Annotated in this window: 70 protein-coding genes and 1 pseudogene (1 of these 71 only partly in view); 34 read left to right on the forward strand and 37 right to left on the reverse strand. The window is 49.2% G+C overall.

Annotated features, from left to right (window positions below):
• From M2404_RS04975 to lptD, 7 genes are all read right to left on the reverse strand, one after another.
• Positions 1–361: the start of a methyl-accepting chemotaxis protein gene (locus M2404_RS04975; protein WP_259238615.1), read on the reverse strand. It extends 1652 nt beyond the left edge of the window; only the first 361 of its 2013 coding nucleotides appear in the window; its start codon is at positions 359–361; the stop codon falls past the left edge of the window.
• A 73-nt stretch (positions 362–434) separates the two neighbouring features.
• Complete coding sequence (locus M2404_RS04980; RefSeq protein ID WP_259238616.1) at positions 435–1253, reverse strand: symmetrical bis(5'-nucleosyl)-tetraphosphatase; 819 nt, start codon at positions 1251–1253, stop codon at positions 435–437.
• A complete protein-coding gene (gene apaG, locus M2404_RS04985; protein WP_259238617.1) occupies positions 1253–1630 on the reverse strand; it encodes a Co2+/Mg2+ efflux protein ApaG in 378 nt (125 codons plus the stop codon). Before apaG ends, M2404_RS04980 begins: the two co-directional genes overlap by 1 nt.
• A complete protein-coding gene (gene rsmA, locus M2404_RS04990; protein WP_259238618.1) occupies positions 1627–2439 on the reverse strand; it encodes a 16S rRNA (adenine(1518)-N(6)/adenine(1519)-N(6))-dimethyltransferase RsmA in 813 nt (270 codons plus the stop codon). The genes apaG and rsmA overlap by 4 nt, the downstream gene beginning before the upstream one ends.
• The gene (gene pdxA / locus M2404_RS04995) at positions 2432–3427 is read right to left on the reverse strand and encodes a 4-hydroxythreonine-4-phosphate dehydrogenase PdxA (protein WP_259238619.1); all 996 of its coding nucleotides are present in this window, start codon (positions 3425–3427) and stop codon (positions 2432–2434) included. The genes rsmA and pdxA overlap by 8 nt, the downstream gene beginning before the upstream one ends.
• Positions 3427–4716 (reverse strand): peptidylprolyl isomerase SurA, encoded by a 1290-nt coding sequence (gene surA / locus M2404_RS05000; protein ID WP_259238620.1) that lies wholly within the window; start codon positions 4714–4716, stop codon positions 3427–3429. The genes pdxA and surA overlap by 1 nt, the downstream gene beginning before the upstream one ends.
• A gap of 11 nt (positions 4717–4727) precedes the next feature.
• Positions 4728–7001 carry an LPS assembly protein LptD gene (gene lptD / locus M2404_RS05005; protein WP_259238621.1) on the reverse strand — a complete coding sequence of 758 codons (2274 nt, stop codon included), beginning with the start codon at positions 6999–7001 and terminating at the stop codon, positions 4728–4730.
• A 139-nt stretch (positions 7002–7140) separates the two neighbouring features.
• On the opposite strand from lptD, the gene djlA reads away from it, so the two are divergent.
• Positions 7141–7950 carry a co-chaperone DjlA gene (gene djlA / locus M2404_RS05010; protein WP_259238622.1) on the forward strand — a complete coding sequence of 270 codons (810 nt, stop codon included), beginning with the start codon at positions 7141–7143 and terminating at the stop codon, positions 7948–7950.
• On the opposite strand, the gene M2404_RS05015 is transcribed toward djlA, so the two are convergent.
• The 5 genes from M2404_RS05015 to rapA form a co-directional block, all read right to left on the reverse strand.
• The gene (locus tag M2404_RS05015; protein ID WP_259238623.1) at positions 7945–8679 is read right to left on the reverse strand and encodes an alpha/beta hydrolase family protein; all 735 of its coding nucleotides are present in this window, start codon (positions 8677–8679) and stop codon (positions 7945–7947) included. The genes djlA and M2404_RS05015 overlap by 6 nt on opposite strands.
• Positions 8680–8793: 114 nt before the next feature.
• Positions 8794–9153 carry a hypothetical protein gene (locus M2404_RS05020; protein WP_259238624.1) on the reverse strand — a complete coding sequence of 120 codons (360 nt, stop codon included), beginning with the start codon at positions 9151–9153 and terminating at the stop codon, positions 8794–8796.
• Positions 9154–9365: 212 nt separating this feature from the next.
• Positions 9366–10445, reverse strand: a complete 1080-nt coding sequence (locus tag M2404_RS05025; RefSeq protein ID WP_259238625.1) for an OmpA family protein — start codon at positions 10443–10445, stop codon at positions 9366–9368.
• A 170-nt stretch (positions 10446–10615) separates the two neighbouring features.
• Positions 10616–11254, reverse strand: coding sequence for an RluA family pseudouridine synthase (locus tag M2404_RS05030; protein WP_405047773.1), 639 nt, complete (start codon positions 11252–11254; stop codon positions 10616–10618).
• A gap of 2 nt (positions 11255–11256) precedes the next feature.
• On the reverse strand, positions 11257–14169 hold the full coding sequence (gene rapA, locus M2404_RS05035; RefSeq protein WP_259238626.1) for an RNA polymerase-associated protein RapA: 2913 nt from the start codon (positions 14167–14169) through the stop codon (positions 11257–11259).
• 240 nt (positions 14170–14409) lie between these two features.
• On the opposite strand from rapA, the gene M2404_RS05040 reads away from it, so the two are divergent.
• Both M2404_RS05040 and M2404_RS05045 read left to right on the forward strand, forming a co-directional pair.
• Positions 14410–15801 (forward strand): PhoH family protein, encoded by a 1392-nt coding sequence (locus M2404_RS05040; protein ID WP_259238627.1) that lies wholly within the window; start codon positions 14410–14412, stop codon positions 15799–15801.
• A 108-nt stretch (positions 15802–15909) separates the two neighbouring features.
• Complete coding sequence (locus M2404_RS05045) at positions 15910–16980, forward strand: hypothetical protein (RefSeq protein ID WP_259238628.1); 1071 nt, start codon at positions 15910–15912, stop codon at positions 16978–16980.
• Here the strand turns inward: M2404_RS05045 and M2404_RS05050 are convergent.
• Positions 16972–17895, reverse strand: coding sequence for a hypothetical protein (locus tag M2404_RS05050; RefSeq protein WP_259238629.1), 924 nt, complete (start codon positions 17893–17895; stop codon positions 16972–16974). The genes M2404_RS05045 and M2404_RS05050 overlap by 9 nt on opposite strands.
• Positions 17896–18552: a choice-of-anchor H family protein gene (locus tag M2404_RS05055; RefSeq protein WP_259238630.1), complete on the reverse strand. Its 657-nt coding sequence runs from the start codon at positions 18550–18552 to the stop codon at positions 17896–17898.
• Between the two features lie 85 nt (positions 18553–18637).
• Here M2404_RS05055 and M2404_RS05060 point away from each other — a divergent pair, with 85 nt between their 5' ends.
• Complete coding sequence (locus M2404_RS05060) at positions 18638–19483, forward strand: RluA family pseudouridine synthase (RefSeq protein WP_259238631.1); 846 nt, start codon at positions 18638–18640, stop codon at positions 19481–19483.
• A gap of 12 nt (positions 19484–19495) precedes the next feature.
• On the opposite strand, the gene M2404_RS05065 is transcribed toward M2404_RS05060, so the two are convergent.
• Together M2404_RS05065 and M2404_RS05070 are read right to left on the reverse strand one after the other, a co-directional pair.
• Positions 19496–21550: a tetratricopeptide repeat protein gene (locus M2404_RS05065; RefSeq protein ID WP_259238632.1), complete on the reverse strand. Its 2055-nt coding sequence runs from the start codon at positions 21548–21550 to the stop codon at positions 19496–19498.
• A gap of 53 nt (positions 21551–21603) precedes the next feature.
• Positions 21604–22554 carry a D-2-hydroxyacid dehydrogenase gene (locus tag M2404_RS05070; RefSeq protein WP_259238633.1) on the reverse strand — a complete coding sequence of 317 codons (951 nt, stop codon included), beginning with the start codon at positions 22552–22554 and terminating at the stop codon, positions 21604–21606.
• Between the two features lie 144 nt (positions 22555–22698).
• On the opposite strand from M2404_RS05070, the gene M2404_RS05075 reads away from it, so the two are divergent.
• Positions 22699–22938, forward strand: coding sequence for a DUF2798 domain-containing protein (locus tag M2404_RS05075; RefSeq protein WP_259238634.1), 240 nt, complete (start codon positions 22699–22701; stop codon positions 22936–22938).
• 12 nt (positions 22939–22950) lie between these two features.
• Here M2404_RS05075 and M2404_RS05080 read toward each other — a convergent pair whose 3' ends face one another.
• Positions 22951–25284, reverse strand: a complete 2334-nt coding sequence (locus tag M2404_RS05080) for a bifunctional diguanylate cyclase/phosphodiesterase (RefSeq protein ID WP_259238635.1) — start codon at positions 25282–25284, stop codon at positions 22951–22953.
• Positions 25285–25478: 194 nt separating this feature from the next.
• Here M2404_RS05080 and M2404_RS05085 point away from each other — a divergent pair, with 194 nt between their 5' ends.
• From M2404_RS05085 to M2404_RS05095, 3 genes are all read left to right on the forward strand, one after another.
• A complete protein-coding gene (locus M2404_RS05085; RefSeq protein ID WP_259238636.1) occupies positions 25479–27755 on the forward strand; it encodes a patatin-like phospholipase family protein in 2277 nt (758 codons plus the stop codon).
• 105 nt (positions 27756–27860) lie between these two features.
• Positions 27861–28790, forward strand: coding sequence for an ABC transporter ATP-binding protein (locus M2404_RS05090; protein WP_259238637.1), 930 nt, complete (start codon positions 27861–27863; stop codon positions 28788–28790).
• On the forward strand, positions 28787–29965 hold the full coding sequence (locus M2404_RS05095) for an ABC transporter permease (RefSeq protein ID WP_259238638.1): 1179 nt from the start codon (positions 28787–28789) through the stop codon (positions 29963–29965). The genes M2404_RS05090 and M2404_RS05095 overlap by 4 nt, the downstream gene beginning before the upstream one ends.
• Here M2404_RS05095 and M2404_RS05100 read toward each other — a convergent pair whose 3' ends face one another.
• Entirely contained in the window at positions 29966–31186 is a 1221-nt protein-coding gene (locus tag M2404_RS05100) for a substrate-binding periplasmic protein (RefSeq protein ID WP_259238639.1), read from the reverse strand. It lies immediately after the preceding gene.
• Between the two features lie 84 nt (positions 31187–31270).
• Here M2404_RS05100 and M2404_RS05105 point away from each other — a divergent pair, with 84 nt between their 5' ends.
• Positions 31271–31579 (forward strand): hypothetical protein, encoded by a 309-nt coding sequence (locus M2404_RS05105; RefSeq protein ID WP_259238640.1) that lies wholly within the window; start codon positions 31271–31273, stop codon positions 31577–31579.
• Positions 31580–31716: 137 nt separating this feature from the next.
• Here M2404_RS05105 and M2404_RS05110 read toward each other — a convergent pair whose 3' ends face one another.
• Positions 31717–32175, reverse strand: coding sequence for a tellurite resistance TerB family protein (locus M2404_RS05110; RefSeq protein ID WP_259238641.1), 459 nt, complete (start codon positions 32173–32175; stop codon positions 31717–31719).
• A 182-nt stretch (positions 32176–32357) separates the two neighbouring features.
• Between M2404_RS05110 and M2404_RS05115 the strand changes: the two genes are divergently transcribed.
• The 3 genes from M2404_RS05115 to M2404_RS05125 all read left to right on the forward strand — a co-directional run bounded on the left by M2404_RS05115 (position 32358) and on the right by M2404_RS05125 (position 37536).
• Positions 32358–33179: a M90 family metallopeptidase gene (locus tag M2404_RS05115; RefSeq protein WP_259238642.1), complete on the forward strand. Its 822-nt coding sequence runs from the start codon at positions 32358–32360 to the stop codon at positions 33177–33179.
• 79 nt (positions 33180–33258) lie between these two features.
• Entirely contained in the window at positions 33259–34320 is a 1062-nt protein-coding gene (locus M2404_RS05120) for an efflux RND transporter periplasmic adaptor subunit (RefSeq protein ID WP_259238643.1), read from the forward strand.
• 3 nt (positions 34321–34323) lie between these two features.
• A complete protein-coding gene (locus M2404_RS05125; RefSeq protein ID WP_259238644.1) occupies positions 34324–37536 on the forward strand; it encodes an efflux RND transporter permease subunit in 3213 nt (1070 codons plus the stop codon).
• Here M2404_RS05125 and M2404_RS05130 read toward each other — a convergent pair.
• Positions 37466–37654, reverse strand: a complete 189-nt coding sequence (locus M2404_RS05130) for a hypothetical protein (protein WP_092796178.1) — start codon at positions 37652–37654, stop codon at positions 37466–37468. The genes M2404_RS05125 and M2404_RS05130 overlap by 71 nt on opposite strands.
• A gap of 137 nt (positions 37655–37791) precedes the next feature.
• Between M2404_RS05130 and M2404_RS05135 the strand changes: the two genes are divergently transcribed.
• The 7 genes from M2404_RS05135 (at position 37792) to M2404_RS05165 (ending at position 43893) form a co-directional block, all read left to right on the forward strand.
• Complete coding sequence (locus M2404_RS05135; RefSeq protein ID WP_259238645.1) at positions 37792–38763, forward strand: calcium/sodium antiporter; 972 nt, start codon at positions 37792–37794, stop codon at positions 38761–38763.
• A 32-nt stretch (positions 38764–38795) separates the two neighbouring features.
• The gene (locus M2404_RS05140; protein WP_259238646.1) at positions 38796–41018 is read left to right on the forward strand and encodes an exonuclease domain-containing protein; all 2223 of its coding nucleotides are present in this window, start codon (positions 38796–38798) and stop codon (positions 41016–41018) included.
• Positions 41019–41057: 39 nt separating this feature from the next.
• Complete coding sequence (gene tmpT, locus M2404_RS05145) at positions 41058–41711, forward strand: thiopurine S-methyltransferase (protein WP_259238647.1); 654 nt, start codon at positions 41058–41060, stop codon at positions 41709–41711.
• 55 nt (positions 41712–41766) lie between these two features.
• Positions 41767–42117: a hypothetical protein gene (locus M2404_RS05150; RefSeq protein WP_259238648.1), complete on the forward strand. Its 351-nt coding sequence runs from the start codon at positions 41767–41769 to the stop codon at positions 42115–42117.
• Entirely contained in the window at positions 42084–42461 is a 378-nt protein-coding gene (locus tag M2404_RS05155; protein WP_259238649.1) for a hypothetical protein, read from the forward strand. Before M2404_RS05150 ends, M2404_RS05155 begins: the two co-directional genes overlap by 34 nt.
• Positions 42462–42607: 146 nt before the next feature.
• Complete coding sequence (locus M2404_RS05160; protein WP_259238650.1) at positions 42608–43276, forward strand: hypothetical protein; 669 nt, start codon at positions 42608–42610, stop codon at positions 43274–43276.
• Positions 43277–43455: 179 nt separating this feature from the next.
• The gene (locus M2404_RS05165) at positions 43456–43893 is read left to right on the forward strand and encodes a hypothetical protein (RefSeq protein ID WP_259238651.1); all 438 of its coding nucleotides are present in this window, start codon (positions 43456–43458) and stop codon (positions 43891–43893) included.
• An 85-nt stretch (positions 43894–43978) separates the two neighbouring features.
• Here M2404_RS05165 and bla read toward each other — a convergent pair whose 3' ends face one another.
• Positions 43979–44890 carry a subclass B3 metallo-beta-lactamase gene (gene bla / locus M2404_RS05170; protein WP_259238652.1) on the reverse strand — a complete coding sequence of 304 codons (912 nt, stop codon included), beginning with the start codon at positions 44888–44890 and terminating at the stop codon, positions 43979–43981.
• Positions 44891–45134: 244 nt separating this feature from the next.
• On the opposite strand from bla, the gene M2404_RS05175 reads away from it, so the two are divergent.
• The 7 genes from M2404_RS05175 to M2404_RS05200 all read left to right on the forward strand — a co-directional run bounded on the left by M2404_RS05175 (position 45135) and on the right by M2404_RS05200 (position 51981).
• A complete protein-coding gene (locus M2404_RS05175) occupies positions 45135–46073 on the forward strand; it encodes a YihY/virulence factor BrkB family protein (protein ID WP_259238653.1) in 939 nt (312 codons plus the stop codon).
• Between the two features lie 103 nt (positions 46074–46176).
• A complete protein-coding gene (mtgA, locus tag M2404_RS05180) occupies positions 46177–46866 on the forward strand; it encodes a monofunctional biosynthetic peptidoglycan transglycosylase (RefSeq protein WP_259238654.1) in 690 nt (229 codons plus the stop codon).
• Between the two features lie 79 nt (positions 46867–46945).
• Positions 46946–47932, forward strand: coding sequence for a serine hydrolase domain-containing protein (locus M2404_RS20265; protein ID WP_310503064.1), 987 nt, complete (start codon positions 46946–46948; stop codon positions 47930–47932).
• A 6-nt stretch (positions 47933–47938) separates the two neighbouring features.
• Positions 47939–48175: a hypothetical protein gene (locus M2404_RS20270; protein ID WP_310503065.1), complete on the forward strand. Its 237-nt coding sequence runs from the start codon at positions 47939–47941 to the stop codon at positions 48173–48175.
• Between the two features lie 70 nt (positions 48176–48245).
• Positions 48246–49088, forward strand: coding sequence for a DNA ligase (locus tag M2404_RS05190; RefSeq protein WP_259238655.1), 843 nt, complete (start codon positions 48246–48248; stop codon positions 49086–49088).
• A gap of 280 nt (positions 49089–49368) precedes the next feature.
• On the forward strand, positions 49369–51165 hold the full coding sequence (locus M2404_RS05195) for a hypothetical protein (RefSeq protein ID WP_259238656.1): 1797 nt from the start codon (positions 49369–49371) through the stop codon (positions 51163–51165).
• Between the two features lie 177 nt (positions 51166–51342).
• Entirely contained in the window at positions 51343–51981 is a 639-nt protein-coding gene (locus M2404_RS05200) for an NAD(P)H-dependent oxidoreductase (RefSeq protein WP_259238657.1), read from the forward strand.
• 70 nt (positions 51982–52051) lie between these two features.
• Here M2404_RS05200 and M2404_RS05205 read toward each other — a convergent pair whose 3' ends face one another.
• Both M2404_RS05205 and M2404_RS05210 read right to left on the reverse strand, forming a co-directional pair.
• Positions 52052–52972 carry a DMT family transporter gene (locus M2404_RS05205; RefSeq protein WP_259238658.1) on the reverse strand — a complete coding sequence of 307 codons (921 nt, stop codon included), beginning with the start codon at positions 52970–52972 and terminating at the stop codon, positions 52052–52054.
• 86 nt (positions 52973–53058) lie between these two features.
• Positions 53059–53820, reverse strand: a complete 762-nt coding sequence (locus M2404_RS05210; protein WP_259238659.1) for an SDR family NAD(P)-dependent oxidoreductase — start codon at positions 53818–53820, stop codon at positions 53059–53061.
• A 110-nt stretch (positions 53821–53930) separates the two neighbouring features.
• Between M2404_RS05210 and M2404_RS05215 the strand changes: the two genes are divergently transcribed.
• Positions 53931–54842: a LysR family transcriptional regulator gene (locus tag M2404_RS05215; RefSeq protein WP_259238660.1), complete on the forward strand. Its 912-nt coding sequence runs from the start codon at positions 53931–53933 to the stop codon at positions 54840–54842.
• Positions 54843–54850: 8 nt separating this feature from the next.
• On the opposite strand, the gene M2404_RS05220 is transcribed toward M2404_RS05215, so the two are convergent.
• Positions 54851–55750 (reverse strand): AraC family transcriptional regulator, encoded by a 900-nt coding sequence (locus M2404_RS05220; RefSeq protein WP_259238661.1) that lies wholly within the window; start codon positions 55748–55750, stop codon positions 54851–54853.
• A 122-nt stretch (positions 55751–55872) separates the two neighbouring features.
• Positions 55873–56487, reverse strand: a complete 615-nt coding sequence (locus M2404_RS05225) for a TetR/AcrR family transcriptional regulator (RefSeq protein ID WP_259238662.1) — start codon at positions 56485–56487, stop codon at positions 55873–55875.
• Between the two features lie 465 nt (positions 56488–56952).
• Between M2404_RS05225 and M2404_RS05230 the strand changes: the two genes are divergently transcribed.
• Genes M2404_RS05230 through M2404_RS05240 form a run of 3 tightly spaced genes read left to right on the forward strand, consistent with a single transcriptional unit; the run spans position 56953 to position 62773 of the window.
• A complete protein-coding gene (locus M2404_RS05230; RefSeq protein ID WP_259238663.1) occupies positions 56953–58224 on the forward strand; it encodes an efflux RND transporter periplasmic adaptor subunit in 1272 nt (423 codons plus the stop codon).
• Between the two features lie 6 nt (positions 58225–58230).
• Complete coding sequence (locus M2404_RS05235) at positions 58231–61398, forward strand: efflux RND transporter permease subunit (RefSeq protein WP_259238687.1); 3168 nt, start codon at positions 58231–58233, stop codon at positions 61396–61398.
• Positions 61391–62773 (forward strand): efflux transporter outer membrane subunit, encoded by a 1383-nt coding sequence (locus M2404_RS05240; RefSeq protein ID WP_259238664.1) that lies wholly within the window; start codon positions 61391–61393, stop codon positions 62771–62773. Before M2404_RS05235 ends, M2404_RS05240 begins: the two co-directional genes overlap by 8 nt.
• A gap of 146 nt (positions 62774–62919) precedes the next feature.
• On the opposite strand, the gene M2404_RS05245 is transcribed toward M2404_RS05240, so the two are convergent.
• The 8 genes from M2404_RS05245 to M2404_RS05280 form a co-directional block, all read right to left on the reverse strand.
• Positions 62920–64656 (reverse strand): KAP family NTPase, encoded by a 1737-nt coding sequence (locus tag M2404_RS05245; protein WP_259238665.1) that lies wholly within the window; start codon positions 64654–64656, stop codon positions 62920–62922.
• Between the two features lie 48 nt (positions 64657–64704).
• Positions 64705–64944 carry a hypothetical protein gene (locus M2404_RS05250; protein ID WP_259238666.1) on the reverse strand — a complete coding sequence of 80 codons (240 nt, stop codon included), beginning with the start codon at positions 64942–64944 and terminating at the stop codon, positions 64705–64707.
• Between the two features lie 347 nt (positions 64945–65291).
• On the reverse strand, positions 65292–65717 hold the full coding sequence (locus tag M2404_RS05255) for a DNA-binding protein (RefSeq protein ID WP_259238667.1): 426 nt from the start codon (positions 65715–65717) through the stop codon (positions 65292–65294).
• Positions 65674–66285, reverse strand: a complete 612-nt coding sequence (locus M2404_RS05260; RefSeq protein ID WP_259238668.1) for a nucleotidyltransferase domain-containing protein — start codon at positions 66283–66285, stop codon at positions 65674–65676. The genes M2404_RS05255 and M2404_RS05260 overlap by 44 nt, the downstream gene beginning before the upstream one ends.
• A gap of 321 nt (positions 66286–66606) precedes the next feature.
• Positions 66607–68151 (reverse strand): ATP-binding cassette domain-containing protein, encoded by a 1545-nt coding sequence (locus M2404_RS05265; protein WP_259238669.1) that lies wholly within the window; start codon positions 68149–68151, stop codon positions 66607–66609.
• Between the two features lie 222 nt (positions 68152–68373).
• Entirely contained in the window at positions 68374–69477 is a 1104-nt protein-coding gene (locus tag M2404_RS05270) for a DUF2891 domain-containing protein (RefSeq protein ID WP_259238670.1), read from the reverse strand.
• A gap of 81 nt (positions 69478–69558) precedes the next feature.
• Entirely contained in the window at positions 69559–70158 is a 600-nt protein-coding gene (locus M2404_RS05275; RefSeq protein WP_259238671.1) for a methylamine utilization protein, read from the reverse strand.
• Positions 70148–71008: a DUF4394 domain-containing protein gene (locus M2404_RS05280; RefSeq protein ID WP_259238672.1), complete on the reverse strand. Its 861-nt coding sequence runs from the start codon at positions 71006–71008 to the stop codon at positions 70148–70150. Before M2404_RS05280 ends, M2404_RS05275 begins: the two co-directional genes overlap by 11 nt.
• A 237-nt stretch (positions 71009–71245) precedes the next feature.
• On the opposite strand from M2404_RS05280, the gene M2404_RS05285 reads away from it, so the two are divergent.
• The 3 genes and pseudogenes from M2404_RS05285 to M2404_RS05295 all read left to right on the forward strand — a co-directional run bounded on the left by M2404_RS05285 (position 71246) and on the right by M2404_RS05295 (position 77937).
• The gene (locus M2404_RS05285) at positions 71246–72868 is read left to right on the forward strand and encodes a methyl-accepting chemotaxis protein (protein WP_259238673.1); all 1623 of its coding nucleotides are present in this window, start codon (positions 71246–71248) and stop codon (positions 72866–72868) included.
• A gap of 115 nt (positions 72869–72983) precedes the next feature.
• A pseudogene (locus tag M2404_RS05290) lies at positions 72984–73620 on the forward strand (alternative oxidase).
• A gap of 381 nt (positions 73621–74001) precedes the next feature.
• Entirely contained in the window at positions 74002–77937 is a 3936-nt protein-coding gene (locus M2404_RS05295) for a di-heme oxidoredictase family protein (protein ID WP_259238674.1), read from the forward strand.
• A 28-nt stretch (positions 77938–77965) separates the two neighbouring features.
• On the opposite strand, the gene M2404_RS05300 is transcribed toward M2404_RS05295, so the two are convergent.
• The gene (locus tag M2404_RS05300; RefSeq protein WP_259238675.1) at positions 77966–78652 is read right to left on the reverse strand and encodes a TetR/AcrR family transcriptional regulator; all 687 of its coding nucleotides are present in this window, start codon (positions 78650–78652) and stop codon (positions 77966–77968) included.
• Between the two features lie 36 nt (positions 78653–78688).
• Here M2404_RS05300 and M2404_RS05305 point away from each other — a divergent pair, with 36 nt between their 5' ends.
• Entirely contained in the window at positions 78689–79855 is a 1167-nt protein-coding gene (locus M2404_RS05305; RefSeq protein ID WP_259238676.1) for an MBL fold metallo-hydrolase, read from the forward strand.
• Between the two features lie 48 nt (positions 79856–79903).
• Here M2404_RS05305 and M2404_RS05310 read toward each other — a convergent pair whose 3' ends face one another.
• From M2404_RS05310 to M2404_RS05320, 3 genes are all read right to left on the reverse strand, one after another.
• Complete coding sequence (locus M2404_RS05310; protein WP_259238677.1) at positions 79904–80902, reverse strand: PAS domain-containing protein; 999 nt, start codon at positions 80900–80902, stop codon at positions 79904–79906.
• Positions 80903–80996: 94 nt separating this feature from the next.
• Positions 80997–81347, reverse strand: coding sequence for a hypothetical protein (locus M2404_RS05315; RefSeq protein WP_259238678.1), 351 nt, complete (start codon positions 81345–81347; stop codon positions 80997–80999).
• A 145-nt stretch (positions 81348–81492) separates the two neighbouring features.
• Positions 81493–82233 (reverse strand): hypothetical protein, encoded by a 741-nt coding sequence (locus M2404_RS05320; protein ID WP_259238679.1) that lies wholly within the window; start codon positions 82231–82233, stop codon positions 81493–81495.
• Between the last annotated feature and the right edge of the window lie 242 nt (positions 82234–82475).

The raw sequence follows: 82475 nt of genomic DNA on the forward strand, positions 1-82475 counted from the left end.
TGTAGGCTTCATTTACGGTTTCTGCTGCTTTTTTCAGCGTTGCTTCATGTTGTACGGCAGTGCTCAGACTTTTTGCTGCCTGAGCGTAGCGCTGTTGTTCTTCAGAAAACAATGTTCTTAACGAAGATACTTCCTGCAAAGAAGTCGCATAGAATGCTTGCAGGCTTTGTTTGCTCATTACCACGAAACCACTTTGCATTAACGCGCTTTGTTCCAAAGCAGGTATTGAAACCTGGTTTACTTCTGCAGTTGAGGCACTGATATTGTTCAAACTTACATAAGATGTTGTACCTATGATTAACAGGAGTAGCGAAATGATGCCAAACCCACCAATCACCCGTAATGCTACGGTTAACTTCATAATAACTCCCATTTTTTGTTTTTTTATGCAGCCTGACTCAGGCAGCAAAGCTTAACAATCCCGGACAACGCCGTTAAATATACAGGTTTCGAGTTACCCCTGCTACACTATAACGTTGTTGTGTATCAATACAATATGCAGTTAACGCATTACCCCAGACACAACCGGTGTCAAGTGCATGAATATTTGCTATCGGACTATAACCATTTAATGCAGCCCAGTGACCAAAGAACAGTTCAGGATGTGTTTTTGTGCGCCAGAATTCATACCAGGGCACCAGTTGAGTTTGATTCCTCGGGTGGCCTTTTTCTTTTAGTTCAAGCGAACCATCCTGACGGCAAAACCGCATCCGGGTGCAACTGTTAATCGTGAAACGCCAGCGTTGTTCGTCTGATGTTGCCTCGCGGTAGCGTTCGGGTTTGTTACCGTACATACTGCTTAATAACGTTACCGGGTCGCGTTGCAGTAATTGTTGCACGGCTGTGGTAGCAACAATAGCATCGTCCAGTTGCCATTCCGGCGCCAGGCCGGCATGGACCATCATAAAACGCTGATCAGCACTGAAATGCAGCAATGGTTGCTGGCTTAACCACTGCACCAGTTCTTCCCGCTGCGGGCTGTCGAGCAGTGGTTGCAATTTATCCTGTTGCTTAACAGTGCTCAGGCCATAATGGCAGGCAATAAAGTGCAGATCGTGGTTGCCAAGTACTGTAACGGCCTTGTCACCTAATCCTTTAACAAAAGTAAGGCATTCAAGTGACTGCGGGCCTCTGGCTATCAGATCACCACAAAACCAGAGTTGATCCTGCTGCGGGTTATAATTGATATGTTCAAGCAGGCGTTGCAAAGCATCGTAGCAGCCTTGTAAATCACCAATAACGTAGGTAGCCATTAGTTAAGAATGTTTGGCATAGCCAGACGAAACAGCGGAATAGCGGCATGAAAGCGCTCTTGCTGGGTAGTCATCATTTCATAGTGGCCCTGCATAGTGCCAACCGGCGTTTCCAGTACTGCGCCGCTGGTATAACGATAGCTGCCGCCGGGAGCCAGATGAGGCTGCTCACCGATAACGCCTTCGCCTTCAACTTCAGTTTGTTTACCGTTGGCATCGGTAATTAACCAGTAACGTCTTAACAGTTGTATCGACTCGCTGCTGTGATTGCGAATGGTAATAGTATAAGCAAATACATACCGTTCAGCGGCAGGATCTGACTGTGCAGCAATGTAGTAGGTTTCAACTTCTACCGGGACGTTAAAATGTGATGTCATACTGCTGATTCCTGCTGTTGCAGCCATTGGGCTACGCGCACAAAGTCGGCCACGGCAAGTTGCTCCGGGCGCTGGCCGGGATTAAGCCCTAACTGCTCTAATTGCTCAGCACTGGCAAAATTGCTAAAGCAATTACGAATTGTTTTGCGCCGTTGGTTAAATGCTTCCAGACACACCCGGTTTAGCACTTCTGCAGGCACTGCAGCACGCTCAGCTACGGCGCGTGGCAGTAAGCGTACAACGGCAGAATCAACTTTGGGAGCGGGTTTAAATGCGCCAGGCCCCACTTCTACTACCGGCATGGCTTCACAATAGTATTGTGTCATGACGCTTAAACGGCCAAATGCTTTACTACCGTGAATTGCAGTCATACGCTGCACCACTTCTTTTTGCAGCATAAAATGCATGTTTTCAATCAAGTCTGCGTACTGGAACAGGTGAAATAACAACGGCGTAGAAATGTTATAGGGTAAGTTGCCAAAGATTTTTAGTTTTTTACCTTCCTGTGCCAATGCAGTGAAATCAAATTTCATGGCATCGGCCTGATGTACTGTCAGTTTAGCGGCCAGCGTTGGGTGCTGCACCAAACGCTCAGCCAGATCTCTGTCTAATTCGATAACGGTCAGATGGCCTGCAGCTTCGGCAACGGGTTCCGTCAGCGCACCCAGGCCCGGGCCAATCTCAACCAGTAAATCGTTTGGTTTAGGTGCTATGGCTTTAACAATACGGCCTATTACCTGGGGGTCATGCAGGAAGTTTTGGCCAAAGCGTTTACGGGCGCGGTGGCCTAAATGTACATTATCAGTCATGTAGAGTCGTCGTTTTAGTGGCCAGTGTAATAGCCTGATTAACTGCGTGAAATAAACTGCCAGCATCGGCTTTGCCTGTGCCGGCTAAATCCAGTGCGGTACCGTGATCAACCGACGTTCGGATTAACGGCAAGCCAAGGCTGATATTAACAGAACGGCCAAAGCCCTTATGCTTGAGTACCGGCAAACCCTGATCATGGTACATGGCCAGCACGGCATCGGCATGATCCAGATATTTGCTCTGAAACAATGTATCTGCCGGTAACGGCCCTATCAGCTGCATGCCCTGAGCCCGCAGTTCATTCAGGGTGGGGATAATAATATCCAGCTCTTCTCTGCCAAGGTGGCCATCTTCCCCGGCGTGAGGGTTAAGGCCACATACGTAAATTCTGGGGGCCGCTATAGCAAATTTTTGCTGCAAATCCTGATGCAGTATCGTCAGCACTTTCAGTAAACGTTCTCTGGTAATGGCTTTTGCCACATAGGCTAACGGAATATGTGTGGTGGCCAGAGCAACGCGCAGGCCTTCTGTTGCCAGCATCATAACCACATAAGGGGTATTGGATTGCAACGCAAAGAATTCAGTATGGCCGCTAAAAGGAATGCCAGCCTGATTAATAATGCCTTTGTGCACCGGGCCGGTTACGATGGCGGCAAATTCACTGCTGATACATTTTTCGCCGGCGAATGTCAGGGTATCAACTACATAACGGCCATTGGCAACATTAAGCGTGCCGGCAATAACCGGCTCTGCCAGGGCAAAGTCTGCTACCGTCAGTGTGCCGGCCTGTTGTGGTTGGGGTGTTGCTTGGGCATCGTAGGGGATAATGTTCAGCGCCAGCCCGAGTTGGGCGGCGCGCTCAGTTAACAAGGCGGCATTGGCACATACAACCAGCTCTACCGGCCACGCCTGCTGGGCAAGGGTAATAACTAAATCTGGCCCTATGCCTGCCGGTTCCCCCGGTGTAATGCCAATTCGCAGTGTCATCAGCCTTCTGACCTTACTTCAATATGAGCATCAGCACGCAGTTCGCGTAAAAAGTTAGCAGACTCTTCGTTATAACGGCGGTTGAAAATCATCCGGTATACCTGCTGGCGTTTTTTATCTGCAGTGGCGTCTACCGTACGTTTTTCCAATACCTGGGCAATATGCCAGCCATGTTCTGTTCTGAACGGCTCGCTGATTTCATTAACCTGTAACCGGTTTAACGTATCGCGAAATGCAGGAACAAATACATCTGGTTCGCTCCAGCCCAAATCGCCGCCGTTCAGTTTAGAGCCCGGATCTTCAGAATGTTGTTTGGCCAATTCAGCAAAGTCGGCTTCGCCGGCACGTAGCTTGGCAGCAAACTCAGTTAGCATGGTGCGGGCACGATCTTCACTCAGGATAATTGAAGGTTTAATTAAGATATGCCGTGATTTTACTTCGTTAATTTCGGCGACATTCTCACCGCGTATGTCAAAGATAGTTAGAATATGGAAGCCTGCGCCGGAACGCAGAGGGCCAACAATATCGGTTTTCTTGCGGCCACGAATAGCTTCTGAGAACAACGTGGGCATTTCATTAATGTTCATCCAACCTAAATCACCGCCTTCAAGAGCATTGGCACCTGATGAGGACGCAATAGCGATACGTTTGAAGTCACTGCCGCTGCGCAGCAGTTCCATTACTTTGTCTGCCCGATCTTTAGCATCGTTAATATCGTCTGACGTGGCCTGGCTGGGAATGGAGATTAGGATATGGCCTAAATTGTATTGCTCGTTACTGGCGCCTTGCTCTTCCATCAGTTTAAGCAGGGTGTCTACTTCCTGCGGGCTGATATAAACGCGGCGCTGTACGTTGGCCCTGACCACTTCGCCAGTGATCATTTCTTCACGCAAACGTTCACGAAAGCGCTCGTAGTTGCCTTCTTCTGCAATTACCTGCTGGCGAAAAGCATCAAGCGACAGGTTTTCGCTTTGCGCTATATTTCTGATGGTGTCATCCAACTGAGCATCGCTTATCTGCAAACCCATACGCTGCGCCATTTGCAGTTGCAAATTTGTCATAATCAGACGTTCTGATGCCTGGGTACGTAAAGCGGCATCAGACGGCAAGGTTTGGCCCTGACTGGCGGCATTACGTTTTACCCGTTCAACGATATCGTTAATGTCACTTTCCAGCACTACGCTGTTATCAACAATAACCGCTACCCGGTCTATTTCACGCTCAGCAGCAAGGCTGCTGCAGCTGAAGCCGCATAATAAGGCGGCACAGATAAGTTGTGATAGCTTCATAAATTCCTACATCAATTAGTTAATAAGTATGGCTTGCGGTAGCTGAAAATACCGTTGGACAGCATGTCGGTTACACCGAAACCGGCACTGTCACCAAAGCCTTTAAGGACAAACTGTAATCCAATGCTGCTATCCAGCCCGCTGGCGGTATCAAAAGCATCAACCGGCAGCTCAAGATCAGTCAGTATCTGACGTCTGGCTACCAGGCGTACGGCCCAGCAGCATGATTCGTATTGCACACCAAAGCTGGCATCTATCATACGATGATTCGTCACATCCCGATAGTAAGTACCCACCAGTTGCCAGCTGTCGCTTACCGGCATAGTACCCAGTACGCCCATTTGCTGGATTTCCTGACCTGAGACTGCCCGGCTGTATCTATGGTTCAACTGAAACAGGCTTTTACCGCTGCCGCGGTAGTCCAGTGATGCATTGCTTTTGATTAATTGCTCGCTGTCGATGTCGTACTGCACGGCAGTACTGAAATACCACTTACTGAACCAGTGCCAAATCATCTCAGCAGCCAGCATAGATTCTGCTGACGTCAGATCGTCAGCAATATCTGTTTTGTCTGGTTGTAGCTTGGGATCTGACAGAAAGAAAATCTGCCCGAGGCTGAAACGAAACAACTCGTTATCAATGTTATCGTAGAAACGGGTCGTCCAGCCTACTGTCAGTTGGTTTGCTTGATTAATCCGGTCCAGGCCTGAATAGCGGTTTTCCCGGAACAGGCCGTAGTAATCGTCCTGCAGGCGGGTGGTGTCGTACAAACCAATATTACTCTGATCCCGGTAGGGGATATAAAGGTATTGGATCTGTGGCTCAAATGTATGTAGTGCAGGTTCACCAAACCAGTCGTATTCGCGTTCAAAGTTGATGCGCGAATGTAACCGTACTTTAGGTATGGTACGGGTAACCGAACTACTGATGTAATCGATGCTATTGTCATCAAAGTCTTGCTGATAATAGGTATACATCAGGCTGGCTTGAGCAGTAAGTTCGAGTGCCGGTGTAATAAACGGAATTTCAATACCGGGCTCAATATGCAAACGGTCAGCGTTGGTGATTTGCGCAGTGCTGTTTTCAAAATGAGCGTATTGCGCCTGCCAGTTAAAATTAACATTTGGCAGCAGGCTGTATGGTTTGGCTGAACTCAGGCTAAGCTCGGGTAAGGTGCTGTAAGCATTGTTATAGTTACCTAATACTTCAAAACCCTGTACTTTCAGGTGTGAGTGTACCTGAGTACCGTAATAACTTAATGCCGCCTGACGTAGTAATTGGGTATCGCTCTGGTTGCTGTAGTCTGAACCTAACTCGGTTAAATAGGCGTCATCGCTCACGTCGGTAAAGTCGATGTAACCTCTTATCTCAGAAGTAAAGTCGCTTAAATGGCTGATGTGGCTCAGATAACGGCTGCCAAAATCTGAAGGTTTTTCATCGTCAGAATGCAAATACTCCAGCTGTAAATTACCGCGGTGTTGCTCTGTCAGATAGCGAAACTCAGATTTAAGCTGGGCACCGCGCTTACTCATATAACGCGGCGTCAGCGTCATATCATAGTTTTCTGCCAGATTAAGGTAATAGGGTTGCTCAAGATCCAGGCCTAAACGTTGCGAGTTACTTATTTTGGGCAACAACAGACCACTGCGCCGGTTCTCATTAACCGGAAATGTCAGGTAAGGCAGATAAAATACCGGAATATCTTTAATTTTAAATACCGCATTGCGGGCTTCGCCCCAGCCTTCATTTTCTTCAATACGAATTTCGCTGGCGTGCAGGGCCCAGCTGTTATCGTCAACCGGGCAGGTAGTGAATAAGGCGCTGTCTAATGTCAGCAGTTGTTCTGTAGCAGTAAGCTCCGCTGCATAGCCACGGCCCGCCTGAGCTAAAAACCGGTAGTTGGCATCACTAAGGCTGGCTTTATCATTATTTAGATCAGCGCTGAATTCTGAACCACTAACCTGAATGGCGCTGTTAAAGTATTCGATACCGCCAGCAGCTAACACGGTTTGCTGGCTGCTGCTGAAGTTAGCTTTAGGGGCAATTAACAACGTATCCCGATAGCTTATTTCAACATTACCAGTGAACTCAGCTGTTTGATTACCCGATAAATTAACATTGTCTGAGCTGATACGGATTGCCGGATCTTTTGCATTTAGCTGGTTAAAGGCAGCAGGAGGCTGAACTGGTGCATAACACATAGCTGTTGGCGGAGTTTGAGCATGGCTGTCAAAGCAGACAGCACCAACCGGAACGAAAAAAAATACCGCTAAACCATGCTTCATGCAGCTACTCTTGCCTTAGGTAAAGGTTAACATTATCAGGTGTACAAAGGACTTGCTATGATAAATCAATTTTAGAAATCCTGCTAATCCGATATAGTGCGTGCAGTCGATAATCTCGTTGTGACAAAAGGGTTTGATTGTGTGGGGTAAAATTCTCGGGGCCTTGTTTGGCTTGGCTTTACTGAAACTGCCTGGCCTGTTGATCGGCATACTTATCGGCCATTGGTTTGATCGGGCTTTTAAGCAACAGTTTGAGAAAAATGGCGGTTTTACTGGCCTGTTTAACGATAATCTTGATGAACAGGCGTTATTTCGCTATACCACTTTTGCGACCATGGGCCATGTTGCCAAAGCTACCGGAGTGGTTACCTCGGCTCATATCAGCCAGGCTACGCAGTTTATGAACCAGCTCGGTTTAACGGCGGCCCAGCAAAAAGAAGCTCAGGCGGCATTTCGGGACGGTAAGGCGGTAAGTTTTCCACTTCAGCCGCAGTTAAACAGTTTTTATCAGGCTTACCGGCGGCGGCGCGACGTGTTACAGCTGTTTGTTGAAATTCAGATCAATACCGCTTGTGTTAACGGCCAGATGACTGCAGAGCAATATGCGTTATTGCAGCAGGTGGCCGGGCATTTAAATTTCAGCAGTGTGCAGTTGGATGCGTTAATTATGGCATTTCAGGCGCAGAGTCGCTTTGCCGGGCGTAATCAACCAGCCAACAGCACAAGGCACAGCCTTACAGACGCTTATAAAGTACTTGATGTAGAAGAGTCTGTCAGTGATGCGGTATTAAAGAAAGCGTACCGTAAGTTAATGGCGCAGCATCATCCGGATAAGCTGATGGCGCAAGGTGTACCGGCAGAGATGCTGGAGGTGGCAAAACGCAGAACCCAGGACATTCAGGCTGCTTATGAGCTGATAAAACAACACAGAAACCGTAGTAAATTATAAGCCGACTGAAGTAAGCCAGCCGTATATTTCCTGCAATACCCATTCTTGCTCATCGTAATGGTAACCGGAACCGACAATCTGGCGTTGACGATAAATGGCCTTAAGCTGTTTTTTCGCCAGTTGCTGGCGCAGTTTCAATTGACTGCTGACATATGGATTATCATATTGATGATTAATATCCAGAGTTGGGATCTGATGGGATGCCACAGCTTTGGCCAACTGCCGGTTGAGTTCCTGATCCGGCAGGTAGGCGCCCAGCATAATAAATGCCGCTGGTTCTTGCAGTTGTTTGCTGGCATATAAGCGGTTGAGTACGGCAGCACTGCTGCCCTGTGCAATAACTATACTGACCCCTGATTGTTGCTCTGCAGTGTGTTGTGCGGCTTCCATTCGGGCTTTCAGGCTCAGTTGATACTGCTGCAGAATCTCTTCGCTCAGCGGATGCTCTGGGTAAGAGGGGGGCATAATGGCCAGCGTATGCCAGCCATAGTCATTGAGTTGTTGGCGTAAATGATCAATATGTTTCGGGCTTGCCGCATGTTGAGACCAATCAGGAACCAATATAGCCGTGCCTTTGGTAAAGCTGGTCATATTCTCACGTTGCAGCAGTAAAAACGTACTGCCGTTTACCGTTTGTTCTGTTTGCTCATACGCTGGTAACTGCCGGTTCAGATCTGCAGTTAAGGCTTGCTCAGGAGTTATCTGGCTGGCATAGCTGCCAGCTGCCATGCCAAGTATTGCAATTAGAAGTCCAACAAGTAGGTAAGGCATAAGCTGGCCTTGTTTGCAGCGAATAATCCATTATCGGCTGGCCGGGATAAGTCTTTAACGGGGTTGCTCGTGTTAATGGGTTTTTTCCTGGGCAAGTACCTGGGTTTGCACCTGTACATATTTAGCGAAGGTATAAAGAATTTGCGATTTATAGTCGAACTTTATATAAGCCGCGTGTTGTTCTAATACTTGCACTGAGGCTGCTGAGGGCAGAATAAAACAGAATTTTGTTGCCTTAAACTCTACCAACGCCCGTGCCATTTCCTGTAGTTGTTCATTTTCTGCCAGGCGGGCAGTTTCTGTCTCTGAATTGCAAACGTGAGAATTGTCCATCAGGCTGACAATAACAGGCACCTGCTCTGCAGATGTAGTAAAACAGCAGAGTACGCTGGCATAGCACCACAAACGAAGTGGCCGATAATAATTTGACATAACAGACTCCAGACCTGAAAAGCAGCATTTTCTTCCCTGTTGCAGTTTTTCAGACAATCAAGACAGACTGGCTGTCATATCACTGTGGCATCACCAGCGCACGGCGACATGCTAGCACAGCTTTTTTACAAGGTGCAGCCTGTTTTTTACTAAGCGGACGACAAAATAAGAAAGCCGCTGATTTACAGCGGCTTTTTTCTGGAAAACTTAAATTAACGCAGTACAGGCTCTTTAATTGTCGCTGTTACTTTAGCTTCAATACGCTGGTTAGCGGCGTGAGCTGCAGAAGTATTACCTTCAACGCGTGGACGTGTTACACCGTAACCTACAGCGCTGATACGTGAAGGAGCAATGTTAAACTTGTTCTTCAGGATATCTGCAACAGAGTTAGCACGGCGCTCAGATAAACGCATGTTGTACGTCGGGTTACCGATGTTAGATGCGTGACCTTCAATCATTACCGTTGACTCTGGGAAACGTTGCATAAATGCACCCAGGCCTTCTACGTCAGAAATTTTGTTAGCCGGAATAGCGGCAGAATCGAATGCGAAGCGAACTTCGATATCAACATCGCCAACCGCTGCCATTTTCTCTTCAAAAATAGTACAGCCGGTTGCATCTACTTTATGGTTTGCAGGGGTGTTTGCACACTTATCCATGCTGTCTGGCACGCCATCACCGTCAGAATCTACCGGTGCCGCCTGAACAGGCGCTACCGGGGCTGGTGCAGGTGTTGGTGCCGCTTTTTCAGCAGGAGAACCAAAAGCATAAGTCATACCCAGTTTGATACCTGCGTCACCGTATGATTCGTCAATACCCTGATAGCGGTTAGCTTCAGCATATAACGCGAAATTCTGGTTGAAGAAGTGTTTGTAACCCAAACCCACATTAAACGCTGTGGTATTTTGAGCAGCATCGAAACGTTTTAAACCACCAACCAGATAAACAGAAGATAACTGTGGCAGATGATACATTACATCTAAACCATAGCGGTTACCGTTAACATCTGAACCATCCAGTTTTGATTGTAATTCCATGCGGGCATATTCTGCACGGATGGCCCATTGCTCAGTCAGGTAATAACCTAACTCAACGCCGTAACCCCAATCTTTCTCCATATAATTCCAATCTGGAGATTCAGTTTTCTTTGTATCCGGCATGTAATACTCGCCAAACAAAGAACCAAATACACGCTCTTTCAGATCAGCTGCAGTTACAGTATCTGCATTTGCTGCAAAGCTGAACAATGGTAGAGCTGTTGCTACAGCCAGAAAAGTTTTATTAAGTTTCATCCATATCTCCTTAGACTACACTGACACTTTTAACAATTAAGTTATTATAAGTTGATTTTTGATTTTTTTGTAGATAGAAATTAATTTCTATTAACTAAAAATCTTATTTGTATTTGCATATGATATACCACTTATCTGAACCGTGGGTTAATAAATACAGGAATATCTTATTAAAAAGGACTTTTAGTAATAAAATGTAATCGTTGGCCTGATGTAGGATGGGTAATAACCAGTTTTTCGGCATGTAATTGCAGCCTGCCCTTTGTATTACCATAAAATTTGTCGCCGAGTATGGGGTGTTGCAGCCATTGCATGTGTACCCGTAACTGATGCGAGCGGCCGGTTACCGGTGTTAACTTTAACCGGCTACAATGTTCTTCCCGGTGTAACACCTGATAATGTGTCAGTGATGGCTTACCATATTCAAAGCAGACTTTTTGCTTTGGCCGGTTTGGCCAGTCGCAGATTAATGGCAGGTTTATACTGCCGCTGTCTGCTTCAACCCGTCCACTAACCCGCGCAATATAATATTTCTCTGTTTCACGTTGTTGAAACTGGCGGTTAAGTTCACGCTGGCTGTTGGCCGTCAATGCCATCACGACAATGCCAGACGTTGCCATATCTAACCGGTGTACTATGCGCACACCGGGCCAGACCAACCGCGCGCGATACTCGAGGCTGTCTTTGTGCTCGGGTGCTTTACCAGGTACTGTCAGCAGGCCACTGGGCTTGTTAAATACCACCAGGGCGTCATCCTGATACAAGATATCCAGATAAGGCGACGTTGGTGGCTTGTACTCCAGCAACATAATCAGTCGTGGCTGACAACAATAAGGCGGATGGCATCAAGTTTCAGCCGCGCTTTACTGATGTATCCGGCTAGCTGTTGTTGCTGTGCTGCCAGTGCATCAAGTTCATCCTGTCGTACTGACGGGTTATATTTACGCAGGGCACTGAGGCGTTGCTGTTGTTCGTTCAGTGCTTGCGCTGCACATTGTTGTGCGGCTTGCATAATATCGGCTAACTGTTGTTCTGCCATAGCAGAAGCATTGGCAATTAACGGATGAATTAAGTTTTGTAGCGCACCTGCCAGCTTGCTGCCGGTCTGGCGGCCAACAGGTTTTAACTGCTTATTTAATTGCTCAAAGCTGACTTTAGCCGACAGGTTGTTGGCGTTTTTATCCAGCAGTAAACGTAATGGTGTTGCCGGTAAATAGCGGTTTAGTTGCAATGCGACAGGGGCACTGGCTTCAGCAATAAAGATAAACTCCAGCAAATAGCTACCAACCGGCAGAGCTTTATTCGCCAGTATTGCCACTGAGCTGCTGCCATGTGTTTCGGTAGTCAGAATGTCCAGCGTACCGCGTACCATCGGGTGATCCCAGCTTAGTAACTGGATATCTTCTTCTGCCAGTGCTGTTGCGCGGTCAAAGGTCACGGTAATGCCGTCATCATTTAACATCGGGTAGCTGGCGCAGTGCATATGCTCGGACTGGGTCAGAATAATACTGGTGTCGCTGCGGTCTTCCTGGTTAATACCCAGCATGTCCCAGGCTTTAAACATCAGCATGGGCAGGGCGGTGTCGTTGTCCTGCGCCTCCAGCTCTGCCACCAGTGTTTTGGCTGCCGCACCACCACCGGAGTTTATTTCCAGCAGTTGATCGCGGCCTTGTTCCAGCTGTTGTTTTAACTGTTGATTAAACTGGCTGGTTTGAGCAATAAGCTGTTGCAGGGCATTATCATCAGCATCTTGTGCTGCCAGCAGCGGTTGCAGCTGTGATGCGAATTGTTCAAATACGGTGCGGCCGGTTTGGCAGGTATGCTCCAGCGCGTTTAGCCCCTGCTGATACCAATCGAGCAGTACCTGCTGAGCCTGGCCGGTAAAATACGGCAGGTGGATCTGAATATCTTCACGCTGGCCGATACGGTCCAGACGGCCAATGCGCTGTTCCAGCAAGTCCGGGTTGAGTGGCAAATCAAATAACACCAGATGATGGGCAAACTGGAAGTTACGGCCTTCGCTGCCAATTTCTGAGCACAGCAGCAACTGGGCGCTGTACTCTTCCTGGGCAAAGTAAGCTGCTGCTTTGTCACGCTCGAGTATGCTCATGCCCTCATGAAATACAGCAGCGCGGATGCCTTCACGCACCCGCACGGCTTCTTCCAGTGCAATAGCGGTTTGTGGCCGGGCACAGATCAGTAAAAATTTATCGTGTTTATGTTGTTTCAGCAATTGCAGCAGTTGCTCTACTCTGGGATCAAACTGCCACCAGTTACTTTGGGCATCTAACTGCTGAAAGACTTGCTCGGGAAACAGGTTCGCACTAATACGCTCAGCTTCTGTCAACGCCGGGTTCAGGCTGAAATGCACTTTCAGTGCATTTTGATATTGCTCTGGCAGGCTAAGCGGGTAGAGCCGGGCCTGGCGCTTAGGGAAACCTTTAACACTGGCGCGGCTGTTACGGAATAAAATGCGGCCGGTACCGTGGCGGTCCAGTAACTGGGCCAGTAATTGCTGGCGCGCTGCGTTTTGTTGGTCTGTATCACTGCTGGTATCGGTGAGCGAGGCCAGTTGAGCCGCAATATCGCTTTCATTCAGCCCCTGCTGCAGTGCCTGGGCTTCACTCTGGCTCAGGCTGCGCTGCGCTAACAGTGGTTTGGCGACAGCGGCAATATGCTGATAGCTTTGCTCTTCCTGTAAAAACGCGCTGTAGCTGTGAAAACGTGCCGGGTCGAGTAATTTTAGCCGGGCAAAGTGGCTTTCATGGCCCAGCTGATCCGGGGTGGCGGTAAGCAGAATTAAGCCTGCGGTATTGGCAGCCAGTTCGCTGACACGCTGATACTCTTCGCTTGGCGTCTGTTCATGCCATTGCAGGTGGTGAGCTTCGTCCACCACTAATAAACCCCATTGGCTTTGTGTGGCTAACTGATGCCAGCGTGGCTGGTTTTTCAGAAATGCCAGGCTGCATAGTACCAGTTGTTCTGTATCAAATGGGTTAGGATTATCCAGTAGTGATTGCTCGCAGCGTTCCTGATCAAATACTGCAAAGTGCAGATTAAAGCGGCGCAGCATCTCAACCAGCCACTGATGTTGCAACGAGTCGGGCACCACTATCATGACCCGGCTGGCTAAACCACTGATAATTTGCTGATGAATAATAAAACCGGCTTCAATGGTTTTACCCAGGCCCACTTCGTCGGCCAGCAATACCCGTGGTGCATGGCGCTGAGCCACTTCGTTGGCAATATGTAACTGATGGGCAATTAAGCTGACTCGCGGGCCGGATAAGCCACGTAGCGGGTTCTTTTGTTGTAAATGCAGCTGTTGCCAGGCCTGATAACGCAGAGTAAACCAGTCGAAACGGTCTATCTGGCCGGCGAACAGGCGGTCTTGCGGCTGGTTAAAGCTGATAAAGTGATCCAGAAAAGTTTCACGCAGCTCGGTGTAGCTGCCATCATCCAGCCTGCTGCCGCAATATACCAGAATGTCATGCTGCGTTTTGATAGCACTGATTTGCAGTTTAAACCCGTCTGCGCTTGCTACTTCGTCACCGATATTAAATTGTACCCGGGTTAATGGCGCTTCGGCCTGGGCGTAAAGCCGGGTTTCTCCGCTGGCAGGGAACAGCAATGTGACATTGCGGCCTTCCAGCGCAACTATGGTGCCTAAACCTAAATCGGATTCTGTATCACTAATCCAGCGTTGTCCCAGAGCAAACTTCATCTTGTACCCTATCAGCTAAAACGGGGGCGCTATGGTACTAGGAATCATGTTTTGCTGCATCTGTATTTGCATTAAATAGTGCAGAGTATTTTGTCATCTGTTTGACATACCACAACAGCACAGTATGAGTGGTTGAAGTTACGTTAAATTTTTACATAAGCTGAGGCAAAGTTTATCAGTTGCACTATGCTTGTTTTATGACACGGGTAAAGGCCCGTGTCAGGCGAAGAGGAGCCCCGTATGGCGCGAAGAAAAAGTAAAGATAAGAAAATCTACGTTTTAGACACCAATATTCTGCTACACGAACCTTTTGCCTTCCTTAATTTCCAAGAACATGATGTTGTAATACCGATGACGGTACTGGAAGAGCTCGATCATATAAAAGATCGCAACAAAGATGTCAGCCGTGATGCCAGGGTTGCCATTCGGGCCCTGGAGGATGTACTAAAAGATGCGTCACCGGATCAGATGTTGCAAGGTGTGGCAATGCCGCGCCAGGGCGAACAAAAGCAGGGCGGGCATTTGCTTATTGTTAATGATCATCATATTACGGATGAAATTCCCGGTTTGCCCGGCGGCGAGAATGACCACTTAATCATTAATACTGCACTTTATCTGCAACGGGAAAAAAGCCCGACGAAGGTTATTCTGGTTACCAAAGACATCAATATGCGGTTGAAGGCCAAAGGCGCCGGTTTAAAACTGGTAGAGGACTATCGTACCGACCAGCTGATTGACGATGTGCGCTTTTTATATAAAGGCTATTATAAATTCCCCGGAGATTTTTGGAGCCAGGTTGGTGAGTGCCGCACTGAAAATGAAGGCCGGGAAACCTATCATTATGTCAGCCGCAGTGTGTTACCCAATGCTTATCTTAATGAATATCTGATTGATGAGGTTGAAGGTTTTGCTGGCAAGGTGGTAGCAATAACGGATAAAGAAATCCGTATTCTCGATTTTGGCTATGAACGCCTAATGCACCGCCATGCCTGGGGGATTCATCCGAAGAATATCTATCAGGCGATGGCAATGCAGGCGCTGTTAGATCCGCAGATGGATTTAGTGATCCTGACCGGCCCGGCAGGCTGCGGTAAAACCTTAATTGCCCTGGCTGCAGCGCTGGAGCTGGTAATAGAAAAAGGTATGTATGACAAAGTTATTGTTACGCGCAATACGCCGGAAATTGCTGAGTCTATTGGGTTTTTACCCGGTACAGAGGAAGAAAAAATGGCACCCTGGCTGGCCGCTATTACAGATTCGCTGGAGGTGTTGCACAAAACAGATGAGCATCCGCATGCCAGCGTCAATTACATTATGGAAAAGGCCAATATTCAGTTTAAGTCAGTTAACTTTATGCGTGGGCGCAGTATTCAGAATGCGATAGTTATTTTGGATGAGTGCCAGAATTTAAGCGCGGCGCAATTAAAAACCATAATTACCCGCTGTGGTGAGGGAACCAAGCTGATTTGCTCTGGTAATTTGTCGCAAATTGACAGTAACTATTTAACGGCAGTAACGTCAGGTTTAACCTATATTGTTGAACGATTTAAAAACTTTGAGGGCAGTACCACTATTAACTTAAATGGTGTGGTACGTAGCCGCCTGGCATCTTTTGCGGAGGCTAATTTGTAAGCCGGGTATCTTGTTTATAAAAAGCCTGGTTGACTAATGATATAGTTCAACTAGGCTTTTTTTGTTCTTAATTACCTGAAAGTCCACTCGGATATGCAAAGGAGTTGCATGAAAAACCCTGTATACATTGAATATAAACGCAGTAGCCTGCTTGGCGTGCTGCTGGTGCTTGCTTTGTCGCTATTGGGCGCAACCGTGCACTACCTGCTGACTATTGACAGTAAAGTAGTGCACAGTAAAAGCCAGTTAGATAATGCAGTTAAGCAACTGGACAGCACTTTGCTACCATTGATGGGGTTTGCGGAAGCATTGCGCCGTAATGCACAGATCAAACTACAGTTACCTGCGATACAAAACGATAATAGTTTGCCGGTGTTATCTGTGGTTACAGCCGATAGCGAACAGCTACCGTTGTATAGTGAAAATGCGGCGCTTAATCTGGAGTTGCAAATGTTGTTACGGTTGCAGCCATATTTTGAGCTGGCCGGCGAAACACAACCGCTTGTTAAAGGGCTGTATTATTTTTCTGAGCAGGGTTTTGCATACAATGGTGCGGTTAAATGGCCGGATTATCTGACCGAGCAATTGTTAAAATGGCGGCATAATACCAAGCAAACGTTAAGCTTTGAGCGCGACTTAGTATTTTATTCGCATTTTTCGCCACAGCAGGCTGCAATGATGGTGCCGCTGAGTTATCAGGATAAAAAGCTGGGCAGCTTTTTGTACATACTGGCAACCGACTCTTTGCTGGCACCGGTACACGGCCAGCACCCGCAGCTGGATTTTATGTTGTTGGATCAGTCTGGTGAGCTGGTGGGCGGTGCAGCTAATATCAAAAGGCCGCAGCGTGCCGATGAACATATGCTGCAAGTGCAGCGCTTAAGCAGTACGCCCTGGTCATTGGCGGTACTGGAGCATAAAACCAATGTGTTTGCTGCAGGGTTGCAAACTTTTTTCTGGCACTGGCTGGGGTATTTATTACTGCTGGGTACTCTGCTGATAGCATTGCAATGGCGTTACAGAAAACGCACCTTATCGCCGGTAAGCCGCTTGATTGTGCATATTGACCGGCTGGCTGCCGGCCAGCCACACGGTGTGCGGCATATTCCTCAGGGCTGGGCCGGAGTATTTGACAAGGTTTACCAGTTGGATGACAGAAAAAAACCGGATTCAGAGTAAACGGTAACCAAACTGGCCACTGCGGGTATACATAATATAACGTTGGCTTATCTGACCGGGGGGCAACAGCGCCGGGCCGGTAGGGTCGGCCAACAGATACTCTTTACCCTCAATGATCACTTTTTCGTCTGCGGCGCTGCCCGGTAATTGTACTGCCAGCATGGCATGCTGCGGCAGGTACACTATGGCCAGTTTTACATCAGGTAGCAGCATACGGATAAGCGCTGCAAGTAGTACTGTCTTGCTGTCGCAGTCGCCACGGTTTTCCTGCAACACTCTTAGTGGCGGGTTAAAAGTGCTGCCAGTGGAGTTTTGCCGGTCAGATAAATCCTGATAGGGCAGTTGCTGCAGCCAACTGCTGATATAGACCAGCGTATCCCGTGCGGCGGTGTTCACCAGTTGATCGTGTAAGGCTGTGGCCACCGGCAACAGGTCATTCAGGCTGTCCTGCATCAGCCGCTGGTGGTCGGGTACAATAACAGGCCCGCTCCAGGGCAGGCTCAGTTGATAATAATAAGCCTGCTGCAGGTAGAACTGACTGCGTTCAGCCGTTAGCCGGGTTAATTCCTGTTGCAGTTGTGGTAGCTGAGTTTTATCAGCACTGACTATCTGATAACGCAAGGCATTGCTGTCTGGCTGGCGCTGCAAACGGGCGTTAGGGTACTTCGCCATATGCAGTTGCAGATCCCGCCATAAGTACTGCTGTAAAACGTTAGCCTGAAAACGGCGAAATTGACGGAAATGATTACTTAATGTCGTTTGTGCAACGCTGAAGTTCAGCTGTTGTGGCTGCCCGGCCACACTGAAATTGTAGTGAAAATGTGTCTGGCCATCGTCTTGCTGCCGGGAAAAACGCAACGTATCTGCTGCCAGTAGTGGTGGCAGCAGTAAAAAAAACAGTAAGGTAAATTTCATTCAGCTCCGGTGACGTAATGCCCGATAACGTTGCCCAGACAACAAGCATAATACCAGTAACAGCAAGATACCAGTGGCTCCGCCCGATGCTTCAACCGTTACGCTGCTGCGAATGTAGCTGTCTCTGTTGTAATCCTCCAGTGGAATATAATCAAGGTTGGCATCATCAAAGCCGGATATCTCTGCCAGCAGGTAGCCGGTTGCGGCGTCAAACAGCCTTATCGTCAGCAGATAGTCGTCCGGTGCAAAGCGGCTTTCCAGCACCGTATCAATTGCCAGCCAGTCATCGGGGCTTTGTCTGTATAATTCAAATACACTGCTGGTGTAATATACCCGCTCGTCGCCGTAGGTTGGCAGCAGCGTAAATTCAGCAAATACCTGCTGATAGGGTAATGACGTATCGGCATCAAGTTCAACTTCCAGTCGGTGGTAATAACCGTTAGCGTTAAGATCGCCGCTGATAAACACATCAACGCTATGAAACCAGACATGGCTCTGATAAGCCTGAGTGGTTACTTTGCTATCTTTTACGCTTTTTAACAGTGGTTTATGTTCACTGCGCCGCTCGGTAGTACGGCTATCGGTTGTATTGGCAATTGCTGGCACAGCAAGCCATAACAGCAGGCAACTTAACAGGCTAAAGCTGATATTTTTCATAACGGTATCTCCTTATGCTTTGTTACTATTACAGGCTGGCGGGATGAATTTTGGCTGAACTTCAACGTAAAGGATGTGTAAAGCAATGAGACTGGTTCGTACTGTAGTGGCACAGGGCAGCATAAATGCGATTGACTTGCTTAGCCTGCACGTGCCTGAGCTGTCAAAAGGCCGGTTGAAAGACGCGATGAGTAAAGGCGCTGTGCTGCTAAGCGGCAAACCGCAAAAGCGGCTGCGTCGTGCGCAAACAGCTTTGCAAGCGGGGCAGCAGCTACAACTGCACTATGATGATGACTTATTGCAGCGCAGTTGTGAGCCGGCACAGCTGATAAGTGATCAGCAGCAGTACAGCTTGTGGTTTAAACCGCCAGCTATGTTATCGCAGGGCAACGAGTGGGGCGATCATTTGTCATTGCTGCGTGCGGTTGAGCAGCATTTTGCGGCAAAACGTCAGGTGTTTTTACTGCACCGGCTGGACCGTGAAGCCAGTGGTGTGGTTATTGTTGCTCACAGTAAACATGCGGCAGCAGCATTTAGCAAGCTGATTGCCGGGCATAAGATCAGCAAGCAATATGTTATCCGGGTTATGGGGCAATTATCCGATAGCTTATTGCAGCAGGGTGAAATTAGTTTGCCGCTGGATGACAAAGCCTGCCTTACCCGTTTTAAACTGTTGCAGTTTGATACAGCAACGCAACAAAGCTGGTTGGAAGTTGATCTTATCAGTGGCCGTAAGCATCAGATCCGGCGGCATTTTGCCGCAGTTGGCCACCCGGTAATGGGCGACCCGCAATACGGCCAGGGCAATAAAGATAGCACCGGGCTGGCGTTACAGGCCGTTAAGCTTAGTTTTAGCTGCCCGCTGCGGCATAAAAACCAGAGTTTCAGTGTGCCGCCACAACTCAGGCTATACGGCGCCAACCGGGAATAAGCGGTGAGCTGTTCAGGTTAATTCATCGGCAATGCTGGCGGGCAGTAGCGTGTTATTGCAGCTAAGTTCAATATTGCCCAGCCGGATCGCATTGAGTAAGTCTTGCCGTACCATATTGCTGTGCCATTCACAAGCTCTGGCCGTTTTACCGTGCAATGCAAGTAACCAAAGCTGCTGCTGTGGCGGCAAAGTCGCTGCCAGCGCCCAGCTTAGCCAGAAGGCTTCAGGCAGGCTGTTAAGTTCAGCCAGTTGCCAGGGGGTATCTGATAACTGCTGCAATGCCAGCCGTAAACTGATAAAGGGCTGGCTGGCAAAACGCTCCGGCAGTAACGCCTGTAGCTGTGCTGAAAACTGTTGTTGCAATGTTTTAGCCGTATCGTCATCGGTATGCAAAGCCAGCCATAGTACGTCATCGTTTACATAACTGGCGGTTAGCTGGCTACAATCCAGTTGTTGTATAAAAGTGTGTACTACCTGCTGTAAGCGTTGTTCACCAAATTGTAATTTCAGCTCTGTCACTGCCGCTGGCGCAAAAGCCATAAGGTGTAACGGGGTTTTTGCTGCCTGATGTTGCGCGCGCTGACAAAAGTTATGCCAGCCGGGAGAGGCGGGTTTCACCGTATTTTGCACCACAGGTTTACGCCATTGCCGCCAGATTACAACAAACACCGCTACCAGCAACAACAGCAGTATTACCAGCGCCAGCAGTTGGCTATAGCGTTGGTGCTGCTGTAATTGCTGTTGCAGCTGTGTCCGTTCAGTTTGGTGTTGGCTGGCAGCTGCCACCTGGCTCAGGCCGTTATTAATTAAATCCAGCTGCAGTTTATTTTGTTCGGTAAATTGCTCAAAACGCAGGATACTGGCTTGCTGCATACTGGTGTAAGCCAGTTGCCAGTTACCCTGATGTGCTGCCAGTTTAGCTACCAGCTCGTTGTAGCGGTATTGTAAGTAAGCTGCCGATTGCGGAATATGCGGCAGCAGTTCTGCTATCAGGCTATTGGCATCGGCGAATTGCTGACGGCGGAACAGTAGCTCTGCTAAAGCCAGGCTGCTTTCATGCAGGTAAGTTTGTACGTTTTGCTGGCGGAATAATTGCAAAGCGTTATTAAAATACTGTAGTGCCAGCTCATCATCTTGTTGTAGCACTGCCAGCCGGCCAAGGCCCTGTAGCGCCATGCCTACCCGGAGTATGTCATCCTGCTGCCTGGCCAGTGTCAGCGCTTCGTTCAGATATTGGCTGGCCTGCTCTGCAGTAGCGGTATCTTCCAGGTAGGTTTCGCCGATAAACAGCAGGGTATGGGTATAGTTGGAGTGGCGCTGTAGTTTCTGATAACGCTGTTTTGCCTGCAGCAAGTGAGCCAGAGCATTTGTATGGTCTTCAATTTTGCGGTACGCCATGCCGAGACGAAAGTGAATAGAGGCCAGTGCTTCGTCATCCTCTAACCGGGTGGCCAGTTGCAATGCCAGATTAAGATTTTGATAAGCCTGGTTATAGGCATTGTTTTGCAGTGCCAGCCGACCCAGTGTAATGCGTGCTTTAAGTTCAGCCTCAGGCTGTTCTCCGGTTAATGCCAGTTCCAGACTGCGCTCGGCATAAGGAATGGCTTTTTGCACATGCCCCAACTGATTGTAAGCCTGCGCAAAGTTTTGCAGTATATCGCTGTACAGTTGCAGGCTAAACGGATCGGTATCGTTTTGCAGTACTGATTCAGCCCGTTCTAACTGGGTAATGGCAATGGCGGTATCGCGGTATAAAATACCGTAGATTTGTGCTTTTAATAAGTACGCCTGCGCTTGCATATATGGCATAGCCGGGCTTTGCAGCACGCGCTCAGCGGCATCCATGGCGGCATCTTTATTTCGCATGCGTAACTGCGTTAAACCCAGCACCAGCCAGTCTTCACTGTTAAATGAGGCTGTTGGTTGCGACAGCAACTGGTTGCTGACCTGTTCGGCATTGCTGCTGGCCTCATTCAGACGCAATTGCAAGCGCTCAGAAGCCTGTGCTGTATATGACAACACTATGTATAACAAAGCGATATACAGCAGGGCAGTACGTATTGGCATAATAATAACTATTTTTATTTTTATGGCAGTTTAGCCTTATTTAATTCCGGCAGCTACACCTGATGCCGTGGGTTGCCTTGTAGAAAGGCCTGAATATTATCAGCCAGTTGTATCACCATGCGCTGGCGGGCTTCAGCACTGGCCCAGGCCATATGGGGGCTGATAAGCAGGTTGGGTAAATTGGCGCGGATCAGTATATTGTCCGGTGCTGGTGGCTCCTGTGTTAACACATCCAGCGCCGCGCCGCCCAAAGTACCGTTTTGCAAAGCGTCAAGCAGTGCTTCTTCATCAATCAGGCCACCACGGGCAGTGTTAATAAGCAGAGCGTTAGGTTTTACTGCGGCAAAAACCTCAGCGTTAAACAGCTTGGTAGTGGCTGTTGTCAGCGGGCAGTGCAGTGAGATAACATCGGCTTGTGCCAGGGCGTCGGTAAAGGGCACTCTGCCCGGACGACAGGACGCTGCGCCTGGCTGCTCGGCAATAATCAGTTGCATACCAAATGCCCTTGCCAGTGCAGCACTGGCCTGACCCAGAGCGCCATAGCCTACGACGACAAAGTTCTTATTCGCCAGTTCAGTTACCGGGTAATCCAGCAAACAAAAGTGTTTACTCCGGCTCCAGTTACCTTGTAGTACGGCATGATGATATTGCTGAACTTTGTTGGTAAGTTGCAGTAAAAGTGCAAAAACATGTTGTGGTACAGCAGTATCGGCATAACCGCGCACATTACAGACAGTAATACCCAACTGGCGGGCTGCTGCAACATCGACATTGTTTACTCCGGTAGCGGCAACGCAAATCAGCTTTAAGCCGGATAAGGCCTGCAGCATGGTGGCTGTCAGTTCTACCTTATTCACAATGACAATACTGGCTTGTTGCAAGCGGCTGACGACCTGCTGTGGCGAAGTGTGCGGATAACACTGCAGGGTTACAGTACTGCTGTGTAGCGGCGATAAGTCGGCATCGCCCATAGTGTCTGCATCAAGAAAAACTATATTGTGCATAATAGTGTCCTGTTAAAGCGGCCGTTGTTATTGTTCCGGCGCGTTATACCAGCGCTTTGGCGAGAGGTAAACGGTTCTGCTGCTGAATTATGCTAAAGTCGCATGCAAATAGTTTCCCCTATCTTATAGTTTGGAGCCTGGCTAATGTTTCCAATGCGTTTTCAGCCGTTTATTTTTGCGTTTATTATGTCTGGTTTTATGGCATTTCTAATGTCAGGCATTTTAACATTTATTAATCTGGGCTGGTTTGATGCTTTTATCAGTGCCTGGCTTAAAGCCTATTTGTATGCCCATGCTTGTGCTTTTCCGCTGGTATTTATTTTTGCGCCATTAAGCCGCAAGATCACGGCAAAACTGGTTAAAGCTGATACCAGCGTTGTGTAACAGTGTGCCGTATTATTTAACGGCTTGAGCATTAAGCCAGTGCGGATGAAGGCTGTTATATTGCTGTAACCAGGTTACAAAGGCCTCACCATGCAGCGGCCGGGAAAAATAATAACCCTGTACTTTATCACAACCACATTGTTGCAGTTTAGCCAGCCCGGCCTGGTTTTCCAGGCCTTCTGCGGTAACAACAAAACCCAGGCTATGCGCCAGTTGTGTTGTCGCGGTAACGATCAGGGCATCATTGCTGTTATGGTCGATATCTTTGACAAAAGCCCGGTCAATTTTAAGCTCATGCACTGGCAATTGCTTCAGATAGGCCAAAGATGACTGGCCGGTACCAAAATCGTCAATCGCCAGCGTAATCCCCAGGCTACGTATACGTTGCAGCTGAGTTATTACTGTTGCCGTATCCTGCATAATAGCGCTTTCGGTAACCTCCAGCGCGAGTGCTGCAGCGCTTAACTGGTACTGTTGTAGTTGGGCATTTATATTGTCGGCTAAGGCCGGGTTTAGCAGATCATATACCGACAGGTTTACCGCTATTTGCAGGTGTAGCCCCTGTTGCTGCCATTTTGCTGTTTGCGCTATGACCTGTTGCAACATCCAGTCCGAAATCAGGCTGATATTGCCTGAATGCTCTGCCAGGCGAATAAACTCGTCCGGAGCAATCAGGCCCAATTTGGGGTGCTGCCAGCGGATCAGCGCTTCTGCACTGTGGCACTGCTGCGAAGCAAGATCGATTTTGGGTTGGTACACGGCATAAAACTGGCCATTGTGCAGAGCCTCGGGCAGGTCGCGGATCAACATCAGTTCACGCTGGTGGCTTTCATCCTGGCCTTGCAGGTAAATAGCTGTGCGTTGTGGTGTCAGCCGGGCGTTGTCCAGTGCAATATCTACCCGGCGCAGGGCATCGTTAACGTTGCTTTGCTGGCAGAAAAAGTGATACATGCCAATACAGATTTTCAGATTAATTTGCGTGTCAGCTAACTGGTAACCTTCGCCCAAAGCCGCCAGCTTGGCGCGCATCTGGCCTTCGGTTAATAAGATGTTGTATACCAGTAAAAACTCATCCCCCCCGAGCCGGGCCAGCATTACCGGCATTTCCGGGCCCAGTTTTAACCGCCGGGCCAACTGTTGCAGCAAGATATCGCCATTACTAAACCCCAGTACATCATTAATATGTTTAAATTGCTGAATATTAATTTGCAGCAGGCTGCCATCGCTGTTGGCCAACAGTGATGGCAATAAACGTTCTACAGCGGTGCGGTTATACAAACCAGTCAGTGAGTCGTGTTCGGCATGAAACTGCAGTTGTTGTTCGCGCTGACGGATATCATGCTGCATAGCGCTAAGGGTACGGCTAAGTAAGGCTACTTCATCGTTACCCCTTACCGGAATGGTTTCGTCAAACCCCTGGCCGATACGCCGGGCAAAATAACTCAGCGCTTTTAGAGGTTGGGTAATGCTGCGGGCAAAAATAATGCCTGCCAGCAGGGTGAGCGATAACGCTGCGCCGAAAATAAGCAGTAGTTGATGGCGAAACTGCTGATAACTGCTAAGCCAGCGTTGATTAGACAAATGCTGTATTGCCCAGAGCTGCTGTTGCTTATCGAGCGGCATAGCCTGCGAAATATAATCTTGTTGCGGATTAGTGTGGGGTTTACCTGCTTTATTAATCAGCGTATCAAGCAATGCCGGCAGTTGTAGCTGATGCGGGTTATCTAGTGTGGAAGTATAAAGCTGATAGCCTTGCGGCTGTTCTGCAACAAAGCTGATATCCAGATCAGTTATGCCGCGAATTTGTGTTGCCAGAGTACTATCAAGCGGAAAGCCCATACCAACCCAGGCAATTAATGCCGGTGCTCTTACCGGTGCCAGCACCAGTTGATAGGGCTGGCCAGCCAGGTGCAAAATATCGTTTACCGCAGCGGTATTATGGCCTAGCGTTTGTTGAAATAACGGTGCTATATCAGTAGTTTTGATCGTGTTATCTGAGCTAGCCAGCAAAGTACCGTCGGGTGATAGTAGTAGGGTAAGGCTGGCATTAATACGGTTGCCGTGGTTAGCCAACACTGATTCTATGGTGTCCTGCTCTGCAGTGGCAACCGCGCGGCGAAAGCCAAAGTCGGTAGCCAGAATTTGCACACTGCTGCTTAACTGACTGGCTCTGTTATTCAGTGCTTCACCCAGTACTTTACCGGCCACATTGAGAATATGCCCGGCCTGTAATTCACTGTCACGTTTCATCGTGTTCAGTGTGGCTAACCCGGTAGCTGTTGCCAGCAGGCTTAACAATACCAACAGAATCAGTATTAGTTTGGTGCGTAATGAGCTGAATGTCATCAAAGCTTAACTATGTTTATTAAAACAACAGTAAAGTTCAGCAAAACAGTACTGCGAACAGCAGCACCACAACGGAAGAATAAGGCATAATGCTGGATACCAAATTAAAAACTTAATTAACAATAGCAATAAGCCAGAGCGTGCTCAAATAAAACTGGCAACACAGTAGCGCTAATGAGACGGACAGATATCAAATGAAGACGGGCTTAGGTATACAACTGGCATTGTTACTGCTGATGATGACTTTATATTGCAGCCCTGCTGCTAAGGCTGCTGATATTTGCCAGCAAGCCAGGCAGCAGCAACGGCCTTGCGTAGCATTGGTGCTTGGTGGTGGGGGGGCCCGAGGTGGTGCACATTTGGGTGTTATTGAGCAACTGGAGCGTCAGCAAATACCGGTTGATCTTGTGGTGGGCACCAGTATTGGTGCTTTTATTGGTGGTTTGTATGCCAGCGGCCATAGCGCCAGCGAAATTGCGGCCCGGCTGGAAAATACGCCCTGGGCTGATGGCTTTCGTGATCGGGTATACCGTGATGAAATGCCGCTGCGGCGCAAACATAAAAGCGACGACTTACCGGTAAATCTGGATTTGGGCGTATCGGAACAAGGCGTACGTTTACCCAAAGGGATTTTAAGCGGCCAGGCACTGGCAGAAATTCTGCAGGGCACCTTTGGTGCCTTTGCTAACCTGAAGCATTTTAATGATTTACCGGTGCCATTTCGCGCCGTGGCAACCGATTTACTCACCCAGGAAGAAGTTATTCTCAGCGATGGCAGCCTGGTTCAGGCTATTCAGGCATCCATGAGCCTTCCCGGTGTGGTGCGGCCGCTGGAGTTAAACGGTAAGTTGCTGGTAGATGGTGGCGTGGTAAACAACCTGCCCATCAGTGTGGCACGACAATTGGGCGTAGACCGTATTATTGCTGTTAGTATTGATTCGCCGCTTTTACGCCGCGAACAGATGGAGTCAGCCTTTAGTGTTACAGAGCAACTAACCAGTTTTCTGGTACGGGCTGGGGTACAACAGCAAATGCAGTTGCTGACTGAACACGATCTGTTGTTGCAACCGGATCTGGTGAATATCAGCACACTGGATTTTGGCAATATCGCCCAGGCCGTGCAATCCGGGCGGCAAAGTGCCATTCGTTTTGTGCAGGCTCTGGCCGATTTCAGCCAGCCGCAAAGAATCTATCGTGAATGGTTCGGCCGGTTTGCCCAGGCCGATGATGCAGCTATTAAAATTGACCACATCAGCCTGCAAAATGAATCGCGCCTCAGTGATGAGCTGTTACTGGCACGGCTGGAGCTGCACCCGGGCGATTTTTATACCGAGCGCAGTATCCGCCGTGGCTTACGCCAGATGTATGGTCTGGACACCTTTGAACGGGTTACCCAGCACCTTACTGTTGATGACAGCGGTGAAACTCTGTTAACCGTGCGGGCTGAAGAAAAAAGCTGGGGGCCGGGTTATATGAATTTCCGCCTGATGTTTGAAGATGATTTTCGCAATAATCATCAGTACCAACTGGCAGCCGGTTATACCCGCAGCAATCTGTCGCCCTGGGGTGCTGAGTGGCACTCAGAGCTGGCGCTTGGCAGCAATAAATACCTGCATACCGAACTCTACTGGCCGCTGGCCGACAGTGGTTTTTACACTGAAGCCAGTTATCATCACCGGCGTGATACCCAATCACTGCAAGATACCCAGGCGTTATCTGCCGGAGAACTGAAAAACACAGAAAACGGCCTGCTGTTAAGTGCCGGCTGGAATATCTCGGATCATGCCCGTCTGCAACTGGGCTGGGCCCTGCGCGATGGCAGATATCTGTTACCCAGCCTGTATGCCAGCCAACTGGGCAGCGACACGGTAAGCTATCAGCGCTACGGGCCTGAGGTGCAGTTTATCTGGGACACACTGAACAGCCGCAGTTTTCCAACCCGTGGTATCCGCCTGGCCAGCAGCTATCGCTTTCTTAACGACGATGCTTTGGGCGCAGAGGTATCCAGCAAAAGCAGCAGTACCGAACTACTGGCTGCGAAAAGCTGGCAGCAGCATACGCTGCGTACCCGCTGGCGCTTTGATCATTACAACACTGACGATGACAGCTTTGCGCTGGAGCAGTTTAATCTGGGCGGTTTTCTGAATTTGTCCGGTTACCCGGCCGATTCACTGTTTGGCAGCCAGATCCAGTTTGGCAGTCTGGTGTATTTATACCGGTTAACTGAGCAGAAAATCTCATTTTTCAACGCCCCCCTGTATCTGGGCACCTCGCTGGAACGTGGCCGGGTACGTAAAGATCTGTTTGGCGCGTCAGGCGGCGCAGACGCTACCAACTGGCTATGGGCAGGTAGCGTATTTCTGGGCTGGGATACACCGCTGGGGCCGCTGTATTTTGGTGTCGGTATGGCCGAGCAGGGCGAGTCTGATTACTCTGATGCGGTATATTTATCCTTTGGTAAACATTACTGAAACCGGTTAATGCTAAAGGCTTACATATTTGCTCACACTTTGGCGTTGGAATAAAACGCTTTGCCGGTGATAAGCTTGCCACTAAGTTATTAACAGGAACCCCAGATGCAGTTAATTGTTACCGCGATTAATAAAGCCTACAGCTCGGTGCAGGCAGTTAAAAATGTCAGCTTCCATATTAACAGCGGCGAGATTTTTGCTTTATTAGGCCCCAATGGCGCTGGTAAGTCTTCTATTATCCGTATGCTGGTTGGTATGACCAAACCTGACAGCGGCAGCATTATGATCAGCTATCAGGAGCAGCATTACGATCATGTGCCACGCCGCCTGCTGGGGTATCTGCCGGAAGACAGAGGTCTGTACCCGGACAAAAGCATAGAAAAAAACTTGCTGTATCTGGCGCAATTACATGGTTTAAGCAAAAGCAAAGCCCTTACTGAAATGGAATACTGGCTGGACGTATTTGAACTGACCGCGCGGCGTCACGACGAGTTAAAACAGTTATCGAAGGGCAACCAGCAAAAGGTGCAACTGATTGCGGCGGTATTGCATCAGCCCGCACTGGTTATTCTGGACGAACCTTTCTCCGGGCTTGATCCGATAAACCAGGAAAAAGTTGTGCTGTTTTTACAGCAACTGAAAGCCAAAGGTATGACAGTGATCTTAAGTGCCCACCAGATGGCAATGGTAGAAAAACTGGCCGACCATATGCTGCTGATGGCACAGGGCCAGGTTGTACTGGCCGGAACCCTGCAGCAAATTCAGCAACAAAGCCAGAATCAGCGCCAGATGAAGGTAGGCTTTAGCAGCGAGGTAAACATGGCGCAGTTAGAGCAGCTGGACGCCATTGTCAGTGTGCAACAACTGCAGGCGCGGCATTATCTGCTCACGCTGGCAGAGCAGGCTAAGGTATCAGATTGTCTGAAGCTGTTGCTGCAATACGGCGAGCTGACTCAGGTAGAAATGCAGTCGGCTGATTTACATCAGCTCTATCTGGCGGCAATGGCCAGGCACAAACCGGAGGCTGCAGCATGATATCGCGGCAAAGTTTAATTGTGGCCAGGTGGGAGTTTCTGCGGTTTTTTAAATGGAAACAGCAACTGGTGTCGTATCTGCTGATGCTGGCCGTTATTGCAGCTATAGCACTGTGGAGTTTTTTCACTGATGAGAGCCAGCAGCAATACCGTATTGCGGTGCCACCAGAGCTGCAAATAACCAACACAGAGCAATTTCAGTTTCAGCGCCCAGGCATAGCACTGGAAACACAACTTACGCAGATGCAAAGCGATGGCTCCTGGCATGCTGTAATCAGCCTGCAGGACGGTCAGTTGGTGGTGCATACGCTTACCGGTAAAAAATGGCTGCAACAGCTGGATGAAGTACTGCAAAAACATTACCGGCATCTGGCAGCAGAGCAAATGGGGTTAAATGCAACACAACTGGCAGCACTGGAGCAATCGGTAGAAATTGAAACCCGATATCTGGATCAAGCCTACAAAGGTAAAGACACGCCCGAAAAAATGATTGCCATCGGTGCGTTAATTTTGCTGTTTGTTGGTTTAAGTACTGCCTTTGGCCAGGTGCTGATAAGTATAACCGGTGAAAAACAGCAGCGCGTAACCGAGCAGCTTTATGCCATAGTCACACCCCAGCAATGGATGGATGGCAAAGTACTGGGCCATAGTTTTAGCGCCCTTAAAGCTATGCTTACCTCGGCTTTAGTCATGTTACTGTCGTTTACTGTGGTTAGCCTGTTTGCAAAAAAAGCTGTGGATCTAAGCTGGCTGGATATCAGCGTGGTGCTGTGGCTTGTTCCGTTTGCGTTGTTGGGCGTAGTGTTGTGCGCCAGCTTTATGGGGGCAATAGCCGCATCAATTGATGATCCGAACAACAGCGGTAAAAGTGCGGTAATGATGATTACCTGGCTGCCAATGATACTCACCTTTATTGTGATCGACAGCCCGGCAGGTATGGGGATGACACTGCTTAGCTTTATACCGCTAACCTCGTTTGCTGCGATGCCGGTAAAAATGGCCATGGTAACAGTACCCTGGTGGCAACCGCTGCTGTCGCTACTGTTACTGCTGGCCACCGTGTACTGGATGCGCCGTGTGGCTGGCCGGGTGTTTTTACGCGGTATGCAAATGTACGGCAAAGAACCTTCATGGGGCGATATAGTGCGTTGGGCACTGAGTAATAAAGCCGATTAATCAGTTTGCCGACAGGGCGCGCTCAACATCAATACCAATGCTGAGTGCGCCAATATGGCGGCCTTGAGTATCAGCTACCGGCACACTGAGTTTTACCTGAAAACGCCGGGTAGACTGATCATATTCCACCACATCAATAAAATAGTCATTTTGTTGGTCAAACACACTGAGAAACGGCGTTTCATCACCTTGCCAGTAGTCTGTAGTGATTGCGCTGATAGCAACATTGGTACCCTGGTTGTCCATCAGGATCACTTCTGTAATCAGGCTGTTGTGGCTGTCTTGCCAGTGACGCAGCTGGGCTGAAACTCTGCTTTCCAGCATCTTATGTGCCAGATCGCTTTCATTTAACCCTTGCAATAACGCTTGCTGCCACAGGGTGTCTTGCTGGCGGATGTCTGCCAGTGTTGCTTCCGCTCTGTTCTGCTGTTGTACTGCGTTCAGCACAGTTTTGTCGCGGGCCAGTTGTTGAATGTTAGCCAGCAGCAAGGCGATAATTTGTTGGTGCTCGCTTTGCGCCAGTGCAAAAGGCGCAGAAGCGCATAAATGCACGGCAGCGTTAAAGTGGTGCATAAAGCCCGGTTTTTGTTGCAGGCGCAACTGCGAAAAATACACCCCCAGCGGCACATAGCGGAAAAAGCGCTGCTCAAACTGATCTGCCGGCATTTTTAGCCGGTTGGCGGTATGGGTAAATTCTTCCAGATCAGCCAGTACAGCATCAATACGGCCTATCGCCAATAACTGCACCAATTGGGCAATATCACTGACTTCTACCTCCAGTTTGTAGTTTTGGCTGGTAAGCCAGTCGGCCTGATGGCTGCCCAAAATAGCGCCGTAGCGTACTTTGTCACTGTCTGGCCCGCTGTGGCGCGGATGCCAGAACCAGTACCAGTTTTCCAGAAATAACGGCGCCGACAGCTTGGCATAATCGTTCATTTCATCGTTGGGAATAGCGGTAAAGTAGCCGTCAATACGGCCCATTTTTACTTCTTGCTTGGCCCGGCGCCAGGGCATTGGCAATAATTTATACGGTTGCTGGGTTTGCTGCATAATGCAGTTAATTTGCTGATGGCTGGTGTTGGCACTGTTGGCCGGTACATTAGTACCCAGCAGTACAGCACCGCCAACGTCAGAAACCAGAAGTAAGGTGCTCAGTGACAACGCTAAGAACATATTGATGATCCATAGTGTCTTGTAGCTGGCATCAAGTATAGCAGCCACTTAACCGGCCAGGGGTTGAACTTCAACGCAGTCACCCACACTAAGGTTACATAATGGGGCGCGAAGGCCTGAATTGAGGTAATTATGTTTTCATCGTTTAAACAGCAGGGTAGTCAGTGGCAGCAAATGTTTGCCCGGCGCCAGAGTGCGGGCCCGTTGCAGCGCCTGCTGGCCTGGTTAATACTGGGGCTGATGTTGCTGGCTGGTGCGGCTATTCTGGTGTTTATGCTGTTACTAAGCTGGATTTTAATTCCGATACTGCTGTTTCGCCACCGCGCTAAAATTAAAGCCTGGCAACAACGCCAGCAAGCTGGCGCAGGCGGCTCAGGGCAATCTGCAGAGCAGCCACGCAGTGTAATTGAAGGCGAAGTGCTGAATAAGCGTGAAGATTAACCGGCAGAAGTTGTTAGGTCTCGGAACCGGTTTGCCCACACCAACACGCCGTAAATATGTCCCTATGGGCTCGACTCAGGCATCCATGCCTTCAACGGTTGGTTTAGGGCAAGCCGGTTCGTCGTCGGGGAATAACGTTATCCACACACCGCCAGCTTGGCCTGAATATAGTCACTGTGGCGGATAAACAATAAATCGGCAATTTTACGCAGCATAGCTTCTTCATTCGGGTCCAGTACACCATCAACATACGCCTGCTGCCATAAGCTATCCAGTAGTGTCAGCCTGGCTTCATAACTCAACTGTTTTAACTGTGCGGTAAACTGGTGCAGTGAGGTGGCGTCTTTGGCCTGCTGTTCAGCCAATGCCACTACTGCTTTAGCATCGGCCCCAGACAAATTAAATTCACGCTTAACGTATTGTTCAGCCAACGCCAGTTCTTCATCACTGCTGCTAAAGTCGGCATGTGCCACCATCAGCATTAACGACACACAAGCCAGTTCAGCTTCTGTCAGGCCATAGGTTGCTTTGCTGGTCGCCGGGGCAGACACACCATCATTCACTTTATCAAGTAAGGTTTTAAATAACTGAAACATTGAATGTCCTTTGTTGATTACCGCCATTAGAGGCCATTACCGGCGTAAAGTTCTGCTAAGGCAGGTTATGGGCTAAAGCATAACGAACTTGAAAAACAAAGCACAACACCACATTAAGCCGGTAGCAATAAATTTGCAGCATAATGCTGGCAGCATATCGTTGCCTGAGTCTGAGGTGAAGCTTGGCTATCCTGATTACAGTGTTACTGGGCGCAGCGATCATCGCGCTGGTGTTATTATCGCCTTACTGGCAGCGTTATAAACGCAAACAACTGATGGCCAAACCCTTTCCGGCACCCTGGCGCGATATTTTAAAACGCCGCCTGCCGTATTTTCGCGCCTTACCGGCCGATTTGCAGCTGCAACTGAAAAAACACATTCAGGTATTCGTTGCCGAAAAACAGTTTATTGGCTGTGAAGGTTTAACCGTTACTGATGAAATGCGGGTAACCATAGCCGCGCAGGCCTGCTTATTGTTGCTGAACCGGCCCGATTATTACTACCCGAAGCTAAAGCAAGTTTTGCTGTATCCGGCCGCTTTTGTAGTGAATGGTAACAGTGCGGACAGCGCCGGGGTAATGCATGAACAGCGCCGGGTATTGTCGGGCGAATCCTGGGGGCTGGGTAAGGTTATCTTAAGCTGGGCTGACACGCTAAACGGTGCTGCTAACCCTTGTGATGGCCGCAATGTGGTGATCCATGAGTTTGCCCATCAGCTGGATCAGGAAAAAGGTGTTGCCAACGGCGCGCCATTGCTTGAACGCAGCAGCGACTACCAGCAGTGGTCTGGCATTATGGCATCTGAATTCAATATGTTGCAGTTGCAAGCATCCAGAGGTGAGAGCAGCTTATTTGATCATTATGGTGCTACTAATCCGGCGGAGTTTTTTGCGGTAATAAGCGAAGTATTTTTTGAACAACCAGAGCAGCTATCTGCGCAACACCCGCAGCTGTATCAGCAACTAAGCCGGTTTTACCGGCTTAACCCACTTAGCTGGCACTAAACAAAAAAGTGATCTGAACAGCGCTTTGCGGCATACTTCTGTCTTATTAAGAATAATTCTTATTTGGTTGGAGTGCGTTATGCGTTGGTTAATAGCAACAGCGTTGTTTTGCAATACAGTGTCGGTAATGGTGCAGGCTCAGGAGCAAGTGCCGGTGCGGGTAGCTATGCCGCAGCAAAAGGGCCTGTCAGAGCAGTTGGTACTCAGTGGTAGTTTAACGGCGCAGCACAATGCCAGTTTGTCCAGCCGTACCGCCGGTTTAGTGGCTGAGTTACTGGTAGATGCCGGTAGCACGGTTAACAAAGGTCAGCCGCTGCTGAAACTGGACACCGCCCTGGCACAGCATGAGCTGGCGCAGCGCCAGGCAGCATTAAGTGCGGCCCAGGTGCTACAAACCGAGCGCAAGCGCCTGGTAACTGAAGCCGAAAAACTGACAGAACAACAACTCTTTCCGCAAACTGAATTAAGCCTGCGCCGGGCTGCACTGGCCGAGGCCGATGCCATGCTGCAACAGGCTAAAGCCGGGCAGCAGCAACAGCAGGAAATTGTCGCCCGTCATACTCTTACTGCACCTTTCGCCGGTGTTATAGCCCAGCGCTCTACTGACGTAGGGGAATGGGTGGCGCTCGGCACGCCGGTGCTACAACTGGTAAGCCTTACGCCGCTGTTGCTGGATGTGCAGGTACCGCAGGAATATTTTGCCGCCATGTCGGCACTGCGCCGTATTGAAGTGCGCGCCGATATGTTGCCCGGTGACAAACTCAGTGCAAAGTTGCTGGCCACGGTACCGGTGGGTAGCAGCAGTGCCCGTAGCTTTTTGGCCCGGCTTGAAGTGACAGATGGGCAGCAGGCATTGTTGCCGGGCACCTCTGCCAGCGCCACTTTTTATTTTGAGCGCGATGACGCTACGGTGCTGGTGGTGCCACCGGATGCTTTGCTGCGCCACCCGGATGGTAATTTCAGCCTGTTTGCCATTCGCGACAATAAAGCCTATCGCCACAACGTTAAACTGGGTCGTAACAGCGAGCAGGGGGTAGAAATTTTATCCGGCCTGCCTAAAGGGCAAGCGGTGGTAGTGCGTGGCAATGAAACACTGCGCGACGGCCAGGCTGTGCGCGTGCTCAGCGACGATAAGGAGTAAGCCATGCTGGAAGCCGGTATTCGCCGTGGCACTATTCTAACCGTAGCGGTATTGATTATATGCGTACTGGGTATTGTGGCAGCATTGCGTATTCCGGTACAGATGATCCCAGACCTTGAAATACGCACCATCAGTGTGGTGACCGGTTGGCCCGGTGCCACCCCGCAGGATGTGGAAAAAGAAATTTTGATCGAGCAGGAGCGCTATTTACGTACCCTGCCGAATTTAAAGCGCATGGTATCGCGCGCCAGTACCGGCTCGGCTGAGGTAGAGCTGGAGTTTCCGTTTGGGGTAGACGTAAACGAAGCGCTGATCCGCGTCAGCAATGCGCTAAGCCAGGTATCCGCTTACCCGGAAAACGTTGACCAACCCCGCTTATTCAGCAGCTCATACTCCAGCAATGCTTTTATGTATTTTCGCCTGATGCCACTAAGCGGCAATCCGCTTAAGCTGGACATGGATATGCTGCGAGATTATGCCGAAGACTATGTGAGGCCGCAAATGGAGCGGGTGCCGGGCGTGTCTGAAGTGGGTGTTAGCGGCGGTGCCGAGCGGCAGGTACAGGTGTTGGTTGACCCTGCCAGGCTGGCACAGCGCGGCATTAGCCTGACTGCTGTGCGTGATGCCATACGGGCGCGCAACCGTGACAGCTCGGCCGGTGATATCGACAGCGGTAAGCGCCGCTATTTGCTGCGGATGGTAGGCCGTTTTGATCGTATCGATGAGCTGGAAAACCTTATTCTTAGCCAGCAGGGCGATAATCAGGTGCGGCTAAAAGATGTTGCCACCATAGTGCTGGACCACTTTGAAGTACGTAATCTGTCGTTTGCTGACGGCGAACAAACGCTGGGGTTGTCGGTACGGCGGGAGCCCGGCTCTAATGTGATTAATATTAAGCAAAGCATATTAGAAGTTGTCAGTCAGGTTAACCGCGATATGCTGGCACCTAACGGTCTGCAACTGATGCTGATAGGCGACGACGTGCGTTATGTTGAAGATTCTATCGCCAATGTTTGGGTTAACCTTGCTTTAGGCGCCTCGCTGGCAACTTTGGTTATGTATCTGTTTTTACGCTCCGGCCGCGCTACGCTGGTGGGAGTGATTGGCATACCCATTTGTACCATAGCGGCGTTTTTAGGCCTGCTGGCGTTTGGCCGTACCATAAATGTTATATCGCTGGCGGGTGTTGCTTTTGCTATCGGCATGACGGTAGATAACACCATAGTGGTGCTGGAAAGCATCGAGCAGGCACGAAGGCGCGGCCTGGACCGCATTGAAGGCGCTATTGCCGGTGTGCGTGATGTCTGGCCTGCGGTGCTGGCCTCTACCTTGACTACTGTATTGGTGTTTATGCCGGTTTTATTTGTCGAGCAGGAAGCCGGCCAGTTGTACTCCGACATCGCCATTGCCATTGCTGCGGCGATTATCGCCTCTATGCTGGTGGCGGTGTTTGTGGTACCGGCAGCTATTGCCCGGCTGGGTTTTGGTAAAAGCGCGGCGATGTACCAGAACAGCATGCACCCGGACAGCACGGGTGATAACAGCCAGAGCCTGGCCCCCGGTGCTATTTTGCGTCTGGTGCAGGCAGTTATCCGTACCAGGCTGCGCCGCGGCCTGGTATTGACACTTACCACCTTGCTTACACTGGGCGCGGCCTGGTATTTAATGCCACCGGCAGAATATTTACCCGAGGGTGAAGAGCCAAAAGCATTTTCGTCAATGATAGCACCGCCCGGTTATAACCTGTCAGAAATGGCAGAGATAGCAAAGGAGATCCGCAGTTATCTTACTGCTGAGGTCAATGCTGATCCGGCACTGTTTGACCGGCGCGAAACCAGTATGCCGTCGCTGCAGTATTATTCGCTTAGCGTTTCAGTAGGGCGCATCTGGGTTATGAGCGAGCCGACCCGGGCGCAAGATATCAATGCCATGATGGACGCAATAACAGATAAATTCCGCCAGTATCCCGGTATGCGGGCCTTTTCGGCGCGCGGCTCCATTATCAGCAGCAACGATGGCGGTACCCGCGCGGTAGCACTGGATATTTCCGGCCCGGATTTAGCCAGTTTATACAGCACCGCAGATGCCGCCTATGTTGCCGCAGGCCAGCTGTTTGATAACCCGCAGTTAAGCTCAGAGCCTTCGTCGTTGTCGTTGGATCAGCCGCTGATAGAAATCCGCCCGCGCTGGCAGCGTTTGGCCGAGCTTAACTTCAGCGCTGCCGATTTTGGTTTTGCTGTATCGGCACTGAGTGATGGCGCCTTTGTTGATGAGTTTTTTCTGGCAGACGACAAAGTTGATATTTTTCTGTTTAGCAGCGCCGGGGCAGAGCAAAGCCTGTCGCGGCTGGCGCAAACCCCGGTGTTAACACCACAGGGTGCCATATTGCCACTTAACAGCCTGGCCGATCTGGTTGAAGTAGCTGACAGTGACACCCTGCGCCGGGTAGACGGCCGCCGCACGGTGACGCTGTATATCGTGCCACCTCGAGCTGTAGCGCTGGAAACTGCAGTAGCCATAGTGCAGCAGCAACTGGTACCGCAGCTGCAGCGTGATGGCGCGATAGCCGCAGGCGTTACGCTGGACATTTCCGGTGCATCGGATCAACTGGATGAAACCAAAGCCGCGCTGGGCAGCAATTTTGTTATCGCCATCGTATTAATTTACCTGTTGCTGGTGGCCATTTTTACCCACTGGGGTTACCCGCTGTTTATTTTGGCTACCGTGCCGCTGGGGCTGGCCGGGGGGCTGGTTGGCCTGACAGCCATTAACGGTGTAAGCAGTGCATTGGCGCTGGTAGGGCTGGGTGGTTTTCATCAGCCGTTTGATATGATCACCATGCTGGGTTTTTTAATTTTGCTGGGTACTGTGGTGAATAACCCGATTTTAATAGTCGATCAAAGCCGCAATAACCTGCGTAGTGGCCATATGGCGGTAAACGAAGCCGTAGTGCAGGCCGTGGCAACGCGGCTTAGGCCGATTCTTATGTCTACTGCTACCACGGTATTTGGTTTGGCGCCGCTGGTGTTAATTCCGGGCGAGGGTACCGAGCTGTATCGTGGCGTGGGTATTATTGTGCTCTGTGGTTTGGTGTTTTCTACGCTGATCAGCCTGACATTTTTACCGGCGCTGCTGGTAACGGTGCTTAGCCGTGTTCGGGGAAAAACACAAAGCGGATCACTTGTGCCGCTACCAGTGCAATCATCAGCGGAATAATATAACGGCTGAGTTTGGCGGTTTTTTCAGTGTCGCGGCTGCCGTATTTTTCAGCCAGTGTTACCAGAATAAACAGGGCGGCAAACAACAGGGCTAAAATGGTAATTAAGGTTGTCATGGTGTGCTCCGTAGCAAGGTTGTGGCAAAGCTTACCCTGTTTAAACTTTAGTTTCAAAAAGGCCCTGCGACCGCTTCGCGCTAAAATAACCGCATGCTATGCTGCACAGAGTTTATAGCTAAGTTAAAGGACAAAAAATGTTATTGGCAGTAGTCGCGTTAATTGCCGGTTTGGCACTTCTGGTATGGAGTGCAGACCGCTTTGTTGATGGTGCAGCCGCCACCGCCCGTTATGCCGGTATGCCGCCGTTATTAATTGGTATGCTTATTGTTGGTTTTGGTACTTCAGCACCGGAAATGGTGGTGTCGGCCATGGCTGCCGCCGATGGCAACCCGGCACTGGCGCTGGGTAATGCTTATGGCTCTAACATTACCAATATTGCGCTGATCCTGGGTTTGGTTGCCCTGCTTAGCCCCGTTGCTGTGCACTCACAGGTGCTGCGCAAAGAGTTGCCTATTTTAATGCTGGTAACCTTATTCGCCGGTTGGCTACTGTTTGATCATCAGCTCAGCAGCTTCGACGCCTGGTGCTTACTTGGGGTATTTTTTGCGTTAATGGGCTGGTCAATCTGGCAGGGTATGCGTAACCCACAGGATGCACTGGCCACTGAAATGAACGACGAGCTGGCAACTGCCCAGAGTATGACATTAAAGCAAGCTATTATCTGGCTGGTAGTGGGCCTGGTTTTATTAATTGTTGCTTCACGTATGCTGGTGTACGGTGCTGTGTTTATAGCCCAGGGGCTTGGCGTTAGCGATTTGGTAATTGGCTTAACGGTAGTGGCTGTTGGTACCTCGCTGCCCGAGCTGGCCTCGTCATTAATTGCGATTAAAAAAGGCGAACATGATATTGCGCTGGGTAATATTATCGGTTCAAACCTGTTTAATACACTGGCCGTGGTAGGTATTGCTGCCATGATAGAGCCAATGGCAGTTGATGCCGTAGTGCTTACCCGTGACTGGACATTAATGGCTGTATTAACCGCGGCAATATTTGTTATGGGTTACGGCTATAAAAAGCAGGGCCGCATTAACCGCTTAGAGGGCGGTATTTTGCTGGCGGTATTTATTGGTTACACCGGTTATCTGGTTAGTACTGTTATTGCTTAACATGGCTATTGTTTAACACAGACAGGGCATTAATGGCCGCGCCGCGCACCGAACTCGACAGTGGATACTACCTGCAGCACTTTAACGAGCTGCTGCAGTTTGTCGCGGCGCACTATCAGGGGGTATTAACCGCCGATAGCCGGGCCTTATTGCAGGATTTTGCTGCTTTAAGCACCGCCGCGCAGCAACTGCTGGTACGCATGCTAAACCGCAAAGGCAGCGTATTTGCCGATACCGAGCTGAGCTACAGCGAAATTGGCCCAACCGCACCGGTGCTGGATGAGTTAACCCGGGCCGGTTTTACTGCACCGCTAACGGAAGCTGATCTCGCCGATTTCTGGCTGCGTTTATCTAAAGATACCTTATGGCAATTACTGCAACTGGCAAAAGCAGAGCTGGCTGAAACCGGCTTAGCCGATATTAGCAGCATAAAGAAAAGCCAAACCAAGCCGCAGTTGCTGGGCGCAGCCTTAAAGCTGCCGGTAAACTGGCTGGCATTAATAGCGCAATTGCCGCAGCGCTATGTGGTGCTGCAACGCCAGGACGCACTTAACTATATTTACTTTCTCTATTTTGGCCGTCTTGAGGCCAACTTATCATTATTTACCCTGCGTGATTTAGGCATCCGCCAAACCGGCCAGTTTAAACAGCAATTTACGCCGCGCTTTACCGAAGCCGCTCAGGCACTGCTGGCGTATCAGCTGGCTAAAGCCAAACCGGCCATTATCGAGCTCGGCAAGCAGCTGAAAAAGCAGCCGGACAATGCTGCCGGGCTGCTAAGCCAGTGGCTTACCGAGGTAGCGCAATGGCCCCTGCCAGACGATAACAGCTTACTGCTAAAGCGTAGCGAGCGCTGTTATCAACTGGGCAAACTGGCCGAGCAATATAAGCTAACCGATAGTGCCATTGCGTTTTATCAGCATAGCAATGGCTTTCCGGCCAGTGAGCGTTTAGCCCGGCTTTACGCCCAAACAGGCGACGAGCAGCGCTGCCAGCAGTATTTACAGCAGTTATTAGACGATCCAAGCTGCGACGAAGAATGGCTGTTTGCCGACGATCTTTACCAGCGTAAATTTGGTGGAACTACCAGTGGCCGTAAAAGATCGCAGCTTACGCAATTACTGCACGACGCGCCGCTGATTGGGGTAGACGAGCTGTATTTAGGCAAAGCCGATCAGGGCTTAATGGCGCATTATGCCGCACAGGGTTATACGGTATTTCATGCCGAGAACAACCTCTGGCTGGCGCTGTTTGGCCTGTGGTTCTGGCATGAATTATTCGAGCATAATAACAGCGCGTTACATAACCCGTTTGAGCGCAAACCGCGTAACCTGGCAGCCGGTGGCTTTTATCAGCAGTTTGAAAGCGAGATAGAGCAAAAACTAAACCAGTTGGCTGCACCAAGCGCTGCCAGCACATTGCTTAGTGCTTTAACCACGCATTACGGCAAAGCCAACAGCCTGTTTTACTGGCACAGCGATTTAGCAGAGCAGTTACTGCCGCTACTGCAACACGCACCCAAAGTGGAAGGTGTAAGCAGCCTGGCAGCAATACTGCGCGCCATGGCGCAGGATTTTAGCCGCCACAGCAGCGGTTACCCGGATCTGTTTTTGTGCAGAGATAACCAGCTGCAGTTTATCGAAGTAAAAGCACCCGGCGATAAAATACAGCGCCATCAGTTAGCCCGGCTGTTAGCCCTCAACAATGCCGGTTTTAACGCCCGTATTGAAAAATTGCAGTGGATAGTAGATCCCAACCGGCTATATGTAGTGCTGGATGTAGAAACCACCGGTGGCAAAGCGGGGACAGATCGCGTAATCGAAATTGGCGCGGTTAAAGTACAAGGCGGCGAGGTGTTAGGCACCTTTAGCACCCTGCTAAACCCCGGCCGTTATATCCCGTCTTTTATTAGCCGCTTAACCGGTATCAGTAGCAGTATGGTGGCCGATGCACCCACCTTTGCTGATATCGCCACTAAGCTCGCCGAATTTTTACATGGCGCGGTGTTTGTGGCGCATAACGCCAAGTTCGATTACGGCTTTATCCGCGCTGAGTTCGCCCGTTTAGAGCAGCCGTTTGATATGCCGCAGCTATGCACGGTAGTTAATATGCGCCGTTATTATCCGGGGCTGCAGTCTTACAGCCTGGGTAAGTTGTGCGAAGAGTTCGACATTAAACTTAATAACCACCACCGTGCACTGGCTGATGCCACCGCGACGGCGGAGTTATTAAAGCTGATTAATGCCAGGCGTTAGATGCTATAAGCGATTAGCGGAAAAGTAAAAGGAGGCAATGTGCACCCGGAGTTCTGGCACGAAAAGTGGCAAAAAAGACAGATTGCCTTTCATCAGGCAGCGGCCAACCCTTTGCTGGTAAGCTGGTTTAATCAGCTGACACTCGCGCCTGGCGCTAGTGTTTTTCTACCACTGTGCGGTAAAAGCCTCGATATACACTGGCTATTGGCGCAGGGTTATTCGGTTATTGGCGCCGAGTTAAGTGAAATGGCAGTGCAAGAACTGTTTGCGGAGCTTGGCTTAACCCCCGGTGTTAGCAGCGTGGGTAGCTTGCAGCTTTATCAAGCTGACCAGCTGCAGGTGTATGTCGGTGATATTTTTCAGTTATCAAAACACACCCTCGGCCCGGTTGCCGCCATCTATGACCGCGCCGCGCTGGTCGCCTTGCCTGACGCTATGCGACAGCGCTATGCACAGCACCTGATAACCCTCAGCCATGCTGCGCCACAACTGGTTATTTGTTTTGAATACGACCAAGCGCAACTACCAGGCCCGCCGTTTTCGGTTGATAGCGTTGAGATGCATCAACTCTACAGCGGTGTTTATGATCTTAACTGCCTGGAAAAGCTTGACGTGCCAGGTGGGCTAAAACGCAAGTGCCAAGCCAGCGAGATTGGTTGGCTTTTGAAGCCAATAGAATCAGAGCAAAATTAAACTATGCTGAGGTATCAGGTTTAATCTTTATCTGGTCCTAATAATTTTTAAGCGAGTGCAGCAATTCCAGCGCGTTGCGAAAGTAGTTGGTAAAAACCTTATTGCATTTGATGCGGGTATCCTAATTTTGAACGTATACGGGGTAAAGCATGATGGCGGAGACTGGCAAAAAGAGCTGTCGAGGGAAATGACCGGATTTGGGCTTGGGGTAATTGCCGGTTCAGTCATTGGCGGGGAAATTACAGCAGTGCTGACTATAGCTCTAATTGCCACACCATATGGCTGGGTCGTTGCAATCATTGGTGGAGTGATCGCAGGTATCGCTGCCGCAAAATTATTTGATGCTGGTGGCAAACAGTTGGCAGACTATTTGTGGCAGCAAAGCTCTATGAATGGGACGAATTAATACCTGCAAATTTTCTTGATGTATTAACGTTGTCTTTTGGTCTTAGTAGTCTTAATTGGCTTGTATCAACGATTTTCTTTATACGTTTATCAGTGATTTACATTGATAAAGAACTAGAGCGTAAAGGTGTTGGTAAGCCTGAATGGGATGGAATTGGTGTCAGGGTGGGGGTTTATGCACTGGCAATTCTGTCTAAGTGGTTTGCTAAAACGCCTATGATTGCAGGACCTGAGGTAAGAACTATTGCTCGTCGAATGGATTATTACCTCGCACTATGGTTTCAAATATCGTTAGTTCTGGCGATAGTGTCTGCTGTAGCGTTGTACCCGTTCATTCCAGACTAATTAAAAAGTGTGTGCTAAACAAACCGATGGGCTAACTTGGATCTTGGACAAATTGACAGAATGACGCTACAGGAAAGATTGGGAATTTTAGCTGCTGTTTTTTATTAATTGGGGCGTCACCACCATCCTATTCGAAGGATTAAAAGATGAATACTTACGCTGACAAAACACAGGAAAACAAAAGACATTCTTCGGCGGATGTCTTTTCTCACAAGCAGACAGGTAGTAAGTCTCCTTTTCAATTTGTGGATAATCGTTCGGAGGCTGTTGCGCAAAGAAAACTGCAAGAGATGGCTGACAATAGCAATAGTAGTATGGCGATCCAGCGTCAAGTAAATGTCATATTGCAAGGTAGTAGCTCATCCAAGAAAAAGGTATTAGTGGCACGAGGTAATGTAGAGGATTTCAACGAGGGTATTGATGCTGGGGATGAAGGCTGGTTGGGGGTGACTAAATATCGGGCCCGATACACGGTAGAAAGTACAGATGGCAAATATAAAAACACAGGCTCTGTAGGCCCCCTGAAAAATTTGTTTACAGAAGCAAACCGAGGACATGTGTTGGCAAAGAGGAACGGTGGAGATGGCGCGGACGAGGAAAATGTGTTTGCTCAGGACGGTGGGGCAAATAATGGAACATTCAAATCGTTTGAAGCTGAGATGAGCGGCATGTTGGGTCAGTACGATGATGATGATGGTGTGGAATTTGTTTGTTATCTGGAAGGAAATAACATATATCAGGGAGACATTGCAGATGCTGCGGAGAGTGCAGCCAGTGACATATCATCTGAGGAGATGGATTCAGACAGTGGCTAAAAATCATTAAAACGGTTTTCATCTGTAGTTTTGTTCCAACTTCGCTTCAATCAAAAAATCAATAGAGTTAGTGGTATGGATTTTGGTGCAACTTGGTAAGCTGGCGCTGCCGGTTTTCTCAACCCTGAACGGCAACGCCAATTGGTAATTAGCAGTCAAGTTATTAGCAGAGTAGTGTTATGCGGTATCTGGTTTTAGTCTTGTTTACGTTGTTGTCACAGCCGGTGCCGGGTGCACCACTGTTAAAGCATAACACCGTGGATTTTATCGGTTGCCAGTGGCAGCTTGGTGAGAGTTACAGCATGCAAACTGATGAAGTGGGTAACCTGTATTTTGCTGATGCCAGCGGTTACCAGCAGATAGAATTTATGCAGCTACCATACAACCCGAACGGCGGGGAATACATAAATTCAGAGTTGATGCAGGTAAAAAAACTAAAGGTTATAACGAAAGATCACCGTGAAATGCGCTTTTATCAGCTGACGGAGCAGATCCCGGAGCAGACAGACTCGCCATTTATTACCTATTTTGCCGTGGCTGAAGCCACGGCAGGCCATGTGTTGTTCTTTAATGTGCCCGACAGTGAAATTAGCCGGGTGTCTGCCAGTTGCTTCTGACCTAAACCAACAGTGCCGGTATTTACAGGCTCAGGCCACTGGCAAAGATGTCTCTAACTGCGGTAGCCATAAGTTGGCTTGGCTGTCACTGCGCTGTTTCTTCTGTTAAACGCTTCTGTAGCCGCTGTTTTATTGTCTGCGAATAAAGCACACAGCCGTTGGCATCGGTTAAACCTTCACTGCTTTGCAGTCGCGTGCGCATATTACTGGCCGACGGATGGGGCGTTAGCAGAATTTGGCAATCAAGTGCTGCCAGTTGATCCAACCCGGCCCGGTAAGCTTTCAGGTAACTAAGATGCTGGCTAAAACGGTAACTGTCGCTGCTAATAGGCGACAAGCTGTCGGCGTACACCAATACCTTACACTGCTGCGCTTCACAACTTGTCCACTGCCAGCTTAATGCGCCAGGGGTATGCCCCGGTGTTGCTACAGGCATCAGGCTTAGCTGCCCTAAGGTAACGGCTTTGCCTGCTGTAACCAGGCCATCCACCCTTGCAGCCGGAAACGGCTCGTGCATGCCGGCTTGCGGATCGGCCGCAGCTACCACACCGCTGCTGAGCACCGGTGCCGCCGCAGGTGAGGCCAGCAGTTTTGCACCACTTAATTGCTGCAACTGCGCTAAACCGGCCACATGATCGAAGTGCTCATGGCTTTGCAGTAGCAGTTTTACATCACTCAATGAAAAGCCCAGCGCGCGGATATTAGCGGCGATAACATCTGCACCGGCTTTTGTGGCGCCATCGATCAGAATATGGCCGTCAGTGCCGGTAATCAGAATAGCGCTGATACCACAGGTACCGACATAGTAACTGTTAGCATAAATTTGATACGGTGGCCCGGCTTTATCCCAGTCGTCCCAGTCGGCACAGCTGTTAACCCAGTTGCTTGCCGGTGGTGCTGGAGGGGTTACCGGCGTTGTACTGCAACCGGCCAGTACAGCAGCAAAACTTAATGCACCTGCAAATGAAAAATAGCGAATACTTTTAGCCAGAGTCATAACCCGCGCCTTAGTAGTTGGCGGTACATAGAATATACGCCGCCATGGCAAATTTGATGGGCTAAATATTAACAGGCAGTTTAGTTAAGGCAAGTACAGGAGCAGGAATGTCATGTGGTATTAGCTCTAAATACCAGCGCAACAGCAATAGTAACATTTGTGCTGCACATTTCTTGCTATCATATAACCCCTGTATTGGCTGTAATAAAGCGATATTCGCTGCAACGCTAAGGTATTATCGGGCATGCTTATCAATATTTATAACAAACTCCCCGCAGTAGTGCGGCACTGGCTTAGCATTTTAGGGGCGGCATTTCGGCATTGGCTGGGTAGCCAGGCGTTTATTTATGCCGCAGCACTGGCGTTTTTTACGGTGTTTTCTATTGCTCCTATTTTGGTGGTAGTGGTGGCGCTGGTTGGGCTGGTAATGGGCGAGAGGGCCGTGCAGGGCGAATTGTTTGCCCAGCTTGAGGAAACTCTGGGGGCTGATGTTGCAGGTATAGTGCAAACTGCCGTGGTAAATTCGCAGATTGACCAAAGTGGCATCCTGCCAGCATTAATTGGCATCCTGGCCACTATCGTCGGAGCAACTACCGTTTTTGCGCAAATGCAGCAGTCACTGAATCAGATCTGGGATGTAGCACCCCGCCCGAAACGGAATAACCTGTGGGTGTTTATGAAAAGCCGGTTATTGTCGCTAACTATTATTCTGGCTATTGGTTTTATTATGTTGGTGTCATTGCTGTTATCGGTGGCACTGCGCAGTGTTATGGCATTTGCTGAAGAGTGGTTACCCGTGCCGGGCTGGGCTATGGTGGGTATGGAGTTAGTGCTGTCGCTGCTGGTGATTACCTTACTGTTTGCTGCCATGTTTAAAATTCTGCCCGATGTACGGCTGTCCTGGGGAGATGTGCTGCTTGGGGCCTTTATCACCGCTATTTTGTTTACGGCTGGCCGGTCGCTTATCTCTATATATCTGGCCTATACCGCCACCGCATCGGCCTATGGCGCTGCCGGGTCTTTAGCATTACTGCTGCTGTGGGTGAATTATTCTTCCATGATTTTGCTGTTTGGCGCGGCCTTTACACGGGCGCACCTGGAAGGCAGAGGCAAGCCTATCCGCCCCAAGAGTGTCGCCGTTTGTGTGCACCGGGAGTTAATTGAAGAGGCTCCGCCGCGCTAAGGCTGCGGCAGCAATTTTGCAGATTGGGCCATATTGGGTTTTAATGCTCAGTAACCTACACAGCAGCCTGTTGCAGGTAACAGGGCCTGATGAGAGAGAGTAAATGGCACAGCGCGAACGCGGTTTTTTCGGTTGGATATGGTGTGTTATCTGGCGCTCGGTGCTGTTACTGCTGCTATTGTTACTGGCACTTTTACTGACGTTACGCTTTGTACCGCCGCCTACATCGGCCTTTATGCTGCAAAGCCCGTATCCGGTTAGCCAGCAATGGGTAAGCATTGATAAACTGCCGGCGCATGTGGCGCTGGCAGTAGTTGCTTCGGAAGATCAGCGTTTCCCTGAGCATTTTGGCGTAGATATGGCCGAGATAAAAAATGCCCTTGAACGCTTTGATGATGGCGGCGGCCTGCGTGGTGCCAGCACTATTAGCCAGCAAACGGCAAAAAACCTGTTGTTGTGGCCGGGGCGCAGTATGCTGCGTAAGGGCCTGGAAGCCACACTGGCACTAAGCCTGGAGGCCATTTGGGGCAAAAAGCGTATTCTGGAAGTGTACTTAAACATCGCCGAATTTGGTAAAGGCATTTACGGCGTAGAAGCCGCCAGCCAGCACTATTTTGGCAAACCAGCCAGCAGGCTAAGTGCTAACGAAGCCGCCCGGTTGGCTGTAATGCTGCCAGGCCCACGCAGCCGTGACCCACGCCAGTTAACCCCTTACCTGCGAGAACGTGTTGCCTGGGTTGAACGGCAAATGCGGCAATTGGGCGCGGGCTATTTAAAGCCGGTGCTTAATTAACAAAACAAAAAGAGTAGCAATACTTAAGTTGCCTTTTAAGTGGTAAGGCTAAAACCAGCTAAAAAAGGAATCAGGCCTGATGCACATCTGCCAACTTAACACTCTCGCCATAGCGGTATTACTGGCATTTAGCAGCCCCGCCAGCCTGGCAGAATCTGCCAGCACAGCAGGTAAAGAGTATCGCCATGCTAAAGAACCTATCGGCACGGTGCGCCAGCTGTACGATGGTAAACTGTATCCGGATATTCAGGTTAACACCTTTCGCAATATCGACCGACTGTTTCCTACCCGCACAGTTGCCCGTGGTAAAGCTGTAAGTGTATTGCCGCTAAGCAAGCAGCCATTGCAGGATTTTTCCTACAGCGTTGATGGCAAAATCTATGATTTATACGACGTGTTATCAATGAACCGCGTCAGCGGCATGCTGATTATCCATCGCGGTGAAATAGTGTTCGAGCAATACCTGCTGGGTAATGATGAGCATAGCCGCTGGATGTCGATGTCGGTGGTTAAATCTATTACCGCAACCTTAATTGGCGCGGCAATACATGACGGCTATATCAACAGTATTGATGACCCTATCGTTAACTATCTGCCACGTTTTAAAGGTACCGCTTACGATGGTGTAACGGTTAAACACCTGCTGCAAATGAGTTCAGGCGTGGCCTGGAACGAAACCTACACAGATCCTGCATCAGACCGGCGGCGCATGCTGGAGGCTCAAATAAGCCAGCAACCCGGTGCAATTTTGCAGCTGATGGCGTCGTTACCGCATGCGGCACAACCCGGCACAGTATGGAACTACAGTACCGGCGAAACCCAGTTGGCTGGCGCGCTGGTGCGCTCCGCTACCGGTAAACCGGTGGCGCAGTATCTGTCAGAAAAAATCTGGTCGAAGTTGGGCATGCAGGCAGACGCCAACTGGTGGCTGGAGTCTGCAAATGGCCTGGAAATAGGCGGCAGTGGCTTGTCGGCAACCTTACGTGATTACGCCCGTTTGGGCTTATTTTTGCTAAATGATGGTGTTATTAACACAGCAAATGGCAGCGAGCGGGTATTGCCGTAAGGCTGGATGGCAACCGCTGGCAGCAGGCAGGTTATCGGCGGCGAAACCGTTGATTATGGCTATATGTTTTGGCCGATGCATGGCAGAAGTTATGCCGCTGAGGGCATTTTTGGCCAGTATCTGTTTATTGACCCGGATAAGCAGCTGGTGGTGGCAATGTGGAGTGCGCAGGCTAAACCGCTTAACCGTGCCGGATTAAATGAATACACCTTCTTGCAGGCACTTTCTGATCATTTTAAATAGGCTGGGTTTGTACTTGCTGAAACAGAGCAGGCCACTATACTTTTTGTTTTGAACAAAAAGATATTAAATAATGATTAAAACGTTAAATATTTTGTTGTTTATCTGCTGTTTTCATTTCTGCTTTCATTTGGCCGCAGCCACCAAGCCCGACTTGCTACTGGCTGAAGTGTATAACGGCAATATCAACGTACAGCAATACTGGGTGAGCGAAAAGCTTGATGGTGTGCGCGCTTACTGGGATGGTAAACAGTTAATTTCACGTGGTGGTAATGTTATTGCGGCACCAGAGTGGTTTGTGGCAGATTTTCCGGCACAAAAGTTAGATGGTGAACTGTGGTTGAGCCGCAATAAGTTTGCCGATACGTTAAGCATTGTCAGTAAGCTTCAGCCAATAGATAGCGAGTGGCAGCAAATCCGCTATTACATTTTTGAGCTGCCCGATGCTGCGGGTACTTTTACTGAGCGCGTTGAAGCTATGCAGCATCTGGTTTTGCAACACAACAGCCCTTATTTAATGCTGGTAGCGCAGTTTCGTATTGCAGATCATACTGCGCTGCAGGCCAAGCTTAGCGAGCTGGAAAATAAAGGCGCCGAGGGGTTAATGCTGCACCAGCAGGATGCCTTATATAAAACCGGCCGCAGCAGCGATTTGCTTAAACTAAAAAGCTATCAGGATACGGAAGCCGAGGTTATTGGCTACCGGCCGGGTAAAGGCAAGTATAAGGGTATGGTAGGGGCGCTAATTGTTAAAACGGCGCAAGGTAAAGAGTTTGCCATTGGCAGCGGTTTAACCGATGCACTGCGCCAGGCGCCGCCAGAAATTGGCAGCATAATTACCTATCGTTACAACGGTTACACCAATAATGGCATTCCGCGCTTTGCCCGGTTTTTAAGGGCGCGGCAAGATTTTTAGTAAGCTGGCGGGTGGTAACGTTGCTGATGCCTGTTGCTTTTAATTTAACTGCATCAGCATGATATGGCGGTTTTATTCTATTGCCAAAAAACAATTTTTATTTTGGTTTGGGGCCAGGTAAAAATAATATCATTTTTTTCTCCATTCAATATCACACCGAATTTTATCTTCTGGCTTAGATTCTACTTACTTGGCATATAACGCAATGTGCCGGGATCTCAACAGTTTATATTTGCGATGCAAAACTGTTGCCTCAGGAAACTGTAGACGGAGCCTTAGTATGAAACTGATAACCCTTACCGCAAGCTGTTTTTTATGTGCTTTACCACTGCTGGCTGATGATACTGCACCCACTTCAATTGATTATGCCATGTACTTTCAATCATCAATTAAAGATGCTGAATACTGTTCAATGAAACTGGTGTCGGGCCAGTTGCAGGCAGTTAATAAATATAATGGCAAGCTGATAAGTAACCCGGCGATGACTTGCCCGGATATGTTTTCGTGGAAGTTGTTTGCCGAAGTGATAACCGACAAGTTCTGGTCGCACTGGGCAGATGAACAGCAAAACTGGCCGGCTGAGCCTTATCCGCTATGCCAGGCAGGGCAAAAGCCCGGTGCTGGTGTGCAATGCTGTTTACCCGGTGATAAAAACAATAACACGGAACATTGCCCGGTGTTTCCGGGGGAGCAGTTTAAATCGCAGCTGACCACGCTGGCAAAAGCCAAACCGGAAAATGCTGAAGCACAAGCCAGAAGCAACGCATTAAAACGCCACACCCGTTTACCATTTCACAGCCAGTTAAACCCGCTGACTAAAGTAAGCTCAGAGGCCATGTTAAAGGCTGCGCAATCGGGCAATGTCGAGGTAGCGTCGTGCAGTGCCGTGCCGGTAAATGGCAAAACAGAAAATATGATACCGGCGATATATCAGGCCTTTAACCCGGCTTCTGCCGAAAGTGTTGGCCGGGTGATCCGGCAAACCAATGCTGAGCTGACAGTACGTAATCAAACATTCCATGACTACCTGTTCCGCAATAACCTGTACAACGCCAATGGTGCTTTAGATGTGTTTTTTGCCAGCCAGACCAATATGCTGCAAGACGCACCATATCGCAAAGCCAACCGTTCAGCGCAAGCCGGGCAGGCATCACAGCTGGTGAAAATAGATCTGCCACCGGATGCAGTAATGATCAAAAGTAACTGGCTGTATCAGGGCCTGGCGGCGCAATTGGGTATGAATGCCGAAGCCAGCGCTTATGTCAGTAAATACCTTGCCACCCAGATAGACCTAAACGCACTGGGCTTGTCTGCTGAAACCGGGGCAAGCTGCAACCTGGAAGGCATTCATTATCTGGTGGCATTTCATATTTCATCAAAGGATATCCCCAACTGGGTGTGGACAACCTTTGAGCATATCGCCTTGCCCGGCCGCTGTGATGTAACAGGCTGCAACGATGCTTATGGCTATAACAGTGCCGACCAGCGGCCAGCCAATACCGCAGCTAACTATGTGGTGCCCAACCAGCATTCAGATAAGCTTAACCAGAGCAGCATAGTATTTAACCCGGATGCCGGTTACCCGACTGAAAGTATCCGGCAGGAATGGCAGCAACTGCTTAGCGCAATGAATATTGGTACCGGCAGCAGTAATAACCCGTTTGAGCCCACTGCTGCACATAAAGCCTGGTTGAACTACCGTTTGAAAGGCTCACAGGTTGAGTTTGTTAATGCTATCGGGCAGCCGACATTTTTGGGTAATTCAGTCACTGAGGCAGGTTTTATGGATGGCTCAAGCTGTATTGGTTGCCATGCACGGGCGGGGGTAGCGGCTTTAGGCACCAAGCAGGGCGAAAAATTAAACCCGGCCACCAGTTTTAAACACTTTTTAGCTTTATCAGTGTTTGAAACCAGCCTGTCTGACTTTGGCTATTTCCGCAGCCATAACGGCACGCCCAACCCGGCCTGGTATTACCGCGACAATAACTCATCACCCCAAATGGAGGTGATGCAGGCTGACTTTATCTGGGGCTTTTTAAATGCCCAACCGCTTGTGACATCAGACAGCGCGAAGTAAGTTACACAGCTGCATTTATGGCCTGAGCGGTAAATGCAGCTTAACCAGCAAACGGCAACATGCCCTAACAACAGCACAAGATAAACTTTTTTGCCATATATCAGCATAACTTGAACTAACAAAACAGAAACAGCCAGGCGTATAATCAGGCTTCGTGTTACCTTTTAGGAAGTACAAATGTCGGACGTGATCAGTAATTTAAACTGGCGCTATGCCACCAAAAAATACAACCCGGGCAAGGTTGTTACGCAAGATAAAGTGGACTTAATTCTGGAAGCCATCCGGTTAACAGCTACATCCAGCGGTTTGCAGCCGTATGAAGTGCTGGTGGTAACCAACCCGGCACTGCGTGAGCAAATTAAACCGCATGCCTGGAACCAAAGCCAGATCACTGACAGTTCACACTTACTGGTGTTTGCCGCCTGGGACAATTACACCGCAGAGCGTATTAACCAGATGTTTGATTTAACCAACGAAATTCGTGGTTTTAAAAACGAAGGCTGGGAAAACTACCGCGCAATGCTGCTGAATACCTATCCGCAGCGTGATGCGGAAACCAATTTCCAGCATGCTGCCCGTCAGGCTTACATTGGTTTGGGTTCAGCATTGATTGCCGCAGCAGAGCTGAAAGTAGACAGCACTCCAATTGAAGGCTTTGACCCGGCTAAAGTAGATGAAATACTTAACCTTAAGCAAAAAGGTTTACGTTCGGTAGTGTTAATGCCGCTGGGCTATCGCGCAGATGAAGGCGACTGGTTGGTTAATCTGACTAAAGTACGCCGTAGCCGCGAGCAGTTTATTACTGAAGTAAACTAACACCCTGTAAAAGGCGCCAAGCAGTATTGTACCTGCTGGCGCCTTTTAAACTGGGAAATGATGAGTGTTATTAGCCAACAGCTTGTGGCTGGCGGCGGGCTATCAGTAGTGCCTTAATTCTGGCATAGGGCGTAAGTACAATGGCATTACCCAGCAGCACCAGCGCAAAGCCGCTAAAGGTGTAGCCTGTCCAGTGAAAATCCTCAAACAATGTACTTAGCACCACGGCAACCAGCGGAAATAACACTATGGTGTAGCTGGCTTTTTCCGGGCCTATTTGTTTAAGCAGGGCAAAGTAACTGGCAAAGGCGATTACCGAGCCAAACACTGCCAGATATAGCAGTGAGGCAATGTAGGCAGGTTCAGTACTAAAGTTAAAACTGTGGCCCTTAAACAGTGCTGCGGCCAGCAATATCAGGCTGCCATACAGCATGCCCCAGGCATTTACCTGCATAATCGGCATATTTTCCCGCGAGTTACGTACACTGACCATATTACCGAATGAGGCCGACAGCGCGCCGGACAAAATCAGCAGCAGGCCCAGCAGACTGGCATTGGTTAAATCGATACCGTCCAGATCGGGCCAGAACAGTACCACTATACCGGCAATGCCGAGCAGGGCACCAAAATAGATACGTTTTGCCACCGGTTTGCCAAAAAACAGCCGGGTGTTAATAATATTCATCAGCAGCATGGTGGTAAAGGCTATGGCCGTCATGGCTGAGCTAAGGTATTGCTGCGCCTGATAAATAAACAAAAAATTCAGTGCAAAGTTCAGGCTGGCCAGCAGAAAAATAAAACCATGCTGGCGCAACGTAAAGTGCATATTAAGTTTACGGTAGCCGCAATAAAGCCACATTAATGCAGCAGCAATGGTAAAACGGTACAGTAATGATACTTCAATCGCCACTTCACCCAGCTGAAATTCAATAGCAAACCAGGTAGAGCCCCAAATCAGTACAGTAACCAGATACAGCAGGATATTTTGCATAAAGGTGCCACTGCGCAGCAAGAAAGGTGCTTATGATAAGGCCTTTTTAAATTTCTGGCAGTGGCTGGTGCAACTATATTTTTGCGCTATAAAAACATACCGCCAGAGGCTTCTATACGCTGGGCATTAATCCATCCGGCCTGATCAGAAAGTAGCAAGCTGACAACACCGCCAATGTCATCCGCCTGTCCGACACGGCCCAGAGCAGTCTGGCTGGCCAGATACTGGTTAACGCTGTCATTATCACGCACTGTACCGCCGCCAAAGTCTGTGGCTATTGCACCCGGCGCTAATATATTTACACGTATCCCACGCGCGCCAAGTTCTTTTGCCCAGTAGCGGGTAAGGGTTTCCATAGCGCTTTTCATGGCCGCATAAGCGGCATAGCCTGGCACCGCGAAGCGGGTTAAACCAGTAGAGACATTTAAAATGCGGCCTTGATCGGCGAGCAGCGGTAGTAGGTGCTGGGTCAGAAAGAATGGCCCTTTAACATGCACTTTCATTAATAGATCAAACTGCAGTTCAGTGGTTTCGGTAAAGGGGGCGTTAATACCAATACCAGCATTATTCAGCAGATAATTAAAGCTGTTGCAGCCCCATATTTGTTTTAACTGTTGCTGTACCGTGCTGGCAAAAGTAGCAAAACTGCTGCTGTCACTTACATCCAAAGGTAAAGCAATCGCTTTGCGGCCCAGTTTAGTGATCTCGCTTACTACTGCTTGTGCCGCTGCGGCATTTTGCTGGTAAGTAATAATGATATCAATGCCTTGCAGGGCCAGTGCCAGGGCGGCATTTCTGCCTAAACCACGGCTACCGCCGGTAATCAGGGCAATGTGAGTTGTTGTCATATGATGCTCCGCTTTCAGGTGATGGTTAACACGAAATAGTTTATTGGTTGTTAGATGGGCAATAAACATGCTAAAAGTGGTAGAACTGTTTGCTATTAGTGGACAATGATATGCAGGATAAACTACAAGCACTGCAAATATTTATCCGGGTGGTGCAGCTTGGCAGTTTCACCAGGGCAGGAGCCAGCCTGGGGTTATCTAAAACCCATGTCTCTAATGTGGTGCAACAGTTAGAGCAGCACTTAAATTGTCGTTTATTGCACCGTACTACCCGCAGTGTCAGCCTGACACCGGATGGTCAGTTATGTTATGACCGCAGCTTATTGCTGTTGGATGAATACCATGAACTGGAAAGCTTGTTTCAGCAGCAAACGCAGCAGATAAGTGGTGTATTACGGTTGGATATGTCTACTGGTATAACGCGCTATGTGCTGATGCCAAACCTGCCTGATTTTCTGCAGCAATATCCGAATATTAAACTTGAGCTAAGCAGTACTGATCGTAAAGTGGATCTGGTTGCTGAAGGCTTTGACTGTGTGATCCGTGTTGGCAGTGTCGGCGATGAAGGATTGGTAGCACGCCGGTTGGCGGAGCTACCAATGCGCAATCTGGCCAGCCCGGCTTATATCGCTCGTTTTGGTATGCCACAAACACTGGCAGATTTAAGCCAGCACCAATTGGTGCACTATGTCAGTGTATTGGGCCAACACAACAGTGTGCTTGAATATACAGAACACGGACTGCATAAAACACTTGCGATGAAAGGCGTGGTAACGGTAAACAATGCCGATGCCTACAAAGCTGCCTGCCTGGCCGGGTTGGGTATTATACAGGCGCCGGTAATCGGCGTGACAGAACATCTGAATGACGGCACTTTGTTGGATATTCTCTCGCAGCATCGCTGTGCACCGATGCCAGTATGGCTGTTGTATCCACACCGGCGGCATATCAGCCGGCGATTACAGGTATTTATGTCTTGGTTTGAACAGCAATTACAGCATTATCTGCAACCTTATTCTTAGCAAGACAACTAGACCGACTGGCGAAAACGGGCTACATCGGCCTTGGGGGGCGCACCAAATAAACGGCTGTACTCACGGCTGAACTGCGACGGGCTTTCATAACCTACTTTATAACTGGCAGTTGCCGCCTCTAAACCTTCGTACAGCATAATGCGGCGTGCTTCATTTAGCCGCAGCTGTTTTTGAAATTGCAGCGGCGACATTGATGTAACAGCTTTAAATGCCTGAAACAGGGCCGATTCACTTAAATGCGCAGCCTCTGCCAGTTCTTTGATCCGCAGCGGTTCGCTATAGCGCTGGTGCAATATTTCGATTACTTTACTGATGCGATGTGCCTGGCTGTCTATCAGGGTAAATTCGCGCAGCTGGCTGCCAACAGGCCCAAGCAACAGGCGGTACAGCATTTCACGTTTAAGCAAAGGCAACAACACCGGAATATCCTGCGGTGTTTGCAGTAGTTGGGTCAGGCGCTGAAATACTGATACCAGCGACAGATCGGCGTCGCCCACGGCAATGCCGCGCGCGGGCAGGGTTGGTGATGGTACCTTGTGGGCAATATCAATAACCAGATCTGTCAGCTCACGCAAATCCAGGCTTACACTCAATGCAATATAGGGTTTATCAGGGCTGGCAGTAATGACTTTGCCACTTACCGGCAACGTAACCGGGGCCAGCAAATACTGTAGTTCACGGTATTGCAGTTGCTCATCACCCAGCCATACCTTTTTTGAACCCTGCACCAGCAAACATAAAGTAGGCTCATAAATAGTTGGGGCTGCCGCAGTTGGGCCATCACTACGGTACAGCTTAACGCCGGGTATGTTGGTATCGCTCAGGCCATTTGATGTAATAGCTTGCAGCAGTTGCTGCAACATTTGCTGGCGCAAAAATTCGCGTTCTTCAATCATCCTGGTTTCTCCGCTGTACTGGAAAGTGCAGTATAGGCAGCCAGCCTGGCTTTGCCTATTACTGCAGCAGTGCTTTGGAGGATCAGGCAATAAGTGTGGACTATAAGGCAGCTACTGCCGGCTTAACCGGCGCGCGGAAAAGCCTGCAATGTCATTTGCGCAACCTGGCGCAGTTGCTCAGAACAGGCACCGTTATTGGCCTGAATTGCCATGCCTTGCAACACAGTAAGCAGATAACGTGCTAATACACCGGTATCGGTGTCGGGCGGTAAGTCGCCATCGGTTTTAGCCTGATCAAAGCGAACTTTGAGTTTCTGTTCGCCTTCTACCCGGCGGTTAATTAGTGCTTCTTTTACGCTGGCAGCCGCTTCACTACACGACAATGCGCCCTGTACAACTACGCAGCCTTGCGGGTGGTTGCTATCAGCCATATTCATTGCTGCACCATGCAGCATATGTTCGGCTACCTGATAGGCGGTAGGTTTTTCCAGTGCCGGTAAGAAAAATGAGCAAGGGCGGCTTTCGTATAACTCTATCGCTTTTAAAAACAGTTGCTCTTTATTGCCAAAGGCGGCATACAAACTGGGTTTATTAATGCCCATGGCTTCAGTCAAATCTGATAACGAAGTGCCGTCATAGCCCTTACGCCAGAATACTTCCAGCGCTTTTTCCAGCGCAGCATCCATATCAAAGGCGCGGGGCCGGCCTACATTGGGAGTGCAACTTACTGCTGACATTGTTCAGCTCCTGCATTAAAACTTGCTTATATAGTAAACAGCAAAAGACCCCTTGTCCAGTAAGGGTTATTTACCGATAAGTACATATATCTTGCCACTGACACCCACTAAGACCCCAAACCGGCTGTGATCGTTCAGTCAAATCGTGCCGAAGTACCAGCAGTAGAGTTTCAGGCAAGAATGCGCCAGCATTCGGCATTAAAGCCACTGTGCTTTCGTCATACACTACTGACGTAACCTGACAGTAGCCTCTGTTAGCTTTAGTGAAGTCGCCGGCACCGCAATGGTGTTGTTTCAGCCTTAGAACAGATTCGTCTTTTGTAGAATTAAAATAATTTACCAATCGGTACAAAAATAGATTGACAGTTTTTGGCTGTCCTATATATTTACCGGGCGGTACAAAAATAACAAGCCTTTTTACACAATTTTAGTAACAACTTCAGAAACAACGTGGAGCAAAACGTCATGAGCAGAAAAAACACGGTAAGAACTTTTATGTTAGCGGGCGTCGCCGCACTGGTGTTAACCGCTTGTGGCAACCCCGAGGCGGCTAATCAGGCCGCAGCCCCGGCAGCACCACAGGTGAGTGTGGCGCAGGTGGTACACGAGCGCATTACCGAATGGGATGAATTTACCGGCCGCCTGCAAGCGCCACAAACCGTGAATTTAATGCCACGCGTGTCAGGCTATATTGAGCAGGTGCACTTTAGCGAAGGCGCCCTGGTACAAAAAGGCGATGTGCTGATACAAATTGACCCACGGCCTTTTGCTGCCGAGGTTGCAAGGCTTAATGCAGAGCTGCAAAGTGCACAAAGCGCCGCCCAGCTGGCGGATAACGACTATCAGCGGGCAGAGAAACTCAGCAGCCAGCGCGCCATTTCAGCCGAATTACTGGACAGCCGCTTAGCCCGTAAGCAACAAACCGCTGCTACCGTCGCCTCGGTAAAAGCGGCACTGCAACGTGCTGAACTGGATTTAAGCTACACCCGCATTAGCGCACCTATCAGTGGCCGGGTGTCGTATGCCCAGGTAACGGCCGGTAACTATGTTACTGCCGGCCAAAGCCAGTTAACCAGCCTGGTATCTACCGAGAAAATGTACGCCTACTTTGATGTAGACGAGCAAAGCTACCTGAAATATGCCCGTCTGAGTACCGAAGGTAAACGTGCCGACACCCGTGATGCCAGTGCAAACCCGGTATATATGGCGCTGGCGAACGATACCACTTACGCACACACCGGCAGCATTGATTTTGTTGACAACAGCCTGAACCAGCAAACCGGCACTATCCGTATCCGCGCCAGTTTCAGCAATAGCGACAACAACCTGCTGCCGGGTTTATTTGCCCGCATCAGGCTGGTGGGCAGCGACAGCTACGACGGTATTCTGATTGACGAAAAAGCCGTTGGCACCGATTTAAACAACAAATTTGTGCTGGTGGTAAACGCGGATAACCAGCTGGAATACCGGGCGGTAAAGCTGGGCGAAAAAGTAAACGGCCTGCGCATTGTGCGTGAAGGACTGGCTGCAAAAGACCGTATTGTGGTTAACGGCCTGCAGCGGGTTATGCCGAATATGCAGATTGAACCCAAAATGGTAGAGATGGCAAGTGCTGAGCAAATAGCCGGTTTACGTAAAGAGCAACAACTGCTGGATGAAACCAGCACCGCACTGACTGCAAAAGCAGACGATGTGGCAGCAGCAGTCAACGCCGGTAAAACGCCGGGACGGGGTTAAGGAAACATTATGTTCTCGCAATTTTTTATTAAAAGGCCCATTTTTGCCGCCGTTATCTCCCTGCTGTTTTTTATTGTTGGTGCGATAACGGTTTGGCAATTACCTGTAACCGAATATCCGGAAGTGGTGCCGCCTACCGTAGTGGTAACGGCTAACTATCCGGGAGCTAACCCTAAAGTGATCGCTGAAACGGTGGCCTCGCCACTGGAGCAGGAAATTAACGGTGTGGAAAACATGCTGTATATGTCATCACAGGCCACGTCTGATGGCCGTATGACATTAACGGTAACCTTTGCCATTGGCAGCGATGTCGATCTGGCGCAAACCCAGGTGCAGGCACGGGTAGACCGTGCTATGCCGCGGCTGCCGCAGGAGGTACAGCGCTTAGGCGTAGTAACCGAGAAATCCTCACCGGATTTAACCATGGTGGTGCATTTAACCTCACCTGATCAGCGTTACGATATGCTGTATTTATCTAACTATGCGGCGCTTAATGTAAAAGATGAGCTGGCGCGTATTCAGGGCGTGGGTAACGTACAGTTATTCGGTGCCGGTGAATACAGTATGCGGGTGTGGTTAGATCCGAACAAAGTGGCGGCTTTGGGTTTATCTCCTACGCAAATTATTGCGGCTATCCGCGAGCAAAACCAGCAGGCTGCTGCCGGTAGTTTAGGTGCTCAGCCCAGTGGCGATGCCGATTTTCAACTGCTGATCAACGTAAAAGGCCGCCTGGCGACGGTGGAAGAGTTTGAAGATATTATTATTCAGGTAGGTGCTAACGGCGAAATCAGCCGGGTAAAAGATGTGGCACGGGTTGAGCTGGGTGCTTCAACTTATGCGCTGCGATCTTTACTGAATAATAAAGACGCTGTGGCTATTCCTATTTTCCAGGCTTCCGGTTCTAACGCCATTCAGATTTCTGATGATGTACGGGCGAAAATGGCTGAGTTATCTAAGGGGTTCCCGGAAGGTTTAGCTTACGACATCGTGTACGACCCAACCGTATTTGTGCGTGGCTCTATTGAAGCCGTGGTAAAAACACTGCTGGAAGCGGTGCTGTTAGTGGTATTGGTGGTGGTGCTGTTTTTACAAACCTGGCGCGCCTCTATTATTCCGCTGGTGGCCGTGCCGGTGTCCTTGGTGGGTACCTTTGCCTTTATGCATCTGCTGGGCTTTTCAATCAATGCTTTATCTTTATATGGTTTGGTACTGGCCATTGGTATCGTGGTGGATGACGCCATCGTGGTGGTAGAAAACGTTGAGCGTAATATCAGCGAAGGTTTAGCACCGCTTGCCGCAACACAAAAAGCCATGAAAGAAGTGACCGGACCTATTGTTGCCACCACACTGGTGCTGGCGGCGGTATTTATTCCTACTGCCTTTATGTCTGGCTTAACTGGTCAGTTTTATAAGCAGTTTGCGTTAACCATTACTATCTCAACCTTTATCTCGGCCATTAACTCGTTAACCTTAAGCCCGGCTTTAGCTGCGATGTTATTAAAAGGGCATAACGAGAAGAAAGACGCCTTAACCCGCGGTATCGACAAGCTGTTTGGCAGCTGGTTATTTGGCCCCTTTAACCGCTTTTTTGCCCGCTTATCACAAGGTTATGGTTATGTGATAAGAAAAGTGATCCGCTACGGCGCTATTGTTGGTGTGATGTACATTGCCCTGGTTGGTGTAACCGGCCTGCAGTTTGCTACTACCCCTACCGGCTATGTGCCGGGGCAGGACAAACAGTACCTGGTAGCCTTTGCCCAATTGCCTGATGCCGCTTCACTGGAGCGTACCGAAGCAGTGATCAAAGAAATGTCAGCGATAGCGCTGGATTATCCTGGTGTTGCCAACTCTATTGCGTTCCCTGGCCTGAGTATTAACGGTTTTACCAACAGCCCGAACTCCGGCATTGTATTTGTTGGCCTGGACGACTTTGACGAGCGTAGTAGCGCAGAGTTATCCGGCAATGCTATAGCCGCGGCGTTAAACCAGAAGTTCGCCGGTATTGAAGATGCTTTTATCGCCATTTTCCCGCCACCACCGGTTATGGGGTTAGGCACTATAGGTGGCTTCCGCCTGCAAATACAGGACCGTGGCAACCATGGTTATGAAGAGCTGTATAACATTACCATGCAGGTAATGATGAAAGCCTGGGCAACGCCTGAACTGGCCGGGGTATTCTCCAGCTATCAGGTCAATGTGCCGCAGCTGGACCTGGATATCGACCGCACCAAAGCCAAACAGCAAAGCGTGGCACTGGATGAAGTATTCCAGACCCTGCAGGCGTATATGGGCTCGGTGTATGTGAATGACTTTAACCAGTTTGGCCGCACCTATCAGGTAAATGTGCAGGCTGACGAGCAGTTCCGCCAAAGTGCGGCGCAAATCAGCCAGTTAAAGGTGCGTAATAGCCGGGGTGAAATGATACCGCTGGGCTCTTTTATCAATGTTACCGACACCGCAGGGCCAGACCGTGTTATGCACTACAACGGCTTTACCACCGCCGAAATAAACGGTGGCCCGGCACCGGGTTACAGCACCGGCGAAGCCCAGGCAGCGATTGAGAAAATCCTGGCTGAAACCTTGCCAAATGGCATGACGTACGAATGGACAGAGCTGACCTACCAGCAAATTCTGGCCGGTAACGCCGGGGTATTTATTTACCCGCTGGTTATCCTGCTGGTGTTTATGGTGCTGGCGGCGCAGTACGAAAGCTTAAGTTTACCACTGGCGATTATTCTGATTATCCCGATGACACTGTTATCGGCGCTAAGCGGCGTACTGATTTACGGCGGGGATAACAATATCCTCACCCAGATTGGCTTAATTGTACTGGTGGGGCTGGCAACGAAGAATGCCATCTTAATTGTCGAGTTTGCCAAAGAGCTGCAAGACCACGGCATGAATGCGCTGGACGCTATTCTGGAAGCCTGCCGCCTGCGGTTACGGCCAATACTGATGACCTCTATCGCCTTTATTATGGGTGTAGTGCCAATGGCCTTTGCCAGCGGCGCCGGTGCTGAAATGCGCCAGGCAATGGGTGTAGCCGTATTCTCCGGCATGATAGGCGTAACCATCTTTGGTTTACTGTTAACCCCGCTGTTTTACTACATGCTGGCTAAGCGCGGCGAGAAGAAATCAGCAACCACCGATACTGCGGAGGCACCTTATGCGTAATACTTTAAAATTATCCGCCATTGCTGCGCTGGTAGCCTCATTAAGCGCCTGTGCCGTCGGGCCGGATTACCACACCCCGGCCAAGGTGTCTGATATCAGCTTTAACAGCCCTTATCAGCAGGCTGAACATGCCCAAAGCTGGTGGCAGGCATTTGACGATGCCGTGCTGAATCAGCTTATCAGCACTGCGTTAGTGGAAAACCGTACCCTGGCGCAAGCCAGGGCCAACGTCGACCGGGCCTATGCTGTGTTTCGTGATGCCAATAACGACTTTTTGCCCAAAGGTACCTTGGATGCCACTTACCAGGCCAGTGAAAACCCAACGTTATCACCAGACGATAACGGCATCATCACCCGTGGTTACAGCACCGGTGCCAATTTAAGCTGGGATATAGACCTGTTCGGCAAATTACGCCGCGCCAGTGAAGCGGCAGAAGCCCAGGCGCAGCAAGCCGATATATTATGGCACGATGCCCAGGTGCAGCTGATAAGCCAGGTTGCCACCAGTTACGGTGAATACCGCGGTGCCCAGCTGCGCTTAGTAGTGGCCGAGCAAAACCTGCAAAACCTGCAGCAAAGCCGCGCTATCGTACTGGCAAGGTTAGAGGCTGGTATGGCCTCTGAGCTGGAGCTGGCACAAATAGATGTCCAGCTGCATCAGGTGCATGCCGCCATACCCGGCTACCGGGTAGCACGCTTAACCGCCGATGCCACCTTATCGGCCTTACTCGGCCAGCGGCCGGGCCAGCTTAAATTGGGCTCGGTACCTAACCTGCCTGAGCTTAAGCAACCGGTGGCGGTAGTCGACGGTGAAAACTACCTGCGTTACCGCGCTGATGTTGCCAGCAGCGAGCGCTTGTTAGCCGCCCGCACAGCACAAATTGGCGTAGCCACCGCCGATTTATACCCGAATATCTCGGTGCGCGGCTTTTTAGGCTTTTTATCTGGCCCGGGCTTAACGCTTAACAACGACACCCAAAGCTGGTCAGTGGCACCCACACTTAGCTGGCAGGCAGCAGATTTAGGCTCAGTTAAAGCCCGCATCCGCCAGGCTGAGGCCAGCTCGCAAATGGCACTGGCCCAGTTTGAGCAGCAGGTGTTTGATGCCATTAACGAGATGCAGCTATCGCTTGGCAGTTATAACTTAAGCCGCGAGCAGCAACTGAGCACCGAGCAGCAATGGCAGGCCGGTAACAGAGCGGTGCAAATCGCTCGCGAGCGCTACAACGCCGGCACCGGTGAGTTTCTGGATTTGCTCGACGCTGAACGCGAACTGCTACGTGCCCGCGACCAACTGGCACAAGTGCAACAGCAAAGCTTTATCCGTTTAGTAGGCATTTACCGCAGCTTTGGTGGCGGGATACAGCTGATTTAGTAGTGTTTTTTTGATGAAAAGCCGGATTTGTCCGGCTTTTACGTTTGGCGCTAATATAGCCTCTAGCGTATGGCTAGGTTCTGCGGGCGTCGACCTAGCGGATTTTAAACGAATTTAAATCAGATACTTAGTTTTGACCTGTTAAGCTAACTGAGCTTCTCTACTACATTAGCGAGTGTTTCACTGAGTTCATAAAACGCACCATTTTTAAGGTTAGGTTGGCAATCTTTAATTTTAGCGATTAACCATTGTAGTAAGAAGTTCAGATCGTAAGCTTCATCAGTGTAAAAATCTTTTACATTTGAGAAGTTATATCTTGATCTTATAAAATCTTCAAATCCAAGTATGTCGCTGTGATCCCAGCGGTTTAGGCATTGAATTAGGAACTCTGCTCCAATTATGTTAAAAAACGGCTTATGTTCGTAATTTGAATATATTTCGGAATCAGTTTGCTTCCAGTTTTTGAGCATTCTCGTTTTCAAATGATCAATAGAACTCTCGGTGTCTCGGATTTTTACTATATTAAACTGCTCAACCATCATCGCCTGTAATTCGTCATTTACCAGCCTTCGAGGAGTACTACGTTTTTTTGCTTGCAAGGAAAACTTAACTACTTTTAGTTTTGATGTGGCAAACTCTAAAACCGTACCTTCAATAAAGTCCGGTTTGGTAATGCTTTTTTGTCTTATAAGTAAATCAAGAGTATCAATACAATTAAACCAGTAGTGACATTCAACCGGTGATGTTCGGTTTATGTACTCGATAAGCTGTTTATAAGCAGTTGAAAACTCTGCTTGTGATATTTGACGTGTTCCAGCATATATTAATTTATCCAGTAAATTTGATTTAGCAGGCAAGGCTCCAAAGTCTTCTATCTCACTAGCTGAGAACTTTTCACCACATGCATATTCGATAATGTCATCTGATGATGATTCAGCGAGATCGAATATTTTTCTCTGTTCTTCCTCTTCAGGTGTGAGGGCTGTATCCGTTAACTCTAAAAAAAGGCGGCTTTGTCGGCTATTAACATTCTTTTTTATTGCCGCACATGAAAATCCAAGTTGATAGTGAGCGTTTGCAATTGAAATTATTTTTGGAATAAGTATGTTCGCCGAGAATATTTCATCTATTTCAGTCTTTTTATGTAGTTCTTCTATCAGCTCAGCAATTCTTTTTGCAGACCTTTTTAGCACTCTTAAATTCTTTATTTCGAGTTTACGAATTGATTCGAGCATTGCTTGCATATTTTGTTTTGGGATTTTGTCTTGCAATCCATTGAAGGCTATTTCTGCAGCTTTTTCATAATCTAAAGAAAATGATATTTTATCTGAGATACACTTATCAAAAGCTTCATTGAGATCTTTTATTGCTTCTGAATTGGCTGCAATAAGAACCTCAACCTCGTTATTTTCGGCTAATTGCAGGCACTCTCCCAAAATAGCTTTAATCAGATTTAGGTCATCGACTCGTTCGAGATCATCCAAAACTAAAGTGAATTTTTCTATTTTGGATAAAACAACATGTTTCGCAGCGCCCTTTATTCCATTGAAAATTGAGAGTAAAGCTGAGGAGTTATCAGAGCTTGTGAATGCTGTAGCACCTGCTACCGAGGTTATTAGCTTATCTAAGATGCTCGTAGCATTCTTGTTTTTTAAAATGAATGCAGATATCAGTTTGTCGCGAAAGTCATCAATATTTGCAACACCATATAGTGAGAACGAGACAACGATCTTTTTCTTTTCCTTAGTTAGGAAGGGTATCAATTCATTGTTCAAATAGTAGCTTTTTCCGCTACCCCATTTCCCATCCAGAAGTACCATAGATGGCATCGACTTATCTTCAAATAGAAAGGCTAGCTTGCGGTAAATTTTATCTTTTTCCATGTTCTGTATTTTCGGATTTTGAGACAACTTATGATTAAATTGCCGTAATTAATGGTACTGCGCAAGCTCTTCCTGAATTTGCATAAACTCGAGGCGGGTGTCGAGTTGCAGCTCGCTTAGTGCTCTGGCGATATTGACCTGCATGTTTACCTGCGCTACGTCGGTTATCTCTGGCGCTATGGTTTTATTTTGCTGTTGGCTAAACCAGTTAAGCACTTTGGCTAAGTGCCAGATACTGCTACTACCGCAGTGTAACGGGGCGGGGAAGCTTTGCGTGTGGTTTAACATAAGTTTGCCGGCTTAACGAATAAACGGGGTCAGATCAAAATTAACTGCTTCAGCTGTCGCCAAGTAGCGATAGCAGTTTTAATTTCAATCTGACATCCCTTTCTCGTTATTTTGGTCAACAAAGAACTACTTTCAAAAGTAATTGAAGTTCTTAATATTCATCAGGTTGTACCGAATACTCAATCTAGAACATAACCGATGGATGCGCAACTTGAAAAAAAACTGACGTTACTGCTGTGCGGCCAGCTAAATACAGTGGTGCTGTTTAAATGCATTTAACTGGTCATTAGGAAAATGAGGACGAAACACTTTTCAAGTTAGTTAGCTCAGACTCTTTTTTTGGTGCTTTATTTTTCCGAGCCTAGCCAGGTTGTTATGGTTGCCAGTAAATACCTGGCTTGCAATAGGCATTCATTTACAGCGGCATCTTCGACTAAGTCGCCGGAGTAATCGGTAATATTGCGCTGTTTGCGTAGTGCATCCAGCACAATCATTCTTTCCGTTTCGATACCCACGGTTTTAACCAGCGACTGAATTAAGGTTTGGTGATGGCCGGGTTTACTGGTAAGGGTTCTGAAACCAGATGCCTGTAGCGCAGCGTTAGCCAGCTGCATAATGGCTTTGTAGGCGGTGTCAAAGCGCGTTTCGTTGCTTAAACCTGTCAGCTCAGCATCTTTGAGATTGCGTTGCGCAGCTTCCAATAGTCGCTGTATGGCCGCGCTATCGGGTTCAATGCGCTCCAGCGATTTCCCTATCAGGTTGTCTAATGTCATCCGTGTCTCCTAGTATTGGCAGCATCGGGCTGTCAAGTATCTGCTTGATAAAACCAGATTGTGCATTTAGTGCGTCCTGCCACTCATTTACGGAATACAACTTTGGGTTTATCTCGCGCCCCAGCTCTAGCTGCGCCGGATACAGTGCGGCCACCACTTCAGCATAGCGTGTATTGCCGACTAACAAAACATCAATATCGCTGGCCGATGTTGCCTTACCGCTGGCAACAGAGCCATAAACCGTCGCAAACTGCAGCTTATTGGCTAGTGGTTGTAGTGCCAGGCGCAGTACATCAGCCAGGCCGCTGGTTTTACGCACAATGCTGCTTAGCTCGTCAAACACGATGCAATTGGGGTCCGCCTGATAATAGGTCTGGTTACCTTGCAAGGTTTTTTTTAAAATACCGGCTTCGGCCAATTTGGCCAGTTCTTTATGCAAAGTGCCAGGCTGGGTATGGGTTAAACGGGCAATTTCACGCATGTGATACGACTCGTCTGGATGCAACAGCAGTAAACCCAGCACCTGACGGCGGTATTCTTTAAACAACAATGAGGCAAGCGCAGACATTTAAACACCAAGTGAAGCCAAATAAGCTACAAGTGTAGTCGTTTTTGCTTCACTTGGTCAATTCTAGACTCCTACACAAAAATGTAAATTGAGAGTTTTGTTGGCATTTAATGCAGCTTTGGTGGCGGCATACAGCTGATTTAGCGTGGGTTTTGTAGTGAAAAAGCCGGATTTGTCCGGCTTTTCTTATTTAAGCGGCAGATAACACTATAGCGGAGATACTGGCTTCATAGCCATTCTGCGCTAAGTATCAATATCGTCTGAGGCCCTGAGGGGGGAAAGCTCCGGTGGCACGGCCTTATTGCGTTATGGCTTAACCATTTAAATCTGCAATACCGTGTCGATGCCCAACAGGGCAATAAAGTGCTGATCGTGGCTTACCACGACAAAGCCTGCCGGATAGTGATACAGCGTTTGTGCCAGCAAGGTTTTAGTCTCTAAATCCAGATGATTATCCGGTTCGTCCAGTAACAGCAGGCTGTCGTTATGCTTGCTCACCATTAACATGGCCAGTTTCATCCGTTCACCGCCACTTAATACGCCTGCGGGCTGTAATGCCTTATCAGTACGTAAACCGGCGCTAGCCAATAAGGTGCGGGCGCTGGTTTCGCTAAGCAGTGGGCAATATTGGCGCAGGTTAGTCAATGCGCTTTGGCTGCTATTGAGCAAGCTGAAGTGCTGATCCAGATACTGTATGGTGCAATTTAGTTGCAACTGACCGGCAGCAGGCGATGTTAAGCCTGCCAACGTTTGCAGCAAGGTAGATTTGCCACTGCCATTACAGCCTTGTAAATGCACACGTTGCTTACTGTGCCAGTTAAAGCTTAACGGCTGACTGTTACCGTGCGCCAGTTGCAGTGCAACGGCATTTACCCACTGCTTGCTGCCGGTTACTGCAGGTGCTTGCAGGTAGAACTGTTGCGGTTTAATCACTTCCTGCTGTGCTTTTACCTGTTGTAACTGTTGCTGAGCCTGCTTTAGCTGGTGTTGCTCTTGTGTGCGCCTTGCCGATACTGCACTTTGGGCGCGGTTTTTCTGATAGTCCAGCAATATGGTTGCCTGGCTGCCGCGTTGTTTTTTGCCCTGTTGCCGCCGTTTGGCGGCACGCTCTGCGGCGGTTTGTGCCTGGCGTTGCTGCTGCACCAGATTACGTTCGGCCTGTTGGCGTTGTTGTTGCAGTGCCGTTTGTTGCAACTGACGTTGCTGCTGATAAAATTCATAGTTGCCGCCGTAACGGCTTAAACCGGAACTGTTTAACTCGTATATTACGCTGGCTTGTTGCAATAATTCCCGGTCGTGGCTGATCAGCAAAATGGCACTTTTGGGCTGTGCCAGAAAGCGGGTAATGCGCTGGCTTAACCCGTTGCGTGCCTGCGCATCAAGATGGTTAGACGGTTCATCCAGGATCAGCAGTGACCGCTGCTGATAAAAGGCCCACCACAGCCGCAGGTGATTAAGCTGGCCGCCGCTTAGGCTGCTGCAGCGTTGCCAGATATCCGGCGCAGCACCTATCTGTTTTAGTTCGCTGTGCAGGTCATCCGCTAACTGCCAATGCCCGTCAATAATACTCAGGATTTCAGTGTCGCATTGGCCATCAGCAAGTTGTTGCAGCGCGTTAAGTTTATCTGTAATACCAAGCAGATCGGCAAGGCTCAATTGCTGCCAGTGCGCTGGTGGTAGTTGTGGTAGCAAATAGCAATCAGCAGGCTGTTGCTCTGCCAGTTGTGTTGCCAGCACCGATTTACCGCTACCATTACGGCCGATAAGGGCACTTAGGCCGCTATCCAGCGATAAACGGATGTCACGGTACAGCATATCTCCATTCGGCAGGCTAAAGCTGCAAGGGGAAAAGTTATATAAAGTCATATTGCCTCCCGATAATTCAGGGGCGGGTAATAAAGACAGATAAGGCAGTGCTGTTGATAGCCCAACCAAAACAAACCCGCTAACCCTGATAAGTCCAAAAAATAACATTGACGGCTAATCAGGATTTAGTTGTTCATTTCAGTTATGTGCTCCAAAGCTGGGGGAGGGACGGCGGAATTATAACTTGATCCGCCGTGATCGCAATACCGGTGCTAAATGACGCTACTGCTTAGCGCTATTTAGCGCATGAATGGCAAAACTACCCAGCCAGTGGCCGCCTTCGTAGCTGTCGCCTATCAGATTGGGGTACGAATGTGCCATATGCTGATCGGCTATTTTGCGCAGGTGCGCATACTGCGGGTACTGCTTTGCCAGCGCGTACAGGTTCCAGGCGCGGCTGAAGTTTAAACCATCTAAATGCACCAGCTTGCCGTCAGTTCTGTCGCTTACTTTGCCTACAGCCAGGCTGTAAGCCGGGTTGGCCAGTTGCGGCATAAATTGATTTAGCCAGGGCAAAAATTGCTCTGATGGCAAAATACGTTGCATCAGGCCGATTTGTTCCAGGCAAGGCGAGATAAAATCGTAACCGCTGGGTTCCCAGTTTATCGGGCAGTTTTTATCCTGCAAAAAGTAATCTTTAGCACGCTGGGTAATAAGTTGCTGCAAGGCAGCGTTCTGCCGGCTAACTGCGTAGTCGTAAGCGAAGCTTAAGCCAAAAGCAGTGTTGGTGTGTTCGCCAACACGAACAGGGTATAACAACCGGGGTAAAAAGCTGATATAGCGTTCGGCAATCAGGTCAGCCAGCGGCTGTACATTTGCTGCCAGTTGTTTGGCCATTGGTTCTTGCCACAGGTGCAGTTCGTCAGATAGTTTCAGTAACCAGGCCCAGCCGTAGGTGCGCTCGAAGGAGGCATTAATATCTTTGCTGAAAAAGTCGACTTCACGCGCTACTTTTTCGGCAGTTAAGTTGCGCTGCAGCACCGCTTTAACATCGTTTGCCTGGGCTAAATCGGGAAACTGGCGCAGCAAGGTTACCAGCGACCAGTAACCGTGCACTGCGCTGTGCCAGTCAAAGCAGCCATAAAACACCGGGTGCAGCACTGAAGGTTCTTGTAAGTCGGCAGCACTGCCCAGCACTATGCCGGTTTTGTAAGGGTACGGTGTTTCAACACAGTGCAGCGGCAGGGCTACCAGTTTATTGGCTTCGGCCAGTGTCAGGTTATTGGGTGCGGCGTTAGCGGGGCTTTGTGCCAGGCTAAACAGGCTGACACAAAACAGGCTGATACACATTAATTTTGCACTGATAGTTAGCGCGCGGATCGTCATAATATGGCCTTGTATGCTTAGAGTAATTTAGGGCTTAAGGCTCAGAGATTAAAACAATTTTGCGCTGCTGTCTTGGTTAAACTATTTCAGCGTTACCTGCTGCAAAGGTGTTTCAGCGCTAAGTTTAAGCGGCTGCTTTGGTACATCGGCTTCTGATAGCAGGGTTTTATGCCATACACGCAGCGTGTAGTCGCCCGGCGGAACATCATTAAGCATAGCCAGGCCGTCGTTGTTGCTGTGGCTATAGTAAGGCGTGTCCAGCACCACCACCCAGGCAATCATCTGATCATGAATATTACAGCCCAGCGCGGCTACACCGCTTTGCTCAAATACAACCGGTTCTGTTGGTGTGCCAACATACAGTTTAATTTCAAACTGCTTGATGGGCGAAAACGAATACACATGATGGCGCACGGTGTCTTCATTTGGGAAGGTTACCGCTGTGCCGCGCGGAATAACCAGCACTTCGGGGATAAAGGTAGTATTACGCTGGATAATATTGGCCGTGGCTGCAGGTTTAACTGCCGCTGAAGCTGTTGCGGATTCCAGGAACACCACAGCCCCGGCCACTGGTTGGCCGTTGCTGTTTTGCACCTGTACTTGCAACTGCGTTGCTAATGTTGGCGGCGGCAGCAAAAATACTGCTGCCAGTAACAGGCTGTGGGGCAACTTAAGGTTCAATGGCGATACCTGCCAGTGCACTGCCGTCGGCCAGTGTGCCAAGCTTTTTGGTTTTACCGCTGGATAAATCTATCTGATACAGCGTGCTGGCCGGTTCTGCCGCCGTGCTGGCAGCAACGATGCCAATATTGCTCAGGTCAGAAATATCAAAAGACACCTGCTGCAATGCCGCCAGCCCCAGGCTACCAACAGTAAACAGCTGACCGGTATTGGGAGAGACTGCCGGGGTAGTACCTTCTTTGGTGCCCTGGGTCAGTAAATTACCTGCTGTGATATCTATGGCGTAGTTGGTGGTTATTTTACTGTCTTGCTGATTGTAAGTGTAAGCAGCAGCAACAACCGCCGGGGTTTTGCCATAGTGCGAATCGCCCTGTGCATACGCTAGTGTTGGGTCGGTTGATGCCAGCTCAGCTGTTTCCGGGTGTAAACGTAAGTTCTGGCCTTTGCTATTTACAACACGAATGCGGTCGGCAGCCGGGTTAAAATCAAAGCCAAACTGGCCTGGCTGTAAAGTGTTGGCAGGTAAAGGTGAGCCTACGGCAGTTAAGGCACCGGTGCCGGTATTAATGGTATAAAGCTGGCCCTTGTCAGACAGTGCAAACAACACACCATAAGCTACGCGGTAATCTATACCCAGCAATGTCTCGCCTGCAGCCAGGCCGCTAAGGGCTTTTTGCTCAAGTACTTTTTCCGGAGCTGAAGGGTTAACTTTAATCAGTTGATTGTTCTGGTTGAGTAACCAGAGTATTTCGTTGCCTTTGAGTTCTGGCATTGCTGCCATTCCTGCGCCAGATAAAAGCAAGCCAGTAGCCACTAAGGTAGAACCGAAAACCGCTTTAGTCATTTTCATATTGTATGTCCTTTCTGCTAAACTGGCCGGCAATATGCTGGCCGTTGTGATGATAAAATCCAGCAATAGCGAGGTAAATTACTCTGCTAACAGAGTAATCGTTTGATACGGTATAGCAGCGTTATTGGTTCAGCATATATTATAAATTTATATCTGTTTTAAAGCCTTGTGTACTGCCATTAGCCTCCTATGCTTAGTCTGCACCATATAATAAAAATGCTGTTGGATGAGGAACTTATGTTAAGAAAAATTAAAATTGGTAAAAGGCTTGCCATTATTTTTACATTAATGGTGTTGCTAAGCGTAATAGTTGGCAGTGTGGCTATGTTCCGCTTTGCACAAACAGAAACAAATATTAATAATATTGCCGACCGGCGCCTGCCCGCTTCCTTGCTTGCTGGAGATATGAACCGGGAATTTTTATTAATTCGTTTGTATACCCTTAATGTGCTCTATGCTAACTCTGAAACTGACCGCCAGCAGCGGCGCAGTACCTTGCAAGAGGCTATACGCAATTATCAGCAGGCTTCAGACAGTGCCGCAGTGTTTCATCAAACTGCAGAGGGAAACAGGATCTTCAGCCAGGTAATAACGGCAAAACAGCAGTACGACCAATTACACCTGCAACTGCTGGCGTTGATTGAGCAGGGCCAATTGGAGCAGGCGGAAGAGTTTCGTCACCAGAGGTTAAATGATGCAGCGGGCAAAGTAACCGAAGCCCTGAATGCAGTAGCAAAATACCAGCAAACCACCGCCAATCAGCAAGCTGAAAGTGCTAAGCACAGTATTGGGCTTGCCGTTATGAATATGATGGTAGTTGTTGCTATTGCTGTGATCGTAGCGGCAGTGCTTGGGCTGATGCTAAGCCGCAGTTTAGTCAGGCCAATGCAGGCTGCGGTAATAATTAGCCAGAAAATTGCTGGCGGTGAGCTTAATCAGAATTTTCATGATGATGAGCCAGACGAAGCCGGTGAAATGATCCGGGCGATGGCACAAATGCAGCAGCAACTAAAAAGCACGGTACATGAAATTAACCAGTCTTCGTCACAACTGGCTGCTACGTCTGAAGAGCTTAGTGTGGTAACAGAGCAGTCCAGCCGTACTTTACACCAGCAAAGTGAAGAGCTGGAACAAGGTGCAACAGCAGTAACCGAACTCACTACTGCCATTGAAGAGGTTGCCCGCAGTGCAGCGTCTACATCGCGTGATTCTGAAATAGCCAATGATAAAGCCCGCCAGGGGCAAGAGCGGGTAAACCATACGATTAATACCATACAGGCGTTGGATGGTGAGTTGCAATCGTCGCGTAACGGTATTGAAAAACTGGCCGACAGGGTGAAAGATATTGGCTCGGTACTGGGGGTGATTCGCGCCATTGCGGAACAAACCAACTTGCTGGCATTAAATGCTGCGATAGAAGCCGCCAGAGCGGGCGATAGTGGCCGTGGTTTTGCCGTAGTGGCAGATGAAGTGCGCGCCCTGGCACATCGCACCCAGGAATCAACCAAAGAAATTGAACGCATGATGCACGCTGTGCAGACAGAAACCCATAACACGGTAGAAAGCATGAACAGCTGCAGTGGTAAAGCAACCGAAACACTGCAAATAGCGCGGCAGGCAGGTGAAGCCTTACAACTGATTGCTGAAGCTATTGGCCAGATTAGTGACCAAAACCTGACTATTGCCAGTGCGGCAGAAGAGCAAGCCACAGTGGCCCGTGAGGTAGACCGTAATCTGGTGAATATCCGCGATTTGTCTGTACAAACCTCAGCTGGCGCCAATGAAACCCAGGCATCCAGCGCAGAACTGGCCCGTCTGGCACAAACCCTCAGCGAGCTGGTAAATCATTTCCGCGTGTAAATTGGCACTGGTATAGTGTATTGCAGCAGCTAATAACCTTAGCTGCTGTTTATGCTCAGTAAGGGTTCAGTTGCCTCTGCTATAGTTTTTCCTTATATCGCAGCAGGAGGTATTGATGTCTGAAGACCCGTTGAACCCGTCTGATCCTTTAGCCACACACCATACACCACAGAATTTATCTGATCGTATCGCGTTTCGTTTAACCAAAATGCTGCGTTTTTGCGCCGACACCTTCTTTGCCAAACGTTATGGCCATCGCGCCGTTATTCTGGAAACCGTAGCCGGAGTACCGGGCATGGTGGCAGGCATGTTACGGCATATGCGCAGCTTACGCCGTATGGAAGACGATCATGGCTGGATCAGAGTATTGCTGGATGAAGCCGAAAACGAACGTATGCACCTGATGACCTTTATTGAAATTGCCAAACCGAACTGGTTTGAACGCATGCTGATCCTGTTGGCGCAGGGCCTGTTTTTTACCGGCTTTTTGGTACTGTATATGGTGTCGGCAAAAACTGCACACCGGTTGGTGGGGGTATTTTGAAGAAGAAGCCGTATACAGTTACAGCTGTTATCTGGCCGAGATAGAAAGCGGTGCTATCGAAAATATTGCCGCGCCGCAAGTGGCAATAGAGTACTGGCAATTACCGGCGGACGCCCGTCTGCGTGACGTGGTTATTGCTGTAAGAGCCGACGAAGCCGGGCACCGAGATGTTAACCATGATTTTGCCAATCAGTTAGCTAAGCAGTAAATATTTGGCCACTGAGATAGGCTTTATTCTTCACAATAACTTGACCTGCCGGTTGATCTCATCTAGCTTAAGTAAGCGCTTACATTTTGGCATAAACATATAATACTGCCTGTACCACAGGTAACAAGGCAGAACCGGTAAGCGCAGCAGGACAGGATAAAGCACAGCAACAGGTGGCAATATCTGTTGTTAGCATGCAACCCGCTAAAACTCCGGGTTGCCACACTATATTGTTAGCCCCACCAGCAAATGTGTTTTGCCGCTGTTGTTATGGCTGTAAAACCGTTTCACATTCAGCATGCATTGTCCGGCGCGCTTAAGCATGCAGTAAAGTTAGCGGCGTGACCCGTTTAATTGCAGATAAACTGTGGGTTATTGCACATGAAAAATAGTAAAAACACCCCGGCACAGCGCTCCACGCTATGGCCGTCATTTTCCGCTTTACTGACACTTTGTTGCCTTGGTGCGCCGCACGTGGCACTGGCAGATGTTACTAACCCTGTTATTGGTAACCTGCTGTTTGAAGACAACTTCAACACCTTTAATACTGCCACATGGAATGAAATAGAAGGCGACGGCTGCGCTATTGGCTTATGCGGCTGGGGCAATCAGGAACTGCAGTGGTACAGCGCCAATAATCTGAGTATTGAAGATGTACCCGGCGAGCCGGGTAATAAAGCTTTGGTGCTGCAGGCGCGTAACGACGCTATTGGCGGGCGTGCTTTTAGCTCGGGCAAGATTGACAGCGAGCAAAAGCTGGCCGTGCAGTACGGCATGATTGAGGTACGTTTGCGGGTGCCGCAATTGGGTATTGGTTTATGGCCTGCAGCCTGGATGCTGGGCACCAGTACCGCCACCTGGCCGGCCAAAGGCGAAATTGACATGATGGAAATGGGCCACAGTGCTCAGGGCAGAGCAGAGGCGGGCCACCCCGGTGCCGATATCAACAGTTATGTCGGCGCTAATGCAATTTTTTACGCCGATGCTGCCTGTGTGCCAGAAAACCCAACCTGTGCTGCTATGACAGCCTGGCAAACCGACAACGCTTATGTTGCTGCCCAACCGCTGAGTAACCGCTTTGTAACTTACCGTACCTATTGGACAGACAGCCAGCTGCGTTTTACGGTAATAGACAATGGTGTTGAATATGATATGTACGATGCGCCAATCAGCATTACTGAGGAATCCAGCGAGCTGCAGCAGCCGTTCTACCTGCTGTTTAATATGGCGGTAGGCGGCAATTTCACTGACGCTGCAACCAATGCCCAGGTTACAGCGCCGTTGCCCGGTAAAATGTATATCGATTATGTGCGGGTGTACCAGCTAAACGGGATGGGGCAGGTATTTAGCGGCAATGTAAACCCACCTGAAAGTGGCAGCTTTGGTGTCTTTACCGATACTACGCCGACAACCAACCAACTGCAGGCCGGTGTCAGTTCAGATATTTATATCTGGAATCAGGCGTCGGTAGTGGCAGGCAACACTGCACCGCTGGAGGGGAATAATGTTATTGCCTGGCGTTACACCAGCCCCGGGCAATGGTTTGGTGGTGGTATTCAAACCCGGCAGGTGCGCGATATGAGCAACTTTGCCAACGGCAACATGAAGTTCAGTATCAAAATTCCGGCCAATGTTGGCTTTAAAATTGGCATTGCCGATTCCTACACCAATGAAAACTGGCTGAATTTCCCGGCTAATGAAAGCCGCTATGGTTTGGTACGTAACGGTGACTGGAGCGAAGTCACTATTCCGGTAGCTGATTTACGTGGCGAGTTAATCGCGCTGCAGGCATTAACCGGTATGTTTTATATTGCCAGCCTGGATGGCCAGTTACCCGGCAGCAGCTTCGAATTTGCCATTGATGATATTGTCTGGGAAGGTGGCGGTGGCACTGCGCAAGCTGACAGCGATGGTGATGGCGTGCCTGACAATATTGATCAATGTGCTAATACCGCCAGCGGCACAGTGGTAGATGCTAATGGCTGCCCGGTAGCCGCCGGGGCTTTTGGTGTGGCACAAACAGCCGCCGACAGCGTGCGGTTTTTTGTTAACAGCAGTGGCTGGGCTGATGTGCATTACCGTGTAAATAACGGCGGCCAGATTAATGTCGCCATGCAGCAGGCTGGTGGGGTAAACAGCTATCTGGTATCGGGCTTGGCACCGGGTAGTGTGTTGACATACTTTTTTACCTATTGGGATACGGCAAATGGTTATGCCATTGATACGGCACAGCAAAGCTTTACCCTGAGTGCGAATGGCGGTGGTACTAACCCGGACCCTGGCGGGCCAAACCCTGATCCGGGCCTGGACAGTGACGGCGATGGTGTGCCTGATGCACAGGATAATTGCCCCGGCACACCGGCTGGTACGCCGGTAAATGCGAACGGTTGCCCGCTGACAGCACTAAATGTAGTACCGCTGTATAACGCTGCAACACCGCTGGAGAGCGCTATTCAGTATGATCGCGGCGATGCGCTGGTGACCCGTTTTTCTGATCGCGCCCGCGACAGACATGCCAAAGAAAATCATTTTCAGGCCTATGATCATTACCTGACCTTTTACTGGGAAGACAGAACCGCAGCCATTGAAATTGTCGATTATGTTGCCAAAGGCGGTAACAGTATTCGTATGAATGTAGTGACACAAAATAAACTGCACGATACCGAAGCAGAAAACCGCTGGTGGTATATCGGTATGAATACGCTGGCAGAGTTTTGCGGTAATGGTGTAATGAATATGGTAGATAACACCCATTACTGGAAAGAAGAAAGCTATAACTGCCGCGAAGGCCGGCCGATCCAGGTGGGTGATAAGCTGGAGTTTGAAGTCAGCCAGTTTTTGGATGGCTCCACTTTGCCGCGTGGCCGGGCTAACTATTACGGCACCACCTTTTTATATATTGTTGGCCAGGGCATAGTGCCGTGGGATGTTACCGACAAAGAAATTTTTCAGCCGGGCCGTTACTTACAGCGTGATTCTATACCGCTGCCTGCCAGCGCACGTTTAGGTGGTGATACCACCCTGCATGTGCAAATGACCGCCGAGCCGGACGGCCATTTTCAGCAAATGGCCACTAATTTAGGCTATGACAATGGCCAGCCATTTGTACTGGGGCGGCGTTTACACCATACCTCTTTTGTTGATGGCAGCCATGACGAAAACGCTGAAAACGGTATTTTTACCGGCATGGTGGGGTTAGCTGGCGCGAATTATATTAACCAACGCTGCTCCGGTTGCCATGTGCGTAATGGCCGGGCGCCGGTTGGCGCTGTTGGTTCGCCGCTGGATAAGTGGGTGTTTCGGGTAGGTAATGCCGATGGTTTATCACATGCCGAATTAGGCCGGGTATTACAGCCGAGACGAAACGGCGGTGCCAGCAATGAGAGCATGCCATCTATTGCTTCGTTTACCGAGACTAACGGCCTGCGCACGGCCAATTACCAGTTTAGCGGTACCGTGCCTGATACTTTCTCGGCCCGTATTGCGCCGCAGTTAAACGGTATTGGCTTGTTAGAGGCCATACCTGAAGCCGCGATACTGGCGCTGGAAGATATTGATGATGCCAATGGCGATGGCATTTCCGGCCGTGCCCACCGCGTTACTGACCCTGTTACCGGTGAAACCCGTTTGGGCCGCTTTGGTTATAAAGCCGCAACTGTCAGTGTAAAGCATCAGGTGGCTGCCGCACTTAATACGGATATGGGTGTAATGACTAGCGTTTTGCCAACGCCAGACTGCGGCGCCAGCCAGAGTAACTGCGGTGGTGGTACACCGCTGGCCGATCAGCATCTGGATAACCTGGTAAAATACATCTCGTTGCTGGGCGTGCGGGCACAGCGTGACTACAACGATCCGCAGGTACTGCAAGGTAAAGCCATATTTAATTCTACCGGCTGTAACGGTTGCCATATTGAAAGCTTTCAAACCAGTGAATATCACCCGCTGGCAGAGCTGCGTAACCAAACTATTTACCCGTACACCGACTTACTGTTGCATGATATGGGGCCGGGCCTGGCCGATAACTTAGCCGAAGGTGAGGCCGGTGGTTCAGAATGGCGCACCGCACCGCTGTGGGGGCTGGGGTTATCAGCCTGTGTAACCGGTGGGGTAGCAGGCAATATAGGTTGGGATGCTTTTGGCCTGGATGGCCATGAATACTGTACGCCAGATGCTAACTATTTACACGATGGCCGCGCCCGCACTATTGATGAAGCCATCCGCTGGCACGGTGGTGAGGCAGAAATAAGCAGAGTGAACTACCAGAATCTGTCTGCAACAGACAGAGCGGCCTTACTGGCGTTTTTAAACAGTTTATAAGTAACAGCCGGCTACAGCCTAACGGCTGTCAGCCGGGTTTGCTCTGATACCTTGCCAGAAACAGCGCTATAGCCTCATTGATAATATGCGCCTGCTGTGCCGGGGTTTGTTGCTCCAGCCCAAACAGGCTGGGGTAAAACACAAAAGACTTTAGCTGGTAAATAAACTGCTTACCGGCAAAGGGAATATCGGCAATCTGCAGCACACCCGCTGCGCAGGCATCGGTTAAAAAGTTGTCTATATAGCGCTTGCAACCCAGGCTGCTGTTGTTCATGTGTTGTGCCAGTTCCGGGCGTTGCATAACCTGCATAATGGCAATTTTGGCTACCCGCAAAAAAGCCGCAGAGCTAAGCAACGCAACTTCATCTTGTGCTATACGGCGCAGTTGCTGGGCAATCGGCTGTGTAGCGTCAAAACGTACTTCGCCGCCCTCTGCCAGCTTGTCGAACATGCGCTGCAATATCGCCTGAAACAGCGCATCTTTAGTGGCGAAATGGTTGTATACCGTGCGTTTTGATACTTTAGCCTGCAGGGCCAGTTGGTCCATGCTGGTATGCTCCACGCCGCTGCTGTGGAATAGCTCTTCTGCCGCATCAAGTATTTGCATACGTTTTTTGTCGGTTAGTTTCATCGTTTTCGGCCTTGCATTAATGCAGCCATTGTAGCGCAGCACAGAAAAAACTGCACTAATCAGTTTACTTATGTGTTTTTGCATGTAAACTGCACGGTGTAGTTTATATATGGTGAGCTTATGCACAAATTAATTAAACCACTAAGCTGGCTGCTGGGCAGCCTGGCACTGATAGGGGCAGGAATAGTGATGCTAAATACCAAGATCGTAGCAAACGTTGATGCAACAACGCTAACTGATGCCAGCCGGTATCAGCATGGTAAGTTTCATAATGTGCATGCCTTTGAACAACCGGGCTTACTGAAAACGCTGGAAATTACCAAACGTTATTTCACTGAGCCGGCAGTAGACAAAGTACCGGCGAAAATCATACCGCTACTGCCACTAAGCCGGCAGCAACTTGATGCCTTGCCGGACAATGACCTGCACTTTGTTAAGCTTGGGCATTCATCGGTACTGCTGAAAGTATATGGTGAATACTGGCTGCTGGACCCGGTATTTTCGCAGCGTGCTTCGCCGTTTTCCTTTCTGGGACCAAAGCGCTTTCATCAGGCGCCCATTAGCATTGCTGAGTTGCCCCCCATTGCTAAAGTGCTGATCTCGCATAACCATTATGATCATTTAGATAAAGCCAGCATTAAGCAGCTGGCGGCGAAAACTGCACAATTTCTGGTACCGCTGGGGGTAGAAACCGACTTACAGAAATGGGGTGTGGCGGCGGAAAAGATTCAGCGTTTTGACTGGTGGCAGGAACAGGCCAGCGACAAGACGCTGATTGCTTTTACGCCTACGCAGCATTTCTCTGGTCGCGGTATTGGTGATGGTAATAATACGTTGTGGGGCTCCTGGGTTATTAAAACCCTGGCCGGTGCAGTGTATTTCAGCGGTGATTCCGGTTACTTTGATGGCTTTGGGCAAATAGGTAATAAATACGGCCCCTTTGATGTCAGCTTTATTGAAACCGGCGCTTACGATAACGACTGGGCGCATATTCATATGACACCGGAGCAAAGTGTGCAGGCCCACCTTGATGTAAAAGGCCAGGTTATGGTGCCGGTGCATAACGGCACTTTTGATTTAGCCTTTCATGCCTGGTATGAGCCACTTGAGCGGGTGAGCGCCGCCGCAGAACAAGCGGATACAGCATTGTTAACACCCGAATTTGGCCGGGTGGTGTCTGTATCACAACTGCATAACACTGTGGCGCAAAACAGCCTTTGGTGGCGGGCGCTGATGCCGCAGGCTGAACTGGCTGCTACCGGCGCTACTGCCGCGGCGGCACAATAAATATTTACCCGGCCGCTAGGTTTATATACCGGCCGGGTGCTAATGGTTTTAGCGGTTATTGTAATCAGTAATATCCAGCCCGGCATTGCGGCATACCCGCTGCAGCAAACTGTAAGCTTCTGTTATAGCGTTTTCGTTAGCTTTACGCTCACTGATATCCTGATGTGTGCCTGCCATTAACCGTGGCTGGCCGTGCTCTGTACGGTTTATTACCTTACCCTGCGTTAAAATCCACACCCAGTGGCCGTCTTTATGCTGCATACGGCATTCCAGTTCGTAATATGCCAGTTCGCCGTCAAAGTGCTGTTGCAGCAGGCGCTCAGACCTTACTCTGTCAGCCGGGTGCACCAGCTTTAACCAGGTATCAAAACTTAACGGCAGTAAATCATACAAGGCGTACCCCAGCATTTCTGCCCAGCGATCGTTAAAAATAACATCGCCGGTTTGCACATTCCATTCCCAGGTAGCCAGGCGTGAACTATCAATAAATGCAGCCAGCCGTTGCCGGTGCTGTTCCTGCTGCTTTTTATCCTGCAGCAGTTGGGCGGTTTCTTTTGTCAGTGTGCTGCGGGCTATTTCGGTTTCGGCCAGTGCAGCCAGATCCTGTAGCAAGGTAAGTTGTAGCGGATTCAACTCACGCGGCATATCGTCAATAATACACAACGTACCCAGCGGCAGGCCGTCAACTGAATGCAGCAGCACACCGGCATATAGCCGTATGGCAGGTTCGCCGCTTACCAGCGGGTTATCAGCAAAGCGTTCATCTGCCGTCGCATCCGGTACATATAGTAACTTATCGTTAAATACCGCGTGGGCACAAAACGATATATCTCTCGGTGTTTCTTTTAGCGCAATGCCCTGGCGCGATTTAAACCATTGCCGGTGCTCATCAATCAGGCTGAACAGGGATATCTTACAGCCAAACAAGGCCTGAGCCAGCCGGGTAAAACGGTCAAATTCATCGCTTGATGTATCGTCCAGCAAGCCCGAGGCAACCAGTGCTTGCAGCCGTTCAGCTTCATTATCAGGAACATCCGGTAAGTGCATAAGGTTACGTCATTAAAATAACTGGGGTATTTCAGTGTAAGCTAAAGTAATAAACACTGCTAACAGTGTTTTGGGGAATTATATAAAAGGCATGTTAAGCGGTATCAGATATGCTCCAAGCTTCTAAATAACTCAAATAAGCTCCTATATTCTTTAATATTTTGCGGATATTCCGGCTGAGCATTCTCAATGTTTTAAGTGATTCGTCTGCTTCAAGTTTCGCCTCTTTAAGCTTAATCACACTGCCGCCAATGGATACCTCTTGAATAAAGGGGGCGAATACTACAACCAGGCTTACAACAGTTGCTGCAATTAGCAACGTAACAAATTCTGAACCGGTTAACAGTCCCTGATCTAAGAGTTTAAAACCGGCCCAATAAGCAAACACACCAAATAGCAGCGCAAAGCCAACTAACCATTTGTGATTTCGAATAAACCAATCCATTGAAACTCCTTATCGAGGTCTGGTTAGCAAGTTATTTAAGCTAATAGTAGCTACTGTACTATAGTTATCGGGTGTTTTAACGCCTGGATTAAGCCACGCAGCGGAGCTGCGTCGGCTTGAATGAATAATTGTTCGTACACAAAGCTTAGCTCTCCCTCCAATCATCCTCGTTCCCTGAGCAGAGTCGCATGACTTCAGCCACCAGTGGCCAAAACTCCTCATAGCCGGATTTCATGTGGTTGTCCGGCGATACCCAGAAGAAGTGCACGGGCCGATCAAGTTCGCCGCGAGTATTTGCATTAATGATGTGACGCGTGTGGTGCAAGCGTGACATGAATTCTGAATTAAGCAGTCTGGTCGTTTTATCAATCAGAACAGCATCAAGAAATGTTACGTAGATTTGAAGCGTAGTAGTGATTTGCAATGAGCCTTTAGTTGCTGTGTCCTCGAACATCTCCCACCACTTGACGTTACCCTTGCCATCAGCATAGGGAGACATTGCATTCAAATTGAGCGAGGCTAAGGCACTGCGCCGTTCACTTCTTAACAGATCAAGCGGTGACGTTGGTCTGGGGTTGTCCTTGTCCCAATACTGGGAATCCTTAAAGATACGAACGACTTGCTCTAGGCCTCGCAGAAGTTCCTCTCGGCCGGTTCTGGCGATCTGTGTACGGAGCGCTTGTTGCCCATGATTACGCAGAGTTACCAATAGTGTGGCTATCAATGCAGCAAATGATATGCCGATGACAACCCAGCCCGTGGAAGTTATTTTCTCGATGCCAGCTCCTTGATCGTTCCATGTAGGAGAACCCGCGATGGCGACAAGTGCAGCGCCGAATGCTACGAGTGGCGGCAAGAAATCGAGGGCTTTGGAAGTTCGCGTCATCTTCATTAGCGGCTTGTTCGCTGTAATATATTGTTGGTATCTTTCATTATTCTATTGCCATTTTGAAAATTTGAAAAACTGTTGCCCTTAAGCTTGCAGATGCTGTTGAAAGAGCTTCAGTCTCCAAGGAGGCTTTTATCTTGGAAATGACCCGTCCTAAATAAAGTTGACACTTTCCAGCTTCTTTTTGGAGAGTGTAATGAAAACAAGTAATAAACGAACTCAGCGGGATTACTCACTGG

The organism is Rheinheimera pacifica (genome assembly GCF_024809855.1).
Classification (GTDB): Bacteria; Pseudomonadota; Gammaproteobacteria; order Enterobacterales; family Alteromonadaceae; genus Alishewanella; species Alishewanella pacifica_A.

What these genes read in the sequence shown, in the direction of transcription:
- pdxA (WP_259238619.1), bottom strand. Translation starts at nt 3,427, where the DNA reads ATGACACTGCGAATTGGCATTACACCGGGGGAACCGGCAGGCATAGGG.
- M2404_RS05050 (WP_259238629.1), bottom strand. Translation starts at nt 17,895, where the DNA reads ATGAAATTTACCTTACTGTTTTTTTTACTGCTGCCACCACTACTGGCA.
- M2404_RS05255 (WP_259238667.1), bottom strand. Translation starts at nt 65,717, where the DNA reads ATGACATTAGACAACCTGATAGGGAAATCGCTGGAGCGCATTGAACCC.
- bla (WP_259238652.1), bottom strand. Translation starts at nt 44,890, where the DNA reads ATGACTCTGGCTAAAAGTATTCGCTATTTTTCATTTGCAGGTGCATTA.
- lptD (WP_259238621.1), bottom strand. Translation starts at nt 7,001, where the DNA reads ATGAAGCATGGTTTAGCGGTATTTTTTTTCGTTCCGGTTGGTGCTGTC.
- M2404_RS04980 (WP_259238616.1), bottom strand. Translation starts at nt 1,253, where the DNA reads ATGGCTACCTACGTTATTGGTGATTTACAAGGCTGCTACGATGCTTTG.
- M2404_RS05060 (WP_259238631.1), top strand. Translation starts at nt 18,638, where the DNA reads ATGAGACTGGTTCGTACTGTAGTGGCACAGGGCAGCATAAATGCGATT.
- M2404_RS05165 (WP_259238651.1), top strand. Translation starts at nt 43,456, where the DNA reads ATGCGGTATCTGGTTTTAGTCTTGTTTACGTTGTTGTCACAGCCGGTG.
- M2404_RS05260 (WP_259238668.1), bottom strand. Translation starts at nt 66,285, where the DNA reads ATGTCTGCGCTTGCCTCATTGTTGTTTAAAGAATACCGCCGTCAGGTG.
- M2404_RS20265 (WP_310503064.1), top strand. Translation starts at nt 46,946, where the DNA reads ATGCACATCTGCCAACTTAACACTCTCGCCATAGCGGTATTACTGGCA.
- M2404_RS05230 (WP_259238663.1), top strand. Translation starts at nt 56,953, where the DNA reads ATGAGCAGAAAAAACACGGTAAGAACTTTTATGTTAGCGGGCGTCGCC.
- M2404_RS05210 (WP_259238659.1), bottom strand. Translation starts at nt 53,820, where the DNA reads ATGACAACAACTCACATTGCCCTGATTACCGGCGGTAGCCGTGGTTTA.
- M2404_RS05315 (WP_259238678.1), bottom strand. Translation starts at nt 81,347, where the DNA reads ATGGATTGGTTTATTCGAAATCACAAATGGTTAGTTGGCTTTGCGCTG.
- M2404_RS05135 (WP_259238645.1), top strand. Translation starts at nt 37,792, where the DNA reads ATGTTATTGGCAGTAGTCGCGTTAATTGCCGGTTTGGCACTTCTGGTA.
- M2404_RS05140 (WP_259238646.1), top strand. Translation starts at nt 38,796, where the DNA reads ATGGCCGCGCCGCGCACCGAACTCGACAGTGGATACTACCTGCAGCAC.
- M2404_RS05015 (WP_259238623.1), bottom strand. Translation starts at nt 8,679, where the DNA reads ATGGCAGCTGGCAGCTATGCCAGCCAGATAACTCCTGAGCAAGCCTTA.
- M2404_RS20270 (WP_310503065.1), top strand. Translation starts at nt 47,939, where the DNA reads ATGGCAACCGCTGGCAGCAGGCAGGTTATCGGCGGCGAAACCGTTGAT.
- M2404_RS05120 (WP_259238643.1), top strand. Translation starts at nt 33,259, where the DNA reads ATGCGTTGGTTAATAGCAACAGCGTTGTTTTGCAATACAGTGTCGGTA.
- M2404_RS05025 (WP_259238625.1), bottom strand. Translation starts at nt 10,445, where the DNA reads ATGAAACTTAATAAAACTTTTCTGGCTGTAGCAACAGCTCTACCATTG.
- M2404_RS05300 (WP_259238675.1), bottom strand. Translation starts at nt 78,652, where the DNA reads ATGCAAAAACACATAAGTAAACTGATTAGTGCAGTTTTTTCTGTGCTG.
- M2404_RS05190 (WP_259238655.1), top strand. Translation starts at nt 48,246, where the DNA reads ATGATTAAAACGTTAAATATTTTGTTGTTTATCTGCTGTTTTCATTTC.
- rapA (WP_259238626.1), bottom strand. Translation starts at nt 14,169, where the DNA reads ATGAAGTTTGCTCTGGGACAACGCTGGATTAGTGATACAGAATCCGAT.
- M2404_RS05045 (WP_259238628.1), top strand. Translation starts at nt 15,910, where the DNA reads ATGAAAAACCCTGTATACATTGAATATAAACGCAGTAGCCTGCTTGGC.
- M2404_RS05020 (WP_259238624.1), bottom strand. Translation starts at nt 9,153, where the DNA reads ATGTCAAATTATTATCGGCCACTTCGTTTGTGGTGCTATGCCAGCGTA.
- mtgA (WP_259238654.1), top strand. Translation starts at nt 46,177, where the DNA reads ATGGCACAGCGCGAACGCGGTTTTTTCGGTTGGATATGGTGTGTTATC.
- M2404_RS05320 (WP_259238679.1), bottom strand. Translation starts at nt 82,233, where the DNA reads ATGACGCGAACTTCCAAAGCCCTCGATTTCTTGCCGCCACTCGTAGCA.
- M2404_RS05220 (WP_259238661.1), bottom strand. Translation starts at nt 55,750, where the DNA reads ATGATTGAAGAACGCGAATTTTTGCGCCAGCAAATGTTGCAGCAACTG.
- M2404_RS05065 (WP_259238632.1), bottom strand. Translation starts at nt 21,550, where the DNA reads ATGCCAATACGTACTGCCCTGCTGTATATCGCTTTGTTATACATAGTG.
- M2404_RS05040 (WP_259238627.1), top strand. Translation starts at nt 14,410, where the DNA reads ATGGCGCGAAGAAAAAGTAAAGATAAGAAAATCTACGTTTTAGACACC.
- M2404_RS05285 (WP_259238673.1), top strand. Translation starts at nt 71,246, where the DNA reads ATGTTAAGAAAAATTAAAATTGGTAAAAGGCTTGCCATTATTTTTACA.
- M2404_RS05200 (WP_259238657.1), top strand. Translation starts at nt 51,343, where the DNA reads ATGTCGGACGTGATCAGTAATTTAAACTGGCGCTATGCCACCAAAAAA.
- M2404_RS05070 (WP_259238633.1), bottom strand. Translation starts at nt 22,554, where the DNA reads ATGCACAATATAGTTTTTCTTGATGCAGACACTATGGGCGATGCCGAC.
- M2404_RS05250 (WP_259238666.1), bottom strand. Translation starts at nt 64,944, where the DNA reads ATGTTAAACCACACGCAAAGCTTCCCCGCCCCGTTACACTGCGGTAGT.
- M2404_RS05125 (WP_259238644.1), top strand. Translation starts at nt 34,324, where the DNA reads ATGCTGGAAGCCGGTATTCGCCGTGGCACTATTCTAACCGTAGCGGTA.
- rsmA (WP_259238618.1), bottom strand. Translation starts at nt 2,439, where the DNA reads ATGACTGATAATGTACATTTAGGCCACCGCGCCCGTAAACGCTTTGGC.
- M2404_RS05110 (WP_259238641.1), bottom strand. Translation starts at nt 32,175, where the DNA reads ATGTTTCAGTTATTTAAAACCTTACTTGATAAAGTGAATGATGGTGTG.
- M2404_RS05310 (WP_259238677.1), bottom strand. Translation starts at nt 80,902, where the DNA reads ATGCACTTACCGGATGTTCCTGATAATGAAGCTGAACGGCTGCAAGCA.
- M2404_RS05095 (WP_259238638.1), top strand. Translation starts at nt 28,787, where the DNA reads ATGATATCGCGGCAAAGTTTAATTGTGGCCAGGTGGGAGTTTCTGCGG.
- M2404_RS05240 (WP_259238664.1), top strand. Translation starts at nt 61,391, where the DNA reads ATGCGTAATACTTTAAAATTATCCGCCATTGCTGCGCTGGTAGCCTCA.
- M2404_RS05245 (WP_259238665.1), bottom strand. Translation starts at nt 64,656, where the DNA reads ATGGAAAAAGATAAAATTTACCGCAAGCTAGCCTTTCTATTTGAAGAT.
- M2404_RS05080 (WP_259238635.1), bottom strand. Translation starts at nt 25,284, where the DNA reads ATGACATTCAGCTCATTACGCACCAAACTAATACTGATTCTGTTGGTA.
- M2404_RS05195 (WP_259238656.1), top strand. Translation starts at nt 49,369, where the DNA reads ATGAAACTGATAACCCTTACCGCAAGCTGTTTTTTATGTGCTTTACCA.
- M2404_RS05055 (WP_259238630.1), bottom strand. Translation starts at nt 18,552, where the DNA reads ATGAAAAATATCAGCTTTAGCCTGTTAAGTTGCCTGCTGTTATGGCTT.
- surA (WP_259238620.1), bottom strand. Translation starts at nt 4,716, where the DNA reads ATGAAGCTATCACAACTTATCTGTGCCGCCTTATTATGCGGCTTCAGC.
- M2404_RS05305 (WP_259238676.1), top strand. Translation starts at nt 78,689, where the DNA reads ATGCACAAATTAATTAAACCACTAAGCTGGCTGCTGGGCAGCCTGGCA.
- M2404_RS05280 (WP_259238672.1), bottom strand. Translation starts at nt 71,008, where the DNA reads ATGAAAATGACTAAAGCGGTTTTCGGTTCTACCTTAGTGGCTACTGGC.
- M2404_RS05130 (WP_092796178.1), bottom strand. Translation starts at nt 37,654, where the DNA reads ATGACAACCTTAATTACCATTTTAGCCCTGTTGTTTGCCGCCCTGTTT.
- M2404_RS05295 (WP_259238674.1), top strand. Translation starts at nt 74,002, where the DNA reads ATGAAAAATAGTAAAAACACCCCGGCACAGCGCTCCACGCTATGGCCG.
- M2404_RS05225 (WP_259238662.1), bottom strand. Translation starts at nt 56,487, where the DNA reads ATGTCAGCAGTAAGTTGCACTCCCAATGTAGGCCGGCCCCGCGCCTTT.
- M2404_RS05205 (WP_259238658.1), bottom strand. Translation starts at nt 52,972, where the DNA reads ATGCAAAATATCCTGCTGTATCTGGTTACTGTACTGATTTGGGGCTCT.
- apaG (WP_259238617.1), bottom strand. Translation starts at nt 1,630, where the DNA reads ATGACATCACATTTTAACGTCCCGGTAGAAGTTGAAACCTACTACATT.
- M2404_RS05030 (WP_405047773.1), bottom strand. Translation starts at nt 11,254, where the DNA reads ATGTTGCTGGAGTACAAGCCACCAACGTCGCCTTATCTGGATATCTTG.
- M2404_RS05270 (WP_259238670.1), bottom strand. Translation starts at nt 69,477, where the DNA reads ATGACGATCCGCGCGCTAACTATCAGTGCAAAATTAATGTGTATCAGC.
- M2404_RS05085 (WP_259238636.1), top strand. Translation starts at nt 25,479, where the DNA reads ATGAAGACGGGCTTAGGTATACAACTGGCATTGTTACTGCTGATGATG.
- M2404_RS05215 (WP_259238660.1), top strand. Translation starts at nt 53,931, where the DNA reads ATGCAGGATAAACTACAAGCACTGCAAATATTTATCCGGGTGGTGCAG.
- M2404_RS05075 (WP_259238634.1), top strand. Translation starts at nt 22,699, where the DNA reads ATGTTTCCAATGCGTTTTCAGCCGTTTATTTTTGCGTTTATTATGTCT.
- M2404_RS05105 (WP_259238640.1), top strand. Translation starts at nt 31,271, where the DNA reads ATGTTTTCATCGTTTAAACAGCAGGGTAGTCAGTGGCAGCAAATGTTT.
- M2404_RS05160 (WP_259238650.1), top strand. Translation starts at nt 42,608, where the DNA reads ATGAATACTTACGCTGACAAAACACAGGAAAACAAAAGACATTCTTCG.
- M2404_RS05090 (WP_259238637.1), top strand. Translation starts at nt 27,861, where the DNA reads ATGCAGTTAATTGTTACCGCGATTAATAAAGCCTACAGCTCGGTGCAG.
- M2404_RS05175 (WP_259238653.1), top strand. Translation starts at nt 45,135, where the DNA reads ATGCTTATCAATATTTATAACAAACTCCCCGCAGTAGTGCGGCACTGG.
- M2404_RS05265 (WP_259238669.1), bottom strand. Translation starts at nt 68,151, where the DNA reads ATGACTTTATATAACTTTTCCCCTTGCAGCTTTAGCCTGCCGAATGGA.